Raw genomic sequence first — 115,343 nt, 5'->3', positions numbered from 1 at the left:
TGCGAGGGCCATCCGGAGAGCATCACTCCAATTACAGCGAGTGACGAAGTTGGCACCCTCGGACGGCCTGCAAACGATCAACGACGGAAGAAGCTCCGCCCGGCTCACTCGTCCCGGAGAGCAAAAAGGCCCTTGGACATGCGACGACCCCCGCCGGGGGGGAGAGCGGGGGTCGTCTCCACGGCCGACTCGGGGGGGGAGGAGTCGGACCGGGTTAGCACGGTCGCGAACGATCCGTGACTTCCATGGTGTACCCGAGAGCCTTCTCAGGCAAACCCACGCGCCCCACCTTACGCCGAATGGTTGGCGCCTATGCTCGGCTCCGTGGAAAACGTCTCGCTACCCCGGACAGCCGCCTTCTTCGATCTGGACAAGACGGTCATTGCGAAGTCGAGCACGCTCACCTTTGGCAGGTCCTTCTACCAAGGTGGCCTGATCAATCGCCGTGCCGTACTGCGCACTGCCTACGCGCAGTTCGTATATCTCCTCGGCGGAGCCGACCACGACCAGATGGAGCGGATGCGCGAGTACCTATCGGCTCTGAGCCGCGGCTGGAACGTCCAGCAGGTCAGGGAGATCGTCGCGGAGACGCTCCATGACCTCATCGATCCGCTCATCTACGACGAGGCCGCCTCCCTCATCGAGGAGCACCACCTCGCCGGGCGGGACGTGGTGATCGTCTCCAGCTCGGGCTCGGAGGTCGTCGAGCCGATCGGCGAGCTCCTCGGCGCCGACCGCACCGTCGCGACCCGCCTGGTCGTCGAGGAGGGCCGGTACACCGGCGAGATCGAGTACTACGCCTACGGCCCCACCAAGGCCGAGGCCCTCCGCGAGCTCGCCGAGTCGGAAGGGTACGACCTCTCCCGCTGCTACGCCTACAGCGACTCCGCGACCGACGTGCCGATGCTCGAGGCGGTCGGCCACCCCTACGCCGTCAATCCGGACCGCGCCCTGCGCAAGGAGGCCGTCGTCCGCGACTGGCCGGTCCTCTCCTTCTCCCGCCCCGTACGCCTCAAGCAGCGCATCCCGGACTTCCGCCTGCCGCCGCGCTCGGTCCTGACGGTTACGGCGGCAGCGCTGGGAGCAGCGGCGACGGCAGCCGGCCTCGTCTGGTACACGAGCAAGCGGCGCCCGGATCTCCTGCGGGCGCTGCCCTTCCCGCGGAGGTAGAAGAGACAACCTTTCACCCGCGAACCTGACGTCCCCGAATCCCCTTCCACCCCGCGTCCTCGAGCAGTACAAAGGAATCAGCGGCCCGCGAGACCCACGACATCCGGGAGGATGCCGCAGGCGCGAGAGACGCAGCGGCCCACGGACCGTCCCGCCCGCCCGGCGGGAACCCACGCGACGCCCAGGCCCGCGGAACGGGCAGGTCCTTCGTTCGGGAGAGGCCCCGACGGACCGACGGCAGACGCACCGGAACCCGCCGGACGAGCCAGGAGGCTCGCGCTGCAGCGCGAGCCTCCGCCTGTGGCTGCTCAGGCGGCCCCGCGCTGTAGCGCTTCGCAGACCGCGGTGCTCTCGCGGGCCCCCAGCTCGACGGCCCGTCCGCAGAAGGCGATCCACCCGGCGACCCCGTCGGGCCGGCCCGACGCGTAGCCGCGCAGCGCCCCGGCGTAAGCGTCGGCCCCCTGCTCGACGGCCCCGACCTCGGCGGGGCAGATCGACTTCGGGTCGAGCCCGCTGCCCACCAGCACCAGCCGCTCCGCTGCCCGCGCCACGACGCCGTTGTACGAGCCGAACGGCCGCAGCGCCATGAGCTCCGCGTGCACCACGGCTGCGGTGACGAGTGCCGGAGCGGCCGTCCCGCGGACGACGAGGTCGGCGAGGCCGTCCAGCCGCGCACTCACCTCCTCCACATCCGGCAGGTCCACGCCGAACTCGGAACCCTCCACGGGCTCACCGGCGCGACGAGGACGCCCCACCCTGTCATCGGCGCCGGCCCCGCCCGCCGCCACCAGGTGCAACCGCGCCAGCACGCGCAGCGGCGACTGCTTCCAGACATCGAGGAGTTGACCGGACTCGGCGATGGCGCGCAGCGCGGCGCCGACCGTGCGAGCCTCGGGGTCGCTGCCGAAGTCGCTGCGCCTGCGCACCTCCTCCAGTGCCCAGTCGGCCCCGTCGAGCGCGGCGGAAGCTCGGGCGCCACGGAGCGCCGCCTCACCGGTGATCTCACTGGAGCGACGGCGCATCACGCGATGCCCGTAGACCCGGTCGACGGCCTTGCGTACGGAGGCGACGGACTCCGGGACACCGGGCAGTTCGCCGAGCGCGGCGAGCGGGTCTGCGGGGGCAGCGCTGCTTGTCATGCGTCCGACCCTACGCACGGGCCGCACCGCCGATGCCGCACGATCGAGTGGTCTTCCCCACTCGGTGCCGAGATCCGACGGTTCCCGGCGCATACCCTGCTGAACATGAAGATCGCTTTCGTCGGCAAGGGCGGCAGCGGGAAGACGACGTTGTCCTCCCTCTTCCTCCGCCATATCGCCGCTCAGAACCTGCCGTTGGTCGCTGTCGACGCGGACATCAACCAGCACCTCGGTGCCGCACTGGGGCTCGACGAGGAGGAGGCAGCCGCGCTCCCCGCGCTGGGCGGCCAACTCCCCCTGATCAAGGAATACCTCCGCGGAGAGAACCCGCGGATCGCGTCGGCGGACTCCATGATCAAGACGACCCCGCCGGGCAACGGCTCCAGGCTCCTCCGTCTCACCGAGGAGAACCCGATCTACGACGCCTGCGCCCGCCGCGTGGAACTCGACGGGGGCTCGCTGCGCCTCCTCGCCACCGGGCCGTTCACCGAGTCCGATCTCGGCGTCGCCTGCTACCACTCCAAGACCGGCGCGGTGGAGCTGTGCCTCAACCATCTCGTCGACGGGCGCGACGAGTTCCTGGTCGTCGACATGACAGCCGGAAGCGACTCCTTCGCGTCCGGGATGTTCACCCGCTTCGACATGACGTTCCTCGTGGCCGAACCCACGCGCAAGGGCGTCAGCGTCTACCGCCAGTACAAGGAGTACGCGCGGGACTTCGGCGTCTCCCTGCGCGTCCTCGGCAACAAAGTGCAGAGCGAGGACGACGTCGAGTTCCTCCGCGAGGAGGTGGGAGACGACCTCCTCGTCTCCTTCGGCCACTCGGCCTGGGTGCGCGCCCTGGAGAAGGGACGGCCGCTCCCCTTCTCCGAGCTGGAGCCCGAGAACTCCCGCGCGCTCCACGAACTGCACGCGGCAGCGGACTCCGCGTACGACCACCGCGACTGGGGCCGCTACACACGGCAGACGATCCACTTCCACCTGCGCAACGCGCAGAGCTGGGGCAACGAGAGGACGGGCGCCGACCTCGCCGCGCAGGTCGACCCCGACTTCGTCCTCGGGGAGCAGGCTCCCCAACCCGCGTGACCCGGTGCGGGGCGCCGGCGAGGCGCCCCGCACCCACCGTCAGCCCGCCGCCTGCTGACCCTGGCGGCGCTTCCCGGGCTCGCGCTGCGTTTCGCCCTTGAGGAGGGACGGCCAGCCGTCGGCAGGCTTCTCGCCCACCTTCAGCGAACGCAGCTTCTTCAGCACCGACTTGTCCTGCGCGTCGAGCCAGTCGGTGAGCTGCCGAAAGGAGACGCAGCGCACCTCCTTCTTCGTGCAGACCTGGCGCATGACGTGCTCCACGGCGTCCATGTAGACGCCGCCGTTCCAGTCCTCGAAGTGGTTGCCGACGACGAAGGGCGCACGGTTGCCCGTGTACGCCCGCTCGAAGCCCTTGAGCAGGCCGTCCCGCATCTGCTTGCCGTACTCCTGACGCTTCTCGACCGGTCCGTCGACGGTGCCGGACTGGTTGGCGAGGAAGTTGTAGTCCATGGAGAGGGTCTCGAACTGCTTGCCGGGAACGGGGACCTGCTGGAGCGGCACGTCCCACAGACCGTGCTTCTTGCCGGGCCACACCTGGGTGCCGTTGCCGCTCGAGTCGTACCGGAATCCCATCTGCTTCGCCGCAGGCAAGAGGTTCTTCTGGCCTTCCAGGCAGGGTGTCCGGCCGCCGACGAGCTCCCGGTCGTAGTCGAAAGGCAGGGGTGCGGCGCGCTTCCAACCCGTCGTCGTCTTCCAGTTCTTGACGAACCACTTAGCCTGCCGGATCTCGCTCTTCCAGTCGTCGACGGACCAGCTGTCGACGCCCGTCGGGCCGCAGAAGTGGCCGTTGAAGTGGGTGCCGATCTCGTTGCCCGCGAGCCATGCCTTGTTGACCTGCTGCAGCGTGGAGCGGACGTGGTCGTTGCCGAGGTAGCCGATGTCGGAGGCGCCCTGGGCGTGGCCGGGGGGCGAGTAGCGCTTGGACTTCTTCTCCGGGAGTACGTAGAGACCGCTGAGGAAGAAGGTCTGCGAGGCGCCGTACTTCTTGCCCGCCCGCAGGAACCGGGAGAAGAGCTTCTTCCCGTCCTCGCCCGCGCCGTCCCACGAGAAGACGACGAACTGCGGCGGCTTCTTGCCGGGGGCGAGCTTGCGGGGGGTCGGCTGCAGGGGCTGGGCGCCCATGCGCGCCGTCGATCCGTCGCCGAGCAGCTTCGGGCGCTGGTTCGGCTTCTCCTCGGGCGCGACTTTGTCCTCGGTTCCCTTCTGGTCGGCGCACCCGCTCAGCAACACGGTCAGGGCGGTCGCAGCCGCCAGTGCCGCAGTCCCTGTCGTACGTCCTGCATGCCGTCTCAGCCTGGCTTGCATCGGTGACCCCGTTCCGCCGTGGTGGCAGTTGACTGCCGATCAAGGTGGCACGGGATGATTCCGGAATAAATACGACAAGCTGCCTGGGATGATTATTCACTCTTTGAGAGGAAGGAGCGAGAGGCCGCCCCCGGAATTCCTCGGTCCGTTCGTCCCGAACTACCCTCGCAGTGCCACTACTTGGGAACACCCAGGGCGGTCACACCACTCGCCGACGGAGCTGTGCCGCCCGCCCGGCCGCGTGGAAGGCGGACAGCAGGTGGACGAGGATGGCGCGTCCCGTCGGAACGGGCGTCGTTCGTCGGCGGCGGCAGCGCCCACGCTCGACACGCCCCTCTTCTCCCTGGACGCCTGTACCCAGGACGGCTGTAGTGCCAGGATCGGCGGCGGCGGGGGTTGACCAACTCCCCGCCGGTCAAAGAGCATTCGAGACTGGTCTAAACCATTCGAGACGCCGGGAGCCGACCATGAGCGAAGCCATCGCCAACATGCTCAAAGAGGAGCGGAGGTTCGCACCGCCCGCCGACCTCGCTGCCCACGCCAACGTCGACGCGGCGGCCTACGAGCAGGCGAAGGCCGATCGTCTGGGCTTCTGGGCGACCCAGGCACGCCGCCTGAGCTGGAGCAAGGAGCCGACGGAGACTCTCGACTGGAGCAACCCCCCGTTCGCCAAGTGGTTCGCCGACGGCAAGCTCAACGCGGCGTACAACTGCGTCGACCGCCACGTCGAGGCGGGCAACGGCGAGCGCGTGGCGATCCGCTTCGAGGGCGAACCCGGCGACACCCGCACCCTCACCTACGCCGACCTCCAGAAAGAGGTCTCGCGCGCCGCCAACGCGCTGCTGGAGCTGGGCGTCCAGGCGGGCGACCGCGTCGCGATCTACCTGCCGATGATCCCCGAGACGGTCGTCGCGATGCTGGCGTGCGCGCGGGTCGGTGCCCCGCACTCCGTCGTCTTCGGCGGCTTCTCCGGCGACGCCCTCGCCGCACGCATCCGGGACGCCGACGCGCGCGTCGTCATCACCGCCGACGGCGGGTACCGCAAGGGCGCGGCCTCCGCGCTGAAGCCCGCGGTGGACGAGGCGCTCACCAAGCCGGGCACCGAGGAGGTGCGGAACGTCCTCGTGGTCCGGCGCACCGGGCAGGACGACATCTCCTGGACCGAGGGCCGCGACGTCTGGTGGCACGACGTGGTCGACCGCCAGCCCGACGAGCACACGCCGCAGAGCTTCGACGCCGAGCACCCGCTCTTCATCCTCTACACCTCGGGCACGACGGGGAAGCCGAAGGGCATCCTCCACACCACGGGCGGCTACCTCACGCAGGTCGCCTACACCCACCACGCCGTCTTCGACCTCAAGCCCGAGAGCGACGTCTTCTGGTGCACGGCGGACGTCGGCTGGGTGACGGGCCACTCGTACATCGTCTACGGGCCGCTCGCCAACGGCGCCACGGAGGTGCTCTACGAGGGCACGCCCGACACTCCGCACAAGGGCCGCTGGTGGGAGATCGTCGAGAAGTACGGCGTGACGCTGCTCTACGCGGCGCCCACCGCGATCCGCGCCTCCATGAAGTGGGGCGACGACATCCCGGCCAAGTTCGACCTCAGCTCGCTGCGCGTGCTGGGCTCCGTCGGCGAGCCGATCAACCCGGAGGCGTGGGTCTGGTACCGGCACCACATCGGAGGCGACCGCACGCCCGTCGTCGACACCTGGTGGCAGACGGAGACGGGCGGCATCATGATCAGCCCGCTGCCCGGCGTCACCGAGACGAAGCCGGGCTCCGCGCAGGTGGCGATGCCGGGGATCAGCGCGACGGTCGTGGACGACGAGGCGAACGAGGTGCCCAACGGCTCCGGGGGCTACCTCGTGCTCACCGAGCCGTGGCCGTCGATGCTGCGCACCGTGTGGGGGGACGACCAGCGGTTCATCGACACCTACTGGTCCCGGTTCGAGGGCCGCTATTTTGCAGGCGACGGAGCCAAGAAAGACGAGGACGGTGACATCTGGCTCCTCGGCCGCGTCGACGACGTCATGCTCGTCTCCGGGCACAACATCTCCACCACCGAGGTGGAGTCGGCGCTCGTCTCGCACCCCTCGGTCGCGGAGGCCGCCGTCGTCGGCGCGACCGACCCGCAGACGACGCAGGCGATCTGTGCGTTCGTCATCCTCCGCGGCGACGCAGCCGAGGCCGAGGGGCTCACCGAGGAGCTCAGGGCCCACGTGGCAAAGCAGTTGGGACCGATCGCGAAGCCGAAGCAGATCCTCCCCGTGGCCGAGCTCCCGAAGACGCGCTCCGGCAAGATCATGCGCCGGCTGCTGCGGGACGTCGCCGAGCAGCGCACGCTCGGGGACGTCTCGACGCTGACGGACGCCTCCGTGATGGACCTGATCCAGGCGAAGCTCCCGGGCGCGGCGAGCGAGGACTGACCCGCAGAGCGACGACGGCGAGGGGCGCCCGGCGCGAGTCGGGCGCCCCTCGCCGTGTGTTGACGCGGACTCAGGTTTCGTACGGGCGATGCCGGCGCCCCCGCGGCACCGCGGGGGATGAGACCGTAGGCTCCCGAAACGACACCGTAAGCTCGCCGGAGTGGCCACCGGGCACCAGGTGACGGAGGATGATCCGGCACGTGACGAACAGCCACGACAGCCGCGACCCCGGGCAGTCTCGACGGAAGAGGGAGTAAGGGATGAGCGCAGCCGACGAGGGCCGCAGCCTCGGGCAGTTGGTCTCAGCGGCCACCACCGAGTTGTCGGCGCTGGTGCACGACGAGATCGCGCTGGCGAAGGCGGAGATCCGGCAGGACGTCAAGCGCGGGCTGGTCGGCGGCGGGGCGGCGGTCGTGGCAGGGGTACTGCTGCTCTTCGCGCTCCCCGTGCTGAGCTTCGCCGCCGCCTACGGCATCCACAACCTCGGGCTCGGGCTCGCCTGGTCGTTCCTGATCGTGGGCGGCGCCTTCATCGTGCTGGCGCTCCTCTTCCTCGCGTGGGCCGCGCTGAAGTTCCGGAAGATCAAGAAGAGCGAGGGACCGCAGCGTTCGATCGCCTCGGCGAAGGAGACGGCCGCCGTGCTCTCCAAGGCGAAGCCGCACCCCCGCTCCACTGGGCAGGCAGGCGTCGCCCCCTCCGACGCCGGGCATGTGACACGCTCGTCGGTATGACACTCGCAGCGAGCCCGGCGTCAGTCATCAGGCCCGAAGGCCCCTGGACCCACAGGGAGGTGGCCGCCAACGGTGCGCGGTTCCACATCGCCGAGATGGGCGAGGGCCCGCTGGTCCTGTTGTTGCACGGTTTCCCGCTGTACTGGTGGACGTGGCGCCACCAGCTCCCGGCGCTCGCCGAGGCCGGATACCGCGCCGTCGCGATGGACCTGCGCGGGGTGGGCGGCAGCGACCGCACCCCGCGCGGTTACGACCCGGCGAACCTCGCGCTCGACGTCACGGGCGTCATCCGCTCCCTCGGCGAGCCCGACGCCGCTCTCGTCGGGCACGACCTCGGCGGGTACCTCGCCTGGACGGCAGCCGTCATGCGGCCGAAGCTCATCAGGCGGCTCGCCGTCGCGTCGATGCCGCACCCGAGGCGCTGGCGTGCGGCGATGCTCGGGGACATGCGTCAGACGGCGGCCGGGTCGTACATCTGGGGCTTCCAGCGGCCCTGGATACCCGAGCGGCAGCTCGTCGCCGAGGACGGGGCGCTCGTCGGCAGGCTCATACGGGAGTGGTCGGGGCCGCGGATGACGGGCGCCGCCGAGGACGAGTCGGTGGAGCGGTACCGCACCGCGATGTGCGTTCCGTCGACGGCTCACTGCTCGATCGAGCCGTACCGCTGGATGGTGCGCTCGATGGCCCGTCCCGACGGGTTCCAGTTCAACCGCAGGATGAAGCGGCCCGTCCGGGTGCCCACCCTCCACCTCCACGGTTCACTCGATCCGGTGCTGCGTACGCGGAGCGCGGCCGGCTCCGGTGTCTACGTCGAAGCGCCGTACCGATGGCGGCTGTTCGACGGTCTGGGGCACTGGCCGCACGAGGAGGACCCCCAGGGGTTCACCTCCGAACTTCTGCACTGGCTCGAAGACCCCGAGCCCGACCGCTGACCCGCGGGGTGACCGGGCGTCACCACACGCCCGCTACACGTGCCCCGCGCATAGGACAATCGGCCGCACTTACGGCGGTTACCGACCTTGGAGCACGGGCAGAGAGCCCGGTATGGGCTGGACGCACGACTACCGTGACGTGGCACGCAAGCGCAGCCGACCCAGGGGAACGAGCGGACAAGCGGGGGTAGTTCCGCCGGTCTTTCCGCCGCCGGGCCCCTACTCCGAGCTGGGCATTCCTAGGATTCTCCGCCGCAGGGCACGGTGGGTGGGCGCCCGGCTCCGGCACATGCCGGGACCCGGTGGGCGCTGAGGCGGCTTCTGACCAACTCCCCCTGGGCTACGTTTACTTGTAGCTGTCCGGGCGCAGGGCGGCAGCGGTTACATCGCGCAACTCTGCGAATCGACGGGGGTGTTCGCCGTGGCGCCTCGCTCCATGTCCTCGCGGACCTCTTCCGCCGTGAGCGCGTACCCCGTCTGCGAGTCGTCGAGGGACTTCGCGAACACCACGCCGTAGACGCGCCCTTGCGGCGTCAGCAGCGGTCCGCCCGAGTTGCCCTGACGGATGTCGGCGTAGAGGGAGTAGACGTCGCGGCCCACCGTGCCCCTGTGGTAGATGTCGGGTCCGTTGGCCTGGACCCGGCCGCGGACACGGGCCGGGCGCACGTCGTAGGCGCCGTTCTCCGGGAAGCCGGCGACGATCGCATCGTCCCCGCTTCCGGCCTCGTCCTCGGCGAAGCGGAGCGCGGGCGCTCGCAGTCCTGGCGCGTCGAGGACGGCGATGTCCCGCTCCCAGTCGTAGAGCACCACCCGGGCATCGATGGGGCGCCCCTCGCCCCCGACCTGCACCGTCGGCTCCCGCACGCCGCCGACGACGTGCGCGTTGGTCATCACCTTCCCCTGCCGGAAGACGAAGCCCGTCCCTTCGAGGACCTTGTCGCAACTGCTCGCCGTCCCCATGACCTTGACGATCGAGCGCTGCGCCCGCACGGCGACGGGGCTGTCGGCGAGCTTCGCGTCGGGGGCGCGGACCTCGGTGATCGGTTCGTTGGAGAAGGGGGCGAAGACCTGCGGGTAGCCGTTCTTCGCCAGCACCGAGGAGAAGTTGGCGAACCAGATGCTCGTCCGCTCAGGCACGACCTGCGAGACGCCGAGCAAGACCTTGGAGTCGCGGACCTCTTTACCGAGGGTGGGCAGCGTCGTCATTGCGAGCGCGGAGCCGATCAGCCAGGCGACGAGGAGCATCGCCGCGACGTTGACGACGGCGCCGCCCGTCGCGTCGAGGGCCTTCGCGGGGGACCAGGTGATGTGCTCCCGCAGGCGGTTGCCGAGGTGAGTGGTGCACGCCTGGCCGACGGAGGCGCACACGATGACGACGACCACCGCGACGACCGCCCCGAAGGTACCCGGCTCCTCCCCGCTGAACTGGTCCCAGAGGACCGGCAGTACGAGGACGGCGAGGAGCCCCCCGCCGAGGAACCCGACCACCGAGAGGATGCCGACGACGAAGCCCTGGCGATACCCCACCCAGGCGAACCAGACAGCCGCCAGCACGAGCAGTACGTCCAGCACGTTCACCGAATCAGCCTCGCCTTGAACTCGCCGTCACAGCAGGGCTCCCGAGTACGCACGGGCGGCGGCCCGAGGCGGCGGTGGACGCCGGGAGCGGCAGGTTGGAGCAGCGACACCCTCTCACGGGCGGTGCGCGCAGGACGTACCCGCGCTCACGCCTGCCAGTCGAGCGGAACCTTTCGCTCCCGATCCCAGGGGCGCTCCCACCCCGCGTAATGCAGCAGCCGGTCGATCACTCCGGCCGTGAACCCCCAGACCAGCGCCGATCCTACGAGGAAGGCAGGGCCCGTATGTCCGGCGGGGTGAACCGCCGTCGCGCGGTTGGCCGGATCGGTCAACTCCCTTACGGAGACGGTGAAGACGCGCGCCGTCTCCCGCGGATCGACGGCGTCCACCGGGCTGGGGCGCCGCCACCAGCCGAGGACCGGCGTGACGACGAAGCGGCTCACCGGGATGTACAGGCTCGGCAGGATGCCGAAGACCTGCACGCCCGAGGGATCGAGTCCCGTCTCCTCCTCCGCCTCGCGGAGCGCGGCATGCAGCGGGCCCTCTCCCTTCGGGTCGCCGTCCTCCGGGTCGAGGGAGCCGCCCGGGAAGGAGGGCTGCCCGGCGTGCGAACGGAGGCTCGACGCCCGCTGGAGCAGGAGGAGTTGGGGGCCCTGCTCGCCCTCGCCGAAGAGGACCAGCACCGCCGAGGGGCGCCCGCCTCCGTCCTCGGGCGGGAGGAAGCTGCTCAACTGGCCGGCCTGCACCGACCGGGCCGCCTCCGCCACCGGGTGCAGCCAACCCGGCAGACCCGCCTCCGTCACCTCGACGGGGCAACTCCCCGCGGGATGCGCCGCGTTCATGCTGTGCCCCCCGACGACGAGCCGCCGAGCGGCGGTGCGGGCGGCCCCGGGTACTCCGGCGGTGGCTTGAGGCGTTGGCCCGGCTGGCCGGCGAGTTCGTACTTCAGCAGCTTCTTCGCCTTTTCGGGGTCCGTCTCGCCTTCGCCGTACGAGGGGCAGATCTCCGCGATCTGGCAGGCGCCGCACGCGGGCTTGCGGGAGTGGCAGACGCGACGGCCGTGGAAGATCGTGCGGTGCGAGAACATCGTCCACTCGCTCTCCGGCAGGAGCTGCGAGATGTCCGCCTCGACCTTCTCGGCGTCCGTCTGCCCGGTGAGGCGCCAGCGGCGCACCAGGCGGCCGAAGTGGGTGTCCACGGTGAGGCCGGGGACGCCGTAGGCGTTGCCGAGCACGACGAATGCGGTCTTGCGCCCCACGCCCTTGAGTTTCACCAACTCCTCGACGGTGCGCGGGACTTCGCCGCCGAAGTCGTCCCGCAGCCCGGCGGCGAGGCCGAGGAGCGAGCGGGCCTTGGAGCGGAAGAAGCCGGTGGGTCTGATCAGCTCCTCGAGCCGCTCGGGATCGGCGGCCGCCATCTCCTCGGGGGTGGGGTAGGCGGCGAAGACGGCGGGGGTGGTCTGGTTGACGCGCAGGTCGGTCGTCTGGGCGGAGAGGACGGTGGCGACGAGGAGCTGGAAGGGGTTCTCGAAGTCGAGCTCGGGGTGCGCGTAGTAGTAGACCTCGGCGAGCTCGGAGTTGATCTGCTCGGCGCGGCCGGCCCGTACGGTCTCGGACTCCAGGGGGTGGCCGGTCCCGGCTGCGGACTTCGCCGCCGTCGCCTTCTTCGCGGGGGCCTTCTTCGCGGGGGCCTTCTTCGCGGGGGCCTTCTTCGCGGGGGCCTTCTTCCCCGCCGTCTTCTTCGTCTTGGCCCCTCCGGACGCGGCCTTCTTCGCCGCCCCTCCCCCGGCGGCTCCGGCCGTACGGTCTCCCGCCGCCCGCTCGGCGGAGGTGCGTTCGCTCACGGCTTAATCTCCCGTTCTCCCTGCCCGTACCGCCGTCCCCCACGACGGAGCGGGCCCTTGGATCGCCTCTCGGAGCCGGGCTTCGGAAGTCGCCGAAGCGGACACTTCTGACCCGACACTCGGCCAGACTAAGGGGGCGCACCCACATTCGCCCCGCGCTCCACCGGGTCACCGAAAGCTCTCCGCCCGCGCTCACGCGGCGTGCTCGCTCCACCCTCCAGGGGCACCTCCGGTGGCCGATACGGTGGCGTGCTAGTACTTGTGACCGATCGCACCGTTTCACCGTCCGGCATCATGGGTTCGACGGACCCGATATGCAGGTCGACAAGGAGAGAACTCGTGGACGACGTTCTACGGCGCGCCCCGCTCTTCGCGGCGCTCGACGAGGAGCAGGCCGCTGAGCTGCGCGCCTCCATGACGGAGACGACGCTCGCGCGCGGCGAGGCCCTCTTCCACGAGGGTGAGCCGGGCGACCGCCTCTATGTGGTGACCGAGGGCAAGGTGAAGCTCCACCGCACCTCGCCGGACGGCCGCGAGAACATGCTCGCCGTGCTCGGCCCCGGCGAGCTCATCGGCGAGCTGAGCCTCTTCGACCCGGGCCCGCGCACCGCCACGGCCTCCGCGCTCACCGAGGTGAAGCTGCTCGGTCTCGGGCACCCCGACCTCCAGTCGTGGCTCAACGGCCGCCCCGAGGTCGCCACCGCGCTGCTGCGCGCGATCGCCCGCCGGCTGCGCCGGACCAACGACTCGATGTCGGACCTCGTCTTCTCGGACGTCCCCGGCCGCGTCGCCAAGCAGCTCCTCGACCTCTCGCGCCGGTTCGGCGTGCAGTCCGAAGAGGGCATCCACGTGGTGCACGACCTCACGCAAGAAGAGCTCGCGCAGCTCGTCGGCGCATCGAGGGAGACGGTCAACAAGGCGCTCGCGGACTTCGCCGGCCGGGGCTGGCTCCGCCTCGAAGCCCGCGCGGTGATCCTCCTCGACATCGAGCGGCTCGCGAAGCGCTCCCGCTGAACCCCCGCAGGCTCCCCAGGCGCACGAAGGCGTGCGCCCGCGAGGCGTGCCCGCGGCACGCTTGCCGCGCCCCCTTGGCGTCCCCGCGCTCAGCCCACCCCGCGCTCCCGCAGGTACTCGAGCTGCGCCCGCACGGAGAGTTCGGCCGCGGGCCACAGCGTCCTGTCCACGTCGGCGTAGACGTGTGCGACCACCTCGGGCGCCGTCCGGTACCCCCGCTCGACGGCCGTCTCCACCTGCGCCAACCGCCTCGCGCGGTGGGCGAGGTAGTGGTCGAGGGCGCCGAGCGCGTCGTCGAGGACGGGGCCGTGTCCCGGCAGGACGCAGCGCACCCCGTCGTCGACGGTGAGGGAGCGCAGCGCGCGCAGTGAGTCGAGGTATGCGCCGAGGGTGCCGTCGGGGTGGGCGACGACGGTGGTGCCGCTACCCAGGACGGTGTCCCCCGTGAGAACGGCACGGTCGGCCGGCAGGTGGAAGCTGAGCGAGTCCGAGGTGTGCCCGGGGGTGCCGACGACACGTAGTTCGAGCCCGTCGAGCGTGACGACGTCGCCGGCCGCGAGCCCCTCGTCGCCGAGGCGCAGGGCCGGATCGAGCGCGCGTATGGAACTGCGGGTGAGCTCGGCGAAGCGCACGGCGCCCTCGGCGTGGTCCGCGTGGCCATGGGTGAGGAGGGTGGCGCCCACGCGCCTCCCCGACTCCTCGACGCTCCGGGCGACGGCGCGCAGGTGGTCCTCGTCGAGCGGGCCCGGGTCGATGACGACGGCCTCGGCGGCGTCCGGTTCGGCGACGATCCAGGTGTTGGTGCCGTCGAGCGTCATCGGCGAAGGGTTGGGAGCGAGGACGCAGAAGGCGCGCTCGGTGCAGGCGCCGCTCGGTGCCGCGCCGCGGGGCTGCCCGGGCAGGGCCGCCGCGTCGGTCATCGGGGCTCGCCCTCCCCCGGGGTGCGCGCGACGCGCTTGGTGAACTCCTCGTGCCCCGGCCAGACGAGGACGATCTCCTCGCCCTCCAGCCGCGCCTCGGCGAGCACGGGGGTGAGGTCCTGTGTCCGGGCTGCGGCGAGCGCGTCGGCTGCTGTGCGGTGGCCGACGAGTCGGCGGAGGGTGGAGATCGTCGGGGGCAGCATGGTGAGTTCGCCGCGGTCGTAGCCTGCGGTGGCGTCCTCGGGGCGCACCCAGACGGTGCGGTCGGCCTCGGTCGAGGCGTTTCTGGTGCGCTGGCCGCGGGGGAGCGCGGCGGCGAAGAACCACGTGTCGTACCGCCGCGTCTCGAACTCCGGGGTGACCCAGCGGGCCCAGGCGCGGAGGAGGTCGCCGCGGAGGGCGAGGCCGCGGCGGGCGAGGAGGTCGGCGAGGGACAGCTCGTGTGCGGCGAGGGCCGCGCGGTCGGCCTCCCAGTCGTCGCCCGTGGTGTCGTCGACGACGGCGTGCTCGTCGGGCCCTGCCAGGAGGACGCCCGACTCCTCGAAGGTCTCCCGGACCGCGGCGCAGACCAGCGCCTGCGCCGAGGCCGCGTCGGTGCCGAGGCGCTCGGCCCACTCCTGCCGGCCGGCGCCCGCCCACTCCAACTCGCCCTCGTCCCTCGGGTCCACGGCGCCTCCGGGGTAGGCGTACGCGCCGCCGGCGAACGCCATGGTGGTGCGCCGCCGCAGCATGTGCACCAGCGGTCCGCCGCCGCCGTCCCGCAGCAGCAGGACCGTGGCGGCGCGCCTGGGCTCCACCGGGACCAGCTCTCCCGCCTGGAGTGCACGGATGCGTTCCGGCCACTCGGCGGGGAACAACTGGCCGCTCTGCGAAGACGACATGACCGGATGCTACGTGCCGTCGCGAAGATGTTCGAGGGCGCCGGGTGCCCTGCTCAGTCGGTGAGTTCGACCTGGATCTCGACCTCGACGGGCGCGTCCATCGGCAGCACCGCGACGCCCACCGCGCTGCGCGCGTGCACACCGCGCTCGCCGAGCGCCTCCCCGAGGAGTTCGCTCGCACCGTTGACGACGCCGGGCTGACCGGTGAAGTCCGGTGCGGAGGCGACGAATCCGGTGACCTTGACCACCTGCGCGATCCGGTCGAGGTCGCCGACGACCGACCGGACGGCGGAGAGCGCGTTGAGTGCGCAGGTGCGCGCGAGCTCCTTCGCCGCCTCGGGCGTCACCTCGGCGCCGACCTTGCCCGTCGCGGGCAGCGCGCCGTCGACCAACGGGACCTGGCCCGCGGTGTACACGTACCGGCCGCTGCGCTGCGCCGGTACGTACACACCCGCGGGGGTCGCCGTCTCCGGGAGGGCGAGGCCCAGTTCGGCCAGGCGGTCCTCGACCGCGCTCACGCCTTCTCCCGCTTCAGGTAGGCCACTAGCTGCTCGGAGTTGGGCCCCGGGATGACCTGGACGAGCTCCCAGCCGTCCTCCCCCCAGGTGTCGAGGATCTGCTTGGTGGCGTGCGTCAGGAGAGGCACCGTTGCGTATTCCCACTTCGTCATGGGGACGACCCTAATGGTTGGCCGCTGGCCGCGTCGCACCCCTCGAAGCGCGCCCGTCCGGCACCGGGTGTGCGACCTCGGCCCTGTGGTTAGGCTCGCCCGTGTGTGCAGGCTCCATGTGGTCACCGGCAAGGGCGGCACCGGCAAGACGACGGTCGCCGCCGCACTCGCACTTGCGCTCGCGCACCGGGGGCGGCGCACGCTCCTCGTCGAGGTCGAGGGCAGGCAGGGGATCGCGGAGCTCTTCCGTACCGAGCAACTGCCCTACGAGGAGCGGAAGATCGCGGTGGCGCGCGGCGGCGGCGAGGTCTACGCACTCGCGATCGACGCCGAACGCGCGCTCCTCGACTACCTGCAGATGTTCTACAAGCTCGGCGGCGCGGGCCGCGCACTGAAGCGGATCGGCGCCGTCGACTTCGCCACCACCATCGCGCCCGGGCTCCGTGACGTGCTCCTCACCGGCAAGGCGTGCGAGGCCGTCAGGCGGCGGGACGGCCAGCACCCCGTCTACGACGCGGTGGTGATGGACGCTCCGCCGACGGGGCGGATCGCCCGCTTCCTCGGTGTCAACGAGGAAGTGGCGGGGCTGGCGCGGGTCGGCCCCGTGCACAACCAGGCGCAGGCGGTGATGCGGGTGCTCAAGTCACGCGAGACGGCGGTGCACATGGTGACGCTCCTGGAGGAGATGCCAGTGCAGGAGACGGTCGACGGCGTCGCCGAACTCCGTGCCGCTGGGCTGCCGGTGGGCGCGCTCGTGGTGAACATGGTGCGCCCGGCGCGCGTGGAACCCGAGCAGCTCGCCGCTGCTGCGCGCACGCCGGCGGAGCTCGCCGGCGCTCTCTCGCACGCCGGACTCGGGGGTGCAGGGCGCGCGGAGCAGCTCGTCGGGCCGCTGCTCGCGCTGGGCGAGGAGCACGCGCAGCGCGTCGCGCTCGAAGCCGGGCAGCGCGCGGAGCTCGCCGCGACCGGGCTGCCCCAGTACGAACTGCCGCTGCTCGGCGATGGCGTCGAACTCGCCGGTCTCTACGGGCTCGCGGCCGAGCTGCGACGCCGGCTCTCCGAAGCGGAGGCCGCAGGCGGGTCCGGCGCGGCCTTCGGGGCGCGGAGGACGCCGGGAGAGGAGGGGTCCGATGAGTAGCCTCGGCAGCGAAGTACTCGCGCCCGACGCGGAGTTGGACGTCGACGCACTCCTCGACGACCCGGCGACCCGGATCGTCGTCTGCTGCGGCTCCGGCGGAGTCGGCAAGACGACGACGGCCGCCGCGCTCGGGCTGCGCTCCGCCGAGCGCGGGCGCAGGACCGTCGTACTCACCATCGACCCGGCACGCAGGCTCGCGCAGTCGATGGGACTCGACGATCTCGACAACACGCCGCGGCTCGTCCCCGGCACCGGCGGGGACGGCGAACTCCACGCCATGATGCTGGACATGAAGCGCACCTTCGACGAAATCGTCGAGGCGCACGCGGAACCGGAGCGGGCGAGAGCGATCCTGGAGAACCCCTTCTACCAGTCGCTCTCCGCCGGATTCGCCGGCACCCAGGAGTACATGGCGATGGAGAAGCTCGGTCAACTCCGCAGCCGCGACGAGTGGGACCTGATCATCGTCGACACCCCGCCTTCCCGCTCCGCTCTCGACTTCCTCGACGCACCCGGGCGCCTCGGCTCCTTCCTCGACGGGCGGCTCATCAAGCTGCTGATGGCGCCGGCCCGGGTCGGCGGTCGGGCCGGGATGAAGTTCGTCAACCTCGGGATGGCCGGACTCTCCATGTTCACGGGTGCGTTGAGCAAGCTGCTCGGCGCCGGGCTGCTGCGGGATGTGCAGACCTTCGTCGCCGCGATGGACACCATGTTCGGCGGCTTCCGCACCAGGGCCGACGCGACGTACCGCCTGCTCCAGGCGCCCGGCACGGCGTTCCTCGTCGTCGCAGCGCCGGAGCGGGACGCGTTGCGCGAGGCCGCCTACTTCGTGGAGCGGCTCGACGCGGACCGGATGCCGCTCGCCGGGCTCGTCGTCAACCGCGTGCACGGGAGCGAGGCGGGCGGGCTCAGCGCCGAGCGGGCGCTCGACGCGGCTGAAAATCTTGAGAACGGCGGCATTGTGGATCGTGCTCAGGGGAATGGTGAGCACAGCGCCACGTCGCCCCCCGAGCAGGTCTCCCCCCATGCGACCGCTGCCCGGGAGGACGGCACCACCGAGGGCGCGCAGACCGATCCGGAAGAGGCCCACGCATCTCCTGCCGGCACCCGGCCGGCGCAGGATCATTCCGAGACCCGCTCATACCCCGCGGAGCATGCTTCGGCAACGGGCAACTCTGCGCTGAACAACGGCAGTTCGCACGACACCGCGCCCGTCGGCGGCCCCTCCCCCGGCACGACGGAGGGCACCGCGTCTGTCGCCGCCGGGCTGCTGCGGCTCCACGCCGAGCAGATGCATCTGCTCGATCGGGAACGGCGCACGCTCGACGGCTTCCTCACGCTCCATCCCGAGGTCGCCGTCGCGTCGGTGCCCGCGCTGCCGGGCGACGTCCACGACCTCGCCGGACTGCGCACCATCGGCGAGCACCTCGCCGGGCGGACCGCGCGCGCGGACGACGGGGAAGGAGTGGACGGCGGTACGGACGCCGGGCTCGGCAGCCGGGCCTGAACCACGGGGGCTCGCGGCGACGCGGCCAACCGGCGGGCCGTGCCCGCTGATGCGCGCGACGAACGCCGCGCCGGCGAGTGCCGTCCGAGCGCGCGTGCTTGCCGGACCGCTCGAACGCACCCGGTGCATGAGGCTCGAGGGCACACGCGGGCTCGCCGTCGGCACGGTACCGCCTGCAGGCGCACCGTGCTGTGTCCGCACGCCACAGGAGGCTGGGCAGGCCGACCGCGCAGCACCTGCGCGGCCTCGCTCTCAGCGCCCGAGAACCGTCGGATCAAGCCAGCGGCGCGAAACCGGTGTTGGCGTGAAAACGCCGCTCGTGGCTATCCCGCAGCGGCGTAGCTCTCCGCTGTGGCGAGCTGCTCCGAGAAGCCGGTCTCACCGCTGCGCTCGTACTCCGAGCGGGCCGTCTCCAACAGCCGGCGCCACGAGGTGACCGTCGGCCGACGGCGGAGCAGCGCCCTGCGCTCCCGCTCGGTCATCCCGCCCCAGACGCCGAACTCGACGCGGTTGTCCAGCGCGTCTGCCAAGCACTCCGTACGCACCGGGCAGCCGGTGCAGACGGCCTTGGCGCGGTTCTGTGCGGCTCCTTGCACGAAAAGTTCGTCCGGATCAGTAGTGCGGCAGGCAGCCTGCGCACTCCAGTCTGTAACCCAGCCCATTGCCGGCGCCGTCCTCTCCCGAATCGAGGCTCCCCCACGGCGGCAACGGCATATTCACCGTTGCCAGTTGAGGACGTTACGGAAGGTGGGCAGGGCACAACACCCCCTTCGGGCCCAATCTTGGATGGCCCGAAAGGACTATGCGTACGCGGCAGATCACCCAACGGAGTGAGCGATGGACAAGCGCGAGCTCCCGTGCGTACAGGGCGAGTTGCCCGTTCGATTGTGACCGGCGGACCGGTACGGCGTGGAGCGCACCGACCCTCCGGCAAGCGTTCGGCACCCCGAACATGTCTCTCCCCGCAGAGGGGAGCGGAGGTACGCACCACCGCGGAGCCTCGTGAGCGGTCGTGCTCAACTCGGTCTGGAACAAAGGCGGAAGGAACGACTGGGACAAGCGGGTACTGCTGAGCCGTGGGGCGGCGGGAGCAGGTCGTACGGAGAAAGCTGCGCCGGCGCGAGCCCGCGCGGCCACCCGGAAAAGGCCGTGCACCGGGTGCGCCGAACCCGACCGGGGAGCCGCGACCAGGTTAGGCGAACACATGGTCCCCTGTCCGGCGAATCAGAACGTAGGCTCTACCCATGGCAAAGAAGCGCTCTGGCGGCGGGTTGACCGCCACGCAGCAGGCCGCCAAGTTCCTGGGAGTCAGCGTGCTCGCCGGAGCCGTGCTGGCCGGGCTCGCCCTGCCCGCAGTCGGTTCCCTGGGCCTGGCGGCGAAGGGCTCGGCCGAGGGGTTCGACGAGCTGCCGACCGACCTCAAGCGCCCGCCGCTGAGCCAGCGGACGACCATCCTCGACAGCACGGGCAGCGAGATCGCCAAGATCTACTCGCGCGACCGCACCGTGGTCGATCTCAAGGACATCGCGCCCCACCTGCGCAAGGCGATCGTCGCCATCGAGGACGCGCGCTTCTACGAGCACGGCGCCGTCGACCTCAAGGGTGTCCTCCGCGCACTCAACCGCAACGCACAGGAGGGCGGCGTCTCCCAGGGCGCGTCGACGCTGACCCAGCAGTACGTCAAGAACGTCTTCGTCGAGGAGGCGGGGAACGACGCCGACAAGGTCGCACAGGCCACGCAGCAGACCGTCGGGCGCAAGATCAAGGAGCTCAAGTACGCGATCCAGATCGAGGAAGAGCTCGGGAAGCGCCGCATCCTGGAGAACTACCTCAACATCACCTTCTTCGGGCAGCAGGCGTACGGCGCCGAGGCGGCCGCGCAGCGGTACTTCACCAAGTCGGCGAAGGACCTGACGCTCGGTGAGTCCGCGCTCCTCGCCGGCCTCGTGCAGTCCCCCACCCGCTACGACCCCGTCAGCAACGAGGACGAGGCGCTGAAGCGACGCAACACCGTCCTCGCGAGGATGGTGCAGCACGGCGACATCACCCGGGACGAGGCGAAGGCCGCGCGCGCCAAGCCGATCGAACTGAAGATGAGCCAGCCGAAGAACGGCTGCATCACGGCGAACAGCGGCGCCGGGCACTTCTGCGACTACGTCCGCAGGGTCTTCCTCAACGACCCCGCCTTCGGCAAGACGGAGAAGGCCAGAAGCAAGCGCTGGGACCAGGGCGGGCTGACGGTCAAGACCACGCTCGACCCGAAGGCGCAGAGCTCCGTCAACGCGTCGATCGAGAAGCACGTCCACAAGGACGACAAGGTGGCGACCGCCGTCTCCATCGTCGAGCCGGGGAGCGGCAAGATCCTCGGCATGGGCCAGTCCAGGCCGTACGGGCTCGGCAAGAACGACACCGAGATAAACCTCGCCGTCGACGACGACATGGGCGGCGGCGCCGGCTACCAGCCGGGCTCCACCTTCAAGCCGGTGATAGCGGCGGCCGGCCTCGACCGCGGCATGAGCCCGTACCAGAGGTACTCCTCCCCGTACCGGATGAAGTACCCCTCGCCCGTCAACACCTGCAAGGGGCAGTGGAGCGGCAGCGCACCGGTCGAGAACGAGAACCGCAAGGAAGTCGGCCCGTACCGGATGAAGGAGGCGACCGCGAAGTCGGTCAACACCTACTTCGTCTCGCTGATAAGCCAGATCGGGATCTGCCCGGTGACCGACATGTCCAAGAAGATGGGCATCGAGCGCGCCGACGGGAAGGACCTCGACCAGGTGCCTTCGATCTCCCTCGGCACCCAGGAGGTCTCCCCGCTGACGATGGCCGAGGGGTACGCCACCTTCGCCAACCGCGGCGTCCACTGCACGCCCGTCGCCATCGAGTCGATCACCGACGCGCAGGGCAAGCAGCTCTCCGTCCCCAAGACCGAGTGTGAGCGGGCGATGTCGGCGAAGACGGCGGACACCGTCAACGCGCTGCTCCGCGGCGTCGTCGAGGACGGCACGGGCAAGCAGGCCGGGCTCGGCGGGCGCGACAGCGCGGGCAAGACCGGTACGACCGACAACCGGTACGCCGCCTGGTTCGTGGGCTACGCGCCGAACATGTCGGGCGCGGTCTGGGTCGGCGACCCCAACCACCAGGTGCAGATGAAGGACATCAGCATCGGCGGCCGCACCTACGACAAGGTCTTCGGCGGCGAGGTACCGGGACCGATCTGGCGGGACATGATGACGGGCGCGCTCGCCGACAAGCCCGCGCAGAAGTTCAAGAACGTCAAGATCAAGGACGACAAGAAGGACAACCGCAAGAACAAGAAGCGCCCCAACCGGAACAACAAGCCCGGCGGCAACAACAAGCCGGACCACGACAAGCCCGACGACAACCCGCTGCCCGACTTCAGCATCCCGCCGGACGTCCTCGGCGGCGGTGACGGCGGCCGCGGGAACGACAACGGCGGCTGGGACTTCGGCCGGTAGCCACCATCCGGTGCACGAGAAGGGGCGCCCCGTACCAGCGGGACGCCCCTTCTCGCATGCGGTGCCTCCTACGAGAGCTGCCGCTTCACCTCCGCCGCGAGACGCTTGCCGTCGGCCCGGCCGGCGGTGCGCGGCTTCAGCAGCTTCATCACCGCACCCATCGCCTTCGGGCCCTCGGCGCCCTCCGCCCTCGCCTCGGCGACCGCCTCGCCGACGAGCGCCGTCAGCTCCTCGTCCGTCAACTGCGCGGGGAGGTACTCCTCCAGCACCGCACCCTCGGCGCGCTCCCGCGCCGCCTGCTCCTCGCGCCCGCCGTCGGTGAACGCCTCGGCGGCCTCACGGCGCTTTTTCGACTCGCTGGTGAGCACGGCGAGCACCTCCTCGTCGGAGAGCTCCCGCGCCTCCTTCCCCGCGACCTCCTCCTTGGTGACAGCGGCGAGGGCCATCCGGAGCGTGGCGGAGCGGACCTCGTCCCGCGCCTTGATGGCGGCGGTGAGGTCCTCGTGCAGACGGGACTTGAGGGTGGTCATGGACACAGTCTGCCAGCAGCCCCGCAGCCGGCACCTCCTCTGCACGCTCCGTGACCGAGCACTCCCGAAGCGGTCGGCCGCTCCTCCCGACCCGCTGCCGCGCCCCGCGGGGGTCTGCGACGATGGCCGCATGCGCGCGCGATACCGGCTCCCCCTGAAGACCGCCCTCGGCATCACCACGGTGGGCGCGGCCTGCCTCGGCTACGCGGCGGGCGTCGAAGTCCGCTCCTTCCGGCTGCGACGCGTCAGCGTCCCCGTGCTGCCGCGCGGCATGCACCCGTTGCGCGTCCTCCAGGTCTCGGACATCCACATGGTCGGCGGACAGCGCAGGAAGCAGCAGTGGCTGCGCTCCCTCGCCGGGCTCCGCCCCGACTTCGTGATCAACACCGGCGACAACCTCTCCGACCCGGAGGCCGTCCCCGAGGTGCTCGACGCACTCGGACCGCTCATGGAGTTCCCCGGCGCCTACGTCTTCGGCTCCAACGACTACTACGGCCCGAAACTGCGCAACCCCGCGAAGTACCTCATGGAACGCGCGACGGGCCGCCACGGCCTCAACGGCAACCCGCCCGCCGTCGGCGCCGTCCACAACCCGTGGGAGGGCCTGCGCGACTCCTTCGACGCGGCAGGCTGGGTCGGCCTCTCCAACACCCGCGGCCGCCTCAAGCTCGACGACGGCACCGAGATCGCCCTCACCGGTCTCGACGACCCGCACATCAAGCGCGACCGCTACGCCGAGGTCGCCGGGGGCCCGGAAGCCGACGCCGACCTCTCGCTCGCCGTCGTCCACGCCCCCTACCTCCGCGTCCTCGACGCCTTCACCGCCGACCGCTACCCGCTGATCCTCGCCGGCCACACCCACGGCGGCCAGCTCTGTGTCCCCTTCTACGGCGCCCTGGTCACCAACTGCGACCTCGACACCGACCGCGTCAAGGGCCTCTCCGGCCACCGCGCCGGCGGCAACGAGTCGTACCTCCACGTCTCGGCGGGCTGCGGAACCAACCGGTACACCCCGGTGCGGTTCGCCTGCCCGCCGGAGGCCACGCTGCTCACGTTGACGGAACGGGGTTGACGGTTCGGGTTCCCTCACGCGCGAGCCGGACCCGCGGCCGGCTGATCCGCCCGGGCCCCTTCGTGCCCGGGCGGTACCCCGTCGCATTCCCCGTCGTCCGACCGGTCCGCGCCCCTCTCGCGTGCGGGGATACCGGATTTCGCGTCTGGGCGATGCTGGGCTAGAGTAGTCGTCGTTGCTTCGGGGTGTAGCGCAGCTTGGCAGCGCGCTTCGTTCGGGACGAAGAGGCCGTGGGTTCAAATCCCGCCACCCCGACTGAAGAAACAAGATCAGGGGCCTGATCCGTGAGAACGGGTCGGGTCCCTGATCTATTGCAAAGGCAGCCTGAGAGACGATCTCGGTCAAGCCCGCCCCGGAGCGCGCTCTGAGACTCCGCGGAGTCAGCAGGCACGAGCACTCCCGACACCAAACCAGCGCTCCAGGCCCACAGTTGACCGAAGTCACCATGCCGAACTACGTCAACGGACATTAAGCTCACCCCACATGACAGCTCATCACTCAGCGCATCCCCACAACCACGCCCGCACTCTCGCCCGGCGTGTGCGAGCGCTGAGGGAAGCCCGCGGATGGACGCGTGAGCGGCTCGCCAAGGAAACGGGCATCACCGCCAACACGTTGGCCCGCTTGGAAAGCGGGGGAGCAATCCAGCCAGGTTTCTTTACCGTCGGCACCATCGCTGAGGCTCTAGAGGTCTCTCTTGACGAGCTTTTTCAAGAGACCAAGGCGCCTCCCGGCTTGTGGTCCGCAGGCTACGAAGGGCGGGACATCGACTCGTTTGTCAGCTCTCTCCTCGACAGCCACATCGACGTCGTGGCGGACGTACGGCTCACGCCGATCAGCCGTAAGAAGGGTTTCAGCAAGACCCGCCTTGATCATGCGCTCGCCGAAGCCGGTATCGAGTACACGCACCTGCGGAGTCTAGGCAACCCGAAGGACAACCGGGCACCATTCTGGGATGGGCGCCTCGACGTGGGACGGGCCCGCTTTCGCGGCGTGCTTCAAGCCGAGAAGGCGCAGTCCGACCTGGGGCACCTTGCTCAGCGTGCCCGACGGTCTCGGGTCGCGGTTCTGTGCTTCGAAAAGGACGAGAGCCGCTGCCATCGCCAGGTCGTCCTAGAGGCCGTTCGCAGGCAGGCCGCCGTGTCCGTCATCCCCTTGGCCTGAGTTCGTCCCTCGCACCCGTAGGCGCTCTTGCCTACGGGCCCCGCCTCTCCTGCAATCGAATCGGAGGATCGACGGAGGGGCGCCTCATGGCTGCATTGTCGTCCACGAAGCGACAACGTGCACGAATCATGATCACGGTCAAGACGTATCCGGAACTTTCCAACAAGTATCGGGAGACGAGCTGCGTAGCTGGCATACGCCTGGATAAGGGGCCGCCGGAACACGTACGCCTCTTCCCCGTTCCCTTCCGGCTCCTGGGTGAGGGATCGCAGTTCCCCAAATACTCGATCGTTGAAGTTGACGTTGAGCCGCATAGCGACAAGCAGGACTCGCGGCCGGAAAGTTTACGCCCGGACCTCGACACATTAGAGATCTTGGGAACGGTACCCTCTCACGAGGGATGGAAAGAGCGGTACAAGTACGTTGAACCGCTGGTCGCTTCGTCGCTGTGCGCCATCAAGAAGGACCAGGAGGAGCGAGGAACCTCCCTTGGGGTCTTTCGTCCTGCGGAGGTCACTCACTTCCGCCTGGAACCGGCTGCTCCCTGGTCTGCTTCGAAAGCCGCACTAACCGACCAAATGGATCTGTTCGACCAGGATTTGAGTCCGCTGGAGTGGGTACCACTCGACTTCCGATACAGGTTCCGTTGCTCGGAAGACGACTGTCCGACGCACGACATGGGACTGAAAGACTGGGAGGCCGGGCAATCCTACCGTAAGTTTCTGCGCAAGTACGGGGAGAGCCAAGTGCGCGATGCACTACGGAAGCGGTGGCACGAACAGGTATGTTCCCCGAACCGCGCGGTCCATTTCTTCGTCGGAAACATGGCCAAGCATCCCAAGACATTTATGCTGCTGGGACTATTTTACCCGGAGCGACAAGTCGTCCAGTACGTACAGGACGGCCTGTTCACGGTCTGAGTGGAGTGCGCCTGCTGTTTCAGAAAACGCCCGAGAGGCCCTCGATGCGCGTCTGAATGCGCCGGGCGTCGAGCTCTCGATGCTGGGACGAGTAGAGATCAAAAGCTTGCTGCCAGGAACGGCGGGCGTCGTCTGTGTCGTAGCCAGCGAGAGCATGCCCAAGGTGTTCCAGAGCGTCGGCTTCGGCAGTGGTGTCGCCAAGCGCGGAATAGAGAGCGATGGCCTGGCGGAAGCGGCCGGCTGCCGTGTGAGGCCTTCCTGTGTGATGGTCGATGTAGCCCAAGCTGATAAGAGTTCTTGCTTCGCCGCTTCGGTCGTTGTTTGTGCGGCACCTCGTCAGGGCGTCGGCGCAGTGCTGGCTGGCCTGGTCGAAGCGGCCCAGCTTTGCGGCGTACCAGCCGACTTCGTTGAGCGCATGAGAGCCGCTGACCTGGACTCCTAGCTCGTCGTAGAGTTCAAGTGCCCGGTGAGCGTGTTGGAGTGCCTGCTGGTTGTCCCCCTGTTCCTCCCACGCTTTGGCGATGGCCCGGTGAGTGTGTGCCTGCCCGAGGGCATCGCCGTCCGCTATCGCTCCGGTGAGTCCTTCTTCGAGGTGAGTCAACGCTTCCTCGTGGCGGCCGAGTTGTGCGCATGCACGGCCGAGGTGACGGTATGAACGGGTCCGGGTGGGAGGGTCGTTGAGGTGCTTTGATGCGTCTGCGCCGGCCCGCCAGGCAATGAGGTTGTCGTGGAGGTGACCTTGCCGTAGCTGAAAAGTCGTAAGGGCCCACGCCAACTGCCAGACACGGGCATGCCATTGTCTTCCGGCTGCCATGTGCAGAACCGCCATCACGTTGGCGCGTTCGACGCTGAACCACTCCCATGCGGCTTCCGCACTGGCAAGGGGTTGCGGCCGACATCCGAGGGATCGCTCACCGAGTTCAATTGCCGCGTGGTGCGGAGCAATAAGTACATCTGCGTCATGCGCGGTGCGAGCGCAGAACTCGGCCATACGTTGCAGGCCCGCAGTGCATTCATCGTGCGGGTGATCGGCGTGTGCGCGCTCCGCCGCGTACAGCCGGACAAGGTCGTGCATGCGGTAGTGGTCAGCGCCTAGTTGCTCCACCAAGGAGGCGCGTTCCAGCGACCGTAGAACCTTACGGGCCCGGGCAACTGGTCCGCCCATGAGACTGGCAGCGGCATGGAGGCTTAGGTCAGAGCCAGGGGCTAGCCCGACCAATCGGAAGACCGCAGCTTGCTCTGCTGTGAGGGCCTGGTACGACCACGAGAGCACCGACTCCAACCGCGTAGCCGACGTGCCTGCGTCAAGAGCTTCCAACCTAGTGGAAGCATCACGCAACTCAGCGGCGAAGTCAGCAAGCGGGGCTCGGGGCTGCAGACCTGCATGGCTGGCGACGACGCTCAGTGCAAGGGGGAGCCCCGCACACCACGTCACCAGCTCCGCGACAGCAGCGGGTTCAGCCGCCAGCCGATCCTCGCCCAAACGACGGCACAACAGCATCCGCGCTTCGGCCTGATCAAGCGTGTTGACCGAGAGCATGTGGGCGCCGTGTGTCGCTGACAAGCCCGCCATCCGATCACGGCTTGTCACCAGGACGGTGCACTTCGGACTTCCTGGAATGAGCTGTGCCACCTGGTCACTATCACGGGCATTGTCCAGCACGATCAGCATCCGGCGCTGCGCTACGAGGCTGCGGAACATGGCGAGCTGGGAATCGGGTTCTGCTGGGATTTCTTTTTGATCCACGACGAGCGCATCGAGGAAGCCCCTCACTGCCTCGTGCGGGGTCACCGGTTGGTCGCTGGGGTCGAAACCGCGCAGATTGACGAAGAGCTGTCCGTCTGGGAACCGGTTGATGTGCTGGTGCGCCCAGTGCAGCGCCAGCCACGTCTTCCCTATGCCACCAGTACCGCCGATTGCGGAGATCACGACGGGCGAGCCCGCTGGCACGCTCGCTTCAAGAGCGCTGCTGAGCGACGCGAGTTCAGCGTTCCGTCCGATGAATGCGAGGGGCGCCGCGGGCAACTGCCGAGGCACCACCGGACCGGGACACGCGGTGTGGACGTGAACGTCACCCTGGATATCCCGAGCCTGCACCACTGGACCGTTGACCGTGCCGCTGACACTGTTGCGAACCTCGGCTCCCGTCATGGCGTCCAACGCGTCCTGTGGCAGCTCATTCATGCTGACGAGTGTGCCACTCGAGGCGAGAACTGCAGATGCGTACCGCTGAGACGCATTCAGTTGTCTGGCCGCGCTAGTTGGTGAGGCTAGCGCGCCTACCCGACCCGGACCTAGGCCGCTGGTAGCCCTAGCCGTTTGCGAGGAGATGCCTCGTGCCGGATTCTCCAACTCAACGATGCGCGACATGCCAACGCTTCTTTGTGCCGAGGCCGTAGCCGAACCCCATTGGGGACGGAGAAACCATGGGTGCAAACCTCGCCATGCCGGCTGGAAAACAGGATGACCAGCCCGTCAGAGTCCAGCCCTCTCTGCTCTCCGTCGCCTGCATCCCGGGGCATCGACGTGTGCAACTCCTGTGCCGTGGCAAGACGCCACACACCTTGCCGGCGCGTCACACCCGCTACTGGCCCCCTCGACGCAGCGTGGCGATCGCAAGGCGCAGAGCGACGCCTCCGACAGGGGACGCCGGCTTCCCCCGCCCACCGGGACGCCTCCCCCTCCGCCCCCTCCCCCCGCACGCCACAATGTCCCCATGGACCAGAGTGAAAGGCCGGTAAGCGGGGCGCAGCCCCCGGGGCATGCAGTGGGCGAGGGCGGGGAACTGCCGGATTGGGAGAAGCGGTTCAGGGCGCCGCGGGTGTCGCTGCCGGAGTGGGCCGAAGGAGCGCCGGAGCGTGGGCTGTTCGTCTCCAACGCGACCGGGACTTTCGAACTGTACGCCTGGGACCGCGCCACCGGTGACAGACGCCAGGTGACGGACCGGCCGAACGGGACGACCTCCGGCACCCTCACGCCCGACGGTGCCGAGGTGTGGTGGTTCTCCGACACCGACGGCGACGAGTTCGGCGTCTGGATGCGCCAGCCGTTCGGCGGTGGTGAGGACGTGCCGGTGAGCGGGGAGCTCGCCGCGTCCTACCCGGCGGGGCTCGCGCTCGCTGCCGACGGGACGGCGGTCGTGGGGAGGTCGACGGACGAGGACGGGTCGACGCTCCATGTCCTCCGGCCCGGCGAGGACCCGCGCGAGGTGTACCGCCACCGCGAGACGGCCGACGTCGGCGACGTCTCGAAGGACGGCGCGCTGCTGGCGATCGAGCACACCGAGCACGGCGACGCGATGCACTCGGCTGTCCGCGTCGTCCGCGTCGCCGACGGCTCGACCGTCGCCGAGCTCGACGACACCGAGGGCGGAACCCTCGAACTCGGCCTCACCGTCCTGGGGTTCGCGCCCGCCGAGGGAGACGCGCGCCTCCTCGTGGGGCACCAGCGCCGCGGCCGCTGGGAGCCGATGATCTGGGACCCGCTCGCGGGCGAGGTGCACGAGGTCGCGGTGGAGTTCCCCGGCGACCTCTTCGCCGACTGGTTCCCCGCCGAGGCCGCGGGCGGCGAGGGCACGCTCCTCCTCGTCCACAGCTTCCAGGCGCGCGACGAGCTGTGGCGGTACGAGATCGCCACGCGAGAGCTCTCCCGGATCGAGACGCCCGCCGGCTCGATCGGCGGCGCGACGGCCCGGCCCGACGGCTCGGTCGAGTTCCTCTGGTCGTCGGCGGCCGAGCCGCCGCAGGTGCGCTCGACGTCGGGCGGCACGGTGCTCGATCCGCCGGGACCGCGGGCGCCTTCGTCGGTCGCCGTGGAGGACGCATGGGTGGAGGGCCCGGGCGGCACCGTCCACGCGCTGGTGCAGAAGCCTGCGGGCGAGGGCCCGTTCCCCACCGTCTTCGAGGTGCACGGCGGTCCGACGCACCACGACAGCGACAGCTTCGCCGCGCAGCCGGCGGCCTGGGTGGACCACGGCTTCGCCGTCGTACGCGTCAACTACCGCGGCTCGACGGGGTACGGGCGGGCGTGGACGGACGCGCTGAAGCACCGCGTGGGACTGATCGAGCTGGAGGACATCGACGCCGTCCGCAGGTGGGTGGTGGAGGCGGGGCTCGCCGACCCGGAGCGGCTCGTCCTCGCCGGCGGCTCCTGGGGCGGGTACCTGACGCTCCTCGGCCTCGGCACGCAGCCGGACGCGTGGGCGCTCGGCCTCGCCGCCGTCCCCGTCGCCGACTACGTCACGGCGTACCACGACGAGATGGAGGCGCTGAAGTCCATGGACCGCACGCTCCTCGGCGGCACCCCCGAGGAGGTCCCGGAACGCTTCCGCGCCTCCTCGCCGCTGACGTACGTGGACGAGGTGCGCGCACCCGTCTACATCTCGGCCGGCGTCAACGACCCGCGGTGTCCGATCCGCCAGGTGGAGAGGTACGTCGAGCGGCTCGCCGAGCGTGAGGCGCCGCACGAGGTCTACCGCTACGACGCAGGGCACGGTTCGCTCGTCGTCGAAGAGCAGATCAAGCAGGTGCGGCTGGAGATCGAGTTCGCACTGCGGAACCTCAGGGACGCGCCCGCCCCGCGGGTTCTGGGTTAGCGGGCTCGGCGGGCGATGCGGACTCGCCGCCCCCCTCGGGGGGTTCTACGGGCCGCGGGGTGCCGGGGGGCGTACCGCCCGCCGGTCCCCCGTCGCCCGGGTGGAGGCCGAGCTCCGCGTCCCGGACCAGCTCCGCTTCGCGCCGGAAGAGGCGGAACCACATGAAGACGACGAAGCCGGCGAAGACGAACCACTCCGCCGTGTAGCCGAGGTTCTGGAACGCCTTCATGTCGAGCCCGGTGTTGTCGGCGGCGGCCGGGGGTACGGGGCGCAGCTTCCCCTCGGTTTCCTGCACCGTGAGCCAGGCCGACTCGACCTCGTACGGCACGAGGTTGATCAGCGGCGCGGGGCTGACGAACCCCAACTGCCCCTCGGGCAGGGCGCCCTGCGCCTCGCGCCCGGCCCGGTCGTGGGACTCGGGCGCCTGGAGGACGCCCTCGACGGTGACCTCGCCGCGCTCCGGCGGCGGTACGTCCGACGCGTCGGGCTCACCCGGCAGCCAGCCGCGGACGACGGGCACGGCCTTCCCTCCGCCCTTCGGGAGCAGCAGGTCCAGCACGTAGGAGCCCTGCTGTTCGTCGAGCCGCCTGTCGGGGACGAGCAGCGGGTGCCCGGTGTCGTACCGCCCCTCGACGCGTGCCGTGCGGTCGACGCTCTCGTCGGTGACGGGCAGCAGGTCGCGGAGCGGCTTCGCCTGCGCCTGCTCCGCCTCCGCCGAGTACTCCTGCCGCTCCTGGTGGTTCTCGACGCGCGCGTCGAAGCGGCTCAGCTGCCAGCTCCCCATGAAGAGGCAGACCGGGATCGCCAGTACGGCGAAGATGTTGATCCCCCACCACCGCGGGGTCAGCAGGAACCGGTACACGGAGGCCACGGTACGCGGGGGACATTCGGCACGTTCCGGCGGGGAGGTTCCGACGGCGGCGCGGTGCTTCGGGGCGGTGTCGGCTCGGCTTCCCGGACGCGGTCGGTCAGTTGATGCGCTCGGGCGTCCGCGGGCGGGCCGAACCGGCAGTCTCGGGTATGGGGTCCGCTCGCACAGTCGGGCGGGGACGCTCGTCCGCAGGCACTCGTACCCGACGTCGCACGCCGCTTGCTCGGCACCCGACCGGCAGACCCGCGTGGGGATGCCCCCTCGCCGTCGCGGTGCGCGAGCAACGGTCGCCCGTACGCGAGCACGACCGATGTCCGGCGTCACCACGTGTCCGTCTCGGCACCGGCGGACCCGCGTCAGGCATCCCCGGCGGTCGGGACGTCGACAAGCGCTACCGCCCCATCGACCCGCTCCCCCACGCCGTACCGCGCACGCCGAGTGTTCAGCTCCCGGCGCACAACCGCGCAACTCCGGTCCCGCAAGCAGACGTTGGCGCAGAACCCCGGTGGACCGCTCACCCCGCGGGGAGCACCCCCGTGCGGTAGATGGTCCCCGGGCAGGAGCTCTTCACCGCGGTGTCGGCCGCCTGCGGCGTACCGCCGTCGGGTGTGTGGCTGATGACGACGAGCGGGTCCTCCTCCGGGCCGCCGGAGCCGCCCGTCTCGCCGCCGTCGTCCTTGCCCTCGTCGCCGTCGTCGTCGCCCTCCTCGCCGGTTCCGTCGCCGGCGACCGCGCCGGGTCCTTCGCCGCCCGGCGGGGCGCTGCTGTCCCGGCAGGTGGCCGAGTCGGGGACCCAGGCGAACTTGACGAGGTAGGCGGCGCCCGGTTCGAGGACGAGTTCGTCCGCCTCGCTCGCCGGGTCGGGGAGTCCGGCGGCCGGGTCTCCCGGGGTGTGGTCGACGATCCGTACGGGCTTGCGCGTCGACGTCCCCTGCATCGCGGCGCCGACGACGCCCTCGCCCTGGATGCTGCACGCCTCGCCCGAGGTGTTGGTGACGCGGAAGCTGCCGTAGACCCTGCCCTGTTCGTCGGGCTCGCCCGAATCCCCCGAGCCGGCGCCGAGTTGCTCGCGTCCGCAGCTCGGGGCGCTGCCGACGAGGGTGTCGCTGGGGTCGGCTCCGCGGTCGGCGCCCTCCGTGTCCTGCCGCTCGCCGCTCGGGCCCTGTCCCTCGTTGTGGCGGCCGCCGGCGGACTCGCCGGTGTTCTCGCTGCCCTCGGTGCCGCGGCTGCTCTCGCCTGCTCCGTCCGCCGGGCCCTGCGTCTGGCCCTGGGTCTCGTGGGCGGTGACCGAGTCGCGGTCGTCGTCGGGGAGGACGCCGCCGAAAAGGAACACCGGGATGCCGACGGCCGCGACGACCGCGAGCGCGCCCGCGCCGACCAGCGCCTGCCTGCGTCGCGCCCGGCGCACCGGTACCGCGTGGTGGAGCCGCTCCAGGGCGTCGGGCGAGGGCTCCAGGTCGGCGACGCTGCCGTGGAAGAGGCTCCGCAGTGCGTCCTCGTCGAAGCCGTCCGGCTCGAACTCGCCGCCGTGCTGCGGCGTCTCCTCGCCGCCGTCCATGCCCCTCGGGTCCTCGTCCGGTGTCCCGGGACGCCCGTGGAGATCACTCATGACGCTGCCTCCATGGCGACGCGCAACGCCGCGATGCCGCGCGAGCCGTACGCCTTCACGGACCCCAGCGAGAGGCCGAGCACCTCGGCGACCTGCGCCTCGGTCATGTCCGCGAAATAGCGCAGCACGAGCACCTCGCGCTGCCGGCGTTGCAGGCCCCGCATCGCGTTGATCAGGTCGTCCCGCTCGAGCCGCTCGTACGCGCCCTCTTCGGCGCTCGCCATGTCCGGCATGGGCTTCGAGAGCAGCTTCAGCCCGATGATGCGGCGACGGAGCGCGGACCGGGAGAGGTTGACGACCGTCTGCCGCAGATAGGCGAGGGTCTTCTCCGGATCGCGCACCCGCTTGCGCGCCGAGTGGACGCGGATGAACGCCTCTTGGACGACGTCCTCGCACGAGGCGGTGTCGTCGAGGAGGAGAGCCGCGAGGCCGAGCAGGGACTTGTAGTGGGTGCGGTAGGTCTCGGTGAGGTGGTCGACGGTGGTGCCGGCTGTCATCGCGTCGTCAGTCTCTGCGGAGCGCGCGGGCGCAGCGGTGCGACCAGCCGAAGACCAAGGGGCGATCACGGGCACACCGCCGGTCCGCGTACCGGGGTGCCCGAGTGCCGTTGCCATTCCGAGTACCTCTGCCACGCCTGTTGGACACGCTGCCCCCCGTCAGGGTTGTACGCGCGGGACAGCGTGCTCGCTCTCACGACGGTCGCCCGCATCCGCACCACTCATCCTCAATGCCCCGTCCTCCACGGCTGCTCGGACACGTCCCCCGGGCCTCCGGCCGTGGAAGCGAAGACGCCCCCCGTCCCGCCGCCGGTTGCAGCAGGGCGAAGAGCGAATTCTCACGCAGTGAAAGGGCGTTGGCCAGTGACCGGGGCTCCGGGGGTAACCGGGGTCAGCGGCCGGTGCCGCCGTAGACGACCGCCTCGTCGCTGGCGCTGTCGAGGCCGAAAGCGGAGTGCACCGCGCGCACCGCCTCGTCGACGAGCTCCTCGCGGGTGACGACCGAGATGCGGATCTCCGAGGTGGAGATGAGCTCGATGTTGACGCCCGCGTTGGAGAGCGCGTCGAAGAACGTCGCCGTGACGCCGGGGTTGGTCTTCATCCCGGCGCCGACGAGGGAGATCTTGGCGATCTGGTCGTCGTAGCGGAGGGATTCGTAGCCGATGGTGCCCTGCGCCCGCTCCAGCGCCGAGATCGCCTTCTTGCCCTCACTCTTGGGGAGCGTGAACGAGATGTCGGTGAGCCCCGTCGAGGCCGCCGAGACGTTCTGCACCACCATGTCGATGTTGACCTGCGAGTCCGCGATCACGCGGAAGATCGCGGCGGCCTCGCCCGGCTTGTCCGGGACGCCGACGACCGTGACCTTGGCTTCGGACGTGTCATGGGCGACACCCGAGATCAGCGCCTGCTCCATCGATTGCTCCCCTTGCTGACTCTTCTCGCCGGCGCTTCCTCGCGCACGCCGAGGATCCTCGTTGCTGACCCAGGTGCCCTCCAGGCCGGAGAACGAGGACCGCACGTGGATCGGGATGTTGTAGCGGCGTGCGTACTCGACGCACCGGTGCAGGAGCACCTTCGAGCCGGAGCTCGCGAGCTCCAGCATGTCCTCGAAGGAGATCCAGTCGATCTTCCTCGCGGACTGCACGACGCGCGGGTCCGCGGTGAAGACGCCGTCGACGTCGGTGTAGATCTCGCAGACCTCCGCGTCGAGCGCGGCGGCGAGCGCGACCGCCGTGGTATCGCTGCCGCCGCGGCCCAGCGTGGTGATGTCCTTGCTGTCCTGCGAGACGCCCTGGAAGCCGGCGACGATCGCGATGTTGCCCTCGTCGACGGAGCTCTGGATGCGGCCGGGGGTGACGTCGATGATCCGCGCCTTGTTGTGCACGGAGTCGGTGATCAGCCCCGCCTGGCTGCCGGTGAACGACTGCGCCTCGCTGCCGAGGGCTTTGATCGCCATCGCCAGCAGCGCCATGGAGATCCGCTCTCCGGCGGTCAGCAGCATGTCGAACTCGCGCCCGGAGGCGACCGGCGACACCTCCGAGGCAAGATCGATCAGCTCGTCCGTGCTGTCACCCATCGCCGACACCACGACGACGACCTGGTGGCCGCGCTTCCTGGCATCGACGATCCGCTTGGCGACGCGCTTGATGCCCGCGGCATCGGCAACGGAGGAGCCGCCGTACTTCTGCACGACAAGGCCCACGTGTGCTCGCTCCTCGAATCAGTCGTTCTGGGTCCTTTGGCCGGGACCCGACGGTCGGCTCAGTCTAACGAGCGGGCGCCCGTCACCCGCTCGTCCAAAGCCGCGCATTCCCGCTCCCGGCCCGTGCACACGGGGGCCGCGGCGGATCGTTAGACACCTCACACGACGGTACGTGCGCGGCTGTCGCGGTGTGTCACGCACCAGGGATGCGGGCTCGGCAACCGCCGCACGGAGGCGGGCAGTTGGCAGGGCGCTCAGCGCTCCCCGCGCATCCCGAGGGGTTCGCCGATCTCCGCCGCCATCACCGCGCCGGCCTCCGCCTCCAGGGCGCCGTCGTCCGACGCCGCGCCGCTGTCCGTGTCGAGGCCCTGGAGGTCCCCCAGCGGAGTGTCCTGCCGCACGTGCGCGACGAGCGACTGGAGGGCCCGGAGCGAAGCCGACACCGTCGGGCCCCAGTTGGTGAGGTAGGAGAACTGCCACCACCACAGCGCCTCGCTGACCCGGCCCGTGTCGTAGTGGGCCATGCCGTGCCGCAGCGCCGCGACCGCGTCGGCGAGGTCGTCCGAGATACGGCAGGGGACGGGCGCCGTCCGCGGCTCGTACGGGTCGAAGACCTCGGAGTAGACGTCGATCGGGTCGAGCAGCGCCGCGAGCCGCTCCCGTAGTTCGTCGACGTCCGGCTCGGGGCCGACGTCCGGCTCGTACCGCTCGTCCGGGACGAAGTCCTCGTGCGCTCCCAACCTGCCGCCGGCGAGGAGGAGTTGGGAGACGCTCAGCAGGAGGTACGGGACGGCGCTCGCCGGCTCGTCCCCCTTGGCCACCTCGGTGACGGAGACGAGGAAGCTCTCCACCTGGTCGCGGATCTGCACCGCGAAGTCGTCGGGCTCGGTGGTGATCGAGTTCAGCGTGGCGTCAGACATCGAGCAACCTTCTCCCCTCGAAGGCTCGTCCCAGCGTGACTTCGTCGGCGTACTCCAGGTCGCCCCCGACGGGCAGGCCGCTCGCCAGCCGCGTCACCTTCAGGCCCATGGCCGAGACCATACGCGCCAGATACGTCGCCGTCGCCTCACCTTCGAGGTTCGGATCGGTGGCGAGGATCAGCTCCTTGACGGCTCCGTCGGCGAGCCTCGCCATCAGCTCCCGTATGCGCAGGTCATCCGGGCCGACGCCGTCGATCGGGCTGATCGCCCCGCCCAACACGTGGTACCTGCCGCGGAACTCGCGGGTCCGCTCGATCGCCACGACGTCCTTCGGCTCCTCGACGACGCAGATCACCGAAGGGTCCCGGCGCTGGTCGAGGCAGACCCTGCACTGCTCCTCCTGCGCGACGTTGCCGCACACGGTGCAGAATCTGACCTTCTCCTTGACCTCGGTGAGCGCCTGCGCGAGCCGGCGCACGTCCGCCGGCTCCGCCTGGAGGACGTGGAAGGCGATCCGCTGCGCGCTCTTGGGACCGACACCGGGCAGCCTGCCCAACTCGTCGATCAGATCCTGCACCACGCCTTCGTACACGGAAGCTCCGCTCTCCGAAATCCTGCCCTGTCACACTGGTTGTCGCCCACCGCGGCATCGGCCGCCGCCACGGGCCGGAGGTCACTCAGAAGGGCAGCCCGGGCAGCCCGCCGCCGAGGCCCTGCGCGAGCGGGCCGAGCTTCTCCTGCTGGAGCTCCTGCGCCGCGGAGTTGGCGTCCCGGACCGCCGCGACGACGAGGTCGGCGAGGGTCTCGGTGTCCTCCGGGTCGACCGCCTTCGGGTCGATCACCAGCCCCGTCAGCTCACCGGAGCCGGTCACGGTCGCCTTGACGAGGCCACCGCCCGCCGACCCCTCGACCGGGGTCTCGCCGAGCTCCTGCTGAGCCGCTGCGAGATCCTGCTGCATCTTCTGCGCCTGCTGCAGCAACTGCTGCATGTCGGGCTGGCCACCACCGGGAATCACGAAACGCTCCTGGGCACTCGACGGTCGAGGTCTGCATGACCGGCACGCCCCGCCCGTCACACCCGAGCCGAAGACGTACCGACAGCCCCGACCCTACGTGCTGCACCGCCGGGACGCCGGGGCAAGCCGGGGTCCGCCACTCACCGGTCAACTCCGGCCACGGAGCGATGGACGGGGCGGGGCGCTCCGGTTACTCGTGCTGGTACTCCTCGATCACCGTTGCGCCGAGTTGCTTGATGATCAAGTCGTGGCCTGAGAGGGCCGTTTCGTCGAGGTCGGGGTCGTCCGCCGTGGGCATGTCGTCCGCGGGGTCGACGTACGCCGACGGCGGTGGCTCCTCCTCCGGCTCCGGTTCCGGTTCGGGAGCGCGCGCCTGCGCGGGAGGCGCCGACCGTGCCGCCGTCGCCTGACCCGTTCCGGAGCCGGACGCTGCCCCCCCCGGAGGCGGGGCGCCGCCGGACGCCGGCGATGCCGCCGGGCCGGGGGGCGTCGACGGGCCGCCGAACCCTCCGGCGGGCTGCGACGCGGGCGCCGCCGGGCCGCCGAAGCCACCGGACGGTGCCCCCGGACGGCCGCCGCCCTGGGGGCCGCCACCGGACTGACCGCCGCCCTGCGGGCCGCCGGACCCGCCTCCCGGGTCGACGACCGCTTCCACCTTCCACTGCACGCCGAGTGCGTCGCCGAGGGCCTGGCGCAGTACCTCGTCGCTCCCACCGCCGGTGAAGCTGTCCCTCGCACCGGAGTTGGGGAACCCGATCTGGAGCGTCGTCCCGTCGAAGCCGACGATGTTGGCGTTCTGGCTGAGCAGAATCCAGGTGAAGCGGCGGCGGTTCTTCACCGCCTCCAGAACGTTCGGCCATGCCTGCCGCACCTGCGCCGCCCCCGCCGAAGGGTCGCCGGCGGGACCGCCGGCTGCCGGGCCGCCCGCCTGCGGCGCGGGGGACGGCTGCGACGGCGCGGGGGCCTGCGGCGGTGCGGACGTTCCGGGTGCCGCGTCCGGCTGCCCGGCTCCCTGGCGTTCGCCCGGGCCCGTACCGCCGGGCCAGGCACCCGGCCTGCGGCCGCCGCCGGGCGCCGCCGTGGGCCAGGCACCCGGACGCCTGCCCTGCTCCGTACCGGCCGCACCTGCGGCCCCGGCCGGAGCCGACTCGGGTGCCGGCGGGGGCGGTTGGGGAGCCGGTGCCGGTGGAGGAGGCGCGGAAGCCGCCTCGGGCGCCGGAACGTCAGCCGGGGCGGCCGGAGTTGGAGCATTCGGCGCCGCAGCAGCCGGAGCGGCAGCACCCGGCGCCGGAGCCGGAGCACCCGTTGCGGCGCCGAGGGCCGCCCCGCGCTCGAGGCGGTCGAGCCTCGCCTGCACCGAGCGCTCATCCCCGTACGCCGCGGGCAGCAGCACCCGGGCGCAGATCAGCTCAAGCTGCAACCGGGGCGAGGTGGCGCCCCGCATCTCCGTGAGCCCGGAGTTGACGAGATCGGCGGCGCGGCTCAGCTCGGCCTGCCCGAAGACCGACGCCTGCGCCTGCATCCGCTCGGCGACCTCGGGAGGCGCGTCGATCAGGCCCTTCTCCCCTGCCTCGGGGACCGAGGCGAGGATCACCAGGTCCCGCAGGCGCTCCAGCAGATCGGCGACGAACCGCCGCGGATCGTGCCCGCCCTCGACCACCTGCTCGACGACCTCGAAGGCCGCCGCGCCGTCGCCGGCCGCGAAGGCGTCGACCACCGAGTCGAGGAGGGAGCTGTCGGTGTAGCCGAGGAGCGCCGTCGCCATGGCGTATGTCACACCCTCCTCGCCCGCGCCGGCGAGGAGTTGGTCCATCACGGACATCGAGTCCCGGACCGAGCCGGCGCCCGCGCGGACGGCGAGCGGGAGCACGGCCTCGTCGACGGCGATCTCCTCGCGCCGGCAGACCTCGGCGAGGTACTCGCGGAGCGTCCCCGGCGGGACGAGGCGGAACGGGTAGTGGTGGGTACGCGACCGGATGGTGCCGATGACCTTCTCCGGCTCGGTGGTCGCGAAGATGAACTTCAGGTGCTCCGGCGGCTCTTCGACCACCTTCAGCAGCGCGTTGAAGCCCGCCGACGTGACCATGTGCGCCTCGTCGACGATGTAGATCTTGTATCGGCTCGACGCGGGACCGAAGAACGCCTTCTCACGCAGCTCCCGGGCGTCGTCCACGCCGCCGTGCGAGGCGGCGTCGATCTCGATCACGTCGATCGAGCCGGGGCCGTTGCGCGCGAGGTCGAGGCAGGAGCGGCACTCACCGCACGGCGACGGAGTGGGCCCCTGCTCGCAGTTGAGGCAGCGGGCGAGGATGCGCGCACTCGTCGTCTTCCCGCAGCCGCGCGGACCGCTGAAGAGGTACGCGTGGTTGACGCGGTTGTTCCGCAGAGCCTGCTGGAGCGGCTCCGTCACGTGTTCTTGCCCGATGACCTCGGCGAAGGTCTCGGGGCGATACCTGCGGTACAGAGCGAGCGACGACACAACACCGACGATATAGGTGACCGCCGACAAGTGGCGTCGGTCACAGGCGGATCGGGGGCCTCACCGGCCTCCCGCATCACGGGACGCACCCCGCACGGGGCCGCCCCGGCGTGCACGGACAAGTCAACGCCCCCCACGCACCCGCCAGAGCCAACCTACCCTTGCTGCCTTCCGGCCCTGGGGGAGTTCAGTCAGATAGCGCCACGTGAGGGGCTGCGCCAACAGTACCTGATCCCCCGACCGGGAGACGAGTTCGCGAGCACTGGACTCGTTGTGTAGAGTCTCCGGCGGAGGATTCGCCTAGTGGCCTAGGGCGCACGCTTGGAAAGCGTGTTGGGGGCAACCCCTCACGAGTTCGAATCTCGTATCCTCCGCCCAGCCTCACCGGGCTGAACGAAGACCCCGACCGGTTCGCCGGTCGGGGTCTTCGTGGTTCGTAGTCCCAACAGCAGTCTCAACCGAAGGTTCTAGGCCCGCCGGTCTGGCGGGCACGGCCGACCTCCGCCGGGCGCCGGTTCGGCCGCCTCCTATCCTCAACCCGTGAGTACGACCAGTCGCACCCGCCGGTTCGGGCAGATGCTGCGCTCCTGGGCGCTCCTGCCTTCCGACCACGGAGACGCAGCGCCGAGCCTCCCGGCGCGGCCCGTATCGCGCTCGCCTCTGCTGCCGCCGCGCGCCGTGGATTGGGTGCTGGCGGGCATCGCGTTGGTGCTCGCGGTGGGGAACAGCCTCCAGAACCCCTACTCGGGGCCGGCCACTCCCTGGGCGAACGTAGTGATCGCCGCGGTGAGCGCGCTGCCGCTGCTCGCACGGCGGCGGGCCCCCGAACTGGTACTCGCCGCCGGGCTGCTGGCCAAGGTCCTCCTGACCTCGGCTCTCGTCGCACCCTTCGCCTACTACGCGGTGGGCGCCTATCGCGGCCCGCACAGCCGGCGTACGGCCTGGGCGTCGGCCGGTGTCGGGCTGGTGGTACTCGCGCCCTGGAACGCGGCGGTGTGGTCCGACTTCCGGACAGTGGCGATCTGGTTCGCGGTGAACTTCGTCTTCTCCTGCCTGGTGCCGCTGCTGTTGGGGCTGTACGTGGGCCAACGGCGCGCCGTCGTCGCCGGTCTCGTCGAACGGGCGGAGCGTGCCGAGCGGGAACAGCGACTCGTGGCCGAGGCGGCGCGGGAACAGGAACGCCGGCGCATCGCAGGGGAGATGCACGACGTGGTGTCCCACCAGGTGAGCCTGATCGTCGTGCACGCCAACGTGCTCACCGCCGTCGCACACGATCCGGAGACAACGGGCGAGACAGCGCAGACCATCCAGACGGCCGGTCGACGCGCGCTCACCGAACTCCGCGAGATGCTGGGGCTGTTGCGGAACGACCCGGCCGAAGGGGACGAGGAGCCACAGGCCGCTGCGAGCAGCGACTCCGCGCAGGACGCGTCAGGAGAGCCGGCGCAGGTTCCGGCCGAGCGGCGGTCCGCCGCCGGCGCGGCCGTCGACCGCATCGGCGAGCTGGCCGACAGCTCCCGGGCGGCCGGGCTGCCCGTCACCATGCGCGTCGAAGGCACGCCGCGGACGCTGGCTGAGCCGGTCGAGCGTGCTGCGCACCGGGTCGTGCAGGAGGCGCTGACCAACGTGCACAAGCACGCCCCGGGCGCCAGCACGCAGATCAACCTCGCGTACGAGCCGCAGACCGTGCGGGTACGGGTCGTCAACGGCCCGATGGGGAAGCCCTCCGAGCCGGCTGCCGACGGTGAACCTCTGCTGCCGAGCGGGGGGCACGGGCTGATCGGCCTGACGGAGCGGGTCCGGCTGGCCGGAGGCACCGTCGAGTCAGGGCCCACCGGTCACGGCGGCTTCCGGGTCGATGCCGCGCTGCCCGCGTCGGCGGCCGCGGACTGACCCTGGCGAGGCCGCGGCCTCCCGGCGCGGCTGCGAGCAGATCGGGGCGGGGTGCACCGAGTCGGGGGGTGCGGCTCCTGTCGTCGAAGGGCCGTCGTCCGGGGCTTCAGGCCAGCCCGGCGTCGTGGGCGATGAGCGCGACCTGCGTGCGGTTGGCGGCGTCGAGCTTGGTCATGATCCGGGTGAGATGGACCTTGACCGTGGACTGGCTCACGGACAGGTCGGTGGCGATCTCGGAGTTGCTGCGGCCGCGGGCGACCGCCACGGCGACCTCGCGCTCGCGAGCGGTCAACTCCGCCGTCCGGGCTCGCGCTTGCTGGACGGCTCCGCCCGTGGCGAAGGCGGCCAGCAGCCTGGTGGTGATGCGCGGTGAGAGCATCGCCTCGCCGCGTGCGAGGACCCGTACCGCGTCGGCCAGTTCGCGCGGCGAGGCGTCCTTGAGCAGGAACCCCGCTGCGCCGTGCCGGAGCGCGGCGTGGACGTACTCGTCGACGTCGAAGCTGGTGAGCACCGCGACGGCGGGAGGATCGGGCAGCGCTGCGAGCTGCCGGGCGACCTCCAGGCCGCCGACGCGGGGCATCTGGATGTCGGTGAGCACCACGTCCGGGCGGTGCTCACGCACGAGTTCGGCCGCCACCGAGCCGTCCTCGCCCTCGGCGACGACCTGGATGTCCGGCTCGGCGTGGAGGATCAACCGGAGGCCCCTGCGCACCAACTCCTCGTCGTCGAGCAGGACCACCGTGACCGTCACTCACGCCACCACCTAGACCGCGTACGGGCAATATCGCCTGCACACGGTATCCGCCGCCCCCGGTACGCCCCGCAGGCAGCGATCCGTCCGTCGGCGTCACGCGTCGCAGTCGACCGCGGACGGGGGCGTCGCCCCGTCACCCCGCGGCACGATGCGGCCACCTCGCCGTACGACTTTCGGGCAGTGCGTCCAAGCGGAGAGAGCGATGTGCCGAGGGTGCCGGCCGGGACAGGATCGACGGCGTCGGGTCCGAAGTGGGCGTCCCCGTGCGGGAGTTCGAGAGGACGCGGGCAAGCGGAATCACGCGGGGGCCGGCCGAGCGGCTCCACAGCGGACGGAACCGACCCAGGCCGGCCCCTTGCAGGCCCGCTTCGGACCGTGACCGAAACACGGACGAGACACAGGAGGACGGATGAGCAAGCGCGGCAGGGCAGCAGTGTGCGCGGTGGCGGGGGCGATCACGCTCACCATGGCGGTGACACCGTCGGCGTCGGCGATCATCGGTGGACACGATGCCACCTCGCCTTACCCGTTCATGGCGAGCGTGCAGAAGGACGGCCACCACTACTGCGGGGCCTCCCTGATCAAAAAGGACTGGATCGTGACCGCCGGGCACTGCACGGTGGACGTCGAGCCCGAGGACCTCTCCGTGCGGGTCGGCGACCACGATCGCACGAAGGGTGCCGAGGCGAAGGTCACCAAGGTCGTCGCGCACCCGGACTTCTCCTACGAGCCGTTCCGCAACGACGTGGCCGTCATGAAGCTGGACCGCCCCGTGGATGCGGAGCCCATCCGGCTGGCCGCCGAGTCCGGGCCGACGGGTACCGACACGCGCATCCTCGGCTGGGGTATGACCTGCGAGGACGGCAGCGAATGCCCGAATCCGCCGATCCGCCTCCAGGAGCTGGACACCCGGATCGTCGCCGACGAACGGTGCAGCGAGGACTACCAGGCGAAGAACGAGCTGTGCACCGACAGCCCCACCGAAAACGCGCAGGCGTGCGTCCTCGACTCCGGCGGGCCGCAGATCAAGGGCCGCCCCGGCGACTGGGAACTGATCGGGGCGACCAGCCGCGACGGCGACGCCGACCCGAAGTGCGCCACAGGACCGGGCATCTACACCGACCTGACCGCCCACCGCGACTGGATCGAGCGGACCGTCGCGGAGTGAGGGCTCCCGCCCGACGGGAGGACGGGAACGGGCCCGTGGTCTTCGCCGAGTCCGCTTGCCGCCCCACGAGTTCGAGCCTCGTGTCGCCGACTCACCGGGCTGCGCGCACGGCCCCACCGCGCAGGCGGTGGGGCCGGCGCGAGGACGGCGCACGGAGCTTCCGGCCGGATGGCGCGGGTACTGCTCGGTCCCGGCTTGCCGCCCTCGCTTCCACGTCGAGCGCTGCGATGCGGGACCGGAGTCGGAGTCCGCGGAGGCAGTCCCGCGGCGGGCGCCGCCCGGTCGAACGTCAGGAGAAGTTCTCGAACTCGGCGACGGAGCCGTCCTCCTTCGCGTTCCCGTCCTCGTCGGTGCGCTCGAAGACGCCGCGCATCGCCCAGTTGATCCAGCCGCCGTCTCCCTTGTTGGTGAAGGTGCCGTCCTCGAAGATCCAGATGCCGTAGGTGACGCCGTCGTACTCGGCGGAGCCGTACGTCTGGACGCCGTTGAGGTCCTCGTCGTAGTCCTGGCTGAGGTTGCGGACGACGACGTTGTACTCCTCACCGCTCGCGTACCAGGCCGTGTTCATCAGGTTCTTGACGAAGCCCTCCCGGTTCTCCGCCTTCTTGATCGAGCTCTCGATCTCCTTGGCGACCTCCAGGGCGTCGAAGCTCACGTCGAAGGAGGCGTCGGCCGACGCGCTTGCACCGGAGGAGGAGCCGCCCTTCGCGGGGGCGGCCGGCGCGGCCGAGACGGAGGCCGCCATCGGCACCGCCGCGAGACCCACGACCGCGGCGACGACGATGCCTCGGCGGATCATGGTCTTACGCATGGGAATCACTCCTTGCGGTTGCTTTCTCTGCCAACGCCCCGCACGTTGCCGAACGCCGCCAACGCGGCGCATACGCGGCGCTCTTGTCGCGCCAACGCGCGGCCAACGCGCCCCCGGCGCCCGTCGATCCGGCGTGCGACCCGACGCCGTCAGCCGCGCGCGATGCGCCGGTAGCGGCCCACCGCGAGGGGCATGAAGACGGCGACGACCGCCAGGGCGCATGCGACGGCGTACCCGGTGGCGTGCTGGGCCGGCCAGGACGTCGAGGCGGGCAGCGCGGCGGGCGGATCGTTCCCGAGGAGGGCACGCGCCGCCGTCGCGGTCGCGGTGACGGGGTTCCACTCCGCGACGGCGGCGAGCGGGCCCGGCAGCGAGTCGACGGCGACGAAGGCGCCGGAGACGAAGGTGACGGGGAAGAGCCAGACGAGCCCCGCGCTCTGCGCGACCTCGGTGCTCCGCGCCGTCAGCCCGATCGTCGCGCCGACCCACGACATCGCGAAAGCGAAGAGCAGCACCAGGAGACAGGCGCCGAGCGCCCCCGCCAACCCGCCCTCCACCCGCCAGCCGATGAGGAGCCCGCACAGGGACGTCACGGTGAGGGTGACGGCGCTCATCGTCAGGTCGGAGAGGGTACGGCCGAGGATGACGGAGCCGCGCGGCATGGGCAGCGCCCTGAAGCGGTCGACCATCCCCCTGTCCATGTCGGCCGCGAGCCCGACCGCGGTGAAGGAGGCGTTGAAGGTGACGGCTTGCGCGAAGATGCCGCCCATGAGGAAGGAGCGGTACTCCGCGCCCCCGAGGCTGCCGCCGAAGACGTAGGCGAGGAGCAGCACGAACATCAACGGCTGTACCAGCGCCGCGATCAGGGCCCCCGGGGTGCGCCGCAGGTTGACCAGGTTCCGCTCGGCGACGACGAGTCCGTCGCGCACGGTGCGCAGCGGCCCGGCGGTGGTGCGCGGGGCGAGGCTCGGCGCCGTCATGCGGGCGCTCCGCTCCGCCGGCGTGCGCGCGGCGGCGTGCGGCCCTCGTTCGTGGGAGCGCCCGGCGCCTGCGCCCGTCCCGTCAGCGTGAGGAAGACGTCGTCGAGGGTGGGCGGTGCCAGCGCCGCGTCGCGCACCTCCACGCACGCCGCCTCGAGCGCGTCGAGCGCGTCCCGAAGTCCCCGCGTACCGCGGTCCGTCGGGACGGTGACGGTGCCGGCGCGCGCGTCAGCAGCGGGCGGGTACGGGCCGAGCGCGGCGAGCGCCTCGCACGCGGCGCCGTCTGCCGACGGGTCCGTAAGGGCGACGGTGATGCGCTCACCGCCGACGGCCGCCTTGAGCCGCTCCGGCGTACCGTCGGCGACGACCCGCCCGCCGTCGATGACGGCGACGGTGTCGGCGAGATGGTCGGCCTCCTGGAGGTACTGCGTCGTGAGGAGCACCGTCGTGCCGTCGGCGACGAGTTCGTCGACGGCGCTCCAGGTCTCCGCGCGCCCGCGGGGGTCGAGCCCGGTCGTGGGCTCGTCGAGGAAGACGACGGCGGGGCGGGAGGCGAGGGCCCCGGCGAGGTCGAGCCGCCGGCGCATGCCGCCGGAGAAGCCGCCGCTCGGGCGGTCGGCGGCCGCGCCGAGGTCGAACCGCTCCAGCAGGTCCGCGGCCCGGCGGCGGGCCGCGCCGCGGCTCATCCCGTAGAGCCTGGCGACGAGGCAGAGGTTCTCGCGCGCCGTCAACCGCTCGTCCAGCGCCGCGTATTGGCCCGAGACCCCGATGCGGGCACGGACCTCCGCCGGCTCGTCGCGCACGTCGCATCCGGCGACCGAGGCGCGCCCGCCGTCGGCCCGGAGCAGCGTGGTGAGGACGCGGACGGTGGTGGTCTTGCCGGCGCCGTTGGGCCCGAGGAGAGCGAGGACGGTACCGGCGGGGACGCTCAGGTCGACGCCGCGCAGCGCGTGGCGGCCCCCGAAGCGGCGGGTCAGCCGCTCGGCGACGATCGCGGCGCCGGTGCGCTCGGCGCTCACCGGGAGGCCAGCGCGCTGCGCGGCGTCAGGTCCGTCCAGTGCGCGTCGACGTAGGCGAGGCACTCCTCGCGCGAAGCGGGGCCGTGTACGGCCTGCCAGCCGGCGGGGATCTCGGCGAACTCGGGCCAGAGCGAGTGCTGGCCCTCGTCGTTGACGAGGACGCGGTGCTGGACGGCGGGGTTGTCGAAGGGGTTGGTCATGTCTCTTCACTCTTTTCGACGGACGGGTGGAGGGCGGCGCTGTCACCGCCGCCCGAGCTCCTCGGCGAGGACGGGTCCGATCACCGCTCGGGAGTCGGGGTGCGTCATGAGGGCGTGCGTGCAGGGCACGTCGTGCACCCGCAGGACGCCCTCCGTGTGCGGGTGCCACATCGCGGGCGTGAGGCCGCCGGACGGGTCCTCGTCCGCGGCGCGGAAGAAGAGGACGTCGCCGGGGAAGACGCGGGGCGAGTGGTGGCGCATCAACCGTGCCTGTGCGGCGAAGTTGGCGACCATGGTCTCGATCGTGCCGGGCTCCAGGGCGCCGAGCGGGCTGCCCGCCTCCCGCAGCGCGTCCCGTACCGCACCGGCGTCCAGGTCCTCGTCGCTCTCCCAACTCGACGCGGCGAAGCCGAGGTTGGCGAGGAGGGCGCGGAAGACGGCGCCGCGGCCCGCGTCCTCCAGGCCGTCGATAGGCGCCTTCGGGTAGGCGTCGAGGAGGGCGAGCAGCGCCACCTCCTCCCCCGCCTCGCGGAGTTGGACGGCCATCTCCTGCGCGACGTTGCCGCCGAAGGACCAGCCGAGCAGGTGGTAGGGCCCGTGCGGACGCACGGTGCGGAGCTCCTCGACGTAGCCGGCCGCCATCTCCCCGATACTCGCGGGGAAGGGGCGGTCGCCTTGCAGGTTGGGGGTCTGGAGGCCGTACACCGGGCGGTCCTCGAGGTGTTGGAGGAAGCCGGCGTAGGGCCAGGCGAGGCCGCCCGCCGGGTGCACGCAGAAGAGCGGCGGGCGGGCGCCCCGGGTGCGCAGCGGCAGCAGGGTGGCGAGGTCGGCGCCCCGGGTCCCCGTGCCGCTCTCCTCGGCGGCGAGCGCCTCGGCGAGCGCCGCGGGTGTCGGGGCCTCGAAGAGCGCCCGGATGCCCAGCCCCACGCCTGTGGCGCCCTCGACGCGGGCGAGGAGCCGCGCCGCGAGGAGGGAGTGCCCGCCGAGCGCGAAGAAGTCGTCGTCCGCCCAGACGCGTTCGGCGCCCAGCACCTCCGCGAAGAGGGTGCAGAGCAGGTCCTCGCGCGGGCCCGAAGGCGGCGTGCCGGCCTGCCGGAGGAGGTGCTCGTCGGCCGGTTCGGGGAGTGCGGCGTGGTCGAGCTTCCCGTTGGGGGTGAGCGGCAGCCGGTCGAGGAGGACGAAGGCCGACGGCACCATGTAGCCGGGGAGTTCCCCGGCCGCGGCGGCGTGCAGCGCACCGCGCTCGGGGGCCGCCGAGGGACCGTCTTCGGGGACGACGTACGCGACGAGCCGCCCGCCCGCGTCGCAGGAGGCACCGCGCACCGCGACCGCGGCCCGCGCCACGCCCGGCAGCCGCTCCAGCACGGCGGAGACCTCGCCGGGCTCCACCCGGAACCCGCGCACCTTCACCTGCTCGTCGGCGCGGCCGCGGAACTCCAGCCCGTCCGCCGTCCATCGGGCGAGGTCGCCCGTGCGGTACATCCGCGCCCCGCCTCCGGCGAACGGGTCGGCGACGAACCGGGCGGCGGTCTCGCCCGGCCGGTTCAGGTAGCCGCGCGCAAGGCTCGCGCCCGAGAGGTACAGCTCGCCCGTGGCGCCGGGCGGGGACGGGCGCAGGAAGCGGTCGAGCACGTACGCGCGCGTCCCGTCGACGGGCTCGCCGAGCACCGGGCGCTCGGCGCGGTGCAGCGGGAGGCAGAGCGTGTCGACGGTCGCCTCGGTCGGCCCGTAGAGGTTCCACGCCGTCAACCCCGGTTCGTCGCGCAGGCGTTGCCACAGCGCGGGCGGCACGGCCTCGCCGCCGAGCGCGAGCACCAGCGGGCGGTGTCCGCCGGGGCTGCACAGGCCCGCGTCGAGGAGCGCCGACGCGTGGGTCGGTGTGGTCTCCAGGACGTCGATCCGCTGCTCGCGCACCATCGCCGCGAGGGCTGCGGGGTCGCGCCTGGTGTCGGAGTCGACGACGAGGAGTTCGTGGCCCTCCAGCATCCACAGGACCGGGTCCCAGGAGGCGTCGAAGGAGAGCGAGGCGGTGAGCGCGACGCGCAGCCGCCGTCCGCCCGCTGCGGCGCACGCGGGCGCGAAGAGCGCACGCCTGTGGTGCTCCCACAGGTGCGTCAGCGAGCCGTGCTCGACGACGACGCCCTTGGGCCTGCCCGTCGAACCGGAGGTGTGGACGACGTACGCGGCGTCGCACGGCTCCGGGCCCGATTCCGTGAACGGCGGTTCCGACGCCGCGAGCTCGGCCGCTGCCCGCGGCGCGGCGAGGTCCACGAGATGCCAGGGGCCGTCCGGTACGCGTGCGGCCCCTGCGGTCACGACGGCGGCGGGACGGGCGTCGCTCAGGACGGCGGCGACCCGCGCGGGCGGAAGCCCGTCGTCGACGGGGGCGTAGACGGCGCCGGCCGTGAGGACGCCGAGGAGCGACGTGAGCGAGTCGGTGGAGCGGGGCAGCACCACGGCGACGGTCTCGCCGCGCCGTACGCCGCGCTCCCGGAGGAGGCGGGCCAACGCGGCGCTCTCCCTGGCGAGTTCGCCGTAGGTGAGGGCTGAAGCGCCGGCGCGTACGGCGACCTCCTCCGGGTGCGCGGAGGCGGTCGCGGAGAAGCCGGCCACGACGGTCGGGTGGGCGGGCGCCGACGCGCCGCCCTCGCCACGGGCGAGGAGGTGCGCGCGCTCGTCGGGGCCGAGCGGCTCGTGCGTGCTGAGCGGGGCGTCCGGTTCCGCGAGGGCGCTGTGCAGGAGGGCGGCGAAGGAGTCGGCGAGCCGCTGCGCCGTCGCCGCGTCGAAGAGGTCGCGGCTGAACTCGAGTACGCCTGTGAGCGCGCCCGCCGCCTCCTCGGTGAAGGCGAACGAGAGGTCGAACTTGGCGCCTGCCGTGTCGACGCCCTCGACGGAGGCGTGCAGCCCCGGCAGGTCCAACTCCGGCCGCCCCGCGTTGTTCAGCGAGAGCATCACCTGGAAGAGCGGGTGCCGGGCGAGCGACCGCGGCGGCGCGAGACTCTCCACCAGCGCCTCGAAGGGGAGTTCCTGGTGCGCGTAGGCGGCGAGGTCGGCCTGGCGCGCCCGCGCGAGGAGGGCGCGCAGGTCCGGGTCGCCCTCGGTGCCGAGGCGGAGGACGAGCGTGTTGACGAAGAAGCCGACGAGCCCGCCGAGCGCCTCCTCGGAGCGCCCGGCGACCGGGCTGCCGACGACGGTGTCGGTGCCCGTGCCGTACCGGTCGAGCAGCGCGGCGAGGAGGGCGTGGAGCGCCATGAACGTGCTGGCGCCCTCCTCCTTCGCGAGGGCGGCGAGCCGGCGCCCGTCGGACGCGTCCAGCGGGATCGGCACGCTGCCGCCCTCGCCGCTCGCGGCCTCCGGTCGGGGGCGGTCGCACGGCAGGGGGAGTTCGGCGGGCGCGTCGGCCAGCGTCCTTCTCCAGTAGGCGAGTTGCCCGGCGTGGAGGCTCTCCGGGTCGGAGGGGTCGCCGAGGAGTTCGCGCTGCCAGAGCGTGTAATCGGCGTACTGCACGGGGAGCGGTGACCAGTCCGGGGCGCGGCCCGCGCGACGCGCTGCGTAGGCGGCGGCGAGGTCCTGCGCCAGCGGGCCCATCGACCAGCCGTCGGCCGCGATGTGGTGCACCACCACCAGCAGTGTGTGCGACTCCTCCCCCTCGGTGAACAGCTCGGCGCGCAGAGGCGGTTGGTGGGTCAGCGCGAATCCCCGGCGCGCGGCCGCCCGCAGCAGCCCGGCGGCCTCGCCGGGGCTGCACCGCGTGACCGGCAGCGGAGGCCGTGCGTCGCCAGGGGCGAGCACCCGCTGCACGGGGGTGCCCGGTGCGTCCTGCGCGTCAGGGAAGACGGTCCGCAAGCTCTCGTGCCGCGCCACGACGTCGCAGAGCGCCGCGCGGAGCGCCGGGACGTCGACGCGGCCGCGCAGTCGGACGGCCATCGGCAGGTTGTATGAGGCGTCCTGCGGGTGGAGCCGGTTGAGGAACCACAGCCGCTGCTGCGCGAAGGAGAGCGGGACGTGCGCCGGGCGCTCGTGGAGGGCGCGCAGGACCGGGCGTCCGCGGGCCGCGCCGGTGAGGCGGCGTGCGAGGCCGGCCGGGGTCGGGTCCTCGAAGAGGGCCCGGACGGGGAGTTCGGCGCCGAAGGCGGCGCGGACGCGGTCGACGATCCGCGTCGCGAGGAGCGAGTGCCCCCCGAGCGCGAAGAAGTCGGCGTCACGGCCCACGTGTTCGGCGCCGAGGCACTCGGCGAAGAGCGCGCACACCAGCTCCTCCTGCGGCGTACGGGGCGCCTCGCCCGTTGCCGGCCCGGCGGGTGCGGGCTCGGGCAGCGCCGCGAAGTCCGTCTTGCCGTGCGCCGTCAGCGGGAGCTCGTCGACGAGTGCGAGGTGGCTCGGGACCATGTAGCCCGGCAAGCGCGAGGCGGCGAACGAGCGGAGCGAGACGGCCGAGGGTGCGGCACCGGTCTCCGGGACGACCCACGCGGCGAGGCGTCCACCGCCCGGCGCCTCCCGCACGGCCGCCGCCGCCCGGCGTACGCCGGTGTGCGCGGCGAGGGCCGCCTCGACCTCCCCGGTCTCCACGCGGAACCCGCGCACATTCACCTGCCCGTCCGCACGGCCGACGAACTGCAGCTCCCCGCCCGGGAGTCGGCGCACCAGGTCGCCCGTGCGGTACATGCGGCCGCCGGGCGGGCCGTAGGGATCGGCGAGGAACCGCTCGGCGGTCCGGCCGTGCGCGCCGTCGTAGCCGCGCGCGAGCCCCGCGCCCGAGAGGTAGAGCTCGCCCGTGGCGCCGGGGGCCGCGGGCCCGAGGTACGGGTCGAGGACCCTGGCCCGCACGCCGGTCACCGCGCGGCCGAGGTGCGGCGTCGAACCGGCGGTCACGGGCGCCGCGGTGCTGTCGACCGTCGCCTCCGTCGGGCCGTAGAGGTTCCACACGGACACCCCGTGCAGCGCGGCCAACTCGCCCCACAGGGCTTCGCCGACGGGCTCGCCGCCCAGCGCCACCACCGTCGGCCGCGGGCTGCCCGGCGCGAAGAGGCCGCAGGCGCGGAGCTGTTCGAGGAGGGAGGGTGTCGTCTCGACGACGTCGATGCGGCGGGCGCGGAGGAAGGCGACGAGCGCCTCGGGGTCGCGCCGCGTCGCCTCGTCCACCGTGTGCAGCTCGTGGCCCGCGACCATCCACAGCAGCGGGTCCCAGGACGCGTCGAAGGTCGGCGCCGCGGTGAGCGCGACGCGCAACGGACGGCCGCCGTGGGCACGTTCGGCCGGTTCGATGAGCCGGCTCCCGTGGTGGCGCAGCAGGTTCGCCAGCGAGCGGTGCTCGACGACGACGCCCTTGGGCGCGCCCGTCGAGCCCGAGGTGTACAGGACGTAGGCGGCGTCGGTGCCGCAGGGCCCCTCCTCGGGCGGAAGCGGTGCCGAGGCCGTGCGCTCGGCCGGCGGGGCGTCGAGATGGAGCGTGGGCGCGTGCCACTCGGGCAGCGCGCGGGAGCAGGAGCGCTCGGTGAGGAGCGCCGCGGGGCGGGAGGAGCGGAGGATCTGCATGTTCCGCTCCGGCGGGTGCGAGGGGTCGAGCGGCACGTGGACGGCGCCGGCGCGCAGCGTGCCGAAGACGGCGGAGACCTGGCGCGCCGAAGGGGGCAGCGCGACGGCGACCCGGTCGCCCCTGCCCACGCCCGCGGCGGCGAGGCGGTGCGCCACCGCGTCCACCTCGACCGCCAGGTCGCCGAACGGGACGGCCCGTTCCGCGTCGACGACGGCGGTACGCGCGGGCGTCACCGCCGCCTGCGTCGCGAGGACGTCGCAGATGCTCTGCATCGGCGCCGGTTCCGCCGGTCCCTCCTCGCCACCGTTGTCGAGCGCCGCTTCGCGCTCCTGCGCCGTGAGCATCCCGAGGCGGCTGAGCGGGAGTTCGGGCTCGGCGAGGGCCGAGCCGAGGAGGCGGGCGAAGTGGGCGGCGAAGCGGCGTGCCGTGGCCTCGTCGAAGAGGGCGCTGCTGTACTCGACGGAGCCGGTGAGCCCGGCCGGCCGGCCATCCGCGTCGTGCTCCTCCGCGAGGTCCCAGGTGAGGTCGAACTTGGCGGTCGGCCGCTCCGCCGCGACGGGCTCCGCACGCAACCCCGGCAGCTCGACGTCCTGGCGCGGCGTGTTGTTGAGCGCGAGCATCACCTGGAAGAGCGGATGGCGGGCGAGGGACCGCGGCGGCGCGACCCGCTCCACGACCTGCTCGAACGGCACGTCCTGGTGCGCGTAGGCGGCGAGGTCCGCTTCCCTCGTACGGCACAGGAGTTCGCGGAACCCCGGATCACCGCCGGCGTCGACGCGGAGCACGAGCGTGTTCACGAAGAACCCGACGACGTCGTGGAACTCCTCCGCCTCCCGCCCGGCGACCGGCGTGCCGACGACGAGGTCGTCCCCGGCGCCCAACCTGTGCAGCACGGCGACGAGCGCGGCATGGAGCACCATGAACGGACTGGTGCCCGCCTCCCTGGCGAGCGCGACGACCGAGCGGTGCACGGCCGCGTCCAGACGGAGCGGAACCCGGCCGCCGCGGGGCGCGGCACGCGGCGGACGCGGCCGGTCGAAGGGGAGCGGCAGCTCCGGCGGGGCACCGACCAATGCGTGTTCCCAGAAGTCGAGTTGGCGTGCCGTGAGCGAGTCGGGGTCCTCCCTGCTGCCGAGGCGGGCGCGCTCCGCGAGCGCGTGGTCGGCGTACTGGGCCGGCAGTGGCGGCAGTTGAGGCGCGCGTCCGGCGCGGCGTGCGGCGTAGGCGTCGCCCAGGTCGCGGACGAGCACGCCCATCGACCAGCCGTCGGCGGCGATGTGGTGGAACGTCAGCGCGAGCACGTACGTGTCCGCGACTGCGGCGAGCGGGGCGACGAGCGCCTGCACCGGCGGCCGGGCAGCGAGGTCGAACTCCGGCACCGGCAGCGCCTCGGGCCCGGCCACCGCTGCCGCGACGTCGAGCGCGACCCCGCACTCGTCGGCGGGCAGCACCACCTGGTGGCTGCCCTCCGCGTCCTCACGGTAGACGGTGCGCAGGGCCTCGTGCCGCGCGACGAGGTCGGCGAACGCCCGCTGGAGCGCGGCGAGATCGACCTCTCCTTCGAGCCGGACGACGGCCGGGACGTGGTACCGCTCGCCGCCTTCCCCCATGCGCTCCAGCAGCCACAGCCGCTGCTGCGCCGCCGACAGCGGGAGCCGCTCGGGGCGCTCGGGAGCGCTCGGCACGGGTTCGGTGTCCTCCGCCTCCAGAAGCGCGGCGATCCCCGCGACGGTGGGCGAGGCGAAGAGGGCCCGTACGGGCAGTCGGACGCCGGTCTCCTCGGCCAACCGCGTCAGCAGCCGCGTCGCGAGGAGGGAATGGCCGCCCAGCGCGAAGAAGTCGTCGTCCCTGCCTGCCTCTTCGAGGCCGAGGAGCCCGGCCAGCACCCTGCCTACGGTCTCCTCCGCAGCCGTCCGGGGCAGCGCGCGCTCGCGGGGCGCGGGGACGCGCGGGGGCGGAAGCGCCGCGGTGTCCAGCTTGCCGTTCGGGGTGAGGGGCAGCCGGTCGACCGCGGCGTACGCGGTGGGCACCATGTACGAGGGCAGCGCTGCCGACAGCGCCTCCCGCACGGCGAGTTGCTCACCGCGCAGCGCCGTGCCCTGCTCGTCCGCGGTGGGGACGAGGTAGGCGGCGAGCTCGCCGTGCTCCGTACCGCCCCGCGGAACGACCGCGGCCTGCGCGACGCCCGGCAGCGCGGCGAGCGCCGACTCGACCTCGCCCGTCTCGACGCGATGCCCGCGGACCTTGACCTGGTCGTCGCTGCGTCCGACGAACTCCAGCACACCGCCTTCGCCCCAGCGGGCGAGGTCGCCCGTGCGGTACATCCGCGCTCCCGGCGGGCCGAAGGGGTCGGCGAGGAAGCGGTCGGCCGTCGGACCCGGCCGTCCTGCGTAGCCGCGGGCCAGGCACTCGCCCGCAAGGTACAACTCGCCCACGGCGCCGGCCGGGAGCGGCTGGAGCGCCGCGTCCAGCACCTGGGCGCGGGCGCCGCGTACGGGACGGCCGATCGCCGGTGCGCTCCCCGCGATCCTGGTCGTGACCGCGTCGACGGTCGCCTCCGTCGGGCCGTAGAAGTTGTAGGCGAGCAGCCCGGGTTCGCCCGAAAGCCGCTGCCACAGCTCGTCGTTGACGGGCTCGCCACCGAGCGCCACCACCCTCGGCCGGTGCGCGCCCGGCCGCATCAGTCCTGCGGCAAGGAGCTGCCTGAGAAAGCTCGGCGTCGTCTCGATCACGTCGATCCGGTGGGCTTCGAGGAACGCGACGGTCTCCTCCGGATCGCGTCTCGCCGCCTCGTCGACAAGGTGGAGCTCGTGCCCCGCGAGCATCCACAGCAGCGGGTCCCAGGCGGCGTCGAAAGCGGTGGACGCCGTCAACGCAACGCGCAGGCGGCGCCCCTCGGCGCGCGCAGCTTCGGCGTGCGACTCCGCGCGGTGGTGCTCCAGCAGATTGCCCAACGCCCGGTGCGGGACGAGCACACCCTTGGGTCGACCCGTCGAGCCCGAGGTGTGGACGAGGTAGGCACCGTCGTCCGGCTTCGGCCCCTGCGGGGCTGGTGCGGTGCGGTGGGCCGTGGCGGGCAGGGACGTGCGGGAGTGGTCGTCAGGTATGTCGGTCGGCATTCCGACGCGGTGGGCCGCGTCGTGCAGCCCGGCACGGGCTTGCTCGTGCGGTGCATCGGCCGGTGCTCCGACGTCGCGGGGCTGGTCGCCGGAGGCGTCGGTCGGCGCTCCGGCACGGTGAACCGCGTCGTGCAGCCCGACGCGGGTTTGCTCGTGCGGTACGCCGCTCGGCGCTCCGACACGGTGAACGGCGCGGTGCAGCACCGTGCGGACCAGGGTTCCCTCGGGGGCCCGCCGTGCCGCGGGGCCGTCGGGCTCGCAGAGGAGGAGCACCGGTCTTGCGTCGTGCAGGAGGTGGGCGATCCGGTCGGCTGGAGAGGCCGGGTCCACCGGCATGTAGACGGCGCCGGCGCGCAGGACGGCGAGCAGGGCGACCACCGTGTCGACGGAACGGGGCAGCGCCACGGCGACCGTCGTCCCCCGCACCGCGCCTTCCGCGTGCAGCACGGACGCCAACGCCTCTGCTGCACCGTCGAGTTCGGCGAAGGTGAGGGCGTGTGCCCCGTCGCTCACCGCCGTCTTGTCCGGCGTCTCCCCGGCCTGCCGCGCGAGCTCCTCCGGGACGGTGGACGGCTCCCTCCCGAGAGGCGGCCCCGCGGCCAGGGCGAGGACACCGGCCGACTCCCCCGGTGCGACGGCCCGCAGGGACGCGACACGGCGTGCGGGGTCGGCGGCGAGGGACTCGGTCAGATCCAGGATGCGCTCCAGATGGCCGGCGAGCGCGGCGGGTCGGTGGAGCGCCTCGTCGGCGAGGACGTCGACGCGGGCGCCGCCGCCTGCGCCCGGGTGCACCGCGAGGGTGAGGTCCTCCACCGGGCCGAGCGCCAGGTTGTGCAGGGTTCCGGAGGCCGGTCCGAACCTCAGGTCCTCGTCGAAGGCGAGCACGTTCACGGCGGGCCCGGTGAGCGGCTGACCCGGCAACAGACCGCGCTCACGCCGGAGTTCCTCGACGGGGTAGCGCTGGTGCCGGAGCACGCCCCGCATGCCCTCCGTCACGCGCCGCAGCAGGCCGCCCGCCGTGTCGCTGGCCGAGACCTGCAAACGCAACGGCAGGACCTGGGACATCATGCCGGGCGTCGCCCGAGCCGTGCGGCCCTGACGGCCGGTCACCGGCATGCCGAGGACGACGTCCTCCACGGCGCGCACCCGGTGGGTGTAGAGCGCCGTGGCCGCGACGAAGAGCGCCGGCCAGGCGACGCGCACACTGCGTGCGGCCTCGCGGAGGCGGTCCCAATCCATCGGCGCGATACGGGAGTTGTGCCCCACCGCCTTGTGCGCGGGGTTGGCGGCCGCTTCGGCGAGGCGGACAGGGGCTGGGGCGCCGTCGAGTCGACGTCGCCAGTACTCCGCGTCCTGGGAGCGCTCGGGGGACGCGTTGTAGCGGAGGTCCTCCTCGACCAACGGGGCGAGCGGCAGGGGACGTTCGGGCACGGAGGCCCCCTGGGCGAGCAGGGTGTAGGTCTCCGCGATGCGGCCGAGGACGAGCGCGGCGCCGTAGCCGTCGAGGACGGCGTGGTGCGTCCTGAGGTGGAGAAGGTGGCGGCTGGGGGCCAGCCGGAAGAGGGCCGTGGCGGTCACCGGGACGCCGGTGGGGTCCGAAGGAGTGGCGAGGTCTTCCCACATGAGGTCGAGAGCGGTCGCCTCGGCTGCCGGGTGCCCGGACAGGTCGGTGAGCGGCACCGCGATGTCGAGCCGCGGGTGCACGAGTTGGCGGCCGTCGTCCGACCCCGTGAGGGTGGCGCGCAGAGCGTCGACCTCGTCCGTCACCCGGGCGACGGCCTGGTGGAGGAGCGACGGGTCGAACTCGCCGCGTACGTCGACGTATTCGGCGATGGTGTGGGCAGTGCTCTGCGGGTCGAGTTGCTGCGCGAACCACAGGGACCGCTGGGCGGTGGTGAGCGGCAGTCGCGCCGCGTCCACGTCGGTCATCGGCGCCGCCCCCTGCGAGAACGCCTTGGAACCCCTCACGTCCAACACCCCTCCACTCCGTGCAGACTTCCGTGCAGGCGTCGTTCACACCTCACACACGCTTGCGTCAACCTGCATTCGCGGCGGTGGGTGACGCGGATTGCCGTGTGACATGGGTCATAAGTGCCGCTTCTTCGGCGCAACAGGGTGATGCACGGCCTGAGTGGCTCCTCAACTCGCCTCGTTTTATTGCGAGTTGGGCGTGAGCGGCGAGATACGACCAATCCGCTGAGGACCGCGCCACCGAACCCCTTCCGACACACTTCCGCGAAGTCGCCTCATACACGAAGGAGTTCATGTATGCACCGCTCGTTGACCCTCCGCAGGACCGCCGTCACCGCGTGCGTGGCGCTCCTCTCCTTGGCGGGCGGAACAGCCTCGACGTCGGCCCACTCCGGCCCCCGGGCCGACACACCGGGCACGCAACAGGCGGCACACGACTACCGGGGCACCCAGGGCTTCAACCTGTGCCTACTGGCACGCTGCACACTCGGAACGGGGAGCCCCGGAGCCGGACTCTCCCAAATCCAGGGCGGCAACCTCTGCTTCCTCGCGACGTGCGACGTCGGGGCGTGAGCCGGGTGCCCAGATTTCGGCGCTCCGGATTTCGTCGAGACGGCCCGCGCGTATGCGTACGCCACCCGTACCCATGGGCACGTGGCGCAGGCGACAACCGGCACGGGTACTCCGGGAATACCGACCGCACGGGCACGGACCGCAGTTCGTGCGGCCGCCGCCCCGCGTGATCGCCGCTCGTGCGGCGCCGCAACACTCGTTCAACCGAGCCGCCGGTGCCGCACGTCGTACATGCACCCGTCGAAATGCCGAGGCGGGACGCCGCTCAAGGACGCAACCCGTGCCGGGCGCTGCCCGCGAGATCAGCCGCGCGGACGACGCTCGCCCGGCACCGCGACACTCGTTCAGCCCGGACGCCGGGCACGCCACGCATTGCCGCGGATGCCCGCCATGCTGCTGGGCGGGCAAAGGCAGATCCTACGAAACCCGCCCGGGGCCGGCTCATAGACGTGGCCGCCGCGGACACCCCTTGAGCGGGTGCCGCTCATGCGGGGGCAACTTGAGCGGGCGCAGCTCGTACGGGCGCAGCCGTCCGGGTCCAGCGGACGAAGAGAGCGGCGACGATGGACGCCCCAACCGCTCGATACACGCCCACCTGACAACGCCGCTCTGCCACCGAACGCGCCCGCCCATGACGATGGCCGGAGGCCGACCGACCCCCGGCCGTCCGCAGCGCCCCGAACGACGAAGGTGACGCACCCGCAGCCCCGCCTTCGTGGCACCCCACCATCAGGCCTCTCAGACGCGCTGCCCACGCAGCGCGACGAGCCCCACGACGCAGCCGATGGTGACGATGCCCGTCAGCACACTCAGGAGTATCTGCAGCACTCCGTCGAACGCCAAGCTCGTGAAGACGTTGACACCGAGCGCGGCAACGAGCAGCACCCAGAGAAACGATTTCATCTTTCCCCCGCATCATCGACAGCCGGACCGAATACGTTCCAACCGATCCTTCCTTTTCCCGAACTTCCCCGCGAGGGGGTTAACCGGAGAACAGGAAGTACGGTCCGCCCCCGCCTCCGTTCCGAAACGCGGTCCACTGCTCCGACTTCGCCCAACCGCCAGAGACCACTGGCCGAGGCATCTTGGGATTCCCGAACCGTGATCGGCAGCCCGTAGCGCTGACGCTGTAGCGCTTCGCCCCGTGACCATAGCGAGGTCCATGACTCATGACCCTGGTTAGGTCCGCTGGTCAGTAGCCGGGGGCCGTGCTGTGGCCGATGGGCCTGGCCCATCGCTGTGCCCCGCGACACTGATCCCTCATCGTGCCTGTGCCTGTGGCCGTGCCTGTGGCCGTGCCCGTGCCCGTGCCTGTGGCTGTGGCTGTCGCTGTGGCCGACCCTGATCGAAACTGTGCCCGATGACCGGCGGTTGCGGCCCCCGGCCGGGCGACACCTCCAGTCCCTGGCTGCGCCCAACAACCGTGGACATGACCGCGTCCCGGCTACCCGTGTTCCGCGTCCGGTGCCTGTACCCGCCGCGGCGCCCATAACCTCCACCGGTGCTTCCAGAACATGGCCACGGCCTAGCCGCACTCCAACACCCCCCACAGCCGCACTACTCGGAATCAGCCGCCGCACCTGCCCCCGAACCAGAACTCCCCGCCCCGGACCCGGCACCGGCCCCGGAGCCGCCCGAGCCACCACCCGACCCGGAGATCGCCCCCGTACCGGAACCGGCCGCCGGACCCTCCCCGGGAGAGGGGCCCGACCCGGACGCGGGGGCGCCCGCCGTCTCCGATTCGCGGGCTTCGAAGGTGAGCCGGTCGCCTTCGCTGACGTCCACCCTGACCGCGCTGTGCGAGGGGAGTTCACCGCGAAGGAGCTTCCTGGACAGCTCGTTGGTGACCTCTCGCTGGATGGTGCGGCGCAGCGGACGGGCGCCGTACGCCGGTTCGTAGCCGTGGCGGGCGATCCAGTCGACGGCCGCCTCGGAGAACGTGATCTCGACGTCCTGAGACCGGAGTTGCTGCCTCGTCTCGTCGAGCATCATGTCGGTGATCTGACGAAGCTGATCGTCGGTGAGCTGGTGGAAGATGACGATCTCGTCGATCCGGTTGAGGAACTCCGGCCGGAAGTGCTCACGCAGCGGACGCAGGACGCGCTCCCTGCGCGCCTCCTCCTCCCGTGCCTCGCCCTCTTCGCCGCCGGAACCGAAGCCGAGGCGCGGACCGCGCTGCGAGATCGCCTCGGACCCGAGGTTGCTCGTCATCACGATGACGGTGTTGCTGAAGTTGACGGTGCGGCCCTGAGCGTCCGTGAGCCGACCGTCCTCGAGGACCTGGAGGAGGATGTTGAAGACGTCCGGGTGCGCCTTCTCCACCTCGTCGAGCAGGAGGAGCGAGTACGGGTTCCGCCGCACCGTCTCGGTGAGTTGGCCGGCCTCCTCGTGCCCGACGTACCCGGGGGGAGCCCCGACGAGCCGGCTGACGGTGTGCCGCTCCTGGTACTCGCTCATGTCGAGGCGGACCATCTTCTCCTCGCTGCCGAAGAGCGCCTCGGCGAGCGCCCTCGCCAACTCCGTCTTGCCGACGCCCGTGGGCCCGAGGAAGAGGAAGCTGCCGATGGGCCGGTCCGAGGGGGCGAGCCCCGCACGGGAGCGGAGGACGGCGTCCGAGACGACGGTGACCGCTTCCTCCTGACCGATGACGCGTTCCCGCAGGTGCTGCTCGAGCCCCAGCAGCCGATCGCGCTCCTCCTGGGTGAGGCTGCTCACCGGAATACCGGTCTGGCGAGCGACCACTTCCGCTATGGACTCGACGGTGACCTCGGCGATCCTGTCGTGCGGCTCGCTCCGGTCGCTGCTCTCCTCGATCTGCCGTTCCAAATCGGCGAGCCTGTCCCGCAGTTGGGTAGCCCGCTCGTACTCCTCCGCGCCAACGGCCTGGTCCTTGTCGCGACGAGTCTGTTCGGCTTCCCGCTGCATCGCGCGGACGTCGCTGTTCTGCGTCGAGGAACGCATCCGCACCCGAGCGCCCGCCTGGTCGATGAGATCGATCGCCTTGTCGGGAAGGAAGCGGTCCGTGAGATACCTGTCCGACATCTCGACGGCAGCGACAAGCGACTCGTCCGTGTACCTGACCTGGTGGTGGGCCTCGTACCGGTCGCGCAGTCCGCGGAGGATCTCCACGGTGTCGGCCGTGGTGGGCTCGGGCACCATGATCGGCTGGAAGCGGCGGGCGAGCGCGGCGTCCTTCTCGATGTGCCGGCGGTACTCGTCGAGCGTCGTCGCACCGATCACGTGGAGCTCACCGCGAGCGAGCGCCGGCTTGAGGATGTTGCTCGCGTCCATGGCGCCGCCCTCACCGCCGCCACCGGCCCCGACGACCGTGTGCAGCTCGTCGATGAAGACGATCACGTCGTCGCTCTGCGACCGTATCTCGTCGATCAGCCCGTTGAGCCGCTCCTCGAAGTCGCCCCGATAACGGGTGCCGGCGACCAGCGCGGAGAAGTTCAACTGAAGGACTCGGCGGTCGAGGAGGTTCTCCGGGACGTCGCCGTCGGTCATCCGCTGTGCGAGCCCCTCGACGACCGCCGTCTTGCCCACACCGGCCTCGCCGATGAGGACCGGATTGTTCTTCCCCCTCCGCGCGAGGACCTCAACGGTCTGCTCGATCTCCTGATCGCGGCCGATCACGGGGTCGATGTCCCCCGCGGAGGCGAGCTGCGTGAGATCGCGCCCGAACTTGTCGAGGTTGGGTGTACGGCTGCCGCCCCTGCCGCCGGCCCGCATGCCCTGCGGTCCGCCGCCCTCCTGCCCGGGACTCTGGGAACCGGTGGCTCCTCCGGGACCGCCCGCTGACTTGCCCGGTTCGAAGCGCGCCGCGTCGAGGATGCGTCCCGCGGTGGAGTCCTTGTTGGCGGCGAGCGCCAGCAGCACGTGCTCCGGCCCGATGTACGTCGACCCGGCGGCGCGTGCCACCTGGTGCGCGTCGAGGAGGGCACGCTTCGCCGAGGGGCTCACGGAGATCGACGTCCGGGAAGGCCCTTCGCCCGCGTGGCCGTCGATCTCGGCGGCGAGCGCGTCCGGGTCGGCACCGGCGCGCGCGACCATGGTGTGCGTAGGTTCCGCCGCGAGTGCCGCCCTGAGCAGGTGCTCGGTCTCCAGGTCACTGTTGCCGTGCTCGGCGGCGTAGGAGGCGGCGTCGGAGACGAGCTGCCTGGCAGGTTCGCTCAGCAGCCTCAGGAAGTCCTGCGCCCGCGAGTCGTACGGCCTTCCGGAACCCGCGGCGCCGCCGAAGAAACGGGCCAGGAAGTCGCCGAACGGGTCCCTGCCGTTGTAGTCGTCGGACCCCATGAATGAACTCATCGCTGCCACCCGCTGGCCCCGGCCGCACCGCAGCGGCAGGGGCCGGATCGGTTACATGCAATCTGCGGAGGGGCGGGTTCCACGCCGCCCGGGTCGGCAAACGGAGTCCCACCAGGACCGCGAGGCACCCGACGACAGCCCGGCGTCCCGTCGCCTCGAAGAACCGGTGAAGCCACCACCGAGCCCCCTTCCCTGCATCGGGAGAAGCCCCGAAGGAGCACAGGACTCCCCAGCCCTCCGAAGCCACGTCCACCGCCGTCAACTCCCCACGACCAGGGCACCCAGCCACCGCGCACCCGGGTACGACGACCGCGCGCACCTCGCCGCATCATGAGCCGACTGCCCGAGACACCGGGCTCCGACGGACCCCGAACCGCGCCAGCCCCGAGGACTCCCCCGGGACGGCCGGGCCCCGCTGCCAAGACCGCCTCGGCCGGTCGCGCGGCCACTCAGACGGTGAGCACGATCTTCCCCCTCGTGCGCCCCGTCTGGCTGAGGCGCCAGGCTTCACCGGCCTCGTCGAGGGGAAGGACCCGATCGAGGTTGACGCTCAACTTGCCCTCCTCGGCGAGGTTTCCCAGGGCGGTGAGGTCGTCCGCGTCGGGCCTGACCCAGACGTAGTGGCCGCCCTTGCCGACGGCGCCGGCATCGGTGATCGACACGACCCTGTCCGGTCGCTTCAGCACCTTCTGCGACACATCGACGGCGCCGTCGCCGATGAAGTCGAGCGCCGCGTCCACGCCTTCGGGCGCCAACTCGCGGACCCGTTCGGCGAGTCCGTCCCCGTAGGTCACCGCTTCGGCGCCGAGGGAACGCAGGTACTCGTGGTTGCGTTCACTTGCCGTGCCGATCACACGCGCGCCCCGCGCGACCGCGATCTGAGTGGCGAGCGAGCCGACACCACCCGAGGCGGCGTGGACGAGCACCGTTTCCCCCGAGGCGACGCCGACGCGTCGCAAGGACTGGTACGCCGTCAGGCCGGCGAGCGGCAGGCCCGCTGCCTCCTCCCAACTCAGGGCGGCCGGCTTGTGGGCCACCATCCTCACGTGCGCGGAGACCTGCTCGGCGTAGGTGCCGTTCTGCGCCCAATCCTTCCGGGCATAGGCCATCACCTCGTCGCCGACGGCGAACTCCGGTGTGTCCAGACCGACTTCCTCCACGACCCCGGCGACATCCCATCCCGGAACGAGCGGAAAACCGACCACCATCATCGAGTCGAGCCCGCCGGCAGCGAGCTTCCAATCGACCGGATTGACGCCGGCGGCCTTCACTCTGATCAGGACCTCAGCCGGAGCGACCTTCGGCTTCGGCAGCTCGACAAGCGCGAGGTCGTCCGCGGAACCGTACTTCTCCAGTGCAATCGCCTTCATGCTGCTCACAATGCGCCGCCTTCCCTGCTCATTCCGCACATCGCCGCGCCCGCTTCCACCACCGGCACCACAGCCTCCGCTCCTCTCCGACCCGCCCACCCGACGAGCCAAGCAACGAGCAGCCCGGTGCACTCGAAAACGGGGACTACTCCACGCTTCTCGACGAGAGGAACGCTACCATCGGATCCGGGGACCGCTCCACGCCTGTGGAAAACTCCCCACCGCCCCCAACCAGCAGCAGCTACACCGCAGTTCGAGCCCCGGCGACGGAACCAGCCCACCCCGAAGGAGCCCCATGCGCCGCGACGCGCAGCGCAACCGAGAATCCCTCGAGTCCTCGGCCCGCCAGGTCTTCGCCGAACAGGGCCTGCACGCACCGCTGGACGAGATCGCCCGCCGCGCCGGCCTCGGCAACGCGACCCTGTACCGCCACTTCCCCGACCGCGCGGCCCTCGTGGAAGCCGTCTTCCACGACACGTTCACCCACACCCTGGAGATCGGTGTCCACGCACGCGCCGCGGCCGACCCGTGGCGCGGCCTCGTCTCCTACCTGGAACGCCTCTTCGCCGAACTCACCGAGGACCGCGGCGCCAACGAACTGCTCACCACGGAGTTCACCGGCGCACACGCCCTGCGCGAGCTGCACACGCAGAACCGCGAGACGCTCGCGCTCCTCCTCGACCGCGCCCAGCGCCAGGGCGCCGCACGCAGCGATGCCACCGTCGAGGACCTCCTCTTCGCCCTCGCCGCGCTCGGCCGCGCCGTGCCCGCGCTGGCGAAGGCCCAACCGCAAGCGTGGCGGCGCCAGTTGCGCCTCCTCCTCGACGGCCTCGGCGCCTCGGACGCGCCCCCGCTTCCCGGCCCCGAGCTGTCCGAGCAGGCCCTCGACGAAGCACTGCACGCCCTCGGCCCACGCCCGCACCGCCCGCGCAAGCCATAGCCCGAACCGGTCGGCGAGCACCGCGCCGGACACCCCGCACGCCCCGCCGGATCGCCCTCCCCGCACCGTGCACACGTCACCTCAAGCCACCCGCCCGGCCCCGGAACACCCCTCCCTCCCAGCGCTCACCAGCCCCACCGACAACTCGCGGCGGCACACCCGAAGTAGCCGGTTTTGACCGTTTTCCCCCTTAGGGTGACCCCGTGACTCTCCGCGACCCGGTCCCGCCGCCCGCACCTGCGACGCAGCAACAGCAGCAGGCCGCCCCCGTCACAGCCGACCTCGTACTCCCCTGCCTCGACGAGGCCAAGGCGCTCGGCTGGGTGCTTGAGCGCGTACCGCCGGGGTGGCGGGCGCTCGTCGTGGACAACGGCTCGACCGACGGGTCGGCCGAGGTGGCCCGCGCCCTCGGGGCCGAGGTCGTCCACGAGCCGCGCCGGGGCTTCGGGGCCGCGTGCCACGCCGGGCTCCGCGCGGCCGAGGCCGAGGTGGTCTGCTTCTGCGACTGCGACGCCACCCTTGACCCGTCCCTCCTCGTCGACTTCGCCTCCGACGTCGCCTCGGGCACCGCCGACCTGGTCCTGGGCCGCAGAAGGCCGCAGAAGTACGGCAGTTGGCCGCTCCACGCCCGTGCGGGGAACCTCGCCCTCTCCCACCTGCTCCGCCGCCGCACCGGCCTGAGCCTCCACGACCTCGGCCCGATGCGCGCGGCCCGCCGCACGGCGCTCGAGGACCTCGGCCTCACGGACCGGCGGAACGGCTACCCCCTCCAGATGGTGGTCCGCGCCGCCGACGCCGGCTGGCGCATCACCGAACGCGCCGTCCCCTACCTCCCGCGCACCGGCGCCTCGAAGGTCACCGGCACCTGGCGCGGCACCTGGCACGCCGTCCGCGACATGCGCGCCGTCCTCCGCGAACCCGCGCCGGCGCGCACCGCGCACGCCCCTCGCGACCGGTTCCGCACGCCGGAGGACAGGACAGCCCCATGACCGACCCTCAGCCGGCGCCCGCGCTCCCCGACGCTCCCCCTTCGGGCCCCACCACGCTCCTCGTCCTCGCCAAGGAGCCCGTGCCCGGCCGCGTCAAGACCCGCCTCACCCCGCCGTTCACGCCCGAACAAGCCGCCGTGCTCGCCCGCGCCGCCCTCGTCGACACCCTGCGCACCGCGCTCGCAGTCCCTGCCCGCCGCCGCGTCCTCGTCCTCGAGGGAGAGCCGGGACGCTGGCCCGGCATCCCCGCCCCCCGAAGCGAACACACCGCCTCCCGGCCACTGTTCGACGTCGTCCCGCAGTCCGAGGGCAGACTCGACGAACGCATCGCAGCCGCCTTCGCCTCCTGTACCGGGCCCACCCTCCTGATCGGCATGGACACCCCGCAACTCACCGCCCCTCTCCTCGCCCCCGCCCTCAGCGACGACGCATGGCGCCAGCACGACGCCTGGTTCGGGCCGGCGCTCGACGGCGGCTTCTGGGCGCTCGGCCTCGCACGCCCCGACCCGGCCCTGCTGCTCGGCGTCCCCATGTCCACCCCGCACACCGGCGCCGAACAACTGCGCCGGCTCGCCGAGTCCGAGCTGCGCACCGGCCGCCTCCCGCTGCTGCGGGACGTCGACACCGCAGCCGACGCGCGCTTCGTCGCGACCCAGTCCCCGCACAGCCGCTTCGCCCGCACCCTCGCGCGCCTCAACACCCGCCAGGGCACGGCCCGATGAGCACCACGGCACCGCCCACGACGACGCACCCGTGGAGCGCCGACCCCTACGCCACCGCGCTGCGCACCGGCACGGGACCCCTCTACCTCAGGCGCTCCGACGGCTGGCTCCTCCCGCTGGAGGTCGAGCGCTGGTGCGGCGTCCCCGACCCGGCGGACCTCAGCGCGCTCCGCCGCTGCGAGGGCCCCGTCCTCGACGTCGGCTGCGGCCCCGGTCGCCTCGCGCGCGCCCTCGCGACGTCGGGGACGTACGCGCTCGGCATCGACGTCAACGAGGCAGCCGTCGCGCACGCGTCCGGCCGCGGCGCGCACGCGCTCCACCGCTCCGTCTTCGACTCCCTGCCGTACGAGGGGAGTTGGCGCACCGGCCTCCTCCTCGACGGCAACATCGGCATCTCGGGCGACGCCTCCGCACTCCTCGCCCGCCTCGCCTGCCTCGTGGAACCCGGCGGTCTGCTGCTGGTGGAGACGGCCACCGTCGAAGTCGACGAGCGCGTCCTGGTCCGCTTCGACGACGGCCGCGGCGGCTGCGGAACGCCCTTCCCCTGGGCGCGCGTCGGGCCCCGTGCGCTCCAGGCGCACGCGCGAGCAGCCGACTGGTCGGCCGTCGAGCAGTGGACGGCCTCGGGCCGTGCGTTCACCGCGCTGCGTCGCACTTGAACCGGCCGAGTCGCGATGCCCACCCGCTTCAAGGCCCGTGAGGCCCACCGCAGATGACCACCACAGGCACGACGCCCCCGGACCAACGCCCGCACGCTCGGCGACCCTCGCCCCCAGGGGCCCGCCCGGGCGCACGCGACCTGTACGCCGTCGCAGCGGTCGCCGCGCTCGTACTCGCCGCGTCCCTCATCGGTGTCGAGATCCAGCGCCACGGCCAGATCCTCTACGTCGACGCGCCCCCGCTCTACGCCGAGTGGCTGCCCCACGTCGGCCCGGGGACCCCTGCCGCCCTCCTCGTCGCGGCGGCCGTCGTCGCCTACGGGCCGCCGCTCGCCGCCCGACTGGGGCCGCGCGCACTGCCGTTGGCGGTGTGGGCGGCCTCCGCGGCGTGGTGCTGGTCGCTCGCGCTCGTCGACGGCTGGCAGCGGGGCGTGGCCGGGCGCCTCCTCCAGCGCCACGAGTACCTCCTCGGCACCGACAGGTTCGACCCTCTCCTCCCGGCCCTGCGCACCTTCACCGACCACATCCTCATCGACTCGGTCGACCACTGGCCCGCCCACATCGCGGGCCACCCGCCAGGCGCCGTCCTCACCTTCGTCGGCCTCGACAGGATGGGACTCGGCGGAGGGGCCTGGGCCGCCGTCTGGTGCCTCACGGTGGGGAGTTCCGCCGCGGCCGCCGTCCTCTGCACCCTCCGCACCCTCGGCGGCGACGTGCTCGCCCGCCGCGCAGCGCCCTTCCTCGTCCTCACACCGGCCGCCGTCTGGATCGGCGTCTCGGCCGACGGGTACTTCGCCGCCGTCGGCGCCTGGGCGCTCGCCCTCCTGGCCGGCGCCGCCACGGGCACCGCTAGGAAGCCGCGCCTCACGGCCGCAGCCTCGGGCCTCCTCTTCGGCATCCTCTGCCATCTCTCGTACGGACTCGTCCTTTTCGCCCTTCCCGCGCTCGCGGTGCTCCTCCTCGCACGCTCTGCGCGGCCGCTCGCCCCCGCGCTCGCCGGGGTGTGCGCCGTGGCACTGCCGTTCGCGCTCTGCGGGTTCAACTGGTGGGAGGCGTACCACCTCCTGACGGCGCGCTACTACCAGGGCGTCGCGGCCACCCGCCCGTACGCCTACTGGGTCTGGGCCAACCTCGCGTGCACCGCCCTCGCCACCGGGCCGGCCGCCGCGGCGGGCGTACGGAGGCTTCTGGCGCGTACACCCCGCGCGGTGACGCGGCTCCGCGCCCGTCGCGCGCGCGGCGCCGACCGCGCGACGCTCTTGGTCGCCGCGCTCCTCGCCGCGCTTCTCCTCGCCGATGCCTCGGGCATGAGCAAGGGCGAGACGGAGCGCATCTGGCTGCCGTTCATGGTCTGGCTCCCCGCAGCCTGCGCCGCGCTCCACCGCAACCGGAGTTGGCTCGCCGCCCAGGCCGCACTGGCGCTCCTCCTCAACCACCTGCTCCTGACCGGCTGGTGAACCGGATCGGGTCGCCCCGTATCGACCCGCTCGACGCAAAGCACTCATAAGCGTCATTCAGCAACCCGGAATCAAACGGCGCCCCGCATCGGTTCTTTACCTGTACCCCCCGTCCTCACCGTGCGCCAACTGCCCTAAGCAGCAGGTTTGTTGGGCTTTGTCCCGCACCGCCACCCACACACATACTGCTTTGGTAAACTAACTATTAACGTTTCTTTGATATCCCCTTGACCTACCTGTTCTCTCACGCCCGCTGGAAGCGCCCGGAGGAGACATCCGCTTGCCGCCGCACCCCCGTACAACCGCAGCCCCCGACATCCGACGTCGCTTCGCCGCCGAGAGGGAGTGGTAACCCATGGGACACGCAGACACGTTGATCGCCATGGGCGGGGCGTTCGTCGCCGCCGCGGTCCTCGCGCGGCTCGGCAACCGCATCGGGCTGCCCACCATCCCGCTCTTCATCCTGGCCGGCATCCTCCTGGGCTCCAACACCCCCGGCTTCGTCCTCCTCGACGACCCGCACGACCTGGAGATGCTCTCCGCGCTCGGCCTCGTGCTGCTGCTGTTCTACCTGGGTCTCGAGTTCCACATGGACGACCTCAAGAACGGCGGCAGGAAGATGGCCGCCGCCGGGGGTCTCTACCTCGCGCTCAACGTCGGCGCCGGTCTCGCCTTCGGCTTCCTCCTCGGCTGGGGCACCTCGGAGGCGCTCGTCCTCGCGGGGGTGCTCGGCATCTCCTCCTCGGCGATCGTGACGAAGACGCTCGTCGACCTCGGCCGCATCGGCAACGGGGAGACCAAGCCGATCCTCGGCATCATCGTCGTCGAGGACATCTTCCTCGCGCTCTACCTCGCAGCCCTCCAGCCGGTCCTCTCCGGCGCCGACGACCTCGCCGCCGCCTCGCTCCAGATCGGCAAGGCGTTCGCCTTCCTCCTCGCACTGGCGCTCCTCGCGCGGTTCGGCACCCGGATCGTCGGCCGCGTCTTCGCGATCAAGGACAACGAGCTACTGGTGATCTCCTTCCTCGGCGCCGCCGTCCTCGTCGCGGGGATCGCCGAGGAGTTCGGGGTCGCCGATGCGATCGGCGCCTTCATGGTCGGCCTGATGCTGGGCAACACGGCTTCCGGGGAGCGCATCAGGGAGCTCGTCCACCCGCTGCGCGACGCCTTCGCCGCGATCTTCTTCTTCGGCTTCGGACTCTCCATCGACCCGGGCGACCTTCCGAGCGTCATCCGGCCCGTGCTGATCGCGGTGGCGCTCACCGTCGTCATGAACGTCCTCGCCGGGCTGGTCGCCGGACGGCTCTACGGCTTCGGTCGGCAGCAGGCGGCGAACGTCGCCACCACTCTGCTCGCCCGCGGAGAGTTCGCCCTGATCCTCGCGACCATGGCCGCGTCGGCCGGACTCGACGACCGGCTCTCGCCCTTCATCGCCGGGTACGTCCTCATCCTCGCGATCGTCGCGCCGCTCATGGCAGGGCGCTCGCACTGGCTCGCCAAGGTGCTCCCCAGGAGCGCCGAAGCCGACGGCTCGCACGACGCCCTCCCGGCCCGCGAACCGGAGCCGGCCGAACGCTGATCCGTCGTACATGCTTCGGGCCCCGGCGGCTGCCGGGGCCCGAAGCGTGCTCCTGCACCGTCAGCGCCGCGCGTGCCGCCCGCGCCCGTTGCGGTGCGGCGGGGACTGCTCGGCCGGGGCACCGCCGGCCTCCTGCGGGAGGGGCGCGGCGCCCTCGACCGCGTCGACGGTCGGCACCGCCGGCGTCTCCTTCTTGCCGGCCTTGCGCGCGCGCAGGTACTCGATGACGATCGGCAGGATCGACAGCAGCACGATGCCGACGAGCATCATCTCGATGTTCTCCCGCACCGCCTCGATCTGCCCTAGCGCCGCCCCGAGGAGCGTCACGCCCGCGCCCCAGAGCACACCGCCGATGATGTTGAAGGTGACGAAGGAGCGGTACCGCATCCGGCTCACGCCGGCGATGATCGGCGTGAAGGTCCGCACCACCGGCACGAACCTCGCGAGCACCAGCGACTTGGGGCCGTGCTTCTCGAAGAAGGCGTGCGCCTTCTCGACGTTCTCCTGTTTGAACAGCTTCGAGTCGGGACGCTTGAAGAGCGCGGGCCCGACCTTCCGCCCGAAGAGGTAGCCGACCTGGTCACCGACGACCGCGGCGATGACGATCAGCAGGCACACGAGCCAGAGCGGGAAGTGGAGGTACTGGTCGGTGGCGACGAGCAGCCCCGTGGTGAAGAGCAGCGAGTCACCTGGGAGGAAGAAGCCGATCAACAGGCCGGATTCGGCGAAGACGATCGTCAGGATCCCGATCAGTCCGAACTGCTGGATCAGATAGTCCGGGTCCAGCCAGCTTGGACCGAGGGCGAGATCAACCACGGGGTGCTCCTGATCAGGGATGCGGCGGGACGGCATGTCCACCACAGCCACGGGCGGACGTCACACGCTACCAACGCCCTTGCTCACCTCCACCGTTCCCGTTCCGACGCGACGCCTACGGAGCAAGCCGGGACCGAGCGCTCCGCATGCACACCCGCACCCCGCGTCACCTACGTCCCACTCGGAGGTGAGCAGCCGTCCGTTCACTACTGTTCTGCGAGGATTCCACCCCGACCGCGAGGCTGCATCTCCCGCTCACGGCCCGGTAGGCTTTCCGTGTGATCTTCAAGCGAGTCGGAAACGGACGGCCGTACCCCGACCACGGCCGGGAGAGCACCCGGCAGTGGGCGGACGTCGCCCCACGCCCGGTGCGCCTGGATCAGCTCGTCACCACCAAGGGCCAGCTCGATCTGGAGACCCTCCTCGCGGAGGACTCCACCTTCTACGGCGACCTCTTCGCGCACGTCGTGAAGTGGCAGGGCGACCTCTACCTGGAGGACGGGCTCCACCGGGCCGTCCGGGCAGCACTGCAGCAGCGCCAAGTGCTCCACGCCCGCGTCCTCGAACTCGACTGAGCCCGGCCGCAACCCCCGTGCGGCGCACCGCCGTTGAGCCTTTCGGGGACGGCGCGGTCCGGCCATTGATCATCTAGTACGCAGGCGCGGTCTTCGGCACTACGCTCTGCATATGAGCATGCTCACTCCCCCAGGCATGGGCGGGAAGTACCGCATCAAGGGCGACCGCTATCCGCGTATGCGCCGCCCGCGTGGGCGTCGCAGGCTGATTCTCGGCACCGTCGCGGGGTTGGCTGCCGCCGGACTGCTGGGGTGGGGGACGCTCCAGCTCGTCGACGTCTTCTCCGGCGACGGCACTCCGGCCTCGGCCTCCGACTCCGACTCGCGGGCCTGCGCGACACCGGCCGCAGCGAAGAACGGCGCCCCCTCCTCCGCCTCTCCGCCGCTCAAGGGCGCAACAGCGCCGAAGCCCAAGTCGATCACCGTCAACGTTCTCAACGCCACCGAGCGCAGCGGGCTCGCCCAGTCCACCGCCGACGAGTTGGAGAAGCGCGGCTTCAAGGTCGGCAAGGTGGGCAACGCGCCCGGAAGCCTCGACAAGAAGGTGAAGGCGGAGGGCCTCCTGCTCGCCGCCCCCGGCGCCGAGAACACCACGCGGCTCAAGGTCCTCGGGACGCAGCTCGAGGGCGCCGACACCAAGTACGACGACCGCGACGGCGACGAGGTCGACCTGGTACTCGGCGACGGCTTCAAGAAGTTGACACCGCAGAAGGACGCGAAGGACGCCCTCGCCGCGCTCAGCGGTACCGTGCCCGCCGCCTCCGCCTCGCCGCGCTGCTGAGCGGCGCGGCGCATGGCGTCAGGCGACGGTCCCGTACATCCGGTCCCCGGCGTCGCCGAGGCCGGGGACGATGAACCCCTGCTCATTGAGGCGCTCGTCGACGGAGGCGGTGACGACGGTGACCGGCGTCCCCGCCAGCTCGCGCTCCATCACCTCGACGCCCTCGGGCGCGGCGAGCAGGCAGATCGCGGTGACGTCGTCCGCACCGCGGCGGATCAGCTCGCGGATCGCGGCGACGAGGGTGCCGCCGGTCGCGAGCATCGGGTCGAGCACGTAGACCTGGCGGCCGGAGAGGTCGTCGGGCATCCGGTTCGCGTAGGTCGACGCCTGGAGGGTCTCCTCGTCGCGGATCATGCCGAGGAAACCGACCTCCGCCGTGGGCAGGAGGCGGACCATGCCCTCCAGCATCCCGAGCCCGGCGCGGATGATCGGGACCACCAGCGGTCGGGGGTGCGAGAGCCGCACGCCGACCGTTTCCGTGACCGGAGTGCGGACGCCGACCTCCTCGACGCGGACGTCCCTCGTCGCCTCGTAGGCGAGGAGTGTCACCAGCTCGTCCGCGAGCCTGCGGAAGGTGGGGGAGTCGGTGCGCTCGTCGCGCAGCGTGGTGAGTTTGTGGGCCACCAAAGGGTGGTCGACGACGTGGGTCCGCATGGCTCGACCGTACCGTGGCGGGCCGTCGCCACTCGCACTGGCGTACTGCCCCGGATCGGGGGGAAGGTAGCCGAGTACGCCCGGAGGTGTGCGTATGCCAGAGCCGAAGAAGCCCGAACCGCCCGCACGCGGGTCGGACTCCGACGGCGGCGAGCGCGCCGACGTGGACAACGAGAGGCTGCGTCGCCGCGCCCGGTTTCTCCGAGAGCTGAACGAGGCGAAGGAGCTCCGCAACCGCGTCCAGCCGCGGCGGGCACGCGCGGCGAGGATGCGAGAAGCGATGCGGATGCGCACCTTTCGTTGGTGAGCACATCGCGCTGAGCCGAACGGACCCCGCAACGCGACGTCACACGGTGTCACACCGGAACGCGCTGCCCTCACAGTGAGTTGCATACCAGCGAGTTCGCGCCAAAGACGCGCCAAAGAGCTGCCCGACGCACTACCGAAGACTCTCCCCGGGCCGCCGGTATCTGCCACGATTCCGGTTGGGGCGGGGCGCGGACCCCGTCACCACTCGGGCACATCTGGAACAAGTGGGAGAGTCACGGTGTATTTCGCCGCACTGCTCGCGCGCACCGAAGACGGGTGGGAAGCGAGCGACACAGAGCTCGACGATGTGGAGACCCTGGCCGATCTGGCCGACCTGGCCCGGGAGGCCGCAACCGACGATGAGACCGTGCTGGTCTGCATCGAGCAGGAAGGGGTGTGGTTCGGACTCGTCCGTGTGGACGGCGAGGACGACCCGCGCGTCTACGTCTCGGACGGGGCAGCCGCGATGCGCAGCTCCTACGGGGAGGTCCTCCTCTCCGACGAGCTCCTCGGACGCGAGCCCGAGGACCTCGCCGCGCTCGACCAGCTCGTCGACCTCGACGGCACGGAGGAAGGCGAACCCGACCGCGAAGCGGCCGAGGAAGCCCCGGAAGGCGAGGCGGCGGAGGACACCGCGCCGTCCGGACCGCTCGGCGACGCGCAACTCCTCGCGGACCTCGGGTTGGAGGCCGCCGAACTCTTCTCGCTCACCCCTCAGGACGCCCTGAACGAGGTCGCCGAAGCACTCGGCGCCACCGATGTCCTGGAGTCCGTCCGCTGAACGGGGTCCCGCGCGGGAGCCTTCTCCTCGCGCGGGGAGAGACTGTCCACATGGAGAACGAGCACACCGACCCGGTCCGCGACCCCTGGCGCGCCTCCATGCGCCTGGCGCTGGCCGAGGCCGTGCGCGCCCCCGCCGGCGGCGACGTACCGATCGGGGCCGTCCTCCTCGACCGCGACGGCACCGTCCTCGCCCGTGGCCACAACACGCGCGAGGCGACGGGTGATCCGACGGCGCACGCCGAACTCCTCGCCCTCCGCTCGGGCTCCGCGCTCCTCAACGACCGCCGTACGCCCCCGGACTGGCGACTCACCGGCTGCACCCTCGTCGTCACCCTCGAGCCCTGCACCATGTGCGCGGGTGCCGCCGTCCTCGCCCGGGTCGACCGTGTCGTCTACGGCGCCGCCGACCCGAAGGCCGGAGCCGCCGGCTCGCTCTGGGACGTCGTACGCGACCGCCGGCTCAACCACCGCCCCGAGGTGGTGCCCGGCGTCCTCGCCGAGGAGTGCGCCACCGTCCTCACGTCCTTCTTCCGCGACGCCGCCCAATCGCCCGCTCCGGGCCGTGGCACACCTCATGGGACCGCCCCCGGTACGGATTTCGACGCGGCGGGGGGTGTGGGCTAGAGTTCCTCTCGGTAGCGTGTCCGAGCGGCCGAAGGAGCTCGCCTCGAAAGCGAGTGAGGGGCAACCCTCCGTGGGTTCAAATCCCACCGCTACCGCCGGTGAACGAAGGGCCGGACCTCAGGGTCCGGCCCTTCTTCGTGTCCCGGGGAAGCCGGCCGGCCGCCGTCGTCGCCTGATGCCTCGTCAGCCCCGTCTTTGATCCCTCATGCCCCGGCGCCGCGTTCCGGGTGTTACCCGGCAGGCGCGAACTGCCGTTGTTGTCAGACCCCTTGGTTACCGTCCTGGGATGCGTCCGTTTTGGCGCTTCCCGCCCGATGATCACCGAGGAGTCCCGTTGGCACAGGTTCGCGGTCACTACCGCAAGAACGGAAGTTACGTCCGCCCACACGCCCGCCGCAGCCGTCCTGCCGCTGTCCCGCCGGCCCGCTCGGTTCTCCGCTCACACCCGGCTCCGCACTCCACCGTCCCGACGACGCACGTACGCGGGCACACCGCAGCAACGGCTCCTACGTGCGACCGCACCACCGCCGTCTCGGCAGCTCCCTCACGACAAAGGCAGGAGGCGGCGCACTGGTGCTGTTCCTCTTCGTCCTGGCTCTTCTGAGCGTCTCCCGGTAGCGCCGGCGGCCCTGCGGCCTCACGTCCGGCTCCGCGGGGGCCGGGTACGCGGGGAGGCGCGGAACTCGCCCGCGCAACCCCGGCGTTCCGCGCTCAGCGGCGTCGGAGCACGCCCTTGACGTAGGCGGCCTGGCCCGCGTGCTCGAGGTCGTCGCCGAGGACGCTGACAAGGCGTACGCCGAGGGTGGTCGGCGGGTCCCAGGACTCGTCGACGACGCGGTCGAGGGAGGCGTCGTCGAGCTCCTGGAGGAAGGCGGTGGTCCGGGTGTGGACCGCGTCGTAGTAGTCGCGGAGGAGCGAGGGTTCGGCGAGGTGGACCTTCGCGACGTCCCGGGACGAGTGGCCGAAGCCGGTGGAGCCTGCGGGGAGGTCGAGGGCGAAGCGGTCGTCGAACGCTTCGCTCGTCCATACCTGTTCGTGGCCGGCGGCTTCGGCGAGGTGGTCGTCCTGGACGCGGGTGAGGTGCCAGACGAGCCAGGCGATCGAGTTGGCCCCGCTGTCCAGGCGCGCGTTGAGCTCCTCCTCGGTGAGGCCGTCGAGGACCTCGTGCACCTCCTCGCGGATGCGCTCGTAGCCGTCGAGCAGGAGTGCGCTGGTGTCCATGGGTGCTCCTCGCATGCAGGGCGGATGCCGTCGGGGACATCGTTCCGGGTAACCGCGCCCACGGGGCGCGAAACGGAGGACGGAGGGCGACTCGGCGCCCCCTCGTGCCCCGTGTGGCGCCAACGGGCGTCCCCCGTCTGCCGGTTCGGGCGCGCCCGTCTCGGCGGCGGCTCGGACGGGCCGGCAACGAGTACCCGTAAGGCCGCACGCACACTGCGGCGGCGTGGGCAGCGTCGTACGTTGGTTCAGCCGCCGTGGGCGGACCCGTACTTCCGGCGGGGGGAGCGAGGAGCAGCCTGATGCGAGCTGTGGCCGTGGCGGAGCTGAAGGCACCGCCCCAACTGATCGACGCTCCCCGACCGGCCCCCGGCCACAACGAGGTCCTGGTCAAGGTGGAGGCTGCCGGCCTCAACCCGCTCGACTGGCGCATCGCCGACGGCATGCTCGACGGCACCGTTCCGCACGAGTTCCCGCTGATCATGGGCGTGGACTTCGCCGGCCGCGTCGAGGAGGCGGGGCCGGGGGTGACGCGCTTCGCCGTCGAGGACGCCGTGTACGGGCAGCGGCTGAGCTCGCCCGTGGGCTCCGGAACGTACGCGGAGTACGTCGTCGTACCGCAGGACGCGCCGATCGCGAAGGCGCCCGACTCGGTACCCCTCACCACCGCGGCCGGAGCGCCGACCGCCGGCATGACCGCACTGGAGATCATCGACGCCGCCGGCCTCCGCGAGTACGAGAGCCTCCTCGTGGTCGGGGCCGCCGGCGGCGTGGGCACCTTCCTCACCCAGCTCGCCGCCGCCCACGACCTGCGCGTCGTCGCCGCGACGCGGGGCCACGACCAGCGGCGCATGGGCACGTACGGCGCCGCCCTCGCCATCGACGTCCAGGAGCACTCGCTCGCCGAGCGGGTCCGCGACGAGTACCCGGACGGGGTCGACGCCCTCGTCGACCTCGCCTCGGGCCCCGAGGAGTTCGGCTCCAACGCCGAGCTCGTCCGCAACGGCGGCGTGGCACTGAGCACGCTCCGCGCCGCGGACAAAGACGCCGTCTACGCCCGCACGGTCGAGGCGATCAACTTCGCGCACACCTCGACACCGGAGGTGCTGGAGAAGCTCGCCGCCGAGATCGACAGCGGGCGCGTGATCGTCCCGATCACCACCGAGGTGCCGCTCGACCAGGCGCCCGACGCGGTGGCACGGAGCAAGGCCGGGGGCACTCGGGGGAAGACGGTCATCCTCGCCTGACGCGGCACCCCGCGCGGAGACGGCCGACGTACGGGGCGGGGGAAGCGGGCTGCGGGGAGCACTCCGCCTCCCCCGGGACGGCGCCGCCGGCCGGGCGCGGCCGGGGGTGCCGCGCTCTCGGCGCCGAGGACACGGCGCGTCCTGGGCGGGCGGACACTGCTGCCGTTCCGCAACCGCCCGACCCCAAGTGTGCGTTTCCGGACATGCCCTGATCACGGTCAAACGGCCCTGATCGTCGGGCCTTTGGCCCATCGCGGGCTGCCACGACTCTCGATCACGGGCCGCACCCGCCGGATAGAATCGCACGCCTGCACAGGGGCACGGGTGCAAGGCGTACACGCACGCCAGGGGGAGAGGCCAGACGATGGTGCAAGCAAAGACGGTCGCGCTGTACCTGCTGATCGTCTTCGTTCTCTACACGATCATCGCCTCCCCTGAGCGCGCCGCGGACCTGGTCCTGATCGGCTTCGAAGGGATATCCGACGCGGCGCGGGCGGTCGGCCAGTTCATGACGGAGCTCATCAACTGACGCCAGGCGCCCGCCCGTCGAGCGGCCCCCGTCCATAGCCTGTGTCCGCCCTGCATCCCTCGCCCCTCACCGCCCTCAGCGACACCCTCTCTTTTCAGCCAACTTGAACTGAGCGATTTGCCCCAACTGGCAAGCAACACGGTGTTATACGGTGCTTGCACACGGTGCGCATGTCTTGTGATGCTATGACCGCTTTGGGTGGAGGAACGATCCACTCCCAGACGGCACGGAACCCGGCATCACGAAGGGGTGGTGGCTGAGTGGACGGGGCCCAGACGCTCCCCCCGGCTTCGACGGAAACGGAACCTCCGCCCGAGCAAGCGGACCCCGACCTCGCACCCGAGGCACACAGAAGACGCGCGACCCAGCCTCCCGCCACCCGCGACCCGGCGCACAGCACCCCGCCGAAGAGCGAGGCGGAAGGCACCGGACGCGCCCAGGCCGCGCAGAAGGAGCGCGCGGCACGCACCCGGGCACTCACCCAGTCCCTCTTCGATCAACTCGGGCGGCAGCAGCCCGGATCGGCGGAGCACGGACGGGTGCGCGCCGCCCTGATCGAGGCGAACCTCCCCCTGGTGCGGTACGTGGCTGCACGCTTCCGAAGCCGAAACGAACCGATGGAGGACGTCGTCCAGGTCGGCACGATCGGCTTGATCAACGCGATCGACCGCTTCGATGCGTCACGCGGAGTACAGTTCCCGACCTTCGCCATGCCGACGATCGTCGGCGAGATCCGCCGGTACTTCCGCGACAACGTGCGCACCGTGCACGTGCCGCGCCGCCTCCACGAGCTGTGGGTTCAGGTCAGCGGTGCGACGGAGGACCTCACCACGCTCTACGGGCGCTCGCCGACGACGGCCGAGATCGCCGAGCGCCTGAAGATCACCGAGGAAGAGGTGCTCGCCTGCATCGAGGCGGGCCGCGCCTACCGTGCCACCTCCCTGGAGGCGGCCCAGGAGCGCGACGACGGGATGCCTGGCCTCCTCGACCGGCTCGGCTACGAGGACCCCGAACTCGACGGCGTCGAGCACCGCGACCTCGTACGCCACCTGCTCGTACAACTGCCCGAGCGGGAGCAGCGCATCCTGCTGCTGCGCTACTACCGGAACCTGACGCAGTCGCAGATCAGCGCCGAGCTGGGCGTCTCCCAGATGCACGTCTCGCGGCTGCTCTCCAGGAGCTTCGCGCGGCTGCGGGCCGCCAATCCGATCGAGGCGTGATCGGCGGCTGACGCGGACTTAACTCGTCGCGCACGGTTGCGGAAACAGTTCGACGGGCCATCAATTCAGGCCACCCTGTCCACCTTGCGCCATGCTCAGCAGTGCAGTTTTATCGATATGAGGCTACGTCGCGTTGCTGACTTGTGACATTCTGCAAGAGCTGCGTTTGCCGCTGCTGCGCGCCCGGTATGGAGGGGGAGGTGCCTCCCTCGCCGAGGGCGCCGCTGCGAACCGTCCGCGACCTCAAGGGGGTGGCATGTCCGTACAACTGGGCAGCTCGAAGGTGCTCACCGGAAACACTGCTGCGGAGACGCTTCCAGGAGCTCCGGAGTCGCCAGGGCTTCTCCCGGAGCCCACAGGGACCGCCGAAGCTGCCGAGGTCCCCGCACCGACCGAGGGCGCCGTCGACGGCGCCCTCGACACCCGCACCCTCTCGCGCTCGCTCTTCCTCCGGCTCGCCGCGCTCGACCGCGCGACGGAGTCGGGCCGTCCGGCCTCCTCGGCCGAGCGGACCTATGTGCGGGACACCCTCATCGAGCTGAACCTCCCGCTGGTGCGGTACGCGGCCGCGCGCTTCCGCAGCCGCAACGAGCCGATGGAGGACATCGTCCAGGTCGGCACGATCGGCCTGATCAAGGCGATCGACCGCTTCGACTGCGAACGCGGCGTCGAGTTCCCGACGTTCGCGATGCCGACCGTGGTCGGGGAGATCAAGCGGTTCTTCCGCGACACCTCCTGGTCGGTCCGGGTGCCGCGGCGGCTCCAGGAGCTCCGTCTCGCACTCACCAAGGCGAGCGACGAGCTCTCCCAGACCCTCGACCGCTCCCCCACCGTCACCGAGCTCGCAACCTGCCTCGGCGTCTCGGAGGAGGACGTCGTCGACGGCCTCGCCGTCGGCAACGCCTACACCGCCTCCTCGCTCGACTCCCCCTCCCTGGAGGAGGACGGCGGCGAGGGCTCGCTCGCGGACCGCCTCGGCTACGAGGACACGGCGCTCGAGGGCGTGGAGTACCGCGAATCGCTCAAGCCGCTGCTCGCCAAACTCCCGCCCAGGGAGCGGCAGATCATCATGCTCCGCTTCTTCGGCAACATGACCCAGTCGCAGATCGGCGAGGAGGTCGGCATCTCCCAGATGCACGTCTCGCGCCTGCTGACCCGCACGCTCGCACAGCTACGGGAGGGTCTGATCGCCGAGGAGTGAGCAGGGGAGACGACGTGCGGAGGAGAGAGTGTCACGGGGGATACGCACCACGGGGCCGACGGCCGTCAGGCCAGGTCGGCGACGAAAGCGTCGCGGGCGCCGAGTAGCGGCCGAGACGGAAGGCGGCGGAGCCGCCGGAGCGGAATGAGTCCGCTCCGGCGGCTCCTTGACTGCGCGGCCCGTGCCCGGTGGGTCGAGCTCGCTTCGCCGGCTGTCGGGTATGCGCCGCAGGGTGGTGCTGCGTCCCCTGGGCGTCGGTCGGACGGTCGGTCGCGCCTCCGGCGAGGCGCGGTCGGGCCTCAGGAGAAGGCGAGCCAGCCGGCGGCGGCGAGCACCACGATCACGGCGACGACGCCGACGATCAGGCCGACCCTGGGACCCGAGGAGGTCTGCGCGGGGGTCTGACGCTGCGGTCCGGCCTCGTCGACGAAGGCGCGGAACATCTGGGTGTTGCCGGCAGGGTCGGGCTGCCCCTCGGGGCCCTGCGGTGCTTGGGGGTTGTGAGCCATGGGGCAGGACGATAGCGAACCCTGTGAGGCTCGGCACAGCCCCGGTCCCGGCTCTCCCCGGTAATCGGCACTTGGTGCTCGGCACACCCAGGCTTTGACGATTGTTTGCCACGCATGCCCGATATCAACTTGCCTGCAGCAATCAACAGTGTCTATGGTTGCCCTAAGCAACAAACGTATGAGGTGCTCGATGGCTGATCGCAGTCAGTTCGAGGAGCTGGCCCGGCAACTCAGCGCCATCGGTACCGTCAAGCGCGAATTGGCACGCCACCTGCCGGGGGATTGCGCCCCGGGTTCCGCCGCCGTCCTCGCGCTCCTCGGCAAGTTCGGGGAGATGCGCCTGAGCAGGCTCGCGGAGCTCATGGGGATCGACCTCTCGGTGACCAGCCGCCACGTGGCCCACGTGGCGGAGCGCGGCTGGATCGAGCGGTATCCCGACCCGCAGGACGGGCGCTCCCGGCTGCTACGGATCAGCCCGGCGGGCCAGGAGCTGCTGACGGAAATGAGTGCGCGCACGGCCGAGGTGCTCCAGACCTACCTGCACGACTGGTCCGACGACGACGTCGCCCAACTCGTCACCCTCTTCGCTCGCCTCCGCGCGAGCTTCGGGGACTGCCGCGCCCACGGCGCACGTGCGGCAGCTCACGCAGTCGCCGAGACAGACGCAACGCAAGAACGACTCTGAGTACTGCTCAAGTAAGGAAGGCGCATGGCCACCACCCGTCCCCAGTCTCCGGCCGCGGAGTCTGACGTCCGGCCTCCGGCCGGGCAGGGCGTCCCGCAGGGGGCCGATGCCGGAGGCGGAGGAGCCAAGCACGCGCAGGGCGCGCGCTCCGCCTCGGGCGACGCTCCGCGCATGACGCACCGCCAGATCATGGAGGCGTTCTCCGGGCTGCTGCTCGCGATGTTCGTCGCGATCCTGTCGTCCACGATCGTCGCCAACGCGATGCCGCGGATCGTCAGCGATCTCGGCGGCGGACAGAGCTCGTACACCTGGGTCGTCACCGCCTCGCTGCTCACCATGACGGCGACCACCCCGCTGTGGGGCAAGCTCGCCGACCTGACGAGCAAGAAGATCCTGATCCAGACCGCGATCGTGATCTTCGTCCTCGCCTCGGCGAGCGCCGGTCTCGCACAGAACCCCGGGATGCTCATCGCGTCCCGCGCTGTGCAGGGCATAGGCATGGGTGGCATCACCGCCCTGGTGCAGATCGTGATAGGAGCCCTGATCTCGCCGCGTGAGCGCGGTAAGTACATGGGCTACATCGGCGCCGTCTTCGCCGTCTCCACCGTCGGTGGCCCGCTGCTCGGCGGTGTCATCACCGACGCGGACTTCCTCGGCTGGCGCTGGTGCTTCTACGCGGGCATCCCGTTCGCCGTGATCGCCCTCGTGACGTTGCAGAAGACGCTGAAGCTGCCCGTCGTCAAGCGGGACGTGAAGGTCGACTGGTTCGGTGCCTTCCTCGTCGCCGCGGCGGTCTCGCTGCTGCTGATCTGGGTCACCTTCGCCGGTGACAAGTACGACTGGGCCTCCTGGCAGACCTACACGATGGTCGGCGGCTCGCTCGTGCTCGGGCTGCTCTTCGTGCTCGTCGAGTCGAAGGTCCGCGAGCCGATCATGCCGCTGCGCCTCTTCCGCAACAGCACCATCACGCTGACGTCGCTCGCCTCGCTCTTCGTGGGTATCGCGATGTTCGGTGCGACCGTCTACCTGAGCCAGTACTTCCAACTGGCCAAGGGCAAGTCGCCGACGATGGCCGGTGTCATGACGATCCCGATGATCACCGGGCTCTTCCTGTCCACCACCATCTCGGGGCGGGTCATCTCGCACACCGGCCGGTGGAAGGTGTGGCTGTGCTCCGGTGGCGTCCTGATGACCGCGGCCCTCGGGCTGCTCGGCTCCCTGCGTGCCGACACCGAGTACTGGCACATGGCGATCTTCATGGGGCTGCTCGGCCTCGGCGTCGGCAGCATGATGCAGAACCTGGTGCTCGCCACCCAGAACCAGGTGGACCCGAACGACCTGGGTGCCGCCAGCTCGATGGTGAACTTCTTCCGTTCGCTCGGTGGTGCGGTCGGCGTCTCGGCGCTCGGCGCGGTGCTCTCGCACCGGATCACGCACTACGTCGAGGAGGGGATGGCGAAGCTCGGAATCGACAACGCCGGCGGTGCGACCGGCGGCAACGGCAGCGCGATCCCGAACCTGGACGAGCTTCCGGGGCCGATCCGCGGCGTGATCGAGAACGCCTACGGGCACGGCATCGGCGATGTCTACCTGTACGCGGCCCCGCTGGCGTTCGTCGCGCTGCTGCTGGTGCTCTTCGTCAAGGAGGTGCCGTTGAAGACCAAGTCCGCGCTCGAGCAGGACGCGACCGGTGACGCCGAGCCGCTGTCCGAGGAGGTCGAGCAGCCGGTGCCGGCGGCCGTGGCGGCCGAGACCGCTCCGGTCCAGGCGGCGGCCGCGCCGTCCGGCCTCGCGTCCACCGCGACGCTGCCGACGACGGCCGAGGCGACGATGCCGGGGATCGCCATCCAGGGCACCGTGCGCACCGGGGACGGGACCGGCATCGCCGGCGCCGCCGTGACGCTGATCTCGCCGAGCGGACGGCAGTTGGGCCGGGCGACGGCGCACGGCGACGGCACGTACCGGCTCGACGCTCCTGAGGCGGGCGCGTACGTGCTCATCGCCGCGGCCGACGGCCACCAACCGCAGGCGTCGACGGTCACGGTCGGGGAGCAGCCGCTCGGCCACGACCTCCTGCTTTCGGGGACCAGCGGCCTCGCGGGCGTCGTCCGCGACGCCGGGGAGAAGACGCCCCTCGCGGAAGCGACGGTCGTCGTCACCGATGCGCGGGGCGAGGTCGTCGCCTCGGGGCAGACCGGCGCCGAAGGGCAGTTCCGGTTCGACGAACTCGTCGGCAGCGGCGGGGAGTCGACGGTTCCGGTCTTCACCGTGGCCGTCAACGCGCCCGGCTTCCGGCCGACCGCGACTCCGGTCGAGGTCCACGGGCAGGGCGTGACGCGGATGGAGGTCGAGCTCTCGGCCGGTGCGCAGGTCCAGGGGACCGTGCGGGCCGGTACCGACCGCAGGCCGCTCGGCGACGCCCGGGTCACCCTCGTCGACGCGGCGGGGAACGTCGTCGGAACGTCGACGACGGGGGCGGACGGCGCGTACGCCTTCACCGACCTCGACGCGGGCGAGTACACGGTGATCGCGAGCGGGTACCCGCCGGTCGCCAACGCGCTGCTCGTCCAGGGGCAGGGTGTCGAGGGCTACGACGTCGAGCTGCACCACCCGGACGAGTGAGCGGCGGCTGAGCCCACGCTCAGCCGCACCGGCTCCCGGGCCCGGGCGCACACGAGTCGAGCGGAGCGTGTGCGCCCCCAGCGGGCTCGGGGAACAGGGCCCCGGCCACCGCAGCGGCACAGACGGGCAGGGGACGGCCCGCCGCCACGGTGGGCCGGGGCCCACGTATGCGAGAAGGAGCTGAACATGGCAGGCGTACGAGCGCAGGTCAAGACCCGGGACGGGTGGGCCGTGCAGCACGCCGTGCTGACCGTCACCGACATGACGGGCGTGCAGGTGCTGCGCGCCGAGGCGGGGGAGGACGGCGTCGTCGCGGCGGAGGCCGAACTGGCGCCGGGTGCGTACACGGTGATCGCGACGGCGCCGGGGTACGCGCCCGTCGCCACCACCGCGATGGTGACGGCTTCCGGCCGCGCCGACCTCGGCGCGTTGACGATGGCGCGGCAGGGCGGGACGGAGCTGCCGCCGCCCGGGCCGTGGTCGATCGACCCGATGCACTCGATGGTCGGCACGTCCGCGCAGCACCTCGGGATGACCAGCGTGCACGGCAGGTTCACCGAGTTCGGCGGGCGCATCCTCGTCGGGGAGCGGGCCGAGGAGTCGAGCGTCGAGGCGTACATCAAGGCGGCCAGCATCGACACGGGCAACAGCATGCGCGACGACCACCTGCGCTCGCCCGACTTCCTCGACGTCGAGCGCTTCCCCGAGATCCGGTACTCGGGCGGCAACCCGCAGCCCGCGGGCACCGACCGGTGGACCGTCCACGGCACCCTCGACCTCCACGGGGTGGCACGGCCTGTCGACCTCGCGCTGACCTACCTCGGCAAGGGTCCGGACCCGTGGGGCGGCGTACGTGCAGCGTTCCGCGCGGAGGCCGAACTGCGGCGCGGCGACTTCGAGATGGACTACAACCAGATCGTGGCGGCCGGTATCGCCGCGATCGGCACCACGCTCAAGGTGGAGCTCGACATCCAGGCCGTGCAGGGGGAAGCGCTGCCCTTCGGCTGACGCCTCGTCGTTCAACCGCGGCCCGCGAGGGCGCCCGATCGGGCGCCCTCGCGGGCCGTTGCCGTGGGCTCCGGTGGTGCGCCGGGCGCGTGCTCGCCGGCAGGCGCGCGTGCGGCGAGCGTCTCCACGCCGGTGAGGAGGAACGCCAGCGCGGCGTCGAACTCCGCGGGCGGCGCCAGGGGTTGCGGGGGTGCGGGGTGCACTCCCGGCGAGGCGGGGCCGTAGCCGTGGACGAAGGAGAGGAGGGCGCGGGTCGCCGCTTCGGCCTGCTCGGGGGAGAGCCCGGCCTCGCGCACCGTGTCGCAGACGCGCCGGCGTAGGGCGGTGGCGCGCGGGCCGATGTCGGGGTGGCGCGCGAGGAGGGTGGGCACCCAGGGGTGCGCCGTGTAGCGGACAGCGCTCGCGTGCGCCAGGCGCGTGAGCTGCTCGCGCCAGGCCGCCGGGGGCGCTGCCTCCTCACCCGGCGGGTCCTCCTCCGGCGCCTCGAAGGCTGCGTCCAGGGCGAGTTCGAGGAGGTCCTCCTTGCACTCGACGTACCAGTAGACGGACATCGCCGTGACGCCCAGTTCGCCGGCGAGGCGCCGCATCGAGAACGCGTCGAGCCCGTCGGCGTCGAGGAGCCGCACCGCTGCGGCCGTCACCTGCTCCAGGTCGAGCGGCGCGCGGTGGCCGCGGATGGCGCCCCTGCGGCGCGTGGTCCGCGGCTCGCGCAGCCAGATGCTTCCGGGGCGCGTACGAACAGAACCGGTGCCGTGTGCCATGAGCGCGCTCCTTCGCGAGCCACCGAACGGGCGGACCGCAAAGATAACGGATCGGTCAATTTCGCCGCGTCCACCGGGCCGACGTCCCAACCCGTCGCCGTAGGCCGGGGGTTGGGGCCCCCGCCGCACGGCCCAGTGCGGCGGGGGCGGAGGTCACTCGACGGTCGGCAGGTAGACGCGGTGGCCCGACTCCGCGAACTCGCGGGACTTCGCGAGCATCCCGGCCCTGATCTGCTCCTCCGTAAGCGTCTCCCCCTCCGTCTCCGCAGGTCCGAACCGCTCGCCGATCTCATGGCTGATCTTCATCGAGCAGAACTTCGGACCGCACATCGAGCAGAAGTGGGCGGTCTTCGCCGGCTCGGCGGGGAGCGTCTCGTCGTGGAAGGCGCGTGCCGTCTCCGGGTCGAGCGACAGGTTGAACTGGTCCTCCCAGCGGAACTCGAAGCGCGCGTCCGAGAGGGCGTCGTCCCACGCCCGGGCGCCCGGATGGCCCTTGGCCACGTCGGCGGCGTGCGCGGCGATCTTGTAGGTGAGCACGCCCGTGCGCACGTCGTCGCGGTCGGGGAGGCCGAGGTGCTCCTTCGGCGTGACGTAGCAGAGCATCGCGGTGCCCCACCAGCCGATCATTGCGGCGCCGATGCCGCTGGTGAAGTGGTCCCAGCCGGGCGCGACGTCGGTGGTGAGCGGGCCGAGGGTGTAGAACGGGGCGCCGCCGCAGACCTCCTGCTGGCGGTCGACGTTCTCCTTGATCTTGTGCATCGGGACGTGCCCCGGGCCCTCGACCATCGTCTGCACACCGTGGTCGGACGCGACGGTGCAGAGCTCGCCGAGCGTATCCAACTCCGCGAACTGCGCTGCGTCGTTGGCGTCGGCGATCGAGCCGGGGCGCAGCCCGTCGCCGAGCGAGAAGGTGACGTCGTAGGCGGCGAGGAGCTCGCAGAGCTCGCTGAAGTGCGTGTAGAGGAAGCTCTCCCGGTGGTGGGCGAGGCACCAGGCCGCCATGATCGAGCCGCCGCGCGAGACGATCCCGGTCTTGCGGCGTGCGGTGAGGGGCACATACTCCAGGAGCACGCCGGCGTGGACCGTCATGTAGTCCACGCCCTGCTCGCACTGCTCCACGACGGTGTCCCTGTAGACCTCCCAACTCAGCTCCTCGGCCCGGCCGTCGACCTTCTCCAGCGCCTGGTAGAGCGGCACGGTGCCGATCGGTACGGGGGAGTTGCGGAGCACCCACTCCCTGGTGGTGTGGATGTTGCGGCCGGTGGAGAGGTCCATCACGGTGTCGGCGCCCCAGCGGGTCGCCCAGACCATCTTCTCCACCTCCTCCTCGATCGAGGAGGTGACGGCAGAGTTGCCGATGTTGGCGTTCACCTTCACGAGGAAGTCCCGGCCGATCACCATCGGTTCGGACTCCGGATGGTTGACGTTCGCCGGCAGCACCGCGCGGCCCTCGGCCAGGGCGAGGCGCACGTCCTCCGGTGCGCACCCCTCGCGGAGAGCCGCGAACTCCATCTCCGGTGTCAGCAGGCCCCGCCTGGCGTACGTGAGTTGGGTCGCGCTTCCGCTCCGGGACCGGCGCGGACGGCGCGCACGCCCGGGGAAGACGGCGTCGAGGTTGCGGAGCCCGCCGCGGGGCGCGGTGTGGCGTACGCCGTCGTCCTCGGGTTTCGGTGGGCGTCCGGTGTACTCCTCGGTGTCGCCCCGCTCCACGATCCACTGCGCCCGGACGGGCGGGAGGCCCCGGCGCACGTCGGTCTCGACGGCCGGGTCGGTGTACGGGCCCGAGGAGTCGTACAGCGCCAACTCCTCCCCGTTGGTGAGGTGTACGCGACGGACGGGGACGCTCACGTCGGGTCGGGGCCCGGCGAGGTGGTCCTTGTGCCAGCCGACGGGGCGGCCGTCGTTCTCCGCGGAGGTGCCCGCGGACGTGCGTGGTTGCTGCGTGGTCATGAGATCCACTCCCTACGCCGGCATTACCCGGTAACAGGTTCAGCGGTCGGCGCAGCGGCCCGCCCTGCCGGCGGAGTCAGCGCCCTCTCAGCCCCGTGCTCGGAGCTCCCGCGATGGCGAAGTCCGGGCCGAGGCCCGAACCGCGGACCACGCTAGCGGCACACCGCGCAGCCTGAACAGACCGCGCTCGGGCGCTCTTGCGATGATCGGCCGGTGACCCCGACGCCAGAGGTACCCCACGACGGCCCACAGCCGGACGCCCCCGAGGCCCCGCACGGCCACTCGCACGCACACGCGCACGGCCCTGCCGCACCGGTCTCACGGCACCTGCGCAAGGTGATCGCCGCGGTGCTGATCCCCTTCGCGCTCCTCGTCGCCGCGGGGCTCGTCGCCCTGTGGCCGGGGGGCGCTCCCGAGCACTCGGGCTCCGAAGGCGTCGGGATGGATCGGCCCACGGTGTCCGCGAAGGTGGTGAAGGTCGCCGAGGTCGACTGCGAGGACGTCAACGCGCAGCCCAGCCAGCCGGAGACGGGCGGCGGCGGAGCCGACGCCGGGAGCGGGCCCGCGCCCGGTGCGGACACCTCGGACGCCACGTGCCAGAAGGCCAGCGTTGAGATCACCGAGGGCAAGAACGCAGGGCACACCTTCACGGAGGTGGTGACGCCGGACGCGACACGTACCCTCTCCGTCGGGCAGCAGGTCGTCGCCGCGTACGCCGAGAAGGCGCCGCCGCAGTTGCGTTACAGCGTGATCGACAGCCAGCGCGACGTGCCGCTGTGGCTGCTCGGCCTCGTCTTCGCCGCCGTCGTGGTGCTCGTGGGGCGGCTGCGCGGGGCGCTCGCGCTCGTCGGCCTGGTGATCAGCTTCGCGGTGCTGACGCTGTTCATCCTGCCGGCGGTACTCCAGGGCTCCAACCCGCTCGTCGTCGCCGTCGTCGGCGGAAGCGCGATCATGCTCGCGACGCTCTACCTGTGCCACGGACTCTCGGCCCGCACCTCGGTCGCGGTGCTGGGGACGCTCGTCTCGCTCGTCCTCATCGGGCTGCTCGGCTCGCTCTTCATCGGCTGGGCCCGCCTCACGGGCAACACCGACGACCAGACGAGCCTCGTCCACGGCCTCTACCCCGGCATCGAGATCCAGGGGCTGCTGCTCGCAGGCGTGCTCATCGGCTCGCTCGGCGTCCTCGACGACGTCACGGTGACGCAGACCTCGGCCGTCTGGGAGCTCAAGGAGGCCGACCCCGGGGCGGGTTGGCGGCAGATCTACCGGTCGGCGATGCGGATCGGGCGCGACCACATCGCCTCCGTCGTCAACACGTTGGTGCTGGCGTACGCGGGCGCCTCACTGCCGCTGCTGCTGCTCTTCTCGATCGCGGACAGCGGCATCTCGACGGTGGCGACGAGCGAGGTCGTCGCCGAGGAGATCGTCCGCACGCTCGTCGGCTCCATCGGGCTCGTCGCCTCGGTCCCTGTGACGACGCTGCTCGCGGCGCTCGTCGTCTCGGCCGACCGCGGCAAGGGGCCGGCAGCGGCCGAGGGGCGCCCTCCGGCGGCCCGCGCGCCGCTCGCACCGGAGCAAGCCCCGTACGCGCAGGGCGCCTTCACCGACCCGTCCGCGCCCGCCGATCCGCAGCCCGGCACACACGTGCCCGGGGCTCAGCAGGCCCCGGGCAGGCGCGCGGGTGGGCTCACCAGTCCCCGCGGGAGGAGGAGGAAGCCGAAGTGAACTTCCGCACAAGGAAGATGACGGCGCCGATGATCAGCACGAAAAGCAGCACCTTGAAGAGCACCCCGACGAGAAAGCCGATGACGCTCGCGATCAGGCCGCCGAAGAGGGCGAGCGCGACCACCGGGATCACGACCCACTTCACCCACCAGGGCAGCCCTTCGAAAAAGCCCTTCGCATCCATGCCCATACTCCGTTTCCGGCCCTGCAAGCCGGGCCCCGCCTCTTCGTCCTGCCCCAACGGCTCGTCCGTCGACCGCTGCCCGCACGCCCGCTTCACGGCCGCTGCCCCCGATGCTAGGCGGCGGGCCCGCCCGGCGGGAGGCCAGTCGTCCCCGTTCCTCCCCTGAACCATCCCCGACGCCGACCCTGAGACCGCACTCAGCCCTCGGGCGGGGAGAAGACGACGAGCACGCGCAGGTCCTCCGAGATGTGGTGGAACCTGTGCGCCACGCCGGCCGGTACGTAGACGACGCTGCCCCTCGCCACGTGCGTCGTCTCCTCTCCGACGGTCACCAACGCGCGGCCGCTGGCGACGAAGTAGACCTCGTCCTGCCGGTGCGGCTGCTGAGGGTCCGGCTTGCCCGCGTCGAGGGCGTAGAGCCCGACGGACATGTTCCGCTCCTGGAGGAAACGCAGGTACGCACCGCCGCCCGCGGCGCGCTCCGCCTCGAGCTCCTCCAACCGAAAGGACTTCACTCAGCCCTCACCGCCACCGGCTCTCCTTGGATTTCGTCCGTCGTCTTCTGCAACCATCCGACCATGACCAACTTCCTCATCAAGACGCTCGCCAACGCCGCCGCGCTCGCGGTGGCGACCATGCTGCTGAGCGATATCTCCCTCCAAGGCGGCGGCACGGGCCGGAAGACGCTCACGCTGATCCTGGTTGCACTGATCTTCGGCGTGGTCAACTTCCTGGTCAAGCCGGTGGTCAAGCTCTTCTCCCTGCCGGTGCTGATCCTGACGCTCGGGCTGTTCACGCTCGTCATCAACGCGCTGATGCTGCTGCTGACCTCCTGGATCGCCGGCAAGCTCGACCTCAGCTTCCACGTCGACGGGTTCCTCACCGCGGTCCTCGGCGGCCTCATCATCTCCCTCGTCTCCTGGGCGCTGAACATGCTCCTTCCCGATCGGGACTGAACTTCCGGTTCCGGCTACCGTGTCCGCCGATCAGCCACCGCACCCACACGCTCACCGGGGAGCCACCATGAACAGCAACTCCGGCGCCCCCGGAGGCCGTACGGAGGAGCGGGACGCCTCCGGCACCCGCGTCGTGCGCGCCGGACTCCCCGAGGAGGAGCCGTACGCGCCGCCGCTGCCGGGCCCCGTCTTCGCCGCGCATTACCACCTCCCCGGAGACGTCGCGGACGCCCCCTACGCCTACGGGCGCGACGCCAACCCCACCTGGTCGGCGCTGGAGGAGGCGATCAGCGCCCTGGAGTCGCCCGACGACGACCAGGTCCGCACCACCGTCTTCTCGTCCGGCATGGGCGCCATCTCGGCCGCCCTCTTCTCGCTGCTCTCGCCGGGCGACGCCGTGGTCCTCCCGTCCGACGGCTACAACCTGCTCAACGCGGTGGCCGAACGCCTCGAAGGACTCGGCATCGACGTACGGAGGGCCCCCACGGCGGACGGTGCCCAGCGCGAACTCCTCGACGGCGCCCGGCTGCTGTGGATCGAGAGCCCCTCCAACCCCGGTCTCGATGTCTGCGACATCCGCGAACTCGCCGCCGAGGCGCACCGCAAGGGCGCCCTCGTCGCCGTCGACAACACCCTCGCCACGCCGCTCGGCCAGCGCCCGCTCGCGCTCGGCGCCGACCTCGCGGTCGCCAGCGGCACCAAGGCCCTCACCGGCCACGGGGACGTCCTGCTCGGCTACGTCGCCTGCCGCGACGCCGGGCTCGCCGACCGTGTCCGGCACTGGCGGAAGATCGTCGGTGCCATCCCCGGCCCGATGGAGGCATGGCTCGCGCACCGCTCCCTCGCCACGCTCGACGTACGCACCGCCCGCCAGGCCGACAACGCCCTCGCCCTCGCCGAGGCGCTCGCCGCCCGCCCCGAGGTCCGCGACGTCCGCCACCCCGGGCGCAGCGAGGACCCGGCGCACCGGCTCGCCGCAGCGCAGATGGAACGCTTCGGCTGCGTCGTCTCCTGCACGCTGCCGGACCGGGCCTTCGCCGACCGCTTCCTCTCCGCGCTGCGGCTGACGAGCCAGGCGACCAGCTTCGGCGGGGTGCGCTCCACCGCGGAGCGCCGCGGCAGGTGGGGCGGGGACGCGGTGCCCGAGGGGTTCGTTCGCGTCTCCTGCGGCGTCGAGGACGCGGCGGACCTCGTCGCCGACGTCCGCCAGGCGCTCGACGCAGCGGGGCACGCCGGTAGTTGACGCCACCGCGACCCTGACGCCTGCACCCCGGCGTGCGGGCCCGCTCGCGTACGTGCCCGCCGCGCACCGCTGGACCTACGGGTTCTCCGGTCCGCCGTACTCCGGACTGGAGAAGTCGGGGCTGGAGAACCGGGGGCCCGCCGACCGTTCCTCGTCCTCCGTCGGCTCCGTCGCCGGGCTGCTCGAGAAGTCCGGGTTGGCGAACGAAGGGCCCGAGTAGCCGAGTCGGGCCGTGCGCGGCTCGCTCGGTGCGCGGGTCCGGGAGACGGGCGCCTCCGCTCCGGTGCCGCGGGCGGCGAGGCTCTCGTCGAGGAAGGGGAGTATGCCGCGCTCCAACAGCGCCTCGGACCAGACCTGGCGCGCGCGCTCCACCTCCTCCGCCAGCGAGGCCGAACGCCCGCCGGGTTCACCGCCGTTGCGGTGCGCCATGAGCAGCATCGTCATCATGCCGACGAGCCCGCCCGCGGCGGCGAGGACGGCGAAGACCCAGCCGACGGAGCGCATCGGCGCCGCCAGCCCGGGCTCGGGCGTCAGAAGGCGCAGGGTGTACCCGAGGAGCAGGAAGATCACCGCGGCCACCCCGGCGAGGACCGGCGCCAGCGCCGAGACGACGGCCGCCAGGCCCGCGCCCTGCGCCGTCGGCCGCCGCGCGGGGGGCTCGTCGTGCACCTCCGCGTCGGCTCTCAACTCCTCGCGCAAGCGCACGAATTGCTGGTACTCCTCGGCCGCGCACGCGGCTATCGCCGCGACCGCGCCCATCGCCGTGGCACGGAGCTGCTCCGCGGTGGGGCGGCTCGCCCCCTCCGCGGGCCCATGGGGCGCCGTGCGCAGCGCCTCGTCAAGAATCCGCTCGAACTCGGGTCGGTCCTCGCGCAGCAGGTGCGGAGCGCTGTTCATGTACATCCCCCGATGCTCCGTAGGGCCAAGACGACCGGGAGGGCGCCTCCGGATCGGCTCCGGAGGGCGGCGGTTGGCCTTCTCGGCGGGAGAAGGCGGTGCGGCAGGAGAACGCGGTACGGCGAAATCGATGGTAGACGGCGTTCGGCCGGCAGTGACAGAGAGTTTCAGGAATTCCCCCCGCCGCGCGCGGAACTCGTCTCACCCCTCCCCTGCCCGCACTCCCGTCGATCGTCTTCCCTTCTGCGCCCGTACGAACCGTCACCGCGGCACGACGAACAGGCGACCGAAACGCGTAGGCCACCGCGTGCCCGCCCCGGCTCCGGAGCCGGGCGGCAACTACGTGTGCACGAGCGGGAGTTGGGCGATAAGCAGCCGACCGCGCATCGTGACGCCGCCGTCCATGGCGACGGCGAGGCCGTCCGCGTAGACGTGCGGCCCGTTGACCTCAGGCGCCTCCTCGTCCTCCTCGCTGCCGACCTCGCCGAGGAGGTACGGGATCGGGCTGTGCCCGTGGACGATGCGGGTGCCGCCGTAGGTGTCGAGCATCTCGCGCGCCGCCTGCGGGCCCGCGCCCTCCTCGCGGAACGCGAAGCGCTTGGTGAACTTGCGGAACAGCTCCCAGGTCTCGTCGGCGTCCTGGCGCTGGAGCGCCTGGTGAACGGCGTCGTTGACGTCCTCGATCGTGCGGCCGTAGTCGAGGTAGCAGGAGGCGTCGGAGTGCACGAGGAGGTGCCCGTCGGCGAGGGCGACCGCGTCGAGGCGGGACATCCACTGGATGTGGCGCTCCTCCAGGCGCTCCATGTCGTTCCGCTGGCCGCCGTTGAGCAGCCAGGCGGCCTGGAACGACGCGGTCCCCGCACCGGAGTTGACGGGCGTCTCGCCGAACCTCTTGGCGCCGAGGAGGAGCAGTTCGTGGTTGCCCATCAGCGCCTTGCAGTACCCGCCGGCGGCGGCGGCCTCGGCGGAGAGCTGGATGACGAGCTCGATGACGCCGACTCCGTCGGGTCCGCGGTCCGTGAAGTCGCCGAGGAACCACAGCCGGGCGTTCCCCCCGGTCCAGTGGTCGTCCGCGTCGGTGATCCCGGCCGACTGGAGCGCGGCACGCAACTCCGCGAGATAGCCGTGGACATCGCCGACGACGTAGAGCGGGCCTTCCCCGTCGTTCTCGCCCGCGGGCGTCGGGGCGTCGGTCCGCGCGGGGTCGTACGCCTCGGCTTCCCCGCCGACGACGGGGAGGTCGCGCTGCGTCGGGGTGTACTCCTCGGCAGGGGCCCCTTCGCCCGGCTGGGGTACGGCCGCCGGTGAGGGCACGGGCGCGGGGGTGCCGGGCAACTGCTGCGACGCCTGGGCCGGCGGCTGCACGGCGGGCGGCGGGGGAGGCGGCGGTACGGCCTGCGGGCGCGGCGGCACCGGCTGCCCGGGGGTAGGCGGCTGTGCGGACGGAGGCTGACGGTCGGCGTTGCCGACCGAAGACTGACTGCCGGCGTTGCCGACGACGGCATCGCCGTGCTGCACCTGCGCCCCGCCGTGCCAAACGTCGGGTCCCTGACCGGCCCCCTGAGTCATCGACCCCTCCACCATCGCGCCGCCGTGCACCTGCTGGACCGGCCCTGGTCGGGAGCCCGTCCCGGTGTCGTTCGCCCATCATAGGAATGCCGCTCGCACCTTGTGACGCACCTGGGGGGTGGGATTCGGTGCGCGGGGGCGGTGCCTCGCGCGTTCCGTCGGATTCCTCCCCGCTCGTACCCCGGGTGTGCGGCAACAGTACGCGCATCGCGCAGCATGCGTCGCGCCACCCGCCCCGGGCCGCGGGCTCAACCCTGCACGGGTCCGCGGGGCGCGACGACGCTGCGACGGCCCCCGCGGGGGCGGCGCGAGGAGGTGCGCACGATGAGGTCGGTCGGCATCACCTGGTGAACGGGGCTCTCCTTCTGCACCCCTTCGATGGCGTCGATGAGGAGTTGGACGACGGTGTTGCCGATCCTGCGCGGCTTCAACGACAGCGTGGTCACGGGCGGTTCGGTGGTGGCGTAGACGGTGGACTCGCTGCAGCAGACGAGGAGCAGGTCCTCGGGGACGCGCAGCCGGTAGCGCCGCGCCGCGGCGAGGAGGTCGGTGCCGTTCGGGTCGTACAGGCCGTAGACCGCGTCCGGACGGTCGGGCCTGGCGAGCAGCCGGTCGGCGGCGACGGCGCCGGCGCAGGGGTCGTGCGCGGGGTAGCTCTCGTAGACCGGGTCCTGTCCCGTGCGGGAGCACCAGTCGAGGTAGGCGGAGGTGGAGAGCCGGGTGTAGGCGTCGGTACCTGTGCCGGTGAGCAGGCCGATGCGGCGGGCGCCGCCCTCGGCGAGGTGGTCGAGGAGGCCGCGCACGGCGTCCTCGTGGTCGTTGTCCACCCAGGCCGTGACGGGGAGGCTGCCCGAGGGCCGGCCGTCGGAGACGACGGGGAGGCCGGAGCGGACGAGGTCGGCGACGACCGGGTCCTCGTCCGAGGGGTCGATGACGACGGTGCCGTCGAGCGCGACGCTCGACCAGACGTCGAAGGCGCTGTGCCGGGAGGCGGCGGGGAGGATCACGAGGGCGTAGCCGCGTGCGAGCGCCGCCGAGGTGGCGGAGCGCGCCATCTCGGCGAAGTAGGCGAACTCCGTGAAGGTGAACGGTTCTTCGCCGTAGGTCGTGACGGTGAGGCCGAGCAGCCCCGACTTGCCCGTCCGCAGCGTCCGCGCGGCCGCCGAGGGGCGGTATCCGAGGCGGTCTGCGACCTCCCGGACGTGGCGCCTCGTGGTGTCGGGGAGTCGCCCTTTGCCGTTGAGGGCATCGGAGACAGTGGTGATGGAGACGCCGGCCGCGGCGGCGACATCCCGGATGCCGGCCCGGCCGTTCAGCCGGCTGCCCCTGCGGGGCCGGCGACCGGCGCCGCCTGGTTCGCGGCTCGACTGATGCTTCTCTGCTGCTGTCATGGCGACCCGATCGTAGGCCCGCGAACCCCCTCCGCACCGGCCTCGTCGACCCGAGGGAGCCGGCACGATTCTGCAAGCCCATCCCTTCAAACGACCTTGGAACACCGGGTGTTCGCGCGTCACCTGCGGGGATCGTGTGCCGCACGCCACTGCACACCGCAAGGGAGCGTCCTCGCGGCCTCCAGGTTGCTCACACCCACGAGGGATGCGCGCCACCGCGTCCGCCACCAGCGCGTGTCAGCGCGTGTGTGCTGCGCGATACCGCGTACGCGCCCCTTGGCATTCCTCTTAGAGTGAGGAGTAATGGTTCGGTCGGTACCGTCCGGGAACTCCCGGACGGCGGTCCGTCGCGCGGCGACCCGCCGCGTACGGACCTGCGCGCACCCGCGCTTCCGACCGACGGCATCACGGGACACGGTTCCGGCAGCCGCAGCCGGCGGAGGCCCACCACAGGGCCCTCCCCGCAGCCGGACCGCGCCGGGCCGCAGAGGTCAGGAGGACCTGGTGAGCGAGACCAACCCCAAACTCCGAGCCGCGCTCGACGGCATCCCCGCCTACACGCCGGGACGCCCGGCAGCGGGTGGGACGGTCTCGTACAAGCTCTCCTCGAACGAGAACCCCTACCCTCCGCTCCCCGGCGTCCTGGAGTCCGTCGCCTCGTCCGCACACGCCCTCAACCGCTACCCGGACATGGCGTGCACCGCGCTCACGGCCGCCCTCGCCGAGCGGTTCGGGGTGCCGGCGAGCCACGTCGCCACCGGCACCGGCTCCGTCGGAGTCGCCCAGCAACTCCTCCAGTCGACCTCGGGTCCCGGCGACGAAGTGATCTACGCCTGGCGCTCGTTCGAGGCGTACCCGATCATCACCCGCATCTCGGGGGCGACGCCCGTGGAGGTGCCGCTCACCCCCGGCGAGGACCACGACCTCGACGCGATGGCCGCGGCGATCACCGACCGCACCCGGATGATCCTCGTCTGCAACCCCAACAACCCCACGGGCAACGCCATCCCGCGCGAGGAGTTGGAGCGCTTCCTCGACCGGGTGCCGCCCGAGATCCTCGTCGTCCTCGACGAGGCGTACACCGAGTTCGTCCGGGACCCGCACGTGCCGAACGGCCTGGAGCTCTACCGGGACCGCCCCAACGTCTGCGTACTGCGCACCTTCTCCAAGGCGTACGGGCTCGCCGGACTCCGCGTCGGATTCGCCGTCGCCCATGAACCCGTCGCCGCCGCGCTCCGCAAGACCGCCGTGCCCTTCGGTGTGAGCCAGCTCGCACAGAACGCCGCCATAGCCTCGCTGGGGAGCGAGGACGCACTGTTGGAGCGGGTCGACGCGATCGTCGCGGAGCGGGCGCGGGTCCAGGACGAGCTGGTGGCGCAGGGCTGGCAACTGCCCGTCTCCCAGGCGAACTTCGTGTGGCTGCGGCTGGGGGGACGCACCGTCGAGTTCGCCGAGCTGTGCGAGCAGGCGGGGGTGGTCGTCCGGCCGTTCGCGGGCGAAGGCGTCCGGGTCTCGATCGGGGAGACCGAGGCGAACGACCTCTTCCTCAAGGCCGCCGCCGACTTCCGCAGGGGCTGACGCCCCGCCGTCGAGGCCCCCGTCCGCCTTTCGCGCAACGGCGGACGGGGGCCTCGTCGTGCTCCGAGGGACCGGCCGGACGGCCCGCGGCCAAACTTTCAGGGTAGGGCCGACGGGTGGTCCGCTCGTCACCCACCCCCCGCAGCTTTGTCCGTTAGGTCCGAGTGCATAATTGCTTGTGAATGTGAACGCATTCACGAGCCCGTGACCAAGCCCGCGACTACCCATAGGAATCAGGGCAATACGGACGGACGCACGGAGCCAGAGGGCGCGATCTAAGGAGGACCCCGTGGACCTAGCGCTGGCGCCGGAGACCCTGGCGCGATGGCAGTTCGGCATCACCACCGTCTACCACTTCCTCTTCGTCCCCCTGACGATCTCGCTCTCCACCCTCACCGCCGTCCTCCAGACGGCCTGGGTGCGCACCGGCAAGGAGAAGTACCTCAGGGCGACGAAGTTCTGGGGGAAGCTCTTCCTCATCAACATCGCCATGGGCGTCGTCACCGGCATCGTCCAGGAGTTCCAGTTCGGGCTGAACTGGTCGGACTACTCGCGGTTCGTCGGCGACGTCTTCGGGGCTCCGCTCGCCTTCGAGGCGCTCATCGCCTTCTTCCTCGAGTCGACGTTCATCGGCCTGTGGATCTTCGGCTGGGACAAGTTGCCGCAGCGGCTCCACCTCGCCACCGTCTGGCTCGTCGCGATCGGCACCGTCCTCTCCGCGTACTTCATCCTCGCCGCCAACTCCTGGATGCAGCACCCCGTCGGCTACCGAATGAACGAGGAGAGCGGCCGTGCCGAACTCACCGACTACTGGCAGGTGTTGACGCAGAACACGGCGCTCGCGCAGTTCTTCCACACGATGACGGCCGCGATGATCACCGGTGCCGCCTTCATGGTCGGCATAGCCGCCTGGCACCTCTTGCGGCGGCGGCACGTCGAGGTGATGCGCAGCTCGCTGCGGCTCGGGCTCGTCACGCTGGTGATCGGCGGGCTGCTCACCGTCGTCAGCGGGGACCGCCTCGGCAAGATCATGTACGAGCAGCAGCCGATGAAGATGGCGGCGGCCGAGGCGCTCTGGGACACCGAGGCGCCGGCACCGTTCTCCGTCTTCGCCTACGGCGACGTCGAGGCCGGGCACAACAAGGTCGCCATCGAGATACCCGGGCTCCTCTCCTTCCTCGCGCACGACAACTTCAGCGAGGAGGTGCCGGGCATCAACGACACCAACGAGAGGCTCCAGGAGAAGTACCGCGACACCATCGGGCTCGACGACTACCGGCCCAACATCCCCGTCGCGTACTGGGGGTTCAGGGCGATGATCGGGTTCGGGATGGCCTCCTTCGCCGTCGGCCTCGTCGGCCTCTACCTCACGCGCAACCGGTTCTGGCTCTCCGAGAGGCTGCGCACCGAGCCCGAGGAGGTGCCACGCCTCGCGCTGCTCCGCGACACCGAGCTCTCCCCCTGGCTCAGCGGCTGGTACTGGCGGATCGCCGTACTCACGCTCGGGTTCCCGCTGATCGCCAACTCCTTCGGCTGGATCTTCACGGAGATGGGCCGCCAACCGTGGGCCGTCTACGGGCTGCTCCCCACGGCCTCCGCCGTCTCGCCGAGCGTCTCCCAGGGCGAGGTGCTCACCTCGCTCATCGGGTTCACGCTCCTCTACGCGATCCTCGCCGTGATCGAGGTGAAGCTCCTCGCCAAGGCCGTCAAGGCGGGACCGCCCGAACTCACCGAGGCCGACAGGAACCCGCCGACGAAGATCGGTGGGGACCCGGACAAGCCCATGGCCTTCTCCTACTGACGTGCTCGTACCGACGTGTCTGCGGGGCCGGCCTCGGCCCCGGCAGCGGAAGGGGATCAGCGGTGCACCTGCATGACGTCTGGTTCGTACTCATCGCCGTCCTGTGGATCGGCTACTTCTTCCTCGAGGGCTTCGACTTCGGTGTCGGTGTCCTCACCCGGCTCCTCGCCCGGAACCGGCCCGAGCGCCGCGTCCTGATCAACACCATCGGACCGGTCTGGGACGGCAACGAGGTCTGGCTGATCACAGCGGCGGGCGCCACCTTCGCGGCGTTCCCCGAGTGGTACGCCACTCTCTTCTCCGGGTTCTACCTGCCGCTGCTGGTGATCCTCGGGTGCCTGATCGTGCGCGGCGTCGCGTTCGAGTACCGGGCCAAGCGCGAGGAGGAGTACTGGCAGCGGAGGTGGGAGTGGGCGATCTTCTGGTGCTCGCTCGTGCCCGCCTTCGCGTGGGGCGTCCTCTTCGGCAACATCGTCCACGGGGTGAAGATCGACGCGGAGAAGGAGTACGTCGGCAACGTGCTCGACCTCTTCGGTCCTTATCCGCTGCTCGGCGGGGCGGTGACGCTGCTCCTCTTCACCTTCCACGGTGCCGTGTTCGTCGCGCTCAAGACCCTCGGCGACATACGCACGCGGGCGCGGCGGCTCGCGAGCCGGCTTGCGCTCGGGACCGCGGTCGCCGCCGGCGGCTTCCTCGTCTGGACGCAGCTCGACGGGGGCGGCCTCTGGTCGCTCCTCGCGCTCGTACTCGCCGTCGCGGGGCTGGCCGCCGCGTTCGGCTGCAACCTCGCCGGGCGGGAGGGATGGGCGTTCTCCTTCTCGGGCGTCGCCGTCGTCGCCTCCGTCGCGATGCTCTTCCTCGCGCTCTACCCGAACGTGATGCCCTCCTCGCTCGACCCCGCCTGGAACCTCACGGCCGAGAACGCCTCGTCCACCCCGTACACGCTGAAGATCATGACCTGGTGCGCCGCGCTGGCGACGCCCGTGGTCCTCGCCTACCAGGCGTGGACGTACTGGGTCTTCCGCAAGCGCATCGGAACCGACTCGCTCTCGACCGCAGGCGAGCACTGATCCCGCCCCAACTTCCCCCGCACACACCGGAGGTGGACCATGCGCCCCGTCGATCCGCGGCTGCTCGGGCACGCCCGCGCCGCCCGCCGCTTCCTCGGCGGCTCGGTGCTGCTCGGACTCTGCGGCGCCCTCCTCGTCGTGGCCCAGGCGATGCTGATCGCCGAGGTGGTCGTGGGGGCGTTCGTCGACGGAGCCGGGGTCGGCGAACTGCGCGGGCCGCTGCTGTGGCTCGCGGGCGTCTCGGTGGGGCGCGGGCTCGTCTCGTGGCTCACCGAGCTGGCTGCACACCGGAGTTCGGCCTCGGTCAAGTCGGAGCTGCGGCTGCGGCTCGTGGAGCGGGCGGCGCGGCTGGGGCCCGAGTGGCTCGCGGGGCACAGGTCGGGTGAACTCTCGGCGCTCGTCACCCGCGGGATCGACGCGCTCGACGACTACTTCGCGCGGTACCTGCCGCAGCTCGCGCTCGCGGTGGTGGTGCCCGTCGCCGTGCTGCTGCGGATCGGCACGGCGGACTGGGTCTCGGCCGGCGTGATCCTCGTGACGCTGCCGCTCATCCCCGTCTTCATGGCGCTCATCGGCTGGGCCACGCAGGCGCACACCACTCGTCAGTGGCGGCTCCTCTCGCGGCTGTCGGGGCACTTCCTCGACGTCGTCGAGGGGCTGCCGACGCTGCGGATCTTCGGGCGCGCCGGTGCGCAGACGGAGAAGATCGGCCGGATCACCGACCGGTACCGGCGCGCGACGCTGCGCACGCTGCGGCTCGCCTTCCTCTCCTCCTTCGCGCTGGAGCTGCTCTCCACGGTGTCGGTCGCGCTCGTCGCCGTGAGCATCGGGATGCGCCTCGTCAGCGGCGAACTCGACCTGGAGACGGGGCTCATGGTGCTGGTCCTCGCGCCGGAGGCGTACCTTCCGCTGCGCCAGGTGGGGGCGCGCTACCACGCGGCAGCCGAGGGGCTCTCCGCGGCCGAGGAGATCTTCGCCGTCCTGGAGGCCGAACCAGTGGCCGACGGCCGCGAGACCGCACCCGACCTGCGCCGCGCCACGCTCTCCCTCGACGGCGCCGCGATCCGCAGGGACGAGCGGGACGCCGACTCGCTCCCGCCGACGACGCTTTCGGTCGCGCCGGGCGAACGAGTGGCGCTCGTCGGGCCCTCGGGCGCCGGCAAGTCGACGCTGCTCGCCGCGGTGCTGGGGTTCGTGCGCCCGGACCGCGGCCGGGTGCTCCTCGACGGGCGCGACGCCGCGGACTTCAGCGTCCGGAGCCTCCACACGCAGATCGCATGGGTGCCGCAGGCGCCCCAACTCTTCGCGGGCACGGTCGCGGAGAACGTCCGCCTCGCGCGTCCCGACGCCACGGAAGCGGAGGTGGTGTCCGCGCTCCGCGACGCGGCGGCGGCGGAGCTGGCGCCGGGAACGCTCCTCGGCGAGCACGGCACCGGGCTCTCCGCGGGACAGCGCCAACGCGTCGCGCTGGCACGGGCGTTCCTCGCCGACCGCCCCCTGCTGCTCCTCGACGAGCCCACCGCAGCGCTCGACGGCGAGACGGAGGCTTCGGTCGTCGAGGCGGTGCGCAAGCTCGCCGAGGGCCGAACGGTGCTGCTCGTCGCACACCGGCCCGCGCTGCTGGCGCTCGCGGACCGGGTGGTGCGGCTGCCGGACACCGGCGCAGCCGACGGGGCGCGTGCGGACGCACCCGCGCGGGTGCGGCTGCCGGTTCCGGGCGGACCGGGGGACGTGCGCGTCGGGGGTGGCGCAACCGGTGGGGCGCGCGCCGGCGGTGGCTTCCGTGATGGGGGCGGCGAGGCGCGGGACGGCGCACCAGGCGAGCCGAACGCCTTCACCGTCCACGAAGGCGACGGGAGGGCTGGCGTCGTCGCCCGCCAAGCGGAAGAACCTGAGCACGCGCGCGAAAGGGCACGGGGCAGCGCACCCGACGAGCCCCGTACCGCCACCGGCGGCAGAGACGGCGTCGTCGCGCCGGAAGCGGACGACGAGCCGGAGCACGCGCGGAACGGTGCGTCCGACGAGCCCCGCGTCACCGTCCACGAGGGCGGCAGGGCCGACGTCGTCGCGCGCGCAGCGGACGACGAGCCGGAGCAGGTACGTCAGGACGGCCCGCACACTTCCGCTGTCGCTGAAGGCGACGACCGGACCGGCGGCGTCGCGCAGGAGGCGGACGGGTCAGGCGCGAACCCGCGTGAGGCGAGCGCCAGAACCGGTGTGAGGGCGCCGGGAGTTGTGCGGACGGCGCTTGCGCGCGTGCGCGCTGCCGGGCGGCCTGAGCGCCGGCGCATGGGGCTCGCGCTGGTGCTCGGGGCGTTGGCGCTGGGGAGCGCGGTCGGGCTTATGGCGACCTCGGGGTGGCTCATCTCGCGGGCCTTTCAACAGCCGCCCGTGCTCTATTTGATGGTCGCCGTCACGGCGACGCGGGCGTTCGGGATCGGACGGGCGGTCTTCCGGTACGCGGAGCGGCTCGTCTCGCACGACGCGGTGCTGCGGGTGCTGGCGCGGCTGCGCGTCGGCGTCTTCCGACGGCTGACGACGCTCGCGCCTGCCGGACTCGGACGTGCGCGCCGCGGCGACCTGCTCTCGCGGCTCGTCTCCGACGTCGACGCGCTCCAGGACTACTTCTTGCGGTGGCTGCAACCGGCCGCCGTCGCCGCGCTCGTGTCGCTCGGGGCCACCGCGTTCACCTGGTGGCTGCTGCCGGAGGCCGGGGCGGTGCTCGCCGCGGGGTTGCTCGTCGCGGGCGTCGGGGTGCCCGCGCTCACCGCGCTCGTCGCGCGGCGCGTCGAGCAACGTCTCGCGCCGGCGCGCGGTGCGCTCACCACGCGTACGCTCGACGTCCTCACCGGCACGGGCGAACTCACCGTCGCCGGCGCCCTTCCGGACCGGCTGAACAGGCTGCGCGCCGCCGATACCTCGCTCACCCGGCTCACGGCGCGTTCCGCCGCCGCGACGGCGCTCGCCACCGGACTCGGGTCGTTCACCACGGGGTTGACGGTCGCCGCGTCGGCGTGGGTCGGGGTGGCGGCCGTGGCGGACGGCAGGCTCGACGGGATCTGGCTCGCCGCCGTGGTGCTCGTCCCGCTCGCCGCCTTCGAGGCCGTGACGGACCTCCCGCTCGCCGTGCAGCACCGGCTGCGCACCAAGCGGGCGGCGGAGCGCGTCCAAGAAGTGCTCGACGCCCCGGAGCCGGTGCGCGACGAGGGGAGCGCCGCGTCGCCCGCACGCCCCTTCCCGCTCTCCGTACGCGAGTTGACCGTCCGCTACCCCGGAGCCGAGCGGGCCGCGCTCGACTCCTTCGACCTGGAGCTCAGCGAGGGCCGCAGGGTTGCGGTGGTGGGCGTCTCGGGAGCGGGCAAGACGACGCTCGTCCACGCGCTGCTCCGCTTCCTCGACCCCGAGCACGGCAGCTACACGCTCGGCGGCGTCCCCGCGCTGGGACGGGAAGGGCTCGCAGGGGACACCGTGCGCCGGTACGTGGGACTCTGCGCCCAGGACGCGCACCTCTTCGACTCGACGCTGCGCGAGAACCTCCTCCTCGCCCGCCCGGAAAGCTCCGACGCCGAACTCCGCGCCGCGCTCTCGGCCGCGCGCCTGGACGGCTGGATCGCGACGTTGCCGCACGGCCTCGACACCTTCGTCGGCGAGCGCGGTACCCGCCTCTCGGGCGGGCAGCGCCAACGCGTCGCCCTCGCCAGGGCGCTCCTCGCCGGCTTCCCCGTGCTCCTCCTCGACGAACCCGCCGAGCACCTCGACCTGCCCACGGCCGACGCGCTCACCCGGGATCTCCTCACCGCGACCGAAGGCCGCACCACACTTCTGATCACCCACAGGCTCCGCGGTCTCGACGCCGTCGACGAGGTGGTGGTCCTCGACGGCGGGCACGCGGTGCAGCGCGGCACGTACCGCGAACTCGCCGCCGTCGACGGCCCGTTCGCACGGATGCTGGAGCGGGAGGAGTCCGCGGACGCGTTGCGCACGGCCGGGTCGGCGCACGCCGGCGCACCGCACCAGCCCGCGGTGCACTGAGGCAGCGAGCGCGGAAAAGCGTCGGAGCCCGCGGATCTCCCTCGCCGGGGACGGCGCCGAACCGGCGTCGTCGTGACGGCTACGACGCGAGGTAGGACTCGATGACGGCGGCCACCCCGTCGTCCTGGTTGGAGACGGTGGTGAAGCGCGTCGACGACAGGACGGCTGCGTGTGCGTTGGCCATGGCGTAGGAGGCGCCGGCCCAGTCGAGCATCTCCAGATCGTTGGGCATGTCGCCGAAGGCGGCCACCTCTTCGGCAAGGATGCCGCGCTGCGCGCAGCAGCGGGCGAGCGTGCTCGCCTTGCTCACGCCTCTGCCGCTGATCTCCAGCAGCGCCGAGGGGCTGGAGCGGGTGAACTGCCCGTAGGAACCGGCGACTTCGCGGCCGAGCTTGAGGAAGGCGTCCGGGCCGAGGTCCGGGTGGTGGGCGAGGAGCTTCAGCACGGGGTCGATCGTGAAGCCGGCGCGGTCGTCGGCGAGGAGTTCCTCGGCGGGCGCGAAGGAGGCGCCCGGGTCGAACTGGAAGGGCGGGTACTCCGGTTCGTAGTGGATGCCCGTCGACTGCTCGACGGCGAAGGTCACGCCGGGCGCTGCCAGCCGCAGCGCACGCACCGTGCGGAGCGCGTCGGGGCGCTCCAGAGGGCGCACGTCGACCATGCGGCCGCCGTGGTGGAGGTCGACGACGGCGGCACCGTTGGCGCAGATGGCCAAGCCGTGCCCGTGCACGTACTCGCTGACGACGTCCATCCAGCGGGCCGGGCGGCCGGTGACGAAGAACACCTCGATCCCTGCGGCCTCGGCGGCCGCCAGTGCGCTGAGGGTTCGTGGAGAGACCGTCTTGTCGTCCCTGAGCAGCGTGCCGTCGAGGTCGGTCGCGATCAGGCGCGGAAGCGCCGTGCTGGTGGCCGGGGGAACCGGCAGCTCCGGGAGTGAAGTCACGAGGACCATCATCGCGCATATTCCAGGACAGGCGTGCGAGAAGCCGCCCGAATGAGCGTTGCCAAGAGTCACTAATCGGCCACTACCGGACGCGCGGGACCAGCCTCTCCCAATCCCCACGCACAGCACCTGCACGACCCCGCTGAGCAGCGACGATGTGCCGACTCTCACACCGGCTCCGGTGCACTCTGCGTTCCTACCGTTCGGAGGGAGAATCGAAAGGGACCGCTCCGGAGAGATTGCGAGGAGCCCATGGCCCGGACACGGTACGCACCCGACCACGGACTTGCCCGCCGCATGGTGACCACGATGTTCTTCATCGGGCTGCTCTACGTCGTCTTCGTGGGGGTGCTGATCGTTGCGCTCGGCAGGGCCTGGCCGTTGGTCCTGATCATCGCGGGCGGAGTCTTCGTCGCACAGTTCTGGTTCAGCGACAAGATCGCCGCGTTCAGCATGGGCGCCAAGGAGGTCACGCCGGAACAGGCACCGGAGCTCCACGGAGCGGTCGACCGGCTCTGCGCGCTGGCGGACATGCCCAAGCCGCGGGTGGCGATCGCCGAGACCGACGTGCCCAACGCCTTCGCCACCGGACGCAACCAGAAGAACTCCATGGTCTGCGCGACCACCGGCTTGATGCGCCGGCTGGAGCCCGACGAGCTGGAAGGCGTCCTCTCCCACGAGCTCTCCCACGTCGCCCACCGGGACGTGGCGGTGATGACGATCGCCTCCTTCCTCGGCGTCCTCGCCGGGATGATGACGCGCATGGCGCTGTGGACGGGGATCGGACGGGCCGGACGCAGCAGCAACAACAACGGCGCGCAGCTCCTGCTGCTGCTCATCCCCTTGATCAGCGCCCTCGTCTACGTGGTGAGCTTCCTCCTCACCCGACTCCTCTCCCGCTACCGGGAGCTCTCCGCCGACCGTGCGGGCGCGCTCCTCACCGGGAAGCCCTCGGCGCTCTCCTCCGCGCTCACCAAGATCAGCGGGGAGATGTCCCGCATCCCGACGCGCGACCTCCGTCAGCAGGAGGCGTTCAACGCCTTCTACTTCGTCCCGGCGTTCTCCGGTGAGAGCCTTGCGGCACTGCTCTCCTCGCACCCGCCGCTGGAGAAGCGGCTCGACCAACTCGGCCGGATCTCGGCCCAACTCGGAAGGTGACGCACGCGTGGGTTTCCTCGACGCCCTCCTCGGACGCAGCAAACCCGTCCGGCCCGATCTCGAGCAGCTCTTCGCGCTCCCGTCGGCCGCGGTGACGCTCCAGGCCGGCGCGGGGTTCGTGCCCACCGGGGTCGGCGCCGTCTGCTTCGCGAGCGTCGAAGGCGGGGCGTTCTCGCGGCTCCAGCAGGAGGTCCGCGCGCTTCTCGACGCCGACGCGGGCGAGGGCGGTACCGGCATCCCCGTCGAGTTCAGCCAGGACCAGTACGGCTACACCTGGCTCATCGCGCGTCACGGCCCCGAGGAGACCGCCGAGCTCGTCAACGACCTGCACGCCGTCAACACGCTTCTCGCGGACGCGGGGTTCGGACCGCAGCTACTCTGCTCGCTCGTCGGCTTCCACGAACAGGACGGGGCGCGCGGGCTCGGCCTCGTCTACCTCTACAAGCGCGGCACCTTCTACCCGTTCGCGCCGATGCCCGGCGCCGCCGAGCGGCGGGACAACCCGCTGGAGCTCCAGGTCCGCGGGCTGCTCTCGGGGGAGTTGCCGATCGAGCAGGACCTCGGGCGCTGGTTTCCCGTGTGGGGGGCTCCGGGGCTGTGAGAGAGGGCTGAGGGGCGCTCGCGTCGTGCTTGCGCCTTTGAGTGCTGCGGGTGCGGTGGCGTGCGTGGCTGCCGTCCTGCCGGTCCTTCGGGTGGGGTCGGCGGCTCTCTCGTCAGGCGCACGCGTGTGACGGCTGCCCGTACGCGGCGCCGACCGTGCGTCGGGCAGCCCTGCCGCCGGTCGCTCTCGGTGCCGGCCGCCGGGGGGGGGCGGCGTACGGGTTCGTACGGGCGGTGTCCCGCGCTTTTGACCCGGCTCGTCTGTGCCTGTCCTGGTGGTGCCGGGGACGCGTGCCGTCCGCGTAGTGGAGGGATCGGGCCGAACTCCTCGCCTTGCGAACGTGCGGGCCGAGACAGCGCATCGGCTCGCCTCCGCGGAGAGCGGTGGGGATTGTGGCTTCTCGCTGCGAGGCGGCGTCGTCAGGCGAGTTGGTCCGGGGCCTCGGTGGCGATGCGTTCGAAGACGGCTGGGTCGGCCGCGAAGGGGGAGTCGGGGATCGGGGCGTGTACGACGATCTCGGTGAAGCCGAGGGAGGCGTGGCGTCCTGCGAAGTCGACAAACGCGTCGAGGGAGTCGAGGAACGTGGCGCGCTCCGGTGTGAAGCCTGTGAGCAGGACCTTCTCCAACTCCTCCGGGTCGCGGTCGACTTCGGCGCAGGCCGACCGGAGCCGGGACACCTGTCCGGCGACGGCGGCGAGGGACTCCTCGGAGCCGGCGTCGAATGTCTTCGGGTCGCCTGTGGTGACCCATGCCTGGCCGTACCTCGCCGCCAGGCGCAGGCCACGCGGACCGGTCGCGGCGACGGCGAAGGGGAGGCGGGGGCGCTGGACGCAGCCCGGGATGTTCCGGGCCTCGTGAGCGGAGTAGTAGGACCCCTCGTGCGTGACCTCGTCCTCCGTGAGCAGGCGGTCGAGCAGCGGGACGAACTCGGTGAAGCGGTCGGCGCGCTGCCGTGCGGACCACGCCGCCTGACCGAGCGCCGTGGCGTCGAAGCCGCTCCCGCCTGCGCCGATGCCGAGGGTGACGCGCCCCTCCGAGATGTCGTCGAGCGAGATCAACTCCTTGGCGAGGCTGACGGGATGGCGGAAGTTGGGCGAGGTGACAAGGGTGCCGAGGCGCAGGCGGTCGGTGGCCGTCGCGGCGGCCGTGAGCGTGGGGAGGGCGCCGAACCACGGGCCGTCGCGGAAGCTTCGCCAGGAGAGGTGGTCGTAGGTGTACGCGGCGTGGAAACCCAGCTCCTCGGCGCGCGTCCATTCGTCGCGGCCCCCTTCCGACCAGCGGCGGACGGGCAGGATCACGGTACTCAGGCGCGGCGTCATGGGAGGAGCCTATGCACCGGTTGCGCTCGGGCGAGCGGTGCGGTCGGCGTGCGGCACGACGAGGCTGGCAGCGGGTGCGGTGCGAGGACCGACGGGCGCGAACTGCGAGCCCGCGGCTAGCCGTTCGCGGGCTGTGACGCCCGGGACGAGGCGTCGGCTTCCGGGCCGTTGGCCGTGAGATGGTCCATCGTGCGTGCGTTGACCTCGCGTTCGGCTGCCGCCGTGAGGAACTCCCCGACGTGTTTCTCACCGACGAGGCGGCCGACCGCCTCCACGGTGCCCGCCGGCAGGCGCACGGGGACGAGACGCTCCCCGCTCGGGGACGGTGCTGCGGCGGCCGACCGCAGGTGGTCACGGAGGTTGCGGGCGGCGAGGAGACGCATGGCGCGGGCGAGTTCGGCTTCCACCGCCTGCTGGGCGAGCGGGCGGAGACGTCGCACGAGGTCGGCGGCTTCGGCAGCGTCCTCCTCACCCGGGCGGCCCGCCAGGTAGCGGGTGAAGACGTGCTCGTTGGTGAAGTCGAGAAATCGGGCCGCGATGTGTTCCATCTGGCTTCGCAGCTCCCGCAGATGCTCGGTGACTGCGAGCAACGGGACACCGGCACGGTGGAGTTCGGCCGCGACGGCAAGCTCCTGCGGGCTCGGCACGAGGAAGTCGCCGGGGGCCTCGGGGACCGGTACGAGCACCCCGAGGGCGACCGCCTCCTCGACAGCCTCGTCGACGGCTTCGTCGTGTCGCCCTCCCTCGAAGAGCTCGTCGAGCTCGGCACGCGAGACCCTGCCGGAGACCTCGTCGGTCCACGGCCCTTCGACCTCGGCGACGAGGCCGAGCACTCCGCCGAGGCCCCGGCCCTCGTCCCAGGCGCTGAGGAGGTCCTTTATCGACGCCAGTGTGTATCCGCGCTCCAGGAGCTCCGCTATCTGGTGCAGCCGCGCGAGGTGGGTGTCGTCGTAGACGTTGGCCCGACCGCGGCGCTCGGGCCTGGGGAGTAGACCGCGATCCTGGTAGGCCCTTATGGTCCGCACGGTGGCGCCGCTGCGCTGCGACAGCTCTTCTATGCGGTACTCGGTCTCCGCCATCGGGCCTCCTTTCTCCTCACGGCTCGTGCAACCAGTCTCCACAGCAAGCACGTCGGCGCGTCCGGGGGCTGCCGCCGGGAGCCGCCCGACAGCTCTCGGGGCGGTCAACGACGGACCGCACCGGACGGCCGTACAGCCGGCCACCGACCGCCGCTCGTGGCGGGCCGGCGCACAGCCGCGGCGGCCGCCCCACCGGGACTCCGGCCACCCGCCAGCCCCGGGAGTGGCAGCAAGCCGACGTGCGCCCTTCCGGTCCGCTCTCTCCCCGCGCGCTCAACGCCCCCTTTTCACGTGCTACTTGGAGGCCCTGCTCAGCGGATTCACCCTCGCCAGCGCACGCAGCGATCCCGGCATCACCTTCGAGAGGAAGCGGGCGCTCCGGGCCTCCGGGGTCACGGCCACCACCGCCTGGTTGCGGACGACCGCGCGCACCACGGCCCGAGCCACCTTCTCCGGTGGGTAGTTGCGTATGCGGTACAAACGGGAGGTGCGTCGGCGGAGGGCCTCCTCCTCTCTTTCGGCCGAGCCGACGAAGTGAGCGGTGCCGGCTATCCCCGTGCTGACGATACCCGGGCATATGGCGGAGACTCCGATGTCCTGACCGGCCAGCTCGGCACGTAGGCACTCGGAGAGCATGAGCACCGCGGCCTTCGAGGTGGCGTACGCGGGAAGGGCACGCGAGGGCTGGAAGGCCGCGGCCGAGGCGGTGTTGACGATGTGCCCGCCCTGCCCGCGCTCCGCCATCTGCCTGCCGAAGAGCCGGCAGCCGTGGATGACGCCCCACAGGTTGACGTCCAGAGTGCGCTGCCACTCCTCGACGTCCGTGTCGAGGAAGGAGCCGGTGACCCCGATGCCGGCGTTGTTGACGAGTACGTCGACGGTGCCGTACTCCTGCGCGACCTTCTCCGCGAGCTCCTCCATCGCCTGTGCGTCGGACACGTCGACGTTCTCGGACCAGGCCCGGGGAGCGCCGATCAGTCTGGCCGCGTCGGCGGCCCGCGCAGCGCCCTCGGCGTCCCGATCGACGGCGATGACGCGCGCGCCCGCCTCCGCGAACGAGAAGAGGGTGGCGCGCCCGATCCCGCTCGCGGCACCGGTGACGAGCACTAGCTGCCCGGCGAACCTGTCGGCGTGCGGGCTGCGCGGCTCCTCGGCGGGCTCCGGGTTCCGGCCGCGGCGCTGGGCGTCCACGAACTCCGCGATCCAGGAGGCCAGTTGATCGGGCCTGGTACGCGGGGCCCAGTGCCTCGTGGGCAGGGTGCGGCGCGTCAGCGAGGGTGCCCACTCGTCGAGGTCGTCGTAGACGTGCCGGCTGAGGAAGATGTCGCCTGTGGGGCTGATCAGTTGTACCGGGGCGTGGGCGTGGCAGTCCTGGCGGGGGCGGCGGAGTCTGGTGCGGATGTTGTCCCGGTAGAGCCAGGCTCCGTGCGAGGCGTCACGCGGGAGCGAGGGCGTCGGGTACGGGCCGGCGGGGACTTTCTCAAGACGCCGGAGGATCGTGGGCCAGCCCTTGCCGAGCGCTCCGCGCCAGGCGATTTCGGGGAGGGCGGGGGTGTGGAGCAGGTAGACGTACCAGGATTTCGCGCTCTGGCCGAGGAGTTGGGCCGCCCGACGCGGGGTGGGGCGCATGGCGCGGCGTTTCATCCAGTGGCCGAGGTGGTCGAGCGAGGGCCCTGAGACGGAGGTGAAGCTCGCGATCCGCCCCGCCGCCCGCTTGGCTGTGGCGAACTCCCACGCCTGCACCGATCCCCAGTCGTGGCCGACGAGATGGACGGGCTCGCCCGGGCTCACCGCGTCGGCGACTGCGAGGAAGTCGTCGGTGAGCTTCTCCAGGGTGAAGCCGCCGCGGAGCGGCTTGGGAGCGGTGGATCGGCCGCAGCCCCTGACGTCGTAGAGGACCACGTGGAACCGCTCCTGCAACCGCTCGGACACGAGCGACCAGACCTCTTTGCTGTCCGGGTAGCCGTGCACCAGGACGATCGTCGGCCGCTCCGGATCGCCGAGCTCGGCCACGCACAGCTCCACGTCTCCGCTGCTCACCCGGCGCTCGCGCGCTCCTTCCAGCAGCCCGGCGTCCTCGGGGCGCCTCATCGCCTTCCGCACTCTCCCCACCTCGCTCTCTCGCGGGGCACCGCCCCGCACCGCTGCCCGGTCGCTCACCCTTCCGTCACCCCGTGCGACCCTGTGCCGGTGCACACACCGGCATCCGGCCCGCTACACGCCGCGGGGCACGGCCCCGACCGACGAGCTGCCCCTCACCGCCGGGAGCCACGCCCGAACTACCCTGCAGACGGGCCGACTTGGCCCGACTGCCGCACACAGCCGCGACGTTGACACCGATGAATGTGACAACGCCATCTGAGAGAGTCAAGGGAAGCGCCACAGCCTGTGGATAACTCCGCCACCCCTGGGCGTGAACCTCCGATACGGCGGAGCGGACCATTCCGGGCGGCGCTCCGCGCTTCTTCGCAGGTCCCGTAGGGGCGGGTACGACCTACGGCGGAGAAAGGGCTTCTGGGACCGGTCCGTTCGTCGGACGCCACACGGTTCTGAGGCGGTTAGCGTCGTCGACGTGAATGTGATTGCGACAGACGGCCTCGGCAAGCGGTTCCCCGAAGTGACCGCGCTGGACCGGCTGACCGTCGGCATCGCACCGGGAGTAACCGGCCTGGTGGGCGCCAACGGCGCCGGCAAGTCCACCCTGATCAAGATCCTCTTGGGTCTCTCGCCCGCGACTGCGGGAAGCGCCACCGTCCTCGGACTGGACGTGGCGCGAGAGGGCCGGGCGATCAGGGAACGTGTCGGCTACATGCCGGAGCACGACTGCCTGCCCCCGGACGTCACCGCCACCGAGTTCGTCGTCCATCTGGCACGGATGTCCGGGCTGCCGCCGGACGACGCGCGCGAGCGCACCGCCGACATCCTGCGCCACGTCGGCCTCCACGAGGAGCGGTACCGCGCCATGGGGGGCTATTCGACGGGCATGAAGCAGCGCGTCAAGCTCGCGCAGGCCCTCGTGCACGACCCGCAGCTCGTCCTGCTCGACGAGCCGACCAACGGCCTCGACCCCGTCGGCAGGGACGAGATGCTGGCGCTGATCCGGCGGGTACACGCGGAGTTCGGCATCTCGGTGCTGGTCACCTCGCATCTGCTGGGGGAGTTGGAGCGGACCTGCGACCAGATCGTCGTCATCGACGGCGGCCAGCTTCTCCGCGCCTCCGCCACCCGGGAGTTCACCCGCGAGGCAGCGGCGCTCACCGTCGAAGTCACCGACACCGACGCCCATCCCGACGGCACCGAGGCGCTCCACACCGCGCTCGGGGCGGCCGGCCTCAGCGTCACGCGCGGGGGTTCCTCGGCACCGGGCTCGCCCCGGCTGCTCACCGTCGAGGCGGACGCCGAGGGCGCCGTCCACGACACCGTGCGCGACACCGTCGCCGAACTCGGCCTGGGGCTCGTCCGCATGGAACAGCGCCGGCACCGCATCTCCGAGGTCTTCACCGAGGGGGACGCAGCCGAGGGGACGGACGCCGTCCCGCCGCAGAACGCGCCGGCAACCACCGAGACAGCTGCCGGGAGGCGACGTTGAACACCCCGCACACGCCACCGGACGCTCGAGCGGCGGGCACCGGCGCCCCAGCCGGCGTCGCGCCCGGCACGGGCGACTCCGCGGCCTCGATCCACGACATCGGCTACCGCAACTACACGGGCCAGCGCCTCGGCGGCGGCTACATACTCCGCTCGCTGCTGGTGCAGACGCTCCGCGGTGTCTACGGCCTCGGCAGGTCGGCGAAGTCGAAGGTGCTGCCGATGTGCCTCTTCGCCGTGATGGTGCTGCCGGCGGCCATCGTTGTCGCCGTCACCGTGGTCACGAAGACCTCCGACCTGCCGTTGAGCCAGTCCGAGTACGTACTCACGATGCAGCCGGTCATCGGAATCTTTCTCGCCGCGGCCGCACCGCAGGCCATCTCGCTCGACCTGCGCCACCGCACCACACCGCTGTACTTCTCCCGACCGCTGGAGCGCAGCGAGTACGTCACCGCCAAGTACGGTGCGCTCGCCGCCGCGCTCTTCGTCTTCACCGCCGTGCCGGCGGTCGTGCTCTACGCAGGCGCCCTGCTGGCGAAGCTCGACTTCGCCGACCAGACGGGCAATTTCGCCCTCGGCCTGGTGATGTGCGCGCTCTTCTCGGTCCTCCACGCCGGGATAGCGGCCGCCATCGCGGCGCACACCCCGCGCAGGGGCTTCGGCGTCGCAGGCGTGATCGTCGCCTTCACCGTGCCGTACTTCCTCGTCAGCGCACTCCAGGGGATCGCCTGGGACCAGGACGCGTTGGGGGTCACCGGCTGGATCGGCCTCGCCTCGCCGGGAAGCCTGATGGACGGCGTCCAGGCCACCTTCCTGGGCGGCGAGTCGACCTTCCCGGGCAGCCGGACGCCGCCGCTCGGTGAAGGCGCGGTCTACCTGCTGCTCACCGCCGCGCTGATAGCAGGAAGCTACTTCCTCCTGCTGCGCCGCTACCGAAAGGCCGGACTGTGACCACCTTGCACATCGAAGGCGCCTCGCGCTGGTTCGGCAACGTCGTCGCCGTCAACGACGTCACCTTCGACGTCTCGCCCGGCGTCACAGGCCTGCTGGGCCCGAACGGCGCAGGCAAGTCGACACTGATCAACATGATGGCGGGCTTCCTCGCCCCGTCCAACGGCTCGGTGACGCTCGACGGCGCCGCGGTCTGGCGGAACGAGCAGGCGTACTCGCATCTCGGGCTCGTGCCCGAGGCCGAGGGGATGTACGACTTCCTCACGGGGCGGGAGTTCGTCCTCGCCAATGCGGAGCTCCACGGGCTCGCCGACCCCGGCGCTGCCACCCACCGGGCGCTCGCCACCGTCGACATGGAGCACGCGCAGGACCGCCGCATCTCGACCTACAGCAAGGGCATGCGCCAGCGGGTCAAGATGGCGTCGGCGCTCGTCCACGAACCGTCCGTGCTGCTGCTCGACGAGCCGTTCAACGGCATGGACCCGCGCCAACGCATGCACCTCATGGAGCTGCTCAGGCAGATGGGCGATCAGGGCCGGACGGTGCTCTTCTCCTCGCACATCCTGGAGGAGGTGGAGCAACTCGCCTCGCACATCGAGGTGATCGTCGCCGGCCGGCACGCAGCGAGCGGCGACTTCCGCCGCATCCGTCGGCTGATGACCGACCGCCCCCATCGCTACCTGGTCCGCTCCGACGACAACCGTGCACTCGCCGCGGCGCTCATAGCGGACGCGTGCACCTCGGGCATCGAGTTCGACGAGGTGGAGAACGCTCTGCGCATCCAGGCCGTCGACTTCGGCCGGTTCACGGCCGTGTTGCCGAAGCTCGCCGCGGAGCGGGGCATCAGGCTCCACACGGTCTCGCCCTCGGACGAGTCCCTGGAGAGCGTCTTCTCGTACCTCGTCGCGGCCTGAAGGGACTAAGCAGCGATGTTCGACCCCACCGTCGCCCGGCTCACCTACCGAGGTCTCCTCGGACGCCGCCGGGTGCTCCTGCTCAGCGGGCTGCCACTGCTCCTGCTGGTGATCGCGGCGCTGGTGCGCGCCACCGTCGGCGCGGACGACGCCGTCACCGCCAATCTCCTCACGGGCTTCGGCGTCGCCACGATGGTGCCGCTGATCGGCGTGATCGCCGGAACCGGCGCGATAGCACCGGAGATCGAGGACGGCTCCGTTCTCTACCTCCTCGCGAAACCGCTGAAGCGACCGACGATCATCGTCAGCAAGCTGATCGTGGCGATAGGTGTCTCGGTCGCCTTCACGGCGGTGCCGATGCTCCTCGCGGGTTTCGTACTCAACGGCAACAGCGGGCAGTTGGCCGTGGCGTTCGCCGTCGCCTCCGCCCTCGCCTCGATCGCCTACAGCGCGCTCTTCCTGCTGCTCGGCACCGTGACCAGGCACGCCGTCGTCATCGGCCTCGTGTACGCGCTCATCTGGGAGGCGCTCGTCGGGAGCGTCGTGCCGGGGGCGCGCGTGCTCAGCGTCCAGCAGTGGGGGCTCTCCCTCGCCGAGCGGATCGCCGCCGACGGTACGGGGGTCAGCTCCAGCGTCGGCCCCGTCGCCGGTGTCGTGCTGCTTCTGGTCGTCACGGTTCTCGGCGGCTGGTTCGCCGGTCGCAAGCTGCGGACGCTCAGCCCCCAGGCCGGGGAGGCGTGAGGGCGCGCATCCGTCGACGCCCGTCGACCAACGGCCGGACGCGGGCGCGCCCTTCGGGCCCGCGTCCGGCGGAATGCCGCACGACCGACGCCGCCGGGGAGAAGGCCCGCGTCAGCAGCCGCGCACCTCGGGCCCGGCTCAACCCGCCATGGGGCGAGGCGAGTTGAGTCGCAGCGCACTGCGATAGCCACCGGCCGCACGGCAACAAGGCGACGAGCCCGCTTGCGTCCTGCTGTGACTCGGATCAGCGCCGACGCACCGGGAGAGCCCCACCGCCTCTGCCGTCCCAAGGGAGCGGAACCCTCGGTCCCGGCCCAAGCCGTCGGCGGCCAAGGCGCGTTACACCCCGCACCGCACGTCCAGCCCGGGGAACCAGCGAGGCGACAAGGCCGCGGCGTTCCGCAATACGTCGCCAAGGCCACGGACATCCGCACGTCCGGCCAGGCCGAGTTGGACGCCGTCGACCACGCTCAACCATCACCCGGGCAGCACCCATGGCTGTCGCGCCCCCTGCGCTCACCTCCCGAACAGCGGTGACGCGCCGACCACTTCGACGCGCCGATCCCCCACCGGCACGACTTGCGCGCCGGCCACCGGCCTACGGCTACGCTCCCTGTTCCTCGTCGAAGACGCGGAGAAAGGGCCGGTTCGACCCGATGATGTGCTCCTCGAGCATGCGAGCGCTCTCCTCGACGTCCCCGGTGCGGAGTACCTCGACGAGAGCCCGGTGGTCCTGGAGGAACTGTTCCAGCGCTCCCGTGCGGCCGGTCTGGAGCGCCAGGTGCATACGGATGCGCATGTGGATGGCCTCCCACATGGTCCGGACGGCCTCGGAATCGGCAGCGCCCACGATCAAGGCGTGAAATCGG

The 115,343-nt window shown here is 71.6% G+C and carries 92 protein-coding genes, 3 tRNA genes and 1 other RNA gene (1 of these 96 cut by a window edge); 50 read left to right on the top strand and 46 right to left on the bottom strand.

The genetic code is table 11. The features are described 5' to 3' along the window. The first annotated feature begins 312 nt into the window (after window positions 1–312). Window positions 313–1,170 carry an HAD family hydrolase gene (locus F603_RS0120530; protein WP_019547849.1) on the top strand — a complete coding sequence of 286 codons (858 nt, stop codon included), beginning with the start codon at window positions 313–315 and terminating at the stop codon, window positions 1,168–1,170. Between the two features lie 308 nt (window positions 1,171–1,478). Here the strand turns inward: F603_RS0120530 and F603_RS0120525 are convergent, their stop codons facing one another. Next, window positions 1,479–2,309 (bottom strand): Fic family protein, encoded by an 831-nt coding sequence (locus tag F603_RS0120525; protein WP_019547848.1) that lies wholly within the window; start codon window positions 2,307–2,309, stop codon window positions 1,479–1,481. Window positions 2,310–2,414: 105 nt separating this feature from the next. On the opposite strand from F603_RS0120525, the gene F603_RS0120520 reads away from it, so the two are divergent. Next, window positions 2,415–3,395 carry an ATP-binding protein gene (locus tag F603_RS0120520; protein WP_019547847.1) on the top strand — a complete coding sequence of 327 codons (981 nt, stop codon included), beginning with the start codon at window positions 2,415–2,417 and terminating at the stop codon, window positions 3,393–3,395. 39 nt (window positions 3,396–3,434) lie between these two features. Here F603_RS0120520 and F603_RS0120515 read toward each other — a convergent pair whose 3' ends face one another. Beyond that, the gene (locus tag F603_RS0120515; RefSeq protein WP_019547846.1) at window positions 3,435–4,625 is read right to left on the bottom strand and encodes a polysaccharide deacetylase family protein; all 1,191 of its coding nucleotides are present in this window, start codon (window positions 4,623–4,625) and stop codon (window positions 3,435–3,437) included. Window positions 4,626–5,167: 542 nt separating this feature from the next. Between F603_RS0120515 and acs the strand changes: the two genes are divergently transcribed. The 3 genes from acs (at window position 5,168) to F603_RS0120500 (ending at window position 8,792) form a co-directional block, all read left to right on the top strand. Next, window positions 5,168–7,129, top strand: coding sequence for an acetate--CoA ligase (gene acs, locus F603_RS0120510; protein WP_019547845.1), 1,962 nt, complete (start codon window positions 5,168–5,170; stop codon window positions 7,127–7,129). A 260-nt stretch (window positions 7,130–7,389) separates the two neighbouring features. Continuing rightward, entirely contained in the window at window positions 7,390–7,860 is a 471-nt protein-coding gene (locus tag F603_RS0120505) for a phage holin family protein (RefSeq protein WP_019547844.1), read from the top strand. Beyond that, the gene (locus tag F603_RS0120500) at window positions 7,857–8,792 is read left to right on the top strand and encodes an alpha/beta fold hydrolase (RefSeq protein WP_026328584.1); all 936 of its coding nucleotides are present in this window, start codon (window positions 7,857–7,859) and stop codon (window positions 8,790–8,792) included. The genes F603_RS0120505 and F603_RS0120500 overlap by 4 nt, the downstream gene beginning before the upstream one ends. 381 nt (window positions 8,793–9,173) lie before the next feature. On the opposite strand, the gene F603_RS0120495 is transcribed toward F603_RS0120500, so the two are convergent. The 3 genes from F603_RS0120495 to nth all read right to left on the bottom strand — a co-directional run bounded on the left by F603_RS0120495 (window position 9,174) and on the right by nth (window position 12,213). Continuing rightward, window positions 9,174–10,370 (bottom strand): MarP family serine protease, encoded by a 1,197-nt coding sequence (locus F603_RS0120495; protein WP_019547843.1) that lies wholly within the window; start codon window positions 10,368–10,370, stop codon window positions 9,174–9,176. Window positions 10,371–10,516: 146 nt separating this feature from the next. Then, complete coding sequence (locus tag F603_RS0120490; RefSeq protein ID WP_026328583.1) at window positions 10,517–11,212, bottom strand: NUDIX hydrolase; 696 nt, start codon at window positions 11,210–11,212, stop codon at window positions 10,517–10,519. After that, the gene (gene nth / locus F603_RS32480; RefSeq protein WP_019547841.1) at window positions 11,209–12,213 is read right to left on the bottom strand and encodes an endonuclease III; all 1,005 of its coding nucleotides are present in this window, start codon (window positions 12,211–12,213) and stop codon (window positions 11,209–11,211) included. Before nth ends, F603_RS0120490 begins: the two co-directional genes overlap by 4 nt. Window positions 12,214–12,552: 339 nt before the next feature. On the opposite strand from nth, the gene F603_RS0120480 reads away from it, so the two are divergent. Beyond that, complete coding sequence (locus tag F603_RS0120480) at window positions 12,553–13,227, top strand: Crp/Fnr family transcriptional regulator (protein ID WP_019547840.1); 675 nt, start codon at window positions 12,553–12,555, stop codon at window positions 13,225–13,227. 89 nt (window positions 13,228–13,316) lie between these two features. Here F603_RS0120480 and F603_RS0120475 read toward each other — a convergent pair whose 3' ends face one another. From F603_RS0120475 to sp36, 4 genes are read right to left on the bottom strand one after another with little or no spacing between them, the layout of a single operon-like run. Continuing rightward, entirely contained in the window at window positions 13,317–14,147 is an 831-nt protein-coding gene (locus F603_RS0120475) for an MBL fold metallo-hydrolase (RefSeq protein ID WP_019547839.1), read from the bottom strand. After that, complete coding sequence (locus F603_RS0120470; protein ID WP_019547838.1) at window positions 14,144–15,028, bottom strand: NUDIX hydrolase; 885 nt, start codon at window positions 15,026–15,028, stop codon at window positions 14,144–14,146. Before F603_RS0120470 ends, F603_RS0120475 begins: the two co-directional genes overlap by 4 nt. 53 nt (window positions 15,029–15,081) lie before the next feature. Beyond that, a complete protein-coding gene (locus F603_RS0120465) occupies window positions 15,082–15,546 on the bottom strand; it encodes a RidA family protein (RefSeq protein ID WP_019547837.1) in 465 nt (154 codons plus the stop codon). Next, the gene (gene sp36, locus F603_RS34760; RefSeq protein ID WP_016906384.1) at window positions 15,543–15,698 is read right to left on the bottom strand and encodes a Sp36 family protein; all 156 of its coding nucleotides are present in this window, start codon (window positions 15,696–15,698) and stop codon (window positions 15,543–15,545) included. The genes F603_RS0120465 and sp36 overlap by 4 nt, the downstream gene beginning before the upstream one ends. 103 nt (window positions 15,699–15,801) lie before the next feature. On the opposite strand from sp36, the gene bagA reads away from it, so the two are divergent. Together bagA and bagB are read left to right on the top strand one after the other, a co-directional pair. Beyond that, entirely contained in the window at window positions 15,802–16,836 is a 1,035-nt protein-coding gene (gene bagA, locus F603_RS0120455; protein WP_037956499.1) for an ATPase BagA, read from the top strand. Continuing rightward, complete coding sequence (bagB, locus tag F603_RS0120450) at window positions 16,829–18,343, top strand: ATPase BagB (RefSeq protein ID WP_019547835.1); 1,515 nt, start codon at window positions 16,829–16,831, stop codon at window positions 18,341–18,343. Before bagA ends, bagB begins: the two co-directional genes overlap by 8 nt. Window positions 18,344–18,666: 323 nt before the next feature. Here bagB and F603_RS0120445 read toward each other — a convergent pair whose 3' ends face one another. Further along, complete coding sequence (locus F603_RS0120445) at window positions 18,667–19,005, bottom strand: WhiB family transcriptional regulator (protein ID WP_026328582.1); 339 nt, start codon at window positions 19,003–19,005, stop codon at window positions 18,667–18,669. A 582-nt stretch (window positions 19,006–19,587) separates the two neighbouring features. Between F603_RS0120445 and F603_RS0120440 the strand changes: the two genes are divergently transcribed. Continuing rightward, entirely contained in the window at window positions 19,588–21,822 is a 2,235-nt protein-coding gene (locus F603_RS0120440; protein ID WP_051096280.1) for a transglycosylase domain-containing protein, read from the top strand. A 68-nt stretch (window positions 21,823–21,890) separates the two neighbouring features. Here the strand turns inward: F603_RS0120440 and F603_RS0120435 are convergent, their stop codons facing one another. Continuing rightward, a complete protein-coding gene (locus F603_RS0120435; protein ID WP_019547833.1) occupies window positions 21,891–22,352 on the bottom strand; it encodes a GatB/YqeY domain-containing protein in 462 nt (153 codons plus the stop codon). A gap of 130 nt (window positions 22,353–22,482) precedes the next feature. Between F603_RS0120435 and F603_RS0120430 the strand changes: the two genes are divergently transcribed. The 4 genes from F603_RS0120430 to F603_RS0120415 all read left to right on the top strand — a co-directional run bounded on the left by F603_RS0120430 (window position 22,483) and on the right by F603_RS0120415 (window position 25,508). Further along, the gene (locus F603_RS0120430; protein WP_026328581.1) at window positions 22,483–23,424 is read left to right on the top strand and encodes a metallophosphoesterase; all 942 of its coding nucleotides are present in this window, start codon (window positions 22,483–22,485) and stop codon (window positions 23,422–23,424) included. A gap of 181 nt (window positions 23,425–23,605) precedes the next feature. Then, window positions 23,606–23,679: transfer RNA gene (locus F603_RS0120425), tRNA-Pro, on the top strand. Between the two features lie 228 nt (window positions 23,680–23,907). Beyond that, entirely contained in the window at window positions 23,908–24,588 is a 681-nt protein-coding gene (locus F603_RS33550; protein WP_051096278.1) for a DUF488 family protein, N3 subclade, read from the top strand. A gap of 128 nt (window positions 24,589–24,716) precedes the next feature. After that, complete coding sequence (locus F603_RS0120415) at window positions 24,717–25,508, top strand: hypothetical protein (protein ID WP_019547830.1); 792 nt, start codon at window positions 24,717–24,719, stop codon at window positions 25,506–25,508. A gap of 19 nt (window positions 25,509–25,527) precedes the next feature. Here the strand turns inward: F603_RS0120415 and F603_RS34200 are convergent, their stop codons facing one another. Next, window positions 25,528–27,693, bottom strand: a complete 2,166-nt coding sequence (locus F603_RS34200) for a tetratricopeptide repeat protein (RefSeq protein ID WP_158678663.1) — start codon at window positions 27,691–27,693, stop codon at window positions 25,528–25,530. A 532-nt stretch (window positions 27,694–28,225) separates the two neighbouring features. Here F603_RS34200 and F603_RS0120400 point away from each other — a divergent pair. After that, window positions 28,226–30,103: a S9 family peptidase gene (locus F603_RS0120400; RefSeq protein ID WP_078503705.1), complete on the top strand. Its 1,878-nt coding sequence runs from the start codon at window positions 28,226–28,228 to the stop codon at window positions 30,101–30,103. On the opposite strand, the gene F603_RS0120395 is transcribed toward F603_RS0120400, so the two are convergent. The 9 genes from F603_RS0120395 to ffs form a co-directional block, all read right to left on the bottom strand. Continuing rightward, window positions 30,069–30,965: an SURF1 family protein gene (locus F603_RS0120395; protein ID WP_051096286.1), complete on the bottom strand. Its 897-nt coding sequence runs from the start codon at window positions 30,963–30,965 to the stop codon at window positions 30,069–30,071. The two genes, F603_RS0120400 and F603_RS0120395, sit on opposite strands and share 35 nt — an antisense overlap. 523 nt (window positions 30,966–31,488) lie before the next feature. Further along, on the bottom strand, window positions 31,489–32,583 hold the full coding sequence (locus tag F603_RS0120390) for a hypothetical protein (protein WP_245600837.1): 1,095 nt from the start codon (window positions 32,581–32,583) through the stop codon (window positions 31,489–31,491). Next, entirely contained in the window at window positions 32,580–33,197 is a 618-nt protein-coding gene (locus F603_RS0120385; protein WP_245600836.1) for a SigE family RNA polymerase sigma factor, read from the bottom strand. Before F603_RS0120385 ends, F603_RS0120390 begins: the two co-directional genes overlap by 4 nt. Before the next feature lie 274 nt (window positions 33,198–33,471). After that, window positions 33,472–34,782, bottom strand: a complete 1,311-nt coding sequence (locus F603_RS0120380) for an aspartate kinase (protein WP_019547824.1) — start codon at window positions 34,780–34,782, stop codon at window positions 33,472–33,474. Between the two features lie 254 nt (window positions 34,783–35,036). Further along, window positions 35,037–35,702, bottom strand: a complete 666-nt coding sequence (locus tag F603_RS0120375; RefSeq protein WP_019547823.1) for a DUF5063 domain-containing protein — start codon at window positions 35,700–35,702, stop codon at window positions 35,037–35,039. Further along, window positions 35,695–36,294 (bottom strand): recombination mediator RecR, encoded by a 600-nt coding sequence (recR, locus tag F603_RS0120370; protein WP_016906369.1) that lies wholly within the window; start codon window positions 36,292–36,294, stop codon window positions 35,695–35,697. Before recR ends, F603_RS0120375 begins: the two co-directional genes overlap by 8 nt. An 85-nt stretch (window positions 36,295–36,379) precedes the next feature. Continuing rightward, a complete protein-coding gene (locus F603_RS0120365; RefSeq protein WP_078503704.1) occupies window positions 36,380–36,718 on the bottom strand; it encodes a YbaB/EbfC family nucleoid-associated protein in 339 nt (112 codons plus the stop codon). Window positions 36,719–36,908: 190 nt separating this feature from the next. Further along, window positions 36,909–39,197: a DNA polymerase III subunit gamma and tau gene (locus tag F603_RS0120360; RefSeq protein WP_019547821.1), complete on the bottom strand. Its 2,289-nt coding sequence runs from the start codon at window positions 39,195–39,197 to the stop codon at window positions 36,909–36,911. Window positions 39,198–39,316: 119 nt separating this feature from the next. Continuing rightward, an RNA gene (ffs, locus tag F603_RS34195) (signal recognition particle sRNA small type) lies at window positions 39,317–39,415 on the bottom strand. Between the two features lie 71 nt (window positions 39,416–39,486). Between ffs and F603_RS0120355 the strand changes: the two genes are divergently transcribed. Both F603_RS0120355 and F603_RS0120350 read left to right on the top strand, forming a co-directional pair. Further along, window positions 39,487–39,571 (top strand) — tRNA-Ser (locus F603_RS0120355). Between the two features lie 166 nt (window positions 39,572–39,737). Next, window positions 39,738–41,090 (top strand): sensor histidine kinase, encoded by a 1,353-nt coding sequence (locus tag F603_RS0120350; protein ID WP_245600835.1) that lies wholly within the window; start codon window positions 39,738–39,740, stop codon window positions 41,088–41,090. 106 nt (window positions 41,091–41,196) lie between these two features. Here the strand turns inward: F603_RS0120350 and F603_RS0120345 are convergent, their stop codons facing one another. Further along, window positions 41,197–41,841, bottom strand: coding sequence for a response regulator (locus F603_RS0120345; protein ID WP_019547819.1), 645 nt, complete (start codon window positions 41,839–41,841; stop codon window positions 41,197–41,199). Window positions 41,842–42,253: 412 nt separating this feature from the next. On the opposite strand from F603_RS0120345, the gene F603_RS0120340 reads away from it, so the two are divergent. Then, window positions 42,254–43,012 (top strand): S1 family peptidase, encoded by a 759-nt coding sequence (locus F603_RS0120340; protein ID WP_019547818.1) that lies wholly within the window; start codon window positions 42,254–42,256, stop codon window positions 43,010–43,012. 289 nt (window positions 43,013–43,301) lie between these two features. Here F603_RS0120340 and F603_RS0120335 read toward each other — a convergent pair whose 3' ends face one another. The 5 genes from F603_RS0120335 to F603_RS0120315 form a co-directional block, all read right to left on the bottom strand. After that, window positions 43,302–43,823: a hypothetical protein gene (locus F603_RS0120335; RefSeq protein WP_019547817.1), complete on the bottom strand. Its 522-nt coding sequence runs from the start codon at window positions 43,821–43,823 to the stop codon at window positions 43,302–43,304. A 149-nt stretch (window positions 43,824–43,972) separates the two neighbouring features. Next, a complete protein-coding gene (locus F603_RS0120330; protein WP_019547816.1) occupies window positions 43,973–44,803 on the bottom strand; it encodes an ABC transporter permease in 831 nt (276 codons plus the stop codon). Next, window positions 44,800–45,822 carry a daunorubicin resistance protein DrrA family ABC transporter ATP-binding protein gene (locus tag F603_RS0120325; RefSeq protein WP_019547815.1) on the bottom strand — a complete coding sequence of 341 codons (1,023 nt, stop codon included), beginning with the start codon at window positions 45,820–45,822 and terminating at the stop codon, window positions 44,800–44,802. The genes F603_RS0120330 and F603_RS0120325 overlap by 4 nt, the downstream gene beginning before the upstream one ends. Next, on the bottom strand, window positions 45,819–46,022 hold the full coding sequence (locus tag F603_RS0120320) for an MbtH family protein (protein ID WP_019547814.1): 204 nt from the start codon (window positions 46,020–46,022) through the stop codon (window positions 45,819–45,821). The genes F603_RS0120325 and F603_RS0120320 overlap by 4 nt, the downstream gene beginning before the upstream one ends. A 42-nt stretch (window positions 46,023–46,064) precedes the next feature. Further along, on the bottom strand, window positions 46,065–56,654 hold the full coding sequence (locus F603_RS0120315; RefSeq protein ID WP_019547813.1) for an amino acid adenylation domain-containing protein: 10,590 nt from the start codon (window positions 56,652–56,654) through the stop codon (window positions 46,065–46,067). A gap of 291 nt (window positions 56,655–56,945) precedes the next feature. On the opposite strand from F603_RS0120315, the gene F603_RS0120310 reads away from it, so the two are divergent. Further along, window positions 56,946–57,221, top strand: a complete 276-nt coding sequence (locus F603_RS0120310) for a hypothetical protein (RefSeq protein ID WP_019547812.1) — start codon at window positions 56,946–56,948, stop codon at window positions 57,219–57,221. A gap of 738 nt (window positions 57,222–57,959) precedes the next feature. Here the strand turns inward: F603_RS0120310 and F603_RS35420 are convergent. The 3 genes from F603_RS35420 to F603_RS0120295 form a co-directional block, all read right to left on the bottom strand. Continuing rightward, entirely contained in the window at window positions 57,960–58,124 is a 165-nt protein-coding gene (locus F603_RS35420) for a hypothetical protein (RefSeq protein ID WP_169379078.1), read from the bottom strand. A gap of 654 nt (window positions 58,125–58,778) precedes the next feature. Next, entirely contained in the window at window positions 58,779–61,517 is a 2,739-nt protein-coding gene (locus tag F603_RS32465) for an ATP-dependent Clp protease ATP-binding subunit (protein ID WP_019547810.1), read from the bottom strand. A gap of 461 nt (window positions 61,518–61,978) precedes the next feature. After that, window positions 61,979–62,899: an NADP-dependent oxidoreductase gene (locus tag F603_RS0120295; RefSeq protein ID WP_019547809.1), complete on the bottom strand. Its 921-nt coding sequence runs from the start codon at window positions 62,897–62,899 to the stop codon at window positions 61,979–61,981. Window positions 62,900–63,194: 295 nt separating this feature from the next. Here F603_RS0120295 and F603_RS0120290 point away from each other — a divergent pair, with 295 nt between their 5' ends. The 6 genes from F603_RS0120290 (at window position 63,195) to F603_RS0120265 (ending at window position 69,245) form a co-directional block, all read left to right on the top strand. Continuing rightward, a complete protein-coding gene (locus F603_RS0120290) occupies window positions 63,195–63,839 on the top strand; it encodes a TetR/AcrR family transcriptional regulator (protein WP_019547808.1) in 645 nt (214 codons plus the stop codon). Between the two features lie 203 nt (window positions 63,840–64,042). Further along, a complete protein-coding gene (locus F603_RS0120285; RefSeq protein ID WP_019547807.1) occupies window positions 64,043–64,828 on the top strand; it encodes a glycosyltransferase family 2 protein in 786 nt (261 codons plus the stop codon). Next, the gene (locus F603_RS0120280; RefSeq protein ID WP_019547806.1) at window positions 64,825–65,550 is read left to right on the top strand and encodes a TIGR04282 family arsenosugar biosynthesis glycosyltransferase; all 726 of its coding nucleotides are present in this window, start codon (window positions 64,825–64,827) and stop codon (window positions 65,548–65,550) included. Before F603_RS0120285 ends, F603_RS0120280 begins: the two co-directional genes overlap by 4 nt. After that, a complete protein-coding gene (locus F603_RS0120275) occupies window positions 65,547–66,209 on the top strand; it encodes a class I SAM-dependent methyltransferase (protein ID WP_019547805.1) in 663 nt (220 codons plus the stop codon). The genes F603_RS0120280 and F603_RS0120275 overlap by 4 nt, the downstream gene beginning before the upstream one ends. A 53-nt stretch (window positions 66,210–66,262) precedes the next feature. Then, window positions 66,263–67,666, top strand: a complete 1,404-nt coding sequence (locus tag F603_RS0120270; protein ID WP_019547804.1) for a hypothetical protein — start codon at window positions 66,263–66,265, stop codon at window positions 67,664–67,666. 382 nt (window positions 67,667–68,048) lie between these two features. Further along, window positions 68,049–69,245: a cation:proton antiporter gene (locus F603_RS0120265; protein ID WP_026328577.1), complete on the top strand. Its 1,197-nt coding sequence runs from the start codon at window positions 68,049–68,051 to the stop codon at window positions 69,243–69,245. 60 nt (window positions 69,246–69,305) lie between these two features. Here the strand turns inward: F603_RS0120265 and F603_RS0120260 are convergent, their stop codons facing one another. After that, window positions 69,306–70,061, bottom strand: coding sequence for a DedA family protein (locus tag F603_RS0120260; protein WP_019547802.1), 756 nt, complete (start codon window positions 70,059–70,061; stop codon window positions 69,306–69,308). A gap of 278 nt (window positions 70,062–70,339) precedes the next feature. Here F603_RS0120260 and F603_RS0120255 point away from each other — a divergent pair, with 278 nt between their 5' ends. Together F603_RS0120255 and F603_RS0120250 are read left to right on the top strand one after the other, a co-directional pair. Then, window positions 70,340–70,636 carry a type II toxin-antitoxin system VapB family antitoxin gene (locus F603_RS0120255; protein ID WP_016906346.1) on the top strand — a complete coding sequence of 99 codons (297 nt, stop codon included), beginning with the start codon at window positions 70,340–70,342 and terminating at the stop codon, window positions 70,634–70,636. Between the two features lie 112 nt (window positions 70,637–70,748). Then, window positions 70,749–71,417 (top strand): LytR C-terminal domain-containing protein, encoded by a 669-nt coding sequence (locus F603_RS0120250; protein WP_158678662.1) that lies wholly within the window; start codon window positions 70,749–70,751, stop codon window positions 71,415–71,417. Window positions 71,418–71,435: 18 nt separating this feature from the next. Here the strand turns inward: F603_RS0120250 and upp are convergent, their stop codons facing one another. After that, window positions 71,436–72,071 (bottom strand): uracil phosphoribosyltransferase, encoded by a 636-nt coding sequence (gene upp / locus F603_RS0120245; RefSeq protein ID WP_019547800.1) that lies wholly within the window; start codon window positions 72,069–72,071, stop codon window positions 71,436–71,438. Window positions 72,072–72,165: 94 nt separating this feature from the next. Here upp and F603_RS0120240 point away from each other — a divergent pair, with 94 nt between their 5' ends. The 4 genes from F603_RS0120240 (at window position 72,166) to F603_RS0120225 (ending at window position 73,882) form a co-directional block, all read left to right on the top strand. Further along, window positions 72,166–72,378, top strand: coding sequence for a hypothetical protein (locus tag F603_RS0120240; RefSeq protein WP_019547799.1), 213 nt, complete (start codon window positions 72,166–72,168; stop codon window positions 72,376–72,378). Between the two features lie 240 nt (window positions 72,379–72,618). Continuing rightward, on the top strand, window positions 72,619–73,161 hold the full coding sequence (locus tag F603_RS0120235; RefSeq protein ID WP_019547798.1) for a tRNA adenosine deaminase-associated protein: 543 nt from the start codon (window positions 72,619–72,621) through the stop codon (window positions 73,159–73,161). Window positions 73,162–73,211: 50 nt separating this feature from the next. Then, a complete protein-coding gene (gene tadA, locus F603_RS0120230) occupies window positions 73,212–73,787 on the top strand; it encodes a tRNA adenosine(34) deaminase TadA (protein ID WP_019547797.1) in 576 nt (191 codons plus the stop codon). A 10-nt stretch (window positions 73,788–73,797) separates the two neighbouring features. Further along, window positions 73,798–73,882: transfer RNA gene (locus F603_RS0120225), tRNA-Ser, on the top strand. Window positions 73,883–74,498: 616 nt separating this feature from the next. Here the strand turns inward: F603_RS0120225 and F603_RS0120220 are convergent. Next, complete coding sequence (locus F603_RS0120220; protein WP_019547796.1) at window positions 74,499–75,008, bottom strand: mycothiol transferase; 510 nt, start codon at window positions 75,006–75,008, stop codon at window positions 74,499–74,501. A gap of 299 nt (window positions 75,009–75,307) precedes the next feature. Between F603_RS0120220 and F603_RS0120215 the strand changes: the two genes are divergently transcribed. From F603_RS0120215 to F603_RS0120200, 4 genes are all read left to right on the top strand, one after another. Continuing rightward, window positions 75,308–76,252 (top strand): NADP-dependent oxidoreductase, encoded by a 945-nt coding sequence (locus tag F603_RS0120215; RefSeq protein ID WP_026328576.1) that lies wholly within the window; start codon window positions 75,308–75,310, stop codon window positions 76,250–76,252. Window positions 76,253–76,616: 364 nt separating this feature from the next. Beyond that, window positions 76,617–76,781, top strand: a complete 165-nt coding sequence (locus tag F603_RS35415) for a hypothetical protein (RefSeq protein WP_019547794.1) — start codon at window positions 76,617–76,619, stop codon at window positions 76,779–76,781. A gap of 260 nt (window positions 76,782–77,041) precedes the next feature. After that, complete coding sequence (locus F603_RS0120205; RefSeq protein WP_019547793.1) at window positions 77,042–78,001, top strand: RNA polymerase sigma factor SigF; 960 nt, start codon at window positions 77,042–77,044, stop codon at window positions 77,999–78,001. Window positions 78,002–78,257: 256 nt separating this feature from the next. Further along, complete coding sequence (locus F603_RS0120200; RefSeq protein ID WP_016906336.1) at window positions 78,258–79,202, top strand: RNA polymerase sigma factor SigF; 945 nt, start codon at window positions 78,258–78,260, stop codon at window positions 79,200–79,202. 299 nt (window positions 79,203–79,501) lie between these two features. On the opposite strand, the gene F603_RS0120195 is transcribed toward F603_RS0120200, so the two are convergent. Further along, entirely contained in the window at window positions 79,502–79,711 is a 210-nt protein-coding gene (locus F603_RS0120195) for a hypothetical protein (protein ID WP_019547792.1), read from the bottom strand. A 190-nt stretch (window positions 79,712–79,901) separates the two neighbouring features. On the opposite strand from F603_RS0120195, the gene F603_RS0120190 reads away from it, so the two are divergent. The 3 genes from F603_RS0120190 (at window position 79,902) to F603_RS0120180 (ending at window position 84,026) form a co-directional block, all read left to right on the top strand. After that, a complete protein-coding gene (locus F603_RS0120190) occupies window positions 79,902–80,396 on the top strand; it encodes a MarR family winged helix-turn-helix transcriptional regulator (RefSeq protein ID WP_019547791.1) in 495 nt (164 codons plus the stop codon). Window positions 80,397–80,567: 171 nt separating this feature from the next. Further along, window positions 80,568–83,018, top strand: a complete 2,451-nt coding sequence (locus F603_RS0120185; RefSeq protein WP_469817639.1) for an MFS transporter — start codon at window positions 80,568–80,570, stop codon at window positions 83,016–83,018. Between the two features lie 186 nt (window positions 83,019–83,204). Beyond that, window positions 83,205–84,026: a YceI family protein gene (locus F603_RS0120180; protein ID WP_019547789.1), complete on the top strand. Its 822-nt coding sequence runs from the start codon at window positions 83,205–83,207 to the stop codon at window positions 84,024–84,026. An 11-nt stretch (window positions 84,027–84,037) separates the two neighbouring features. Here the strand turns inward: F603_RS0120180 and F603_RS0120175 are convergent, their stop codons facing one another. Beyond that, window positions 84,038–84,787: a TetR/AcrR family transcriptional regulator gene (locus F603_RS0120175; RefSeq protein WP_019547788.1), complete on the bottom strand. Its 750-nt coding sequence runs from the start codon at window positions 84,785–84,787 to the stop codon at window positions 84,038–84,040. A gap of 153 nt (window positions 84,788–84,940) precedes the next feature. Further along, the gene (gene thiC / locus F603_RS0120170) at window positions 84,941–86,737 is read right to left on the bottom strand and encodes a phosphomethylpyrimidine synthase ThiC (protein WP_019547787.1); all 1,797 of its coding nucleotides are present in this window, start codon (window positions 86,735–86,737) and stop codon (window positions 84,941–84,943) included. A 213-nt stretch (window positions 86,738–86,950) separates the two neighbouring features. On the opposite strand from thiC, the gene F603_RS0120165 reads away from it, so the two are divergent. Continuing rightward, window positions 86,951–88,462 carry a YibE/F family protein gene (locus tag F603_RS0120165; RefSeq protein ID WP_019547786.1) on the top strand — a complete coding sequence of 504 codons (1,512 nt, stop codon included), beginning with the start codon at window positions 86,951–86,953 and terminating at the stop codon, window positions 88,460–88,462. On the opposite strand, the gene F603_RS0120160 is transcribed toward F603_RS0120165, so the two are convergent. Next, window positions 88,425–88,646 carry a DUF5326 family protein gene (locus F603_RS0120160; protein WP_019547785.1) on the bottom strand — a complete coding sequence of 74 codons (222 nt, stop codon included), beginning with the start codon at window positions 88,644–88,646 and terminating at the stop codon, window positions 88,425–88,427. The genes F603_RS0120165 and F603_RS0120160 overlap by 38 nt on opposite strands. A gap of 197 nt (window positions 88,647–88,843) precedes the next feature. Next, window positions 88,844–89,161 (bottom strand): cupin domain-containing protein, encoded by a 318-nt coding sequence (locus F603_RS0120155; protein ID WP_019547784.1) that lies wholly within the window; start codon window positions 89,159–89,161, stop codon window positions 88,844–88,846. A gap of 63 nt (window positions 89,162–89,224) precedes the next feature. On the opposite strand from F603_RS0120155, the gene F603_RS0120150 reads away from it, so the two are divergent. Together F603_RS0120150 and F603_RS0120145 are read left to right on the top strand one after the other, a co-directional pair. Next, the gene (locus tag F603_RS0120150) at window positions 89,225–89,602 is read left to right on the top strand and encodes a phage holin family protein (protein ID WP_019547783.1); all 378 of its coding nucleotides are present in this window, start codon (window positions 89,225–89,227) and stop codon (window positions 89,600–89,602) included. A 67-nt stretch (window positions 89,603–89,669) separates the two neighbouring features. Then, complete coding sequence (locus F603_RS0120145) at window positions 89,670–90,845, top strand: cystathionine gamma-lyase (RefSeq protein WP_019547782.1); 1,176 nt, start codon at window positions 89,670–89,672, stop codon at window positions 90,843–90,845. Window positions 90,846–90,920: 75 nt separating this feature from the next. Here the strand turns inward: F603_RS0120145 and F603_RS0120140 are convergent, their stop codons facing one another. From F603_RS0120140 to F603_RS0120130, 3 genes are all read right to left on the bottom strand, one after another. Continuing rightward, the gene (locus F603_RS0120140; RefSeq protein WP_019547781.1) at window positions 90,921–91,748 is read right to left on the bottom strand and encodes a hypothetical protein; all 828 of its coding nucleotides are present in this window, start codon (window positions 91,746–91,748) and stop codon (window positions 90,921–90,923) included. A gap of 333 nt (window positions 91,749–92,081) precedes the next feature. Beyond that, on the bottom strand, window positions 92,082–93,326 hold the full coding sequence (locus tag F603_RS0120135; RefSeq protein WP_019547780.1) for a metallophosphoesterase: 1,245 nt from the start codon (window positions 93,324–93,326) through the stop codon (window positions 92,082–92,084). A 233-nt stretch (window positions 93,327–93,559) separates the two neighbouring features. Next, a complete protein-coding gene (locus tag F603_RS0120130; RefSeq protein ID WP_019547779.1) occupies window positions 93,560–94,702 on the bottom strand; it encodes a LacI family DNA-binding transcriptional regulator in 1,143 nt (380 codons plus the stop codon). 504 nt (window positions 94,703–95,206) lie between these two features. Between F603_RS0120130 and hisC the strand changes: the two genes are divergently transcribed. The 4 genes from hisC to cydD all read left to right on the top strand — a co-directional run bounded on the left by hisC (window position 95,207) and on the right by cydD (window position 103,183). Continuing rightward, window positions 95,207–96,280 (top strand): histidinol-phosphate transaminase, encoded by a 1,074-nt coding sequence (gene hisC / locus F603_RS0120125; RefSeq protein ID WP_019547778.1) that lies wholly within the window; start codon window positions 95,207–95,209, stop codon window positions 96,278–96,280. A gap of 289 nt (window positions 96,281–96,569) precedes the next feature. Continuing rightward, on the top strand, window positions 96,570–98,081 hold the full coding sequence (locus F603_RS0120120) for a cytochrome ubiquinol oxidase subunit I (protein WP_019547777.1): 1,512 nt from the start codon (window positions 96,570–96,572) through the stop codon (window positions 98,079–98,081). Window positions 98,082–98,143: 62 nt separating this feature from the next. Beyond that, complete coding sequence (cydB, locus tag F603_RS0120115) at window positions 98,144–99,151, top strand: cytochrome d ubiquinol oxidase subunit II (protein ID WP_019547776.1); 1,008 nt, start codon at window positions 98,144–98,146, stop codon at window positions 99,149–99,151. A gap of 39 nt (window positions 99,152–99,190) precedes the next feature. Further along, window positions 99,191–103,183 (top strand): thiol reductant ABC exporter subunit CydD, encoded by a 3,993-nt coding sequence (gene cydD, locus F603_RS0120110; RefSeq protein WP_019547775.1) that lies wholly within the window; start codon window positions 99,191–99,193, stop codon window positions 103,181–103,183. A 79-nt stretch (window positions 103,184–103,262) separates the two neighbouring features. Here cydD and F603_RS0120105 read toward each other — a convergent pair whose 3' ends face one another. Next, a complete protein-coding gene (locus tag F603_RS0120105) occupies window positions 103,263–104,135 on the bottom strand; it encodes an HAD family hydrolase (protein WP_019547774.1) in 873 nt (290 codons plus the stop codon). Window positions 104,136–104,375: 240 nt separating this feature from the next. On the opposite strand from F603_RS0120105, the gene htpX reads away from it, so the two are divergent. Next, complete coding sequence (gene htpX, locus F603_RS0120100) at window positions 104,376–105,281, top strand: zinc metalloprotease HtpX (protein WP_019547773.1); 906 nt, start codon at window positions 104,376–104,378, stop codon at window positions 105,279–105,281. Window positions 105,282–105,288: 7 nt separating this feature from the next. Then, window positions 105,289–105,882 carry a PspA-associated protein PspAB gene (gene pspAB / locus F603_RS0120095; protein ID WP_019547772.1) on the top strand — a complete coding sequence of 198 codons (594 nt, stop codon included), beginning with the start codon at window positions 105,289–105,291 and terminating at the stop codon, window positions 105,880–105,882. A gap of 419 nt (window positions 105,883–106,301) precedes the next feature. Here pspAB and F603_RS0120090 read toward each other — a convergent pair whose 3' ends face one another. From F603_RS0120090 to F603_RS0120080, 3 genes are all read right to left on the bottom strand, one after another. Beyond that, window positions 106,302–107,201, bottom strand: coding sequence for an LLM class flavin-dependent oxidoreductase (locus F603_RS0120090; RefSeq protein WP_019547771.1), 900 nt, complete (start codon window positions 107,199–107,201; stop codon window positions 106,302–106,304). A gap of 116 nt (window positions 107,202–107,317) precedes the next feature. Continuing rightward, on the bottom strand, window positions 107,318–108,280 hold the full coding sequence (locus tag F603_RS0120085) for a MerR family transcriptional regulator (RefSeq protein WP_019547770.1): 963 nt from the start codon (window positions 108,278–108,280) through the stop codon (window positions 107,318–107,320). A 294-nt stretch (window positions 108,281–108,574) separates the two neighbouring features. Beyond that, window positions 108,575–110,371 carry an SDR family oxidoreductase gene (locus tag F603_RS0120080; protein WP_019547769.1) on the bottom strand — a complete coding sequence of 599 codons (1,797 nt, stop codon included), beginning with the start codon at window positions 110,369–110,371 and terminating at the stop codon, window positions 108,575–108,577. Window positions 110,372–110,858: 487 nt separating this feature from the next. Between F603_RS0120080 and F603_RS0120075 the strand changes: the two genes are divergently transcribed. Genes F603_RS0120075 through F603_RS0120060 form a run of 4 tightly spaced genes read left to right on the top strand, consistent with a single transcriptional unit; the run spans window position 110,859 to window position 114,474 of the window. Next, window positions 110,859–111,869 carry an ABC transporter ATP-binding protein gene (locus F603_RS0120075; protein ID WP_019547768.1) on the top strand — a complete coding sequence of 337 codons (1,011 nt, stop codon included), beginning with the start codon at window positions 110,859–110,861 and terminating at the stop codon, window positions 111,867–111,869. After that, window positions 111,866–112,819, top strand: a complete 954-nt coding sequence (locus tag F603_RS0120070) for an ABC transporter permease subunit (RefSeq protein WP_019547767.1) — start codon at window positions 111,866–111,868, stop codon at window positions 112,817–112,819. The genes F603_RS0120075 and F603_RS0120070 overlap by 4 nt, the downstream gene beginning before the upstream one ends. Continuing rightward, a complete protein-coding gene (locus F603_RS0120065) occupies window positions 112,816–113,733 on the top strand; it encodes an ABC transporter ATP-binding protein (RefSeq protein WP_019547766.1) in 918 nt (305 codons plus the stop codon). The genes F603_RS0120070 and F603_RS0120065 overlap by 4 nt, the downstream gene beginning before the upstream one ends. 15 nt (window positions 113,734–113,748) lie before the next feature. After that, window positions 113,749–114,474 carry an ABC transporter permease subunit gene (locus F603_RS0120060; RefSeq protein WP_019547765.1) on the top strand — a complete coding sequence of 242 codons (726 nt, stop codon included), beginning with the start codon at window positions 113,749–113,751 and terminating at the stop codon, window positions 114,472–114,474. Between the two features lie 604 nt (window positions 114,475–115,078). On the opposite strand, the gene F603_RS32460 is transcribed toward F603_RS0120060, so the two are convergent. Continuing rightward, window positions 115,079–115,343, bottom strand: partial view of a GntR family transcriptional regulator gene (locus tag F603_RS32460; RefSeq protein WP_245600833.1) — the 3' end only. It continues 314 nt past the right edge of the window; only the last 265 of its 579 coding nucleotides appear in the window; its start codon lies beyond the right edge, outside the window — the gene reads right to left on this strand; it ends in the stop codon at window positions 115,079–115,081.

It is taken from the genome of Streptomyces sulphureus DSM 40104 (genome assembly GCF_000381025.1).
GTDB lineage: Bacteria > Actinomycetota > Actinomycetes > Streptomycetales > Streptomycetaceae > Streptomyces > Streptomyces sulphureus.
Note: the sequence above shows the minus strand (reverse complement) of the source record. Positions and strands in the feature narration are given on the sequence as shown.

Coding starts and splice junctions, on each gene's coding strand:
- F603_RS0120335 (WP_019547817.1), bottom strand. CDS start 43,823: ATGCGTAAGACCATGATCCGCCGAGGCATCGTCGTCGCCGCGGTCGTG.
- F603_RS0120090 (WP_019547771.1), bottom strand. CDS start 107,201: ATGACGCCGCGCCTGAGTACCGTGATCCTGCCCGTCCGCCGCTGGTCG.
- F603_RS33550 (WP_051096278.1), top strand. CDS start 23,908: ATGACAGCTCATCACTCAGCGCATCCCCACAACCACGCCCGCACTCTC.
- F603_RS0120415 (WP_019547830.1), top strand. CDS start 24,717: ATGATCACGGTCAAGACGTATCCGGAACTTTCCAACAAGTATCGGGAG.
- F603_RS0120490 (WP_026328583.1), bottom strand. CDS start 11,212: ATGAACGCGGCGCATCCCGCGGGGAGTTGCCCCGTCGAGGTGACGGAG.
- htpX (WP_019547773.1), top strand. CDS start 104,376: ATGGCCCGGACACGGTACGCACCCGACCACGGACTTGCCCGCCGCATG.
- F603_RS32465 (WP_019547810.1), bottom strand. CDS start 61,517: ATGGGGTCCGACGACTACAACGGCAGGGACCCGTTCGGCGACTTCCTG.
- F603_RS0120215 (WP_026328576.1), top strand. CDS start 75,308: ATGCGAGCTGTGGCCGTGGCGGAGCTGAAGGCACCGCCCCAACTGATC.
- F603_RS0120385 (WP_245600836.1), bottom strand. CDS start 33,197: ATGGCAACGGCACTCGGGCACCCCGGTACGCGGACCGGCGGTGTGCCC.
- upp (WP_019547800.1), bottom strand. CDS start 72,071: ATGCGGACCCACGTCGTCGACCACCCTTTGGTGGCCCACAAACTCACC.
- F603_RS0120140 (WP_019547781.1), bottom strand. CDS start 91,748: ATGTACATGAACAGCGCTCCGCACCTGCTGCGCGAGGACCGACCCGAG.
- F603_RS0120290 (WP_019547808.1), top strand. CDS start 63,195: ATGCGCCGCGACGCGCAGCGCAACCGAGAATCCCTCGAGTCCTCGGCC.
- F603_RS0120280 (WP_019547806.1), top strand. CDS start 64,825: ATGACCGACCCTCAGCCGGCGCCCGCGCTCCCCGACGCTCCCCCTTCG.
- cydD (WP_019547775.1), top strand. CDS start 99,191: ATGCGCCCCGTCGATCCGCGGCTGCTCGGGCACGCCCGCGCCGCCCGC.
- F603_RS0120330 (WP_019547816.1), bottom strand. CDS start 44,803: ATGACGGCGCCGAGCCTCGCCCCGCGCACCACCGCCGGGCCGCTGCGC.
- F603_RS0120080 (WP_019547769.1), bottom strand. CDS start 110,371: ATGAGGCGCCCCGAGGACGCCGGGCTGCTGGAAGGAGCGCGCGAGCGC.
- bagB (WP_019547835.1), top strand. CDS start 16,829: ATGAGTAGCCTCGGCAGCGAAGTACTCGCGCCCGACGCGGAGTTGGAC.
- F603_RS0120180 (WP_019547789.1), top strand. CDS start 83,205: ATGGCAGGCGTACGAGCGCAGGTCAAGACCCGGGACGGGTGGGCCGTG.
- F603_RS0120400 (WP_078503705.1), top strand. CDS start 28,226: ATGGACCAGAGTGAAAGGCCGGTAAGCGGGGCGCAGCCCCCGGGGCAT.
- F603_RS0120150 (WP_019547783.1), top strand. CDS start 89,225: ATGACCAACTTCCTCATCAAGACGCTCGCCAACGCCGCCGCGCTCGCG.
- F603_RS0120190 (WP_019547791.1), top strand. CDS start 79,902: ATGGCTGATCGCAGTCAGTTCGAGGAGCTGGCCCGGCAACTCAGCGCC.
- F603_RS0120375 (WP_019547823.1), bottom strand. CDS start 35,702: ATGTCTGACGCCACGCTGAACTCGATCACCACCGAGCCCGACGACTTC.
- F603_RS0120130 (WP_019547779.1), bottom strand. CDS start 94,702: ATGACAGCAGCAGAGAAGCATCAGTCGAGCCGCGAACCAGGCGGCGCC.
- F603_RS35420 (WP_169379078.1), bottom strand. CDS start 58,124: ATGAAATCGTTTCTCTGGGTGCTGCTCGTTGCCGCGCTCGGTGTCAAC.
- sp36 (WP_016906384.1), bottom strand. CDS start 15,698: ATGACGAAGTGGGAATACGCAACGGTGCCTCTCCTGACGCACGCCACC.
- F603_RS0120470 (WP_019547838.1), bottom strand. CDS start 15,028: ATGTCGTCTTCGCAGAGCGGCCAGTTGTTCCCCGCCGAGTGGCCGGAA.
- F603_RS0120275 (WP_019547805.1), top strand. CDS start 65,547: ATGAGCACCACGGCACCGCCCACGACGACGCACCCGTGGAGCGCCGAC.
- F603_RS0120525 (WP_019547848.1), bottom strand. CDS start 2,309: ATGACAAGCAGCGCTGCCCCCGCAGACCCGCTCGCCGCGCTCGGCGAA.
- thiC (WP_019547787.1), bottom strand. CDS start 86,737: ATGACCACGCAGCAACCACGCACGTCCGCGGGCACCTCCGCGGAGAAC.
- F603_RS0120320 (WP_019547814.1), bottom strand. CDS start 46,022: ATGACCAACCCCTTCGACAACCCCGCCGTCCAGCACCGCGTCCTCGTC.
- F603_RS0120175 (WP_019547788.1), bottom strand. CDS start 84,787: ATGGCACACGGCACCGGTTCTGTTCGTACGCGCCCCGGAAGCATCTGG.
- F603_RS35415 (WP_019547794.1), top strand. CDS start 76,617: ATGGTGCAAGCAAAGACGGTCGCGCTGTACCTGCTGATCGTCTTCGTT.
- F603_RS0120520 (WP_019547847.1), top strand. CDS start 2,415: ATGAAGATCGCTTTCGTCGGCAAGGGCGGCAGCGGGAAGACGACGTTG.
- F603_RS0120220 (WP_019547796.1), bottom strand. CDS start 75,008: ATGGACACCAGCGCACTCCTGCTCGACGGCTACGAGCGCATCCGCGAG.
- acs (WP_019547845.1), top strand. CDS start 5,168: ATGAGCGAAGCCATCGCCAACATGCTCAAAGAGGAGCGGAGGTTCGCA.
- F603_RS0120505 (WP_019547844.1), top strand. CDS start 7,390: ATGAGCGCAGCCGACGAGGGCCGCAGCCTCGGGCAGTTGGTCTCAGCG.
- F603_RS0120185 (WP_469817639.1), top strand. CDS start 80,568: ATGACGCACCGCCAGATCATGGAGGCGTTCTCCGGGCTGCTGCTCGCG.
- F603_RS0120135 (WP_019547780.1), bottom strand. CDS start 93,326: ATGGTGGAGGGGTCGATGACTCAGGGGGCCGGTCAGGGACCCGACGTT.
- F603_RS0120195 (WP_019547792.1), bottom strand. CDS start 79,711: ATGGCTCACAACCCCCAAGCACCGCAGGGCCCCGAGGGGCAGCCCGAC.
- F603_RS34200 (WP_158678663.1), bottom strand. CDS start 27,693: ATGAATGAGCTGCCACAGGACGCGTTGGACGCCATGACGGGAGCCGAG.
- F603_RS0120310 (WP_019547812.1), top strand. CDS start 56,946: ATGCACCGCTCGTTGACCCTCCGCAGGACCGCCGTCACCGCGTGCGTG.
- F603_RS0120430 (WP_026328581.1), top strand. CDS start 22,483: ATGCGCGCGCGATACCGGCTCCCCCTGAAGACCGCCCTCGGCATCACC.
- F603_RS0120390 (WP_245600837.1), bottom strand. CDS start 32,583: ATGAGTGATCTCCACGGGCGTCCCGGGACACCGGACGAGGACCCGAGG.
- F603_RS0120295 (WP_019547809.1), bottom strand. CDS start 62,899: ATGAAGGCGATTGCACTGGAGAAGTACGGTTCCGCGGACGACCTCGCG.
- F603_RS0120445 (WP_026328582.1), bottom strand. CDS start 19,005: ATGGGCTGGGTTACAGACTGGAGTGCGCAGGCTGCCTGCCGCACTACT.
- tadA (WP_019547797.1), top strand. CDS start 73,212: ATGGAGAACGAGCACACCGACCCGGTCCGCGACCCCTGGCGCGCCTCC.
- F603_RS0120060 (WP_019547765.1), top strand. CDS start 113,749: ATGTTCGACCCCACCGTCGCCCGGCTCACCTACCGAGGTCTCCTCGGA.
- F603_RS0120530 (WP_019547849.1), top strand. CDS start 313: ATGCTCGGCTCCGTGGAAAACGTCTCGCTACCCCGGACAGCCGCCTTC.
- F603_RS0120265 (WP_026328577.1), top strand. CDS start 68,049: ATGGGCGGGGCGTTCGTCGCCGCCGCGGTCCTCGCGCGGCTCGGCAAC.
- F603_RS0120440 (WP_051096280.1), top strand. CDS start 19,588: ATGGCAAAGAAGCGCTCTGGCGGCGGGTTGACCGCCACGCAGCAGGCC.
- F603_RS0120200 (WP_016906336.1), top strand. CDS start 78,258: ATGTCCGTACAACTGGGCAGCTCGAAGGTGCTCACCGGAAACACTGCT.
- F603_RS0120160 (WP_019547785.1), bottom strand. CDS start 88,646: ATGGATGCGAAGGGCTTTTTCGAAGGGCTGCCCTGGTGGGTGAAGTGG.
- F603_RS0120475 (WP_019547839.1), bottom strand. CDS start 14,147: ATGACCGACGCGGCGGCCCTGCCCGGGCAGCCCCGCGGCGCGGCACCG.
- F603_RS0120500 (WP_026328584.1), top strand. CDS start 7,857: ATGACACTCGCAGCGAGCCCGGCGTCAGTCATCAGGCCCGAAGGCCCC.
- F603_RS0120105 (WP_019547774.1), bottom strand. CDS start 104,135: ATGATGGTCCTCGTGACTTCACTCCCGGAGCTGCCGGTTCCCCCGGCC.
- F603_RS0120085 (WP_019547770.1), bottom strand. CDS start 108,280: ATGGCGGAGACCGAGTACCGCATAGAAGAGCTGTCGCAGCGCAGCGGC.
- F603_RS0120145 (WP_019547782.1), top strand. CDS start 89,670: ATGAACAGCAACTCCGGCGCCCCCGGAGGCCGTACGGAGGAGCGGGAC.
- F603_RS0120270 (WP_019547804.1), top strand. CDS start 66,263: ATGACCACCACAGGCACGACGCCCCCGGACCAACGCCCGCACGCTCGG.
- F603_RS0120340 (WP_019547818.1), top strand. CDS start 42,254: ATGAGCAAGCGCGGCAGGGCAGCAGTGTGCGCGGTGGCGGGGGCGATC.
- F603_RS0120435 (WP_019547833.1), bottom strand. CDS start 22,352: ATGACCACCCTCAAGTCCCGTCTGCACGAGGACCTCACCGCCGCCATC.
- F603_RS0120240 (WP_019547799.1), top strand. CDS start 72,166: ATGCCAGAGCCGAAGAAGCCCGAACCGCCCGCACGCGGGTCGGACTCC.
- F603_RS0120250 (WP_158678662.1), top strand. CDS start 70,749: ATGAGCATGCTCACTCCCCCAGGCATGGGCGGGAAGTACCGCATCAAG.